Origin of the sequence: Neolewinella xylanilytica, from assembly GCF_002934605.1 — a bacterium.
Classification (GTDB): Bacteria; Bacteroidota; Bacteroidia; order Chitinophagales; family Saprospiraceae; genus Neolewinella; species Neolewinella xylanilytica.
The window spans coordinates 115,344-230,686 of the sequence record NZ_PTJC01000006.1 but is presented as its reverse complement, the minus strand read 5'-3'; the positions used below and the strand labels follow the sequence as shown (position 1 = coordinate 230,686).

Annotated in this window: 88 protein-coding genes and 1 tRNA gene (2 of these 89 cut by a window edge); 54 read left to right on the top strand and 35 right to left on the bottom strand. The window is 59.6% G+C overall.

Going from position 1 to position 115,343, the window contains the following annotated elements; genetic code table 11:
* Positions 1-100, bottom strand: partial view of a glucosaminidase domain-containing protein gene (locus CLV84_RS10250; RefSeq protein WP_104419703.1) — the 5' portion only. 638 nt of this gene lie to the left of the window's left edge; only the first 100 of its 738 coding nucleotides appear in the window; the start codon lies at positions 98-100; its stop codon lies beyond the left edge, outside the window.
* A 68-nt stretch (positions 101-168) separates the two neighbouring features.
* A complete protein-coding gene (locus tag CLV84_RS10245) occupies positions 169-960 on the bottom strand; it encodes a hypothetical protein (protein ID WP_104419702.1) in 792 nt (263 codons plus the stop codon).
* Between the two features lie 117 nt (positions 961-1,077).
* On the opposite strand from CLV84_RS10245, the gene CLV84_RS10240 reads away from it, so the two are divergent.
* The 4 genes from CLV84_RS10240 to CLV84_RS10225 all read left to right on the top strand — a co-directional run bounded on the left by CLV84_RS10240 (position 1,078) and on the right by CLV84_RS10225 (position 5,459).
* Positions 1,078-1,728: a porin family protein gene (locus CLV84_RS10240; protein WP_170067658.1), complete on the top strand. Its 651-nt coding sequence runs from the start codon at positions 1,078-1,080 to the stop codon at positions 1,726-1,728.
* Between the two features lie 57 nt (positions 1,729-1,785).
* Entirely contained in the window at positions 1,786-2,121 is a 336-nt protein-coding gene (locus CLV84_RS10235; RefSeq protein WP_211295245.1) for a phosphoribosylpyrophosphate synthetase, read from the top strand.
* A 650-nt stretch (positions 2,122-2,771) separates the two neighbouring features.
* Positions 2,772-4,130, top strand: coding sequence for a cryptochrome/photolyase family protein (locus tag CLV84_RS10230; RefSeq protein WP_104419700.1), 1,359 nt, complete (start codon positions 2,772-2,774; stop codon positions 4,128-4,130).
* 87 nt (positions 4,131-4,217) lie between these two features.
* On the top strand, positions 4,218-5,459 hold the full coding sequence (locus tag CLV84_RS10225; RefSeq protein WP_146088776.1) for a hypothetical protein: 1,242 nt from the start codon (positions 4,218-4,220) through the stop codon (positions 5,457-5,459).
* A gap of 4 nt (positions 5,460-5,463) precedes the next feature.
* On the opposite strand, the gene CLV84_RS10220 is transcribed toward CLV84_RS10225, so the two are convergent.
* The 3 genes from CLV84_RS10220 to CLV84_RS10210 all read right to left on the bottom strand — a co-directional run bounded on the left by CLV84_RS10220 (position 5,464) and on the right by CLV84_RS10210 (position 7,073).
* Positions 5,464-5,910 (bottom strand): hypothetical protein, encoded by a 447-nt coding sequence (locus tag CLV84_RS10220; RefSeq protein ID WP_146088775.1) that lies wholly within the window; start codon positions 5,908-5,910, stop codon positions 5,464-5,466.
* A gap of 89 nt (positions 5,911-5,999) precedes the next feature.
* Positions 6,000-6,608, bottom strand: coding sequence for a lipoprotein signal peptidase (locus CLV84_RS10215; protein WP_104419697.1), 609 nt, complete (start codon positions 6,606-6,608; stop codon positions 6,000-6,002).
* Positions 6,609-6,704: 96 nt separating this feature from the next.
* A complete protein-coding gene (locus CLV84_RS10210; RefSeq protein ID WP_104419696.1) occupies positions 6,705-7,073 on the bottom strand; it encodes a TraR/DksA family transcriptional regulator in 369 nt (122 codons plus the stop codon).
* A 246-nt stretch (positions 7,074-7,319) separates the two neighbouring features.
* Between CLV84_RS10210 and CLV84_RS10205 the strand changes: the two genes are divergently transcribed.
* Positions 7,320-7,781 carry an SRPBCC family protein gene (locus CLV84_RS10205; RefSeq protein WP_104419695.1) on the top strand — a complete coding sequence of 154 codons (462 nt, stop codon included), beginning with the start codon at positions 7,320-7,322 and terminating at the stop codon, positions 7,779-7,781.
* 120 nt (positions 7,782-7,901) lie between these two features.
* On the opposite strand, the gene CLV84_RS10200 is transcribed toward CLV84_RS10205, so the two are convergent.
* Together CLV84_RS10200 and CLV84_RS10195 are read right to left on the bottom strand one after the other, a co-directional pair.
* Entirely contained in the window at positions 7,902-8,261 is a 360-nt protein-coding gene (locus CLV84_RS10200; RefSeq protein ID WP_104419694.1) for a hypothetical protein, read from the bottom strand.
* Positions 8,258-8,959, bottom strand: a complete 702-nt coding sequence (locus CLV84_RS10195; protein ID WP_104419693.1) for a spermidine synthase — start codon at positions 8,957-8,959, stop codon at positions 8,258-8,260. Before CLV84_RS10195 ends, CLV84_RS10200 begins: the two co-directional genes overlap by 4 nt.
* Before the next feature lie 234 nt (positions 8,960-9,193).
* On the opposite strand from CLV84_RS10195, the gene odhB reads away from it, so the two are divergent.
* The 9 genes from odhB to mltG all read left to right on the top strand — a co-directional run bounded on the left by odhB (position 9,194) and on the right by mltG (position 25,388).
* Entirely contained in the window at positions 9,194-10,501 is a 1,308-nt protein-coding gene (gene odhB / locus CLV84_RS10190) for a 2-oxoglutarate dehydrogenase complex dihydrolipoyllysine-residue succinyltransferase (protein ID WP_104419692.1), read from the top strand.
* A 382-nt stretch (positions 10,502-10,883) separates the two neighbouring features.
* Positions 10,884-14,126, top strand: coding sequence for a glycosyltransferase family 117 protein (locus CLV84_RS22080; RefSeq protein WP_245911471.1), 3,243 nt, complete (start codon positions 10,884-10,886; stop codon positions 14,124-14,126).
* A 4-nt stretch (positions 14,127-14,130) separates the two neighbouring features.
* The gene (locus tag CLV84_RS10180; RefSeq protein WP_104419691.1) at positions 14,131-16,506 is read left to right on the top strand and encodes an APC family permease; all 2,376 of its coding nucleotides are present in this window, start codon (positions 14,131-14,133) and stop codon (positions 16,504-16,506) included.
* Between the two features lie 95 nt (positions 16,507-16,601).
* Entirely contained in the window at positions 16,602-17,084 is a 483-nt protein-coding gene (locus CLV84_RS10175; RefSeq protein WP_170067657.1) for a cytidine deaminase, read from the top strand.
* Between the two features lie 16 nt (positions 17,085-17,100).
* On the top strand, positions 17,101-19,884 hold the full coding sequence (locus CLV84_RS10170) for a M1 family metallopeptidase (protein ID WP_104419689.1): 2,784 nt from the start codon (positions 17,101-17,103) through the stop codon (positions 19,882-19,884).
* A 6-nt stretch (positions 19,885-19,890) separates the two neighbouring features.
* Positions 19,891-20,394, top strand: a complete 504-nt coding sequence (locus CLV84_RS10165) for a hypothetical protein (RefSeq protein WP_104419688.1) — start codon at positions 19,891-19,893, stop codon at positions 20,392-20,394.
* A 222-nt stretch (positions 20,395-20,616) separates the two neighbouring features.
* Positions 20,617-23,508, top strand: coding sequence for a S8 family serine peptidase (locus CLV84_RS10160; RefSeq protein WP_170067656.1), 2,892 nt, complete (start codon positions 20,617-20,619; stop codon positions 23,506-23,508).
* Between the two features lie 34 nt (positions 23,509-23,542).
* Positions 23,543-24,364: a 3-methyl-2-oxobutanoate hydroxymethyltransferase gene (gene panB / locus CLV84_RS10155; RefSeq protein ID WP_104419686.1), complete on the top strand. Its 822-nt coding sequence runs from the start codon at positions 23,543-23,545 to the stop codon at positions 24,362-24,364.
* A 1-nt stretch (position 24,365) separates the two neighbouring features.
* Entirely contained in the window at positions 24,366-25,388 is a 1,023-nt protein-coding gene (gene mltG / locus CLV84_RS10150) for an endolytic transglycosylase MltG (protein ID WP_104419685.1), read from the top strand.
* 12 nt (positions 25,389-25,400) lie between these two features.
* Here mltG and CLV84_RS10145 read toward each other — a convergent pair whose 3' ends face one another.
* Positions 25,401-28,241 (bottom strand): T9SS type A sorting domain-containing protein, encoded by a 2,841-nt coding sequence (locus tag CLV84_RS10145; protein WP_104419684.1) that lies wholly within the window; start codon positions 28,239-28,241, stop codon positions 25,401-25,403.
* 170 nt (positions 28,242-28,411) lie between these two features.
* Between CLV84_RS10145 and CLV84_RS10140 the strand changes: the two genes are divergently transcribed.
* Entirely contained in the window at positions 28,412-29,329 is a 918-nt protein-coding gene (locus CLV84_RS10140) for a MerR family transcriptional regulator (RefSeq protein WP_104419683.1), read from the top strand.
* Here the strand turns inward: CLV84_RS10140 and CLV84_RS10135 are convergent.
* Positions 29,289-30,155, bottom strand: a complete 867-nt coding sequence (locus CLV84_RS10135; protein ID WP_104419682.1) for a tetratricopeptide repeat protein — start codon at positions 30,153-30,155, stop codon at positions 29,289-29,291. The two genes, CLV84_RS10140 and CLV84_RS10135, sit on opposite strands and share 41 nt — an antisense overlap.
* Positions 30,156-30,262: 107 nt before the next feature.
* Between CLV84_RS10135 and rlmN the strand changes: the two genes are divergently transcribed.
* Positions 30,263-31,324 (top strand): 23S rRNA (adenine(2503)-C(2))-methyltransferase RlmN, encoded by a 1,062-nt coding sequence (gene rlmN / locus CLV84_RS10130; RefSeq protein ID WP_104419681.1) that lies wholly within the window; start codon positions 30,263-30,265, stop codon positions 31,322-31,324.
* On the opposite strand, the gene CLV84_RS10125 is transcribed toward rlmN, so the two are convergent.
* Both CLV84_RS10125 and porZ read right to left on the bottom strand, forming a co-directional pair.
* Positions 31,321-31,812 carry a hypothetical protein gene (locus CLV84_RS10125; protein ID WP_104419680.1) on the bottom strand — a complete coding sequence of 164 codons (492 nt, stop codon included), beginning with the start codon at positions 31,810-31,812 and terminating at the stop codon, positions 31,321-31,323. The two genes, rlmN and CLV84_RS10125, sit on opposite strands and share 4 nt — an antisense overlap.
* A 45-nt stretch (positions 31,813-31,857) precedes the next feature.
* A complete protein-coding gene (gene porZ, locus CLV84_RS10120) occupies positions 31,858-34,227 on the bottom strand; it encodes a type IX secretion system anionic LPS delivery protein PorZ (protein ID WP_104419679.1) in 2,370 nt (789 codons plus the stop codon).
* A 217-nt stretch (positions 34,228-34,444) separates the two neighbouring features.
* On the opposite strand from porZ, the gene CLV84_RS10115 reads away from it, so the two are divergent.
* From CLV84_RS10115 to CLV84_RS10090, 6 genes are all read left to right on the top strand, one after another.
* On the top strand, positions 34,445-34,660 hold the full coding sequence (locus CLV84_RS10115; RefSeq protein WP_104419678.1) for a cold-shock protein: 216 nt from the start codon (positions 34,445-34,447) through the stop codon (positions 34,658-34,660).
* Between the two features lie 76 nt (positions 34,661-34,736).
* Entirely contained in the window at positions 34,737-35,819 is a 1,083-nt protein-coding gene (locus CLV84_RS10110; RefSeq protein ID WP_104419677.1) for an alpha/beta hydrolase, read from the top strand.
* Between the two features lie 150 nt (positions 35,820-35,969).
* Positions 35,970-37,325, top strand: a complete 1,356-nt coding sequence (locus CLV84_RS10105) for a lytic transglycosylase domain-containing protein (RefSeq protein ID WP_104419676.1) — start codon at positions 35,970-35,972, stop codon at positions 37,323-37,325.
* 167 nt (positions 37,326-37,492) lie between these two features.
* On the top strand, positions 37,493-39,214 hold the full coding sequence (locus CLV84_RS10100) for a GMC oxidoreductase (protein WP_104419675.1): 1,722 nt from the start codon (positions 37,493-37,495) through the stop codon (positions 39,212-39,214).
* Between the two features lie 4 nt (positions 39,215-39,218).
* Positions 39,219-39,833: a gluconate 2-dehydrogenase subunit 3 family protein gene (locus CLV84_RS10095; RefSeq protein ID WP_104419674.1), complete on the top strand. Its 615-nt coding sequence runs from the start codon at positions 39,219-39,221 to the stop codon at positions 39,831-39,833.
* A gap of 109 nt (positions 39,834-39,942) precedes the next feature.
* Positions 39,943-41,655: a GMC oxidoreductase gene (locus CLV84_RS10090; RefSeq protein ID WP_104419673.1), complete on the top strand. Its 1,713-nt coding sequence runs from the start codon at positions 39,943-39,945 to the stop codon at positions 41,653-41,655.
* Between the two features lie 3 nt (positions 41,656-41,658).
* Here CLV84_RS10090 and CLV84_RS10085 read toward each other — a convergent pair whose 3' ends face one another.
* Both CLV84_RS10085 and CLV84_RS10080 read right to left on the bottom strand, forming a co-directional pair.
* Positions 41,659-42,921, bottom strand: a complete 1,263-nt coding sequence (locus CLV84_RS10085) for an ABC transporter permease (protein ID WP_104419672.1) — start codon at positions 42,919-42,921, stop codon at positions 41,659-41,661.
* Positions 42,922-42,923: 2 nt separating this feature from the next.
* On the bottom strand, positions 42,924-43,577 hold the full coding sequence (locus CLV84_RS10080) for an ABC transporter ATP-binding protein (RefSeq protein ID WP_104419671.1): 654 nt from the start codon (positions 43,575-43,577) through the stop codon (positions 42,924-42,926).
* 164 nt (positions 43,578-43,741) lie between these two features.
* On the opposite strand from CLV84_RS10080, the gene CLV84_RS10075 reads away from it, so the two are divergent.
* The 4 genes from CLV84_RS10075 to hemW all read left to right on the top strand — a co-directional run bounded on the left by CLV84_RS10075 (position 43,742) and on the right by hemW (position 48,517).
* A complete protein-coding gene (locus CLV84_RS10075) occupies positions 43,742-44,602 on the top strand; it encodes an SDR family oxidoreductase (protein WP_104419670.1) in 861 nt (286 codons plus the stop codon).
* Positions 44,603-44,628: 26 nt separating this feature from the next.
* Positions 44,629-45,495, top strand: coding sequence for a twin-arginine translocase subunit TatC (gene tatC / locus CLV84_RS10070; RefSeq protein ID WP_104419669.1), 867 nt, complete (start codon positions 44,629-44,631; stop codon positions 45,493-45,495).
* Between the two features lie 55 nt (positions 45,496-45,550).
* Complete coding sequence (locus CLV84_RS10065) at positions 45,551-46,162, top strand: hypothetical protein (RefSeq protein ID WP_104419668.1); 612 nt, start codon at positions 45,551-45,553, stop codon at positions 46,160-46,162.
* 1,191 nt (positions 46,163-47,353) lie between these two features.
* Positions 47,354-48,517 carry a radical SAM family heme chaperone HemW gene (gene hemW, locus CLV84_RS10060; protein WP_245911470.1) on the top strand — a complete coding sequence of 388 codons (1,164 nt, stop codon included), beginning with the start codon at positions 47,354-47,356 and terminating at the stop codon, positions 48,515-48,517.
* Here the strand turns inward: hemW and CLV84_RS10055 are convergent.
* From CLV84_RS10055 to CLV84_RS21835, 5 genes are all read right to left on the bottom strand, one after another.
* Entirely contained in the window at positions 48,514-49,008 is a 495-nt protein-coding gene (locus tag CLV84_RS10055) for a hypothetical protein (RefSeq protein WP_104419666.1), read from the bottom strand. The genes hemW and CLV84_RS10055 overlap by 4 nt on opposite strands.
* Positions 49,009-49,145: 137 nt before the next feature.
* On the bottom strand, positions 49,146-49,646 hold the full coding sequence (locus CLV84_RS10050) for a hypothetical protein (protein ID WP_104419665.1): 501 nt from the start codon (positions 49,644-49,646) through the stop codon (positions 49,146-49,148).
* A gap of 77 nt (positions 49,647-49,723) precedes the next feature.
* On the bottom strand, positions 49,724-50,212 hold the full coding sequence (locus tag CLV84_RS10045) for a hypothetical protein (protein ID WP_104419664.1): 489 nt from the start codon (positions 50,210-50,212) through the stop codon (positions 49,724-49,726).
* 401 nt (positions 50,213-50,613) lie between these two features.
* On the bottom strand, positions 50,614-52,134 hold the full coding sequence (locus CLV84_RS10035) for a glycosyltransferase family 39 protein (protein ID WP_170067655.1): 1,521 nt from the start codon (positions 52,132-52,134) through the stop codon (positions 50,614-50,616).
* Positions 52,134-52,394 (bottom strand): hypothetical protein, encoded by a 261-nt coding sequence (locus tag CLV84_RS21835; RefSeq protein ID WP_170067654.1) that lies wholly within the window; start codon positions 52,392-52,394, stop codon positions 52,134-52,136. Before CLV84_RS21835 ends, CLV84_RS10035 begins: the two co-directional genes overlap by 1 nt.
* 152 nt (positions 52,395-52,546) lie before the next feature.
* On the opposite strand from CLV84_RS21835, the gene CLV84_RS10030 reads away from it, so the two are divergent.
* The 14 genes from CLV84_RS10030 (at position 52,547) to CLV84_RS09965 (ending at position 69,331) form a co-directional block, all read left to right on the top strand.
* Positions 52,547-53,566 (top strand): carboxypeptidase-like regulatory domain-containing protein, encoded by a 1,020-nt coding sequence (locus tag CLV84_RS10030; RefSeq protein WP_104419661.1) that lies wholly within the window; start codon positions 52,547-52,549, stop codon positions 53,564-53,566.
* Between the two features lie 32 nt (positions 53,567-53,598).
* On the top strand, positions 53,599-54,453 hold the full coding sequence (locus CLV84_RS10025; RefSeq protein ID WP_104419660.1) for an HAD family hydrolase: 855 nt from the start codon (positions 53,599-53,601) through the stop codon (positions 54,451-54,453).
* 40 nt (positions 54,454-54,493) lie between these two features.
* Positions 54,494-57,628 carry a PVC-type heme-binding CxxCH protein gene (locus CLV84_RS10020; protein ID WP_211295244.1) on the top strand — a complete coding sequence of 1,045 codons (3,135 nt, stop codon included), beginning with the start codon at positions 54,494-54,496 and terminating at the stop codon, positions 57,626-57,628.
* A 1-nt stretch (position 57,629) separates the two neighbouring features.
* Positions 57,630-58,619, top strand: a complete 990-nt coding sequence (locus CLV84_RS10015) for a ThuA domain-containing protein (RefSeq protein ID WP_104419658.1) — start codon at positions 57,630-57,632, stop codon at positions 58,617-58,619.
* 3 nt (positions 58,620-58,622) lie between these two features.
* Positions 58,623-59,165 carry a Crp/Fnr family transcriptional regulator gene (locus CLV84_RS10010; RefSeq protein ID WP_104419657.1) on the top strand — a complete coding sequence of 181 codons (543 nt, stop codon included), beginning with the start codon at positions 58,623-58,625 and terminating at the stop codon, positions 59,163-59,165.
* A 52-nt stretch (positions 59,166-59,217) separates the two neighbouring features.
* On the top strand, positions 59,218-59,790 hold the full coding sequence (locus CLV84_RS10005) for a DinB family protein (RefSeq protein ID WP_104419656.1): 573 nt from the start codon (positions 59,218-59,220) through the stop codon (positions 59,788-59,790).
* Positions 59,791-59,884: 94 nt separating this feature from the next.
* Positions 59,885-59,957 (top strand) — tRNA-Phe (locus CLV84_RS10000).
* A gap of 156 nt (positions 59,958-60,113) precedes the next feature.
* On the top strand, positions 60,114-60,977 hold the full coding sequence (gene hisG / locus CLV84_RS09995) for an ATP phosphoribosyltransferase (protein ID WP_104419655.1): 864 nt from the start codon (positions 60,114-60,116) through the stop codon (positions 60,975-60,977).
* Positions 60,977-62,257, top strand: coding sequence for a histidinol dehydrogenase (gene hisD, locus CLV84_RS09990; protein ID WP_104419654.1), 1,281 nt, complete (start codon positions 60,977-60,979; stop codon positions 62,255-62,257). Before hisG ends, hisD begins: the two co-directional genes overlap by 1 nt.
* Before the next feature lie 25 nt (positions 62,258-62,282).
* On the top strand, positions 62,283-62,783 hold the full coding sequence (locus tag CLV84_RS09985) for a GyrI-like domain-containing protein (RefSeq protein ID WP_104419653.1): 501 nt from the start codon (positions 62,283-62,285) through the stop codon (positions 62,781-62,783).
* Between the two features lie 75 nt (positions 62,784-62,858).
* Positions 62,859-63,935, top strand: coding sequence for a histidinol-phosphate transaminase (gene hisC, locus CLV84_RS09980; protein WP_104419652.1), 1,077 nt, complete (start codon positions 62,859-62,861; stop codon positions 63,933-63,935).
* Between the two features lie 116 nt (positions 63,936-64,051).
* Entirely contained in the window at positions 64,052-65,194 is a 1,143-nt protein-coding gene (gene hisB / locus CLV84_RS09975; protein WP_104419651.1) for a bifunctional histidinol-phosphatase/imidazoleglycerol-phosphate dehydratase HisB, read from the top strand.
* A gap of 129 nt (positions 65,195-65,323) precedes the next feature.
* A complete protein-coding gene (locus tag CLV84_RS09970) occupies positions 65,324-68,818 on the top strand; it encodes a hypothetical protein (RefSeq protein WP_104419650.1) in 3,495 nt (1,164 codons plus the stop codon).
* Between the two features lie 102 nt (positions 68,819-68,920).
* Positions 68,921-69,331: a hypothetical protein gene (locus tag CLV84_RS09965; RefSeq protein WP_170067653.1), complete on the top strand. Its 411-nt coding sequence runs from the start codon at positions 68,921-68,923 to the stop codon at positions 69,329-69,331.
* Between the two features lie 246 nt (positions 69,332-69,577).
* Here CLV84_RS09965 and trmB read toward each other — a convergent pair whose 3' ends face one another.
* A complete protein-coding gene (trmB, locus tag CLV84_RS09960) occupies positions 69,578-70,309 on the bottom strand; it encodes a tRNA (guanosine(46)-N7)-methyltransferase TrmB (RefSeq protein ID WP_104419648.1) in 732 nt (243 codons plus the stop codon).
* 321 nt (positions 70,310-70,630) lie between these two features.
* Here trmB and CLV84_RS09955 point away from each other — a divergent pair, with 321 nt between their 5' ends.
* Positions 70,631-70,918, top strand: coding sequence for a hypothetical protein (locus CLV84_RS09955; protein ID WP_146088774.1), 288 nt, complete (start codon positions 70,631-70,633; stop codon positions 70,916-70,918).
* 167 nt (positions 70,919-71,085) lie between these two features.
* Complete coding sequence (locus CLV84_RS09950) at positions 71,086-72,909, top strand: patatin-like phospholipase family protein (protein ID WP_104419646.1); 1,824 nt, start codon at positions 71,086-71,088, stop codon at positions 72,907-72,909.
* On the opposite strand, the gene CLV84_RS09945 is transcribed toward CLV84_RS09950, so the two are convergent.
* The 3 genes from CLV84_RS09945 to CLV84_RS09935 form a co-directional block, all read right to left on the bottom strand.
* Positions 72,899-76,468 (bottom strand): reprolysin-like metallopeptidase, encoded by a 3,570-nt coding sequence (locus CLV84_RS09945; RefSeq protein WP_104419645.1) that lies wholly within the window; start codon positions 76,466-76,468, stop codon positions 72,899-72,901. The two genes, CLV84_RS09950 and CLV84_RS09945, sit on opposite strands and share 11 nt — an antisense overlap.
* Before the next feature lie 62 nt (positions 76,469-76,530).
* Positions 76,531-78,012, bottom strand: a complete 1,482-nt coding sequence (locus CLV84_RS09940; protein ID WP_104419644.1) for a S10 family peptidase — start codon at positions 78,010-78,012, stop codon at positions 76,531-76,533.
* A 372-nt stretch (positions 78,013-78,384) separates the two neighbouring features.
* Positions 78,385-78,837: a YybH family protein gene (locus tag CLV84_RS09935; protein WP_104419643.1), complete on the bottom strand. Its 453-nt coding sequence runs from the start codon at positions 78,835-78,837 to the stop codon at positions 78,385-78,387.
* Positions 78,838-78,898: 61 nt separating this feature from the next.
* Between CLV84_RS09935 and CLV84_RS09930 the strand changes: the two genes are divergently transcribed.
* Together CLV84_RS09930 and CLV84_RS09925 are read left to right on the top strand one after the other, a co-directional pair.
* The gene (locus tag CLV84_RS09930) at positions 78,899-80,662 is read left to right on the top strand and encodes an ABC transporter ATP-binding protein (protein WP_104419642.1); all 1,764 of its coding nucleotides are present in this window, start codon (positions 78,899-78,901) and stop codon (positions 80,660-80,662) included.
* Positions 80,663-80,848: 186 nt separating this feature from the next.
* Positions 80,849-82,231: a YfcC family protein gene (locus CLV84_RS09925; protein WP_104419641.1), complete on the top strand. Its 1,383-nt coding sequence runs from the start codon at positions 80,849-80,851 to the stop codon at positions 82,229-82,231.
* 115 nt (positions 82,232-82,346) lie between these two features.
* Here the strand turns inward: CLV84_RS09925 and CLV84_RS09920 are convergent, their stop codons facing one another.
* Positions 82,347-82,958, bottom strand: coding sequence for an MCP four helix bundle domain-containing protein (locus tag CLV84_RS09920; protein ID WP_104419640.1), 612 nt, complete (start codon positions 82,956-82,958; stop codon positions 82,347-82,349).
* 60 nt (positions 82,959-83,018) lie between these two features.
* Entirely contained in the window at positions 83,019-83,408 is a 390-nt protein-coding gene (locus CLV84_RS09915; protein WP_104419639.1) for a hypothetical protein, read from the bottom strand.
* 129 nt (positions 83,409-83,537) lie between these two features.
* On the opposite strand from CLV84_RS09915, the gene polA reads away from it, so the two are divergent.
* The 5 genes from polA to recA all read left to right on the top strand — a co-directional run bounded on the left by polA (position 83,538) and on the right by recA (position 89,678).
* The gene (gene polA / locus CLV84_RS09910) at positions 83,538-86,354 is read left to right on the top strand and encodes a DNA polymerase I (protein ID WP_104419638.1); all 2,817 of its coding nucleotides are present in this window, start codon (positions 83,538-83,540) and stop codon (positions 86,352-86,354) included.
* 302 nt (positions 86,355-86,656) lie between these two features.
* Positions 86,657-86,818, top strand: a complete 162-nt coding sequence (locus CLV84_RS21995; protein WP_211295243.1) for a hypothetical protein — start codon at positions 86,657-86,659, stop codon at positions 86,816-86,818.
* A gap of 414 nt (positions 86,819-87,232) precedes the next feature.
* Positions 87,233-87,703, top strand: a complete 471-nt coding sequence (locus tag CLV84_RS09900; RefSeq protein WP_104419636.1) for a GreA/GreB family elongation factor — start codon at positions 87,233-87,235, stop codon at positions 87,701-87,703.
* Between the two features lie 11 nt (positions 87,704-87,714).
* The gene (locus CLV84_RS09895; protein WP_104419635.1) at positions 87,715-88,062 is read left to right on the top strand and encodes a nucleotide pyrophosphohydrolase; all 348 of its coding nucleotides are present in this window, start codon (positions 87,715-87,717) and stop codon (positions 88,060-88,062) included.
* 530 nt (positions 88,063-88,592) lie between these two features.
* The gene (gene recA, locus CLV84_RS09890) at positions 88,593-89,678 is read left to right on the top strand and encodes a recombinase RecA (protein WP_104419634.1); all 1,086 of its coding nucleotides are present in this window, start codon (positions 88,593-88,595) and stop codon (positions 89,676-89,678) included.
* Positions 89,679-89,744: 66 nt separating this feature from the next.
* Here recA and CLV84_RS09885 read toward each other — a convergent pair whose 3' ends face one another.
* Entirely contained in the window at positions 89,745-91,316 is a 1,572-nt protein-coding gene (locus tag CLV84_RS09885; protein WP_104419633.1) for a mechanosensitive ion channel family protein, read from the bottom strand.
* 209 nt (positions 91,317-91,525) lie between these two features.
* On the opposite strand from CLV84_RS09885, the gene glyA reads away from it, so the two are divergent.
* Complete coding sequence (gene glyA, locus CLV84_RS09880) at positions 91,526-92,812, top strand: serine hydroxymethyltransferase (RefSeq protein WP_104419632.1); 1,287 nt, start codon at positions 91,526-91,528, stop codon at positions 92,810-92,812.
* Positions 92,813-93,072: 260 nt separating this feature from the next.
* A complete protein-coding gene (locus CLV84_RS09875) occupies positions 93,073-96,039 on the top strand; it encodes a glycoside hydrolase family 3 N-terminal domain-containing protein (protein ID WP_245911468.1) in 2,967 nt (988 codons plus the stop codon).
* A 12-nt stretch (positions 96,040-96,051) separates the two neighbouring features.
* Here CLV84_RS09875 and CLV84_RS09870 read toward each other — a convergent pair whose 3' ends face one another.
* From CLV84_RS09870 to CLV84_RS09855, 4 genes are all read right to left on the bottom strand, one after another.
* The gene (locus CLV84_RS09870; protein ID WP_170067652.1) at positions 96,052-97,533 is read right to left on the bottom strand and encodes a M48 family metalloprotease; all 1,482 of its coding nucleotides are present in this window, start codon (positions 97,531-97,533) and stop codon (positions 96,052-96,054) included.
* 79 nt (positions 97,534-97,612) lie between these two features.
* Entirely contained in the window at positions 97,613-98,668 is a 1,056-nt protein-coding gene (locus CLV84_RS09865) for a dipeptide epimerase (protein ID WP_104419630.1), read from the bottom strand.
* Between the two features lie 484 nt (positions 98,669-99,152).
* Entirely contained in the window at positions 99,153-100,457 is a 1,305-nt protein-coding gene (der, locus tag CLV84_RS09860; protein WP_104421157.1) for a ribosome biogenesis GTPase Der, read from the bottom strand.
* A 109-nt stretch (positions 100,458-100,566) separates the two neighbouring features.
* Positions 100,567-101,172: a ribonuclease HII gene (locus CLV84_RS09855; RefSeq protein WP_104419629.1), complete on the bottom strand. Its 606-nt coding sequence runs from the start codon at positions 101,170-101,172 to the stop codon at positions 100,567-100,569.
* An 86-nt stretch (positions 101,173-101,258) separates the two neighbouring features.
* Here CLV84_RS09855 and CLV84_RS09850 point away from each other — a divergent pair, with 86 nt between their 5' ends.
* Positions 101,259-104,513, top strand: coding sequence for a GH92 family glycosyl hydrolase (locus CLV84_RS09850; protein WP_104419628.1), 3,255 nt, complete (start codon positions 101,259-101,261; stop codon positions 104,511-104,513).
* A gap of 60 nt (positions 104,514-104,573) precedes the next feature.
* On the opposite strand, the gene CLV84_RS09845 is transcribed toward CLV84_RS09850, so the two are convergent.
* The gene (locus CLV84_RS09845; RefSeq protein ID WP_104419627.1) at positions 104,574-105,113 is read right to left on the bottom strand and encodes a pyridoxamine 5'-phosphate oxidase family protein; all 540 of its coding nucleotides are present in this window, start codon (positions 105,111-105,113) and stop codon (positions 104,574-104,576) included.
* A 391-nt stretch (positions 105,114-105,504) separates the two neighbouring features.
* Complete coding sequence (porX, locus tag CLV84_RS09840) at positions 105,505-107,061, bottom strand: T9SS response regulator signal transducer PorX (RefSeq protein ID WP_104419626.1); 1,557 nt, start codon at positions 107,059-107,061, stop codon at positions 105,505-105,507.
* A gap of 208 nt (positions 107,062-107,269) precedes the next feature.
* On the opposite strand from porX, the gene CLV84_RS09835 reads away from it, so the two are divergent.
* Positions 107,270-108,376, top strand: a complete 1,107-nt coding sequence (locus tag CLV84_RS09835; RefSeq protein ID WP_104419625.1) for a M42 family metallopeptidase — start codon at positions 107,270-107,272, stop codon at positions 108,374-108,376.
* Positions 108,377-108,392: 16 nt separating this feature from the next.
* On the opposite strand, the gene CLV84_RS09830 is transcribed toward CLV84_RS09835, so the two are convergent.
* From CLV84_RS09830 to CLV84_RS09820, 3 genes are read right to left on the bottom strand one after another with little or no spacing between them, the layout of a single operon-like run.
* Positions 108,393-109,517 (bottom strand): DUF4097 family beta strand repeat-containing protein, encoded by a 1,125-nt coding sequence (locus CLV84_RS09830; protein ID WP_170067651.1) that lies wholly within the window; start codon positions 109,515-109,517, stop codon positions 108,393-108,395.
* Complete coding sequence (locus CLV84_RS09825; protein ID WP_104419623.1) at positions 109,507-110,196, bottom strand: hypothetical protein; 690 nt, start codon at positions 110,194-110,196, stop codon at positions 109,507-109,509. The genes CLV84_RS09830 and CLV84_RS09825 overlap by 11 nt, the downstream gene beginning before the upstream one ends.
* A 6-nt stretch (positions 110,197-110,202) precedes the next feature.
* A complete protein-coding gene (locus tag CLV84_RS09820; RefSeq protein ID WP_245911464.1) occupies positions 110,203-110,757 on the bottom strand; it encodes an RNA polymerase sigma factor in 555 nt (184 codons plus the stop codon).
* A 325-nt stretch (positions 110,758-111,082) separates the two neighbouring features.
* Between CLV84_RS09820 and CLV84_RS09815 the strand changes: the two genes are divergently transcribed.
* A complete protein-coding gene (locus tag CLV84_RS09815) occupies positions 111,083-113,863 on the top strand; it encodes a hypothetical protein (protein WP_104419621.1) in 2,781 nt (926 codons plus the stop codon).
* Positions 113,864-114,157: 294 nt separating this feature from the next.
* On the opposite strand, the gene rodA is transcribed toward CLV84_RS09815, so the two are convergent.
* Positions 114,158-115,343 carry the 3' portion of a rod shape-determining protein RodA gene (gene rodA, locus CLV84_RS09810; protein WP_104419620.1) on the bottom strand. The gene runs 233 nt beyond the window's last position, so only the last 1,186 of its 1,419 coding nucleotides appear in the window; its start codon lies beyond the right edge, outside the window; its stop codon occupies positions 114,158-114,160.

The window sequence follows — 115,343 nt, the reverse complement described above, 5'->3', positions numbered from 1 at the left end:
CCTGCTTCTGGGAGAGCAGGAAGAGGGCGCAGCCGATCAGGCCAAGCCGCAGCCAGTGCCTGCCGACGAAGGCCGTCAGGCGAGTGAGGGAATGTTTCATTTTGCAACCTTTTTTCGAACGTCGGTAGCAAAGTTAGGGAATCCCGATTAATCAAACAAATTGTTTTATTAATTTTTGTTTGAAAACACCGTCCCCCGTATTTCCAGTTGACCCGGCACCGCCGTGAAATAGCCCTCCGCCCCTACCAGTACCCGGGGCTGTAGCGGAAGATCGGCCGGCAGCGGGCCCAGGGAGAGCAATTCCCGCTCGTCGGGGGTCCAGATCCAGTGATCCCGCTCGCCGATGGCTAACAGTCGGGGCGCGCGCCAGGAGAGAGTCAATCCTTCGGGTACCGGCACCCAGAACCGGAACTTGCCGTAGTTGGTAAAGACCGCCATGCGTTGCTCGGGGGCGAAGTACAACACGATGGCGTTACGGTCGACGAAGAGCGCATCGGCGGGTGCGGTGATGCCGAGTTGTAACCGCAAGTTGTTGGTTTGCTGCGCTACTTCCCCATCCCCGTTGAGGCGCAGGAGTTGATAGTTCCAGTTGTCGAAGACCCACATGCCGTTGTCGTAGCTTCGGGCGATGACGCCCGGTTGGCGGATACTCGGGTTGGCGAAGAGGTCGATGCGATCTAGCTCGCTGAGGGTACGGTCGAGGACCACTACGGTGCCGTATTCCCGGTAGTAGACCAGGATCTGGAAGGGGTTGGTAACGTCGATATAGTCTGGGGTGCCGAGGCTGCTATCGTAAAAGCTGTACGTATTTTCTCCCAGGGGGTTGGGTGTTACCAGGCGGGCGTCTTCCAGGAGATAATAGGCCTTGCCGGCGGGGTCGAGGAAAAAATCGGCTATCTGCCCCGGCAGGGTCCGAACCAGCATTCCGAGCCAGAGCATCAGCACCACGCGTATTACCATAGTGGTATAACGCTTCCTTGCCGGATTTCGTCGACTGTCCGATCGATCGATGGTCCGGTAGACTGGCTTATGATTTCCTGCCTACTTTTGCACCCGCGCCCCGGCGCCCACACGTTTATGCTTCGTTTCCCGCTTTACCTCTTCCTATTGCTGACCGCCGCTCCCCTCGCGGGGCAGGCGGATACCGTCAACTTTCGGCGCCTGCAATTTGGGGTGGTGGGCGGACAACACTACAGCGAAATTGATTTCACGCCAAACCGCGACGTGAACACCATCGAAGGGCGCTCATACGGCATTGCGCTGCGGTACTTCGACAAACAATTGGTGGGCTTTCAGGCGGAGATCAGCTACGAAAGCGCGGGCTGGCTGGAAGACCTGACGGATGACGGGGTATACCGCCGGGAAACCGAATACGTCGACCTGCAAATCCTTACCCAGTTCAGCGTGGGCCAGGGCTGGATCCAGCCAATGCTACAGGCGGGCCCGTACGTGTCGATACCGATCGGCGAAACCGAAACCCTTCCGGCTAGCTTCGATCCGTCCAACTACCCCACCAATACCTACTACGGCCGGGAACTCGATTTTCGGATTAACTACGGCCTCCGCGCCGGGCTTGGGTTCAACCTGGAGTTCGGTCCGGTGACGATACAGATTGACGGGCGCTACCTCCAGGGGTTCAGCAACATCATCAAACCGGGAGCCAGCGATGCTTCCACGAGCATTCGCCGCGCCTTCGGCGGCCACCTCGGCCTGTTTTACGCCCTCTAAGCTGCGAACCGCCGGGGTAGCAAGCGACTTATACTTGCGTACCATTACCATACACACGTGCCGATCCTACAAGAAAACCCCTACGACAGTCTCTCTTTCGCCATTGAAGACCTCAAGAAAAAGGGTTACAATAAAGATTTTAATCAGAAAGAGGAATACCTGGAGTGTAAGCAGAACGGGAAGAACTACAACCCTTCCGACTTCACCATCACCCACACCTACCGCTTCGAAGGTATGAGCAGCGCCGGCGACAACAGCGTCCTCTACGGAATCGAAGCCGCTGACGGCACCAAAGGCCTTCTGGTCGATGCCTACGGCGTTTATGCGGACAGCCTCAGCGAGGACATGATCGAGAAATTCCGGGTGGAGTATGAGGATCCGGATGAGGTTTAGTCGGGTAGTCTGTTAGTCGGCTGGCTTCGCCATGCGGGGTAGTCTGTTAGTTCGTTAGTCTGTTAGAGGCTTCCCGCTCTAATGCTTTTGGGCGACGGAGCGCAGGTGCTAGAACTTCGAACGCGGTGTGAGCCAATCCTCAAAAGTAACCTCAACGGTGATTTGGATTTCGCCCGATTACTTTTTTCCCTTTATGCACTCGCGCTATCCATCCGACGAGCCAGATACCCTAGCTATGGAAATCAAGGTCAGCGCTTCAAGCCAAGGTATCACCCCCAAATCCCAGGCCCCGCTCACCGCACCACTAACGAACTAAGACTACCCAACCGCGAAGCCGACGACTAATGAGATAGCGCAGCTAGCGACTACCAAATCCCAGGCCCCGCTCACCGCACCACTAACGAACTAAAAGACTACCCGACGGCGAAGCCGACGACTAATGAGATAGCGCAGCTAGCGACTACCAAATCCCAGGCCTCGTCCACCGCACCACTAACGAACTAAAAGACTACCCGACGGCGAAGCCGACGACTAATGAGATAGCGCAGCTAGCGACTATACAGGTCAGCGACCAAATCCCAGGCAACAACCCCAAATCCCAGGCCTCGTCCACTGCACCACTAACGAACTAAAAGACTACCCCACTCCCCATGGCGAAGCCAGCGACCATTTTCTGGCACCGAAGAGACTTAAGAATCAGCGACAACGCCGGACTCTACCACGCCCTCAAAGCTGGCGGCCCCGTCCTACCGATCTTCATCTTCGACCGCAACATTCTGGACAAGTTACCCAGCCAGCAGGATGCCCGGGTCACCTTCATCCACGATAGCCTCGGCGATTTGGCGCAAGCGTACCGGGCCTACGGTAGTGACCTGCGGGTGTACTATGGTTTTCCCCTTGAAATATGGGCTCAGTTGCGGGACGAATTACGCCCCAGGGCGGTATATACCAACCGCGATTACGAACCCTACGCCCTGGAACGCGACCGGGCGGTGGCCGATCTGCTGTCCCTGCGCGATATTTCCTTCCGTACCTTTAAGGATCACGTCATCTTCGAAAGCGAGGAGGTGCAGAAGAAAGCCGGTGGTCCGTACACGGTCTTCACCCCCTATATGCGCACTTGGCGGCAAAGGTTGGAGAGCCGAATGGTCGACCACGCCGGCAAACCGCTGAGCTATTACCTCAAGCCCTACCCTACCGAACGCTACACCACGTATTTGCTGCAAGAAAGCGCGCCGTACCCTATTCCCTCCCTGGAAGCCATGGGCTTCGAGCGCACGGAAATCGACCTACCCCCGCCAGCCGAAAAAACAAGCTTGCTGAGCCAGTACGATAAGCAGCGGGATTACCCCGCCGTGGAGGGCACTACCCGATGGGGGCACCACCTCCGCCACGGTACCGTCAGCGTCCGCAACCGCGCCCGCCTCGCCCAATCGACGAATGACACCCTGCTCGGGGAATTGATCTGGCGGGATTTCTACTCCAACATCCTGCAGGCCTTCCCCCACGTCGCGACGGGAAACTACCGCAAGGCGTACGACCACATCCCGTGGCTCAACGACGAAGAGCATTTCGAACGCTGGTGCGAGGGGCGGACCGGCGTGCCCATCGTTGACGCCGGGATGCGGCAGCTGAATGCGACCGGGTTCATGCACAATCGCATCCGGATGATCGTTGCGAGCTACCTCACCAAACACCTCCTCATCGATTGGCGCCTGGGAGAAAAATATTTTGCCGACAAGTTACTGTGTTACGAGCTTGCCAGCAATAACGGTGGCTGGCAGTGGGCGGCGGGTGGCGGGGTTGATGCCCAACCTTACTTCCGGATTTTCAACTTCGACAGCCAGCAACGTAAATTCGATAAAGACTACCGCTACGTGAAACGCTGGGTAGCCGAATACGGAACGGATGCTTATCCCGCCGAGCCGATCGTACCTTACAAATTCGGAAGAGAGCGCGCCCTTAGCGTATATAAACAAGCACTGGCGGAGGCGCGCAATACGGAGTAACTGCCCAGGGGCAAATAAAATGGGGTAATCATGGGGTTGACCTGGCGTTCGCTTATTGTATATTTTTGCGATTTAACCACCCTGCCAATGCGATCTGTTCCCATTTACGCCATTTTGGCGTACGCTCTTCTATTTACCTCGATGAGCTATGGGCAGAAAAGACTGAACCTGTTTACCGAATGCGATTGCAACAGGACCCTGCTCAAGCAGGAATTGAATTACGTCAACCACACCATCGACCCCGTCAATGCCCAGGTCAATCTGTTCATTGTGACCAACTACCTTTCCAACGGTGGACGGGTGTACGATCTACAGTTTAAAGGACAACAGGAACTGGCGGGAAACAGCCTAAACTTCAAGGTGTCGACCACCGCCGTCATGACCGGCCTGGAACGGGATGAATACCTTAACAAGCGCATTGAACTTGGTTTGGCCGGTTTTCTGGCGGGTACCGATTACGCCGATCTCGTCGATCTGATGGCGGAAGTACCGGAAGTTTCCGAGGAAGAAGTCGACGATAATTCGGAAGCCCCACAGGACAATTGGAACAACTGGATCTTCGAGGCACAGGCCAGCTTCAGTGCGAATACGGAAAGCCAGCGGAGCAAAAGCCAGTTTCAGCTTGGTTTTGACGCCGACCGTACCACCCCCGATTGGCGCCTTCGGTTTAGTCCGAATTTCTTTTACCGCATTGAGCGGGTGACCCAAACCGATGGAACGGAGGTCACTTCCATCCGCCGGGACCAGTGGTTCGACGGCCGCGTGGTGAAAAGCATCAGCAACCACTGGTCGATCGGCTTTTTCCCCGGCATCAATTCCTCCACCTACAGCAACATCGACCTCGGCATCAGCATCATGCCCGCTATCGAGTACAACATTTTTGACTACAACGAAGTGCCCTTCAAGGAATTTACCATCGCCTATCGCCTGGGCTGGATCTACAACCAGTATACCCAACAGACGGTCTTCCTGAAGACCGAGGAAAGCCTGGCCCGCCAAAGCCTGGACATGAACCTGAGCATCCGCCAGCGTTGGGGATCGGTTTTTGCGGGGGTATCGGCCGGAAACTTTCTCAACGACTTATCTAAAAACCGGCTCGCCATCGACGCCCGCGCCAACGTCCGGCTCATCAAGGGGCTTTCGATCAGTGTAAGCGGCAGCTACGACATCATCAACGACCAGATCAGCCTGCCCGCCGGGGAGATCAGTGACACCGACCTGCTACTCGGCCAGGTGCAGCTGGCGACCAACTACAGCGCGAATGTCAGCTTTGGATTCAGCTATACCTTCGGATCCCTGTATAACAACGTCATCAATACCCGATTGTAGCGCCTTAGCCGGCAAAGTGCACCACGCCGGCGAATTCGCTACGGAAATCGTCGAAAGACTTCCGGGAAGCCACGAAACGCAGGTTCTTCCCGAAGGTACCCTTCGCCTTCAGTTCCACCGTACAAAGTTTCAGGAAAAGGAACCGGCTTTCCCGGACCACGGCCACGTCGTCGAGCAGATTGTAGCGGGCGGTTTTGAAGTAATTGCTTACGTATAGGTACGCTCCGTCGGTTTCTACCCGCTTAAGGGGCCACAGCGCTAATAGAAAAGTGCCCACTCCCGCCACCAGTACCAGCAGCATAGCGTACCGCAGGGATTGCAGCGGAACGCCACCAAAGTAGTGCTCCGGCGCCAGCCACGTAACGGCGGTTAGGCCGACGAGCACCGTAGTCCAGAAGACGGGAATGAATAACTTCAGGAAAAGCGTGGCATTGGAGGACAGGCGGAGCAAGCGGGTCGGCTTTAGTGGACGGTTGGCGGCAATTACGCACCGCAAAGAAAGAGAATCCAAACCACCCCCATAAAGTTGAGCCAGCCGGCTTACGGTTTGCGCAGATAGTAGTAGGTCAACAACAGCATTACCCCCAGCGAAATGGAAACGTCGGCCAGGTTAAAGATGGGCCGAAAGAACAGGAATGGCGCGCCGCCGAGCCAGGGTACCCAGTCGGGGTAAACGCCGTAGAACAATGGGAAATAAAACATGTCCACTACCCGACCGTAAAACAGGCTTTCGTATCCCCCGCCCGCGGGCAGCAGGGTGGCTACGCCGCCGTGGGGACCGGAATCCGAAAAGAGTACTCCGTAGAATACACTGTCGACGATATTGCCGATCGCCCCCGCTTCGATACAGGCGAACGCCGCCAGCAGCCAGCGGGAGGCCCGTTCGCGGAGGAGCCGGTAGAGGTAGTAGCCTAGCAGTGTCACGGCTACGATACGAAATCCGGTAAGGAGCAACTTGCCGATCCGCCCGCCCAGGCTGAGCCCGAAGGCCATTCCGTTATTTTCCACGAAGTGAATGAGGGCACGGTCCATACCCAGGAGTTCAAATTGCTCGCCGTAGTACAGGTGCGTCTTGACCCAGATCTTGAGCGCCTGGTCGAGCACCAATACCGTAAGGAGAATACCGATCACGAGTGCCTTACGGGACATAACGAAAGAAGGGAAAGGGACTGGCCAAAAAAAAGACAACCTCTCCGTGGGAACGGACAGGTTGCCAATTTACGTAATCGACTTTGTATCTATAGACTAACGGTTCTGTTTGGCATGAATGCTTAGCGTGGTATGCGGCACGATGCGCAGGCGCTCCGGGCTGATGAGCTCGCCGGTAACGCGGCAGATTCCGTAGACTTTATTCTGAATGCGCAGCAGCGCGTTCTCCAGGTGCTGGATCAACTGTTGCTGGCGGTTAGCCAAGCGATGGGTTTCCTCGTTGGTCATGGTACCGGTGCCGTCGTCCAGGCCGCGCACCTTCCCCTCTTCGCTGTTCGTGTGTTCGGCCAGTTGGTCCTGATAGAACTGCAATTGCTTGCGTGCCTCGGCTAGCCTTGCATCGATGATAGCCTTGAACTCCGCTAATTGTTCGTCACTATAGCGGGTCTGTGGTCTTGCTTGCATAGTGTTACTTATTGAAAGGTAAAGCGTACTGCCTACTCCATACAAATGTCAGAATGGGCGCACAAATATACCTAATAACACATAGAGTGCGTATTTCTTTGTTCGAAATTTAATCTTAACAAACATTATACGGCTCCCAACCATCCGCCCTCGTTTTACTTTTGGCTGGCCGAATAGGGTTCGGAACCAAAAGCGAATTTTCGCTATTCGGTGCTTATACCCCTCACTTCCACAACACCCTCCACATTGACCCCACGCCGTCTTGAATTCTCCACCGTCGTTCCCCGTTCCCTCACGGAAACCTGGGATTTCTTCAGCCGCCCGGAAAACCTGGAAAAGCTGACGCCCTCCGACGTCCACTTCGAGCTCCGTTCTCCGGTCCGGGGGGTGGAAATGTACGAGGGCATGATCGTCCAGTACCGCATCCGACCTTTTCCCGGCTTCACTACCGACTGGATCACCGAGATCACGAAAGTGAAGCCCCATCACCATTTCATCGACGACCAGCGGGTAGGCCCCTTCGCGCTTTGGCACCACCAGCACCACTTTCGCATGCGCGACCAAAACACCACCGAAATGCTGGACGTGCTGCACTACCAAGCCCCCCTCGGCATCCTGGGCACCATCGCCGACAAAGTATTCGTGCACCGTCAGGTCCTCGGCATCTTCGAAGCGCGGGAAAAGGCCATTAAGGAACTATTCGGCTAAAGCCCCCCTGCCCCACTACCCGGATGGCGAAGCCAGCCAACTAAAAGACTACCCCGGATGGCGAAGCCAGCCGACTAAAAGACTCCCCCTAAAAGACTAAAGAGCTGGCGAAGCCAGCGACTACTCCACATACTCCTGCCGCTTAATGATCAACACCCAATCCCCCTCTTCCACCTTATAGCCGTAGTCGTAGCAAAAGTGGTACAGGTTGCCGGTGTTGCTGGCGTATTCGTTGGTGAAGTAGCGAAATTTAAACCCCCGATCGATGAGGCGGTCGCGGCGTACGCTGGCCTTCCCATCCGGATTGAGTTCGGCGAGGATGTTGCGGTTGTGGCGGAGAATATTGTTGATTGTGCGTTGGAACACTTGCTCCTCGGCGCGGGCACGGTTGTGGAAGGTCGACCTACACATCGCGGAGCAAAACCGCTTATCGGAGCGACCGGTGTATTCTTCTTTGCATTCGGGGCAGATCCGCTTCATGCTGGCAAATTAAGGAATCGCCGGTCGTTCACCAGCAGGTAGTTGCCGCCGGTGTCGTAAAGATGGGGGGCGGTGAACGCGGGAGCAAAGGTTTCCTCGAAATAGCTGCGTGCGGCATTCCGGTCGGGGATACTCGACGCCAGCCGGTTGTAGACAAGGGCGCCGCCCGGGTGTAACCGGGAGCGGAGCAGCTCGACGAAGTCAAAACCGTCCAGATGCTCGGGAACGAGTGCATCCTGAAAGACGTCCACACAGATGAGGTCATAGCGCCGGTCGTCCAACTGCAAAAAGGCGAAGGCATCGGCCTGCACGACCTCCAGCGGGCTAGCCAGTTCCGGCAGACTATAGTGGCTGGCCAGTTCAATAATCACCGGATCGATTTCCACGGCCACGTAGGTATACTCCACGCCCACGTACTTTTCCAGTAGCTCGGGGATGCTTCCCAGGCCTAAGCCGAGCACCAGTACCGAAGCGTGCTCCGGTAATTGCTCGTAATCGAACACCTCAAATAACTTGCGAAAGTTGAGGTAGTAGTCACCGAAGCTGTAGATCGCTTCCTCGGCAACGAGTTGCAGCCGACCGTGCACCAGGCAGACCTCCAGGTACTCGTTGAACTCGGAAGAAGTGACCTCCAACGATTGTTCCCAAAGGTAACTGAGCCAGTGGCGGTAGCGGGGTATCGATCGGGGAGGTGCCATCGGCTCAAAAGTAAGTTATCTGCGGGCTTGCGGTTAGGCCGGTGGCAAACAATACGCCGGCGGGGTAATAGGAAATCCCCTCCAACCCCGAACGGTACGGAACGGCAAGCATAGCAGGGATGCACTTTCTTATCGCAGTCTTTTTCTACCGCAGAGGGTATTGCGGGGAAACTTTACCTTTGGCGCCCAACCGTAGCTACCCATCCGCGTTAATCCACGAAATCTTTCCCTGTAATGAGCATCGTCGAAATGAAAGTCCCGGTTATCGGGGAATCCGTTACCGAAGTCACCCTCTCCGAATGGCTGAAGGGTGATGGCGAGTACGTGGAGCTCGACGAGCCGATCTGCGAATTCGAATCCGATAAAGCTACCCTGGAGTTTCCCGCCGAAGCCGCCGGAAAACTAATTTACGTAGCGGGGGAAGGCGACGATCTGGAAATCGGTGCCCTAGTAGCGAAAATCGATACCAGCGTAAAGGAAGGCGCCTCCGGTGACGCTCCCAAAGAACCCAAAGCCCCGGCCGCCGAAGGTGCCGCCAAACCCGAAGCTGCCGCCCAACCCGCCAAGGCTGGCGGCGAGCAGACCTACGCGACGGGCACCCCCAGTCCCGCCGCCGGCAAGATTCTGCGTGAGGCCGACGTAGACCCCAAGACCGTGAACGGCACCGGCCGCGACGGACGCATCACAAAGGAAGACGCGCAGCAGGCCGCTAAAAACCCGCCCGCATCCCCTTCCCGGGAAAAGCCCGCTCCTGCCGCGCCGCCGCCCGCCGCCGCTAAAACGACCGGCCCGAGCGGTAAGACCGCCGCCTCTTCGGCCGGAAAAGAAGCCTTCAGCCGGAGTACCCGCACGGAAAAGATGAGCCGGATGCGGCGCACCATCGCCACCCGACTGGTCAGCGCTAAGAACGAAACCGCCATGCTGACCACCTTCAACGAGGTCGACCTCAGCGCGGTGATGGACCTGCGGAAAAAAGTACAGGACAAGTTCGTGGACAAGTACGGCGTCAAGCTCGGCTTCATGTCCATCTTCGCCAAGGCTTGCGCCCAGGTGCTCATGGAGATGCCCGATGTGAACGCCCACATCGCCGACGACGAGAAATCACTCACCTACCACGACTTCGTCGACATCAGTTTCGCCGTATCGACGCCCACTGGCCTGGTCGTGCCCCCGATCCATAATATCGAGTCGCTGCACTTCGCGGAAATCGAGCACAAGCTTAAGGAACTGGCTACGAAAGCCCGGGACAACAAGCTGAGCATCGAGGAAATGTCCGGCGGCACCTTCACCATCACCAACGGCGGCGTCTTCGGCAGCATGTTGAGCACCCCAATCATCAACAAGCCGCAGTCGGCTATCCTCGGCATGCATAACATCATCGAACGGCCCATCGCGGTGAACGGCCAGGTTGTGGTGCGGCCCATGATGTACATCGCCCTGAGCTACGACCACCGCGTGATCGACGGAAGCTCCTCGGTCACCTTCCTGGTGAAGGTAAAGGAGTTGCTGGAAGATCCTACGCTACTGCTGTTGGGGCTGTAATCACCGCCTTTCCGGTTACCCGCCCCAACCCGCTTCCACCGCCACTTCCTACACCACGGGATGTGGCGGTGGCATTTACCAAACGAGCTGCCATGGGCGTGATGCCCCGCCCCGACCGGCTATCCGCGCAGAAGCCGTCAGTCTACCAATGCGGGGCCATCTTGTGCCGGGGCACCGTACACCCTGTTGCGGCAGGTGCGGAAAGCAGCCAAAATCTTGTCCCGCCCACCGCGTTTTCAAATCCCCTCCCCGACGTTTCGGCCACTCTGCATTCCGGGCGGTCGAATAATGTTTAGCTTTGCAGCGTTTCGCCAACGGCTTGGCCCCGGACAAGTACGACAAGTTTCGTACATTTACCCCAAGCCTGACAAGCATTCCGTATATGGGTAAATTACATCGCTTACATAAGCTCACCGGCTGGATCGTTTTCGCCATCACCGCCGTTGTTCTGCTCCTCAGCGTGGAGCGCACCGGTAGCCTTTGGGACGTGGGCGAGTTCATCCTGGGTGCCTATAAACTGGAAGTGGTTCACCCGCCCGGGGCGCCGCTCTTTCTGCTTATCGGCCGGCTGTTCGCATCGGCGGGTAATCTTTTGAGTGACGATCCGGCCCTGATCGCCGCTTTCGTCAACGGGATGTCGGCGATCTGCACCGCCTTCGGGGCCACCTTCCTGGCCTGGTCGACTATCCGGTTGAGCCTGCTTAGCCTGACCGGACGGGATGCCCGGGCCGAAGTGGGCGGCGGACAGGTCATCGCCGTCGCCGGCGGCGGACTCGTCGCCGGACTGGCCGCGGCCTTTACCACCTCCGTCTGGTTTTCCGCGGTGGAGGGCGAGGTCTACGCCATGTCGTTCTTCTTCACCTGTATGACGGTGTGGGCGGCTATCCGCTACTACACCACCCCGCGGGAGCTGGACTACCTGGCTTACCGCTGGCTCATCTTCAGCATCTTCTGTATCGGGCTGTCCAGCGGCGTTCACTTGCTCAGCATCCTGGTACTGCCGTTCATCACCCTGTTGTTTTACCTGCGCGAGCGGGGGCAATTGTTCCTGACGCGGGTGGGCAAGATCGTCGGCTACCTGTTCGCCGCCAGCCTGCTACTCACCTCGATCTCCCTGACCGGCAAGATCCTGGCCATCTGCGCCATTGCCGGGGCCACCTACTTTTTGGGCGGCCGTAAACTGCCGCAGTGGGCGGAGTTCATCGCCGCGGGCATTTCGGGCGTGCTCATGATCGGTATCATCCAGACCCTGGTCATCATCGGCGTACCCACCGTGTGGCAGTGGTTCGAGATCGGCATGGTCAACAGCGGACTGCCGGTGCACATCGGCCTGTTGCCTACGCTGCTGGCCTACGGCGGCGGCCTTTACCTCGCCTTCCGCTACGCCCACAAGCACCAGGACCAGGGCGTGCAGCTCGCGGCCATGGGCATCGCGACCATCCTGATCGCCTACAGCGTAATCGCCGTAGTGGTGATCCGCGCCGAAGCCAAGACACCGGTCAACATGAATAACCCGGACAACGTCACCAGCCTGCTACCCTACCTGAACCGGGAGCAGTACGGGGAACGCAGCTTGCTCTACGGCCCCCAATTCGACGCCGACATGATCGCCACCGACCTGGACGATCGCTACGGCCTCGTGGGCGACGAATACGCGTACACCAATTACAAGATCACCCCCCGCTACGAGCCGGGCAAGCAGATGTTCTTCCCCCGCATGGCCGACGGTAGCCAGGGGCGGCCCGACCTATACAAGCGGTGGATGGGCCTCGACCCGAGCCAGCCCCTTCCCTACGGGCGCCCGAACGCCATCGATAACCTGAAGTTCCTCTTCAACTACCAGATCGGCTGGATGTACTGGCGGTACTTTATGTGGAACTTCTCCGGCCGCCAGAACGGCGAGCAAGGGTACTTCAGCTGGGACGATAGTCGCGGCAACTGGATCACCGGCATCCAGTTCCTCGACGAAATGCGGCTCGGCAACCTGGACGAACTGCCCGAAGACTTCCGGAACGATCCGGCCCGGAATACCTACTTCCTGCTGCCCTTCATTTTCGGCCTGCTGGGCCTGCTGTGGCACAGCAGCAAACGGGGCGAAGAGTTCCTGACCCTGCTGGCCCTGTTCGTCATCACCGGCCTGGGCATCATCATCTACACCAACCAGCCACCCAATGAGCCCCGGGAGCGCGACTACGTACTCGTCGGCTCCTTCTTCACCTTCTGTATGTGGATGGGCATGGCCGTGCCGGCGATCTACGAATTCGTCAAGGCAAGGTTCAGGGCGCGGGGCGCAGGAGCAGCGATCGGTTGCTCGGCCCTGGTGCTCGTGGCCCCGATCCTCATGGTCACCCAGAACTGGGACGATCACGACCGCTCGGAGCACACCGCCGCCCGGGATTACGCCCACAACTTCCTGGAATCGGTGGATGAAAACGCCATCATCTTCACCTACGGCGACAACGACACCTACCCCCTGTGGTACGCCCAGGAGGTGGAGGGTATCCGCACGGACGTACGCGTGGTCAACCTGAGCCTCATCGCCGTGGATTGGTACATCGACCTGCTGCGCTACCAGATGAACGACAGCCCGGTGATCGATTTGCAACTGAGCGAGGATAAACTGCGGGGCCGGCTGCGCAATCAGGTACAGTACTACAATCCCCAGCAACCCGAGGCTCCGTGTACCTCCGGTCCGCAGGTGAGCCTCGACGAGTTCATGGACGAGATCGCCACGGATAAAAACCTGGCTACCCAGGGTGGCCGCATCATAGAAACGACCTACAGCACCTGTAACGTGAGCATCCGGGTGGATCCGGGCCGCCTGGCCCAGGCTCCCTGGCTTACCCCCGCCGGTCAGCCGGTGGTGCAGAACATTCCGTTGCAGGTGCCCGGTGGTGCGATTCAGAAGGACGTGATCGCCATCATGGACATCATCAACTCCAACTTCTACAAGCGGCCGATCTACTTCGCGGTGACCTGCCAGCCTTCGAAGTTCCTGGGGTTGCAGGATTATATGCAACTGGAAGGACTCGCCCTACAGATCACGGCCACCCGTACGGCCACCCCTACCAATAGCATGTACCCACCGAATATCGGCGCGGGATCCGTCGACGTCGACAAGAACTACGACCTGATCATGAACGAGTGGCAGTGGGGCAACTTCGACGTAGTGGAGACCCACGTGAACACGAGCTACGGACCGGCCATTCAGTCGATGCAGCAGATCATGCTACGGACGATGAACGAACTGATCGACCGCGGCGACACCGAACGGGCGCTGGAAATTGGCGACCGGTATTTTCAGGCCTTCCCGAATATGAACTTCCCGTTCTTCTTCGAGGCCTTTACGATGCTGGCCCCCTACTTCCAGACCGGGAACGTGGACCGGGTAAGCGACGTGGTGATCCAACTTGCCGAGAACACCGCCGATCGTTTGGACTACTTCCAAAGCCTGGACCCCCAGATCGTAGCCCAGAGCTACGCCTTTGAGGAGCGTCGCGGACAGTACATCGCCCAACAGCTGCTGACCCAGCTCCAGGGATCCGGCAACGAGCAGCTACGCCAACAAGTGCAGGACATCCTCGCGGATTACTCCTTCCTGGTGGAGCCGCCGAGCCCGGGCTGATCCTATGGAAAAGCAGAAATTCGGTACCGCGCCGGTCTTCTTCACCGCCATTTCTACCATACTAGGGGCCATCATGTTCCTCCGCTTCGGCTTCGCCGTAGGTATGGTTGGACTGGCGGGGACGATTGCCATCATTCTGATCGGCCATGCCGTTACGATTCCTACGGCGATGGCTATAGCCGAGATCGCCACGAACCAGAAGGTGGAGGGTGGCGGGGAATACTACATCATTTCCCGCAGCTTCGGTTTGGTGATCGGCGGCACCATTGGGATTGCCCTGTATTTATCCCAGGCAATCTCGGTGGCCTTCTACATCATGGCCTTTACCGAGGCATTCCGACCGCTTATCGTATGGATGCGGGAAACGTACGTGCTGTTTCCGTGGGTGGATTACCTGCTCGAGTTTCCACAGACCATCGGCATTCCCGCACTGTTGTTGCTTACCCTACTTATTCTGACGAAGGGAGCCGATCTGGGCGTGAAAATTCTTTATCTGGTAGTGGCGACCCTCGGCCTGGCCCTCCTGGCTTTTTTCGTAGGAACGACGGACTACGGGCGGGAGCACTCCGTGGAATTCTTCAACAGCTACACGGCCGACCGGGAAGTAACGGCCGAGGCCCTGAACGATCTGGTCACCCGGGCGGAGGGCGAAGGCCAACCGGACACCGTATACTACCCCGGCGGATCGACGGTAGCCCGCCCGGCTTCCCCGCCCGCGGACCCGGAACCGGCGATGCCGCCGCTGAGCTTCTTTACGGTCTTCGCGATCATCTTTCCCGCCTTTACCGGTATGACGGCCGGGGTCGGGCTATCGGGCGATTTGCGTGATCCCGGTAAATCGATCCCGCGGGGCACGCTGGCGGCTACCCTGGGGGGCATGGTCGTTTACCTGTTTATGGCCTGGAAGCTGGCTGCCTCCGCCCCCCCGGAAGCGCTCGCCGACACGACGAACCTCATCATGGCCGACATCGCCTGGCAGGGCTGGTGGATCGTACCGCTGGGACTGGCGGCGGCTACCATCTCTTCGGCCCTCGGGTCGATCCTGGTGGCGCCGCGGACCCTACAGGCGATCGCCGCGGACAAGCTCTTTCCCGCTACCGGGATCAACGCCTTCCTGGCCCGGGGTCGGGGTGCTAACCATGAGCCTTACAACGCCAGCCTGATCACCGTGGTGCTGGCCGCGTTCTTTATCCTGCTCGGGGCCCTGGACAGCGTCGCGGAGATTATCTCCATGTTCTTTATGGTGACCTACGGCTCGCTCTGCCTGATCAGCTTTCTCAACCACTTCGCCGCCGACCCGAGTTACCGGCCGACTTTCCGATCAAAGTGGTACGTTAGTCTGTTCGGGGCGATTGCCTGTTTCGGGTTGATCTTTATCATGAATTCCACCTACGCCGCCGCGGCGGTGGTACTGATCGGCCTGCTGTACCTCTACATTTCCTACAGTAATCCGGATAAGCGGAGCCTGGCGCTCATCTTTCAGGGGGTGATTTTCCAGATCAGCCGGCGAATACAGATCTTTCTGCAGAAGGCCGAAAAAGAGGAAAAGAAGAGCTGGCGCCCGAGCGTGATCGCGGTGAGCGACGCCACCTTCACCCGTCTGGGGGCCTTTGACCTGTTGCGATGGCTCTCCCAGAAATACGGCTTCGGCACCTACCTGCACTACATTAACGGATACCTGAGCCACGACACCTCGAAGGCGGCCAGCCACACCAAGGAGCGCATCATCCGGATGGCGGAAGCCACGGACAGCCGCATCTACGTGGATACGATCGTTTCGCCATCTTACACCTCCGCTATCGCCCAGATCATCCAGTTTCCCGGTATCGCCGGCACCGAAAACAACCTCCTGCTCCTGGAATACTCCAAACGCGGGGGCGAAGGGCTCGATAACATCATCGACAATTTCAAATTGATCAAGTCGGTCGACTTCAACATCGGCATACTGGGACTTTCGGAACGGGGATTCGGGCTGAAGCGAACCATTCACGTCTGGATCACCCGTGCCCACCTGGAGAGTGCCAACCTGATGATCCTGCTGGCCTACGTGATGACGGGCCATTCCGACTGGAAAGACGCGGAGATCAAGCTCTTTGCCGTATTCGAGGAATCGAAACTGGCCGAGGAACAACAACGGATGTACGACCTGATCGAGACGGGCAAACTACCGATTAGTCGCAACAACATCGAGGTACTCTGCCGCCTGGACGACACCGATGTTCGCGGCGTTATTGCCAGCCGCTCCGGAGAGGCGGATTTGGTGATCATGGGCTTTCGGGACGAGGCGCTCAAGCGAATGAAGAAAGAGCTGTTTGCCGGCTACGATGAAATCGGTAACGTTTTATTCGTTAATGCGGCGGAGGCGGTAGAGATTCGGTAGCCGAAAATGCCCCAGACATCCGATGTGTCAGCACTGTCAAAATGACAGACATCCGATGTGTCAGGTCCCACCCGTACAAGATTTACCTTAACCCGATGAAGTCTAAAACGCTGACCATAGGATTTTCCGAAGTCGACCGCCCCGATCAGTTGGATGCCGCCGACCGAGAACTGCTGGAAGCCGCCACCGCCGCCCTACCCAACAGTTATTCTCCCTACTCGAAATTTAAAGTAGCCGCGGCCGCCCGCCTGGAAGACGGCACCATCGTCGCCGCAGCCAACACGGAAAACGCCGCCTACCCCATGTGCATCTGCGCCGAGCCGAACGCCATGGCCGCGGCCGCCGCGCTCCGACCGGGCATGCCCGTAGTCACCATGGCCATCACCGTCAAGGCCCCGACCCAAACGCTTAATACTCCGGCCAGTCCGTGTGGATCGTGCCGCCAAATACTGAGCGAGCACGAAGGACGTTTCGGACATAGCCTGCGGCTGATCCTGCGGGGAGAGACCGGGCCAATCTACGTATTCGATCGGGCCGGCGACCTGCTCCCCTTCGGCTTCAGCGGCGAATTACTGTAGCCCTTCCTACTCTATTATGCGCCTACTCCTTCTCCTCCTGCTCGCGGCGCCCCTGCTCGGGCAAACCGCCTACTTTCAACAGGACGTGCGCTATACGATCGACGTCCGGCTCGATGACCGGCGGGATGAATTGCACGGCGATATCCGCATCGCGTACACTAACAACGCTCCCGAAGCGCTCGATTCGATTGTCTTCCACCTCTGGCCCCGGGCGTTCAGCGGAGCGCACACCGCCTTTGCCCGCCAGCAACTGCGCAACGGGGAAACGGAATTTCACTTTGCCGATCCCGAAGCACGGGGAACGATGGACAGCCTCTCATTTCTGGTCGACGGCCAGTCCGCCCGCTTTGCCTTTACCCGGGAACCGGACATCGGGGTACTGCACCTCAATGAGCCCTTAGCCACCGGCCGTACCGCCACGATCGCCACCCCCTTCCGGGTAAAGATTCCGGAGAGCTTCAGTCGGCTGGGGCACGTGGGGCAGTCGTACCAGATCACCCAGTGGTACCCGAAACCTGCCGTTTACGACCGTAGGGGATGGCACGGGATGCCGTATCTCGACCAGGGGGAATTTTACAGCGAATTCGGGGACTTTACGGTGCGCATCACCCTGCCCGCCAACTACCGGGTGGCGGCGACCGGTGTGCTGCAGGAAGCCGCGGAACGGGACTGGTTGCTGGAACTGGCCGACACTACCCGCGACGCCCTCGCCAATTACGAACAAGTCATTGCCTACGGCTACGTCCAGGAGGCTTACCCGCCCTCCGCGTCGGAAACCAAAACGTTGACGTATACCGCCAAGCGTGTCCACGACTTTGCCTGGTTCGCGGATAAAAGGTTTCAGGTTCTCCACGATACCCTGCACCCGCGCGCCGGCGCCCAGGATGCCGTTGACGTCTGGTCCTTCTTTACGCGCACGGAATCGGCCTACTGGAAAAGCTCGACGGATTACCTGAAGCGGGCCGTCCGTTTTTACTCCGACCACGTTGGCCCCTACCCCTATCCGCAGGTGACCGGGGTGCAATCGGCCCTCAGCGCAGGCGCCGGCATGGAATACCCGATGATCACGGTAATCGGGCTGAGCGGCAGCGCCTACGCCCTAGACGAGGTGCTGGCCCACGAGATCGGCCACAACTGGTTCTACGGCGTACTCGGCAGCAACGAACGCGACCACCCGTGGATGGACGAGGGGCTTAACAGTTACTACGAGGGGCGCTATACGCAGGAGTTTTATCCGCAGCATGACGGGCGTATCCAGCTCCTGCCCGGACGCGAACTCGCGGTCGACGAGGTCGCCTACCGCTACCTGGCCCGCCTGGGACGCGACGAGGCTCCGGATACCCGGAGCGACAGCCTGGGGGAATACAACTACTGGATGGGGGCGTACAGCAAGCCGAACCTGGTACTCAACGAAGTGGAACAACGGGTAGGCCGCGAACGGCTCGACGAAGCCTTCCGGGCGTACTACGAACAGTGGCGGTTCCGCCACCCGGAGCCGGAAGATTTCTACGCCGCGCTGGAGCCGTTGGGCGAGGCCGGCTACGTACGCGATGCGATGACGACCGTGGACGAAGGGGCGTTTAACCGGCTAAACTGGCGACCGGAAGGGCGAACCGGCTTTACCCTGCCCAAACTATCCCTCCTCACCGACGGGGAACGTACACGTCCGCAGCTCTTCGTGAGCCCCCTGCTAGGTTTTAACGAAAACGATGGCGCGCTGCTGGGGCTGGCGCTGCATAACCGCACCCTGGAACCCCGGAAAGTAGAATTCCTACTCGCTCCGATGTACGGATTCGCCAGTAAGGAAGTGGTTGGCTTCGCCGGGGCCCGGTACCGGATCGTCCGCCCGGCGGACTGGCTCCGGCGCGTGGAGATCAGTGGCGGGGTACAGCGATTCAACGATTTCGACCCTCCGGCGGTGGATGGGATCTACGATTACGATCGCTGGGCGCTCCGCACTGACTTTTACTTCGACCACCCGGTGATTACCGAGCGCAGTAGTCGGTTGTACTCCCAGCTGGTGCACATCGACCAGCGGCGCCCCGCCTTCAGCGGTGCCGGTGACCTGCTGGAGGATGCCCGGTCGGTGCGCTACAACCTGCTGCGGGTGGGGTATCGATCCGCTGTAGAACGGGAGATCAACCCCGCGCGCTACGGGTTGCAGCTGGAATACCGACGGGGCGATCCGGATGCCTTTATCTCCGCCGATTACTTCCGGCTGGACGGGGAGTACGCTACCGGCTACCAGTACCGCCCCGGAAAATTCCTTAGCGGGCGCTTATTCGCCGGTTACTTTCTGGCCCATGACCTGCGGGAACGGACCACCGACCCTACGGTTAGTTTTTCCTTGGTGGACAATGCCGCCAGCGACTACGGCTACGACGACCTCTACCTGGGGCGGAGTCAGAGCGGCTGGTACCAGCAACAGCTGGAACGGCGGCAGGGCGGATTCCGGGCGCCGATCGCGGCGGCTTTCCCTTACGGCCGGAGTAACGATTACCTGGCCGTGCTCAACCTGGACGGTGACCTACCCCTGCCCGTACCCATCGGAATATACTTCGACGCCGGCACCTACGGCTTCCGGTCCACGGTGAACAGCGATCCAACCAACCAAGTGAAGTGGGTCGGCGGGCTCTCGCTAAACCTACTCGGTGATCGCTTTCACCTGTACTTGCCACTGGTTGCCGATGCGGAGACCCACAACCTGCTGGAGCAGCGTGGGAACTTGCTGGATCGCCTCGCTTTCCGCCTGAATCTCACCGGCCTCCTACCCTGGCGCTGGATCGATGAACTACCTTAGCCGGTCATGACCCTGAACGATCTGCTCCGCTACGCCGCCGACCACCCCGACGCGGTAATTTTCTACTTCACACTGATCCCGTTTGCCGCCTTGCTCGCCGGCTTCATGGAACGGGAGGAAAGCCACTTGCCCCCGTGGAACTACCTGTACAGCGCGCTGCTGTACCTGGTCGCCGTACCGGCTATCCTGGCCACGGGACTGATGGCCTACAAGTGGTTATTCGAACGCGGAAGCATCCTGGACGCCGATCTCGTGCTACAGGGCGTGCCCATCGCTAGCTTCTTTGGTACGGCCTACATCATTCGCCGGCAGGTGTACATGCCGGGACTACCGGGCTTCGGAAGACTCGGGGGGCTGGTGGTCATGATCTTTGCCACGTTGGTCATACTGTGGATCATCGACCGGACCCGTATCGTGGTTTTCAGCGGATTTAAGATTCAGTACCTTCTGGTAGTTTTTCTCCTGCTGCTCATTTTGGTGCGTTTCGGCTGGCGCAAAGTGTTTGCGTAGCAATCGTGGAAATGGTACCGTCAGCCGGCGGGCCTATTCGATTACGGTAATAAGCATCCGTCTGGCACGCAGCCGACAAACCAACGCGGACCCGCCTCCGTACGTCCTATGTTATAGTCGGCGTAGGGAAAACGGCGGTAAGTAATGGCCCGAATCCCTATTTTGGCTTTCGCTCGGCATTGATACCGGTACATGCGCCCACCCCTTTGCATACTGTTGTGTTTGATTTGGTCAGCGACCCTGAGTGCGCAAATGCTGGATTACGCCCAGGGGGAACTGATCGTACAGTTCCAACCCGGAGTGGACGGGAAAGCGTGGGTCGTCGGCCACTCCGAACTAACCGGGTGGAAGCGTTTGGAAGTGGGGAGTAGCACCTGGTTACTGAGCTTCAACTGGGCGCGGCATTCGGAAACGGAATTGCGGCGTCAATACGCGGCCGACCCACGGGTGGCTCACGTCCAACTCAATCACCGCCTGACCTCCCGGCGGCGCCCGAACGATCCCCGGTATGGCCAACAGTGGCAGTTCTGGAATACGGGCCAGATCGGTGGCCAGCCCGGAGCGGATTACCACATCGAATCCGCCTGGGACATCACCACGGGGGGCGTGACGGCTTCCGGCGACACCATCGTGATCGCTTCCATCGATAACGGTATCGACCTGGAGCACAATGATCTACGCGGTAATGTGTGGATCAACCACGATGAAATTCCGGACAACCACCGCGACGACGACCGAAACGGATACGTAGACGACCGCTACGGCTGGAACACCGCCCTCGACAACAACGATGTAATGGCCGGGAAAGGAGACCACGGCACCCCGGTGATGGGACAAATGGCCGCCATCGGCAACAACGGCCTCGGCGTCACCGGCATCAACTGGCGGATCAAGGTGATGCACATCACTAATGATTTCGATCCGCTAGAATCCGAGGTGCTACAGGCCTACGGCTACGCCCTGGAGGCCAGGCGACGCTACGACGCTACCGGGGGCCGCGAGGGCGCCTACGTGGTTGCCACGAACGCCAGCTGGGGGCGTAACCGCGCATTCCCCTCCCAAAGTCCGATCTGGTGCGCCCTGTACGATACCCTGGGGGCGTACGGGATCCTCAGCGTGGCGGCCGTCCCGAACAGTGACGTCAACGTGGATGAAGTCGGTGACCTACCCAGTTTGTGCGATTCCGAATTCCTGATCACGGTGACCAACCTCGACACCCGCGACGGAAAGGTCAAGGACGCCGCCGGCGGGCTTCTTTCCGTTGACTTGGCGGCATTTGGCGAAGGCGTGGTCACCACCCTCCCCAATAACCAGTACGGGGCGGTCTACGGCACTTCCTACGCCACTCCCGCGGTGACGGGAACCATCGGCCTCCTGTACGCCAGCCCGTGCGTCACCTTCGGCGAACTGACCGGGAGCGACCCGCCCGAGGCCGCCCGGCGCATCCGGGATGCCGTTTTCGCTTCCACGCGGCCGCTGCCCACCCTGACCGACGTAACCCGTACCGGGGGCGCGCTCGACGTCGGGGCGGCGGTGCAGCTGGTGCAAGAAGCGTGCACGGACTGCTTACCGCCCACCTCGTTTACGGCCAGTCCGCCGGGCGATGCGTCCACCGACCTGATCTTTACCTGGAAGCGCATCGCTTCCATCGGGCAGGTCGATTTACGCTACCGCAGGGTGAATTCCGTGGCGTGGGACACCCTCTCCGACGTAGAGTCTCCGTTCCGGCTACCAGGCTTGCTAGCCTGCCAGAATTACCAGTTTCAATTGCTCGCGTTCTGTGGCGATGCCCCTTCCCGGACCGACATCATTACGATCGAATCGCCGGGTTGTTGCCGCCTGCCCGATGGCTTCACCGTCCTGCCCCAGCCGGGCGGCCAGATACGCGCGAGCTGGGAGCCGTTACTCAGTGCCGTCAGCTATACGCTCCGCTACCGAACGGGCGACGATCCCTGGCAGGAGGTCAGCACAACGGAACAAAACGTCGAAATCAGCGGCCTGCGCAACTGCCGCAATTACCAATTCGAACTGCGCACGAATTGCTTGGATAGAAGCACGGACTTCCAGGGCCGGCGGCAGGTTAAGACCCTCGGCTGCGGCGTTTGCCTGGACAGCGACTACTGCCCCGTAACCGGTTTCGGCAACGAGCAGGAATGGATCAGCCGCGTCAGTATCCCGCCCATCCTGGACAACGAATCGGGGAGGGAAAACGGCGCGTACTTCAACTTCGGAGACCTCACCACGGGGAGCATGGTCGCCGGCGGCGTGTACCCGATCGAACTGAAGCCAGACTACCGCGGCAGTGGTTTTACCCAGGATTTTCACGTGTACATCGACTGGAACCAGGACGCTCAATTCGCCCCCGACGAACTGGTCATGCAACAGACCGCTTCCCGGGGCGGCGTAGCCAGGGGAAAGATCACCGTGCCGGTCACGGCCTCCTACGGCCTGACCCGGATGCGCATCATCATGCAGTTTACCACCGTGCGGGTGAATGGGTGCCCCGGTGGCAACAACCAACAATACAGTGGCGAAGTAGAGGATTACTGCCTCGACATCACCCCCGCCCGGGGCTGCCCGCCCCCCGACGCCGTGACGGCGACCTTCGACGTCGGTGCCAATGCCACCGACCTGAGCTGGTGGGCGTCGGCGGCACCCGGCGATACCTACCTGGTCAAGTACCGCGAGCGGACCGAAGAAACGTTTACGGAGCATAAAGTTGAGGGTCTCGGGCTGCGGGTCGATGAACTCAACCTTTGTACCTCCTACGAAGTCCAGGTCGCCAGCGTTTGCGAAGGGTCGGCCGGCACCTTCCGGTCGGTCTTCCTGGGTGACGACTGTACGTCGTCCCGCGAAGTCCGCATCCCCGTGTCGGCCTGGTCGGCGGTCCCCAACCCGGCTTCCGACCGGGTGACGGTTTCCTGGACGGACGACATACCGGTGGACGCGCTGGAAATCTACACGGCCGACGGACGGCGGGCGGTTAGACGGGAACGGGAAGGCCCCCTCCGGGAGCTTACCATCCCGGTGGATCATTTGCCGCCCGGCCTTTATCTCTTGGTCTTGATAGATACCAGTGGAAACCGTGGCGGCCGGCGTTTGGTAGTACGTTAACCAACGGTCGTTGCCGCGGTGTACCTTTGCCGCCATGAGCGTACATAAGGTTAGTGATGTCAAACGGGTGACCACCCATACCCTACAGGCCATGAAGGAAGCCGGGGAAAAGATCGCCATGCTGACGGCCTACGATTTTTCGATGGCCCGCATCCTGGACGCGGGGGGCGCGGACGTCCTGCTGGTAGGCGATTCCGCCAGCAACGTAATGGCCGGTCACGAAACGACCCTGCCGATTACCCTGGACCAGATGATCTACCATGCCTCCAGCGTGGTGCGGGGCGTTCAGCGGGCGCTGGTGGTCGTCGACCTCCCCTTCGGCACCTATCAGGGCGACAGCAAAATGGCCCTCAAATCCAGCATCCGGATAATGAAAGAAAGCGGGGCCCACGCCGTCAAACTGGAAGGCGGCCAGGAAGTGTCGGAGAGTATCCGGCGCATCCTCAAGGCGGGTATCCCCGTCATGGGTCACCTGGGCCTCACCCCCCAGTCGATCTATAAATTCGGAACCTACACCGTGAGAGCCCGGGAAGAGGCGGAGGCCCAGCGACTGGTCAGCGACGCCGAGATGCTGGCCGAGCTCGGCTGCTTCGGTCTGGTACTCGAAAAAATCCCCGCCAAGTTGGCCAAACGCGTCAGCGAGACCGTCAACATCCCGACCGTTGGCATCGGTGGCGGCAACGATTGCGACGGGCAGGTGTTAGTGACCCAGGATATGTTAGGGATCACGAAGGACTTTCACCCCCGCTTCCTGCGTCGGTACGCCGACCTCTTTACCGTGATCCGGGAAGCAACCGCGGCCTATGTAGCGGACGTTAAAAGTCAGGATTTCCCCAACGAGGAGGAGCAATATTGACATGAAGAGAATAATTGCCATCCTGGTGCTGGTCGGCTTGTTGTTGGCTGGCTACGCTTACTACCAGCTCATGGTCGTTCCCGCCGTGCCCGAGGACGCGGAACCGGTGACCGTGGAAATCCCTACCGGCAGCTCCTACGAACGGGTGATGGATACCCTGGCCGCCAACGGGATCCGCCCCAACCGCACCTTCTTCGATCCCCTCGCCACGCGGATGGGTTTTCAACGCGAGCCCATGCGGGCCGGCCGCTTTACCCTGAGCCCCGGCCTGAGCAGTATCGGATTGATCCGAAAACTTCGCAGCGGAACCCAGGCCACGGTCGATGTCGTCCTCACTACCGAACGCGAGCCGATGAACGTCGCCGCCAAGGTGGCCCGCTTCCTGGAACCAGATAGCCTCGCCTTCCTGCGCCTCTTTGAAGACACGGCCTTCATCGACAGCGTCGGCTACTCCAGGGAGACCCTGCAAACGCTCTTCATTCCCAACACCTACGAAATGTACTGGAACGCGACGCCGCGCGAGTTCGTGGCGCGCATGGTGAAGGAACACGACCGTTTCTGGAACAGCAATAACCGGCTACAGCAAGCCGAAGCCCTCGGCCTGTCTCCCGCACAGGTTTATACCCTGGCCAGCATCGTGGAAAAGGAAAGCCTCCAAGCCTCCGAGCGTCCGCGCATCGCCGGCGTCTACCTCAACCGCCTCGAAATTGGCATGCCGTTACAGGCGGACCCGACGGCGGTCTTCGCCACCCGGGAATTCGACGTGGGACGGGTACTCAACCGCCATATCCAGTTCGACAGTCCGTACAATACCTACCGGTACGCCGGACTGCCGCCCGGGCCGATCACGATGTCCAGCGTAGGCAGCATCGACGCCGTACTCAACCCGGAGGATCACAATTACCTCTACTTCTGTGCGCGGGGAGACGGTAGCGGCCTGCACAATTTTGCGACTACCTTGGCCGGGCATTCCCGTAACATCGCTATTTACGTCGCCAATCTCCGCGAACGAGGAATTCGTTAGGCCCTCGGTCGGTTATCGCTTGATCACCCGCACCGTACGGGTAGCCTCGCCGGCGTGTACCCGAATCAGGTACAGCCCCGGTGTCCGGTCCGTCAGTTCGATGAAGGTGGCGAGGCTATTGCTTTTTCCCAGGGAACGGCGTTCGATCCTGCGCCCGGCGCCATCGTATACTTCCAGCCCGAGGTCAAGCGGGCCGGGGAGCTCCAGCCGCAGGTCTACCCGCCCGGCGGTAGGATTCGGGAAGGCCTCCAGACCGGACAGTAGGTCGTCGGGATCACTCGTTGCTACCGCCGTCAGGTCGACCTCTACGTCCAGTGTTTCGGAACAGCCGAGCGCGTCGGTAACCGTGACGGCGTATTCGGCTACGCTGAGGCTGTCGGCGGACTGGGTCGTGTCGCCGTTGCTCCAACTGTAGGTATAGGGCGGCAGGCCGGCCCCGGCCAGCACGTAGGCCGTCCCGTCGTCGGCGAAGATGCCCGAGGGCGGGGCGGTGGTGTAGCGCAGGTCGAGGTCGTCGGGGCAGCGCCGCACGGCGATGTCGTCGATCATGGCGTAAAAGTCGCCGCTTCCCCATTCTACCAGAAATTCGAAGTAGATATTGGGATCCGACACCTCATTTAAGACGAGGAAAACCGTGTCCATGGATACCACGAAGGTAGAATCGCCGGGATTTGCTACCGAAACGATCGGAATAGTTTGACTCCCGCAGTCGACGATCATATTCACGGTCAGGTTTTCGATACCGCCGCTGACGGGGTTACCGTCGGCGTCGCGCTGGCGGAGGGTGAAGACGAACTCGTCGCCCTGGGCAACCGGCCCGTAATTCGCCGTGGTGAAGGCCATCTCGGTGTCGTCGGCGCTCAGGTTATCGGTCAACGCCACGGAGGGGCTGCCGGGACGCGCGGCAATCACGATGTCCGAGGGAATCTCCCACGAGCGGGGCACCCGACGGTCCTCGAAATCGGCCAAAAAAGGAAGCGGCTGAGCCAGCATGAATCGGTACAGTACGGTATCGTTATAGGTAGCACTGTCGCCCTCGGCCTCCACCCAGGCGACCAGCCGGTTGCGGTCGCGGGAGGCACTGCCGAACTGCAGGCGGACGTCAAAATTGTAGGTCTGCTGCTCGCCGTAGGTCTGGGGGGCGGGGGCCCGCTCCACCACTGCGGGGTCGCCGTTGAGGGAGTAGTAGACCAGGACGCTATCAACCGATTGCTCTCCCAGGCGAGCGAGCCGGATCTGGACGGTATCGAATTCGTTAAAGCAGTTGGCTTCGTTGATCAGGCTCACCCGGGTCACGGCGTAATCCACCTGCGGGCGGTCGGTGATCCGGATGTTATCGATTGCCACGCCTTCCCGGCGTACGTCGCCGTCGCTGGTAAACACGAACCGTAACCGCACCTGGTCTTCACCGGCGTAACCCCGCAGTTGCTGACCGACCAGGGAGTAGCCCTCACCAAAGCCCCCGTTGCCGTCCCACACCTGCTGTAGGCCGTTATTGTACCAATTCACGCCCGAGGGGTTACGTTCGACGAGTTCCCAGGTGTCACCACCGTCAGTGCTCGCTTCCAGATGGAGCCCGTCAAATTCCTCCTCGGTGTCCACGGACAGGAGGAAAGAGAGATACGGGTCTTCTTCCAGGTCCAAGAAGTTGAAGCAGGGAGAAAGCAGGTAGCTGCGTTCGTCGTCGTTATACGGCCCGCCAGCGTTGGTTACGTAAGCAAAATCGCCGGATCCCGCCCGGTCGATGCGTTGCCCCCGGGGCTCGCCCCGCTCCCAACTAACGGGTCCACGCCCCCCCTGCTCGGTAAACCAGAAGCCGTCACCGGTTTCAAAGCTCTCGAGATAGGGGAACTGGCTGATGACGGGCAGACTGACCACGGACGCCGTGAGCGTATCGTTGCCTACGTTTTCGTCCTCCTCCAGCATGGTGAAGACCTGGAACTCGTAAAAGCCCGCCTGCCGCAGATCCGCCCGGGCGTCAAAGGTGAAATACTCGGTACTATCCGGGCTTACCACCCCGGTATAAATACCGTCGAAGGGCATTTGCACGCCGCTGGGTTCGCCGTTCACCGTGAAGTCGAGCCGGATAAACTGTTGGGGTTCGCCGCCGAAGTTGGTGATGCCAACCGTCACGGAATCAGTGGCGGCTGGCTGGCACTTACTGACCGGGCGGCGCAGCTCCGTAATGCCCACGTCGCGGCGGATGGGCGTATCGATGCGAAAGGGTCCCCGGCGTACCGTAGTATCGGCCGGGTTGTTACAGATCGTGGTGACAAAGAAACGGTAGGTCGTAAGGGGTTCCAGTCCGCTGACGCGCAGCATGGTGTCCTGGGTGAGGATTTCGGTACCGGTGTCCGTCGTCGGGTCGAATTCCCCCTCGCCGTATTCGATGCGGTAGGTGGGATCGCCGGGGGTGGAGCGGAAGCGGATGTCCACGCTGTTGAAGCGGATGCGATACAGCTCGATGGAGGAGCGGGGCGGCGGAGCGCAGGAGCGGCAGGCGGCGGTGAAGGTGGTCAGTTCCGCATCCGTTGCCGGTGCCGTGACTTCGTAGATGAGGCTGTCGTTGTTGTCCAGCACCGAAAAGCCCACCTCTTCGGGAAAGGCGCCGGCCTCGAACCCAATGACCACCGCATCGCCGTCGTTCACCGGAACGAAGAAATCGCGGCTGGCCCCGTCGTCGTTCGTGGCGTCCAGGGTGTAGGTAAAGGAGGTACCCCCTACCCGTACCGTTAGGGCTCCCGCGTTCCATCCGTCGCCCTCGCTGTCGGTCAGCCGCAGTTGGTAAAAGCAATCCTGCGCGCTCACCGGCATGACAAGTACTAGGAGTAAGGACAGTAGAGGTAATCGCATAGAGCTGGTATTAGGTCTGGGCCACACGCATCGCGGTCCCGCATCCGGGCGGAAAAATAGCACATAGCCGGCGAAGCTTGTGCAGGCCGGACAACTGAACCATTATTTCGGCGTGGCGTTAGGCGCAGACCTTGGTAACAAGTTGCATTTATTACTCAGATTCTTCCCCCTTGGCGGTATACTCCATCACTGACGTAGAGAAACTTACGGGCATCCGCGCGCACACCCTGCGTGCCTGGGAGCAGCGGTACGACCTAATCGTGGCACGCCGAAGCGAGCACAACGTGCGCTACTACCTGGAGGAGGACCTCCGGGAGCTGTACAACGTGGCCGTCCTCAACCGCAACGGTCACCGCATTAGCCGGATAGCGGCCATGAGCCCGGAAGAGCGCGCCGCCCAGGTGGCCGCGCTGTCTTCCCTAAACATCAGTCCGGATACCCAGTTGGATGCCCTCTCCCACTCGACCCTGGAAATGAACGCCGAAAAATTCGGGCTCATCCTGGACACGAACATCGATCAGCGGGGGTTTGAGGAGACCATGATGGAAGTAGTGTATCCCTTCCTCGACAAGCTTGGGGTATTGTACTTCACCGGTTCGGTCACGGCCGTCCACGAGTCGTTCGTAGGGTGCCAGATCCGCCAAAAGCTGCTGGCGGCCACCGATCGCCTACCCCCCGGAACGTCCGATTCCCTACCTTCCTTCACCTTGTTCCTGCCCGAAGACGAACGCCAGGAACTGAGCATGCTCTTTATTCAGTACTTGCTCAGGCGACGGGGCGTTCCGGTACTGTACCTGGGCGGCAACCTCTCACCGGCCGATCTGGGTGATGCCTGCAAGACCCATCCGACGGATTACCTGTTTACCATCCTTTCCAGCACCTACGTGGCCAGGCCGGTGGAAAGCCTCATTCGGGAAGTGCTCCGGTATTGCCCGGATTCCCGGTTTGTCCTATCGGGTTACCAGGCTACCCTGCACGATCTCAGTGATATGGACCGGGTGATCGCCGTAGGTGGGCTCCGCGAGGTGCTGGCTTTCGTAGACGCACTCAGTAAGCCCGTAGATCGGAATATTGCTGCAGCGAAATAATCTGCCAGTCGTTGAGTACCCGATCCACCTCCGCCGGGTGAATGGCGGCGATCGCCACCAGACTGGTACCCGTTTCGGGCCGTGGGAGCAGGTCGCTGTAGTATTCCGGAAAAGCGCGACGCTCTTCCTCGGTGGCTCGGGCCGGATTGTACTGGACGGCCCGGGTGGCATTGCTCCACACCTCGAATCCCAGCCCCGCATCGTAGCATAGCTGCTCCAGCTGTTCGATTTGCTCCGCCTCGCTGGTGTGCAGCAGGCAGCTGAAGGTCTGGTAGGGCGAATGCTTCAGGCGATCTACCGATTGAAAGATCGGCACCCGCCGCCGGGCGATCACGTTGTACCCTTTCTGGCCGCGGCGATCGTAGAGCATCAGGTCCCGATAACGCATGCCGCTTCCCGGATGCGGGATACTCACCACCCGGCCGCGGGCGGCATCCAGGGGCTGCATCCAGAGAATCTCGTAGCCGTCGGCGTGTTTCAGTTGCAACCCCTGGGGGTCGCGGTAGCTGAGCTTATCGAATCCGAACTTCGCCCAGACCGTCTGGGCGGTGCGCATGCGCTTCAGCGGCACGGCGGCCAGGCCCAGTTGCCACCACGCCTCCCGGTCATCGGCGTCCAGGGCCACCGTTTTACTCCAGTAGTGGAGGGCGGGTTTCCACTCCCGGCGCCGGGAATAGATGACGGCGAGCCCCCGGAAGGCGTCCGCCCACTCCGGCACGATCCGCGTCACTTTCTTGAGCAGCTTTACGGCCGTATAGGGATCCCCCACCCGGTCGTACCGGAGGGCCTGCTCGTAAAGGTCCAGATGGTTTGGCGGTAATGGCATAGTGTCTGATAAGGCGGTTCGCCGGGCTTCAGTCCGGCGTAATGTAACAAGACTTGGCAGATAGGGTTGGCCCTCAACCGTGACCGGCCCGTGGGCGTTTGCCTCCTATGTCCGCCAGCCCACTTACCGCCACCCTTCCCGACGTACGTTCCCTCAGCCAGGAGGAATTAACCTCCCAGCTCATCCTGTCGGGGGAGAAAAAGTTCCGTGCCAAGCAGATCTACGAATGGCTGTGGCAGAAAGGCGCCCGCAGTTTTGACGAGATGACCAACCTCTCCCTTCCCCTACGCGAGAAGCTCAAGGAACGGTATAGCTTGCCGGTCATCACCCTGGACAAAGCCCAGCGCAGCAGTGACGGCACCATCAAAAGTCGCTTCCGCCTCCACGACGGCCACCTCATCGAGTCGGTGCTCATCCCGGTGGCCGACGACGACCGCTTCACCGTCTGCGTTTCTAGCCAGGTCGGTTGTAGCCTCTCTTGCACCTTCTGCGCCACCGGCCGGATGCAGCGGCTCCGGAACCTCACCGCCGCCGAGATTTACGACCAGGTGTACCTCGTCAACGAGCAGTGCCTCGAAGCCTATGGCAAACCGCTCACCAACATCGTATACATGGGTATGGGCGAACCCTTGCTGGCCTTCCGGGAAGTGATCGGCAGTATCGATCGCATCACCAGCCACACCGGCCTGAACATGGCCCCCCGTCGCCTCACCGTCTCCACCGCCGGCATCGCCAAAATGATTCGCAAACTCGCCGATGAGGACACCAAAGTCAATCTAGCCCTCAGTCTCCACGCCGCTGACGATACCAAGCGCAACGAAATCATGCCGATCAACGAGTCTAATAACCTCGAAGCCCTGATCGAGAGCCTGGAGTATTTCTACGAGAAGGCCAAAAAACGGATCGGTTTCGAATACATCACGTTCCAGGACTTCAACGACGGCCTCGACGATGCCGAACGGCTCTACCAGATTTGCCAGCGGGTGCCCAGCATGGTCAACATTATCGAGTACAACCCCATTTCCAACGCCCCCTTCCGGAAGTCTACCGAGCACCGCATCGACGACTTCGCCCGCTACCTACGCGACCGGGGCGTAATGGTCACCGTACGCCGCAGCCGGGGGAAGGATATCGACGCCGCCTGCGGTCAGCTCGCGAATAAGGACTAATTCCTGCGCTCCGCCGCCCCCGCCAGTATCTTTTCCAACTCCTCCTGCTTGGCTTCGTCATCGATCAGGTAGATCGGCAAGACCGTTCGCTGCCCGTCGCTTAGCTCCAGGATCAGGTCGCGGACCGATGGCCGCTGAATGGACCGGATATCGGCCAGCCTGATTTGCTGCCGGCCGTTGAGCTGGTCGAGCGCGTAGGTCATCACGCCCCCCTCGATGGTTACGTAGCGATCGGGGGGCGTCTCTTGTCCACCGTGCCGGTAAGTAGCAAAAGCAACGGCGGCCGCCACCATCAGGTAAAGAATCCCCAGCCCGAGTTGCCACAGGTGACTGCGATCGTCTCCCGCCGTCCAGTACGTAGCGTACCGGTACAGCTCGTATACCCCGGCTACGACAAGCAGGATAGCGCCCAGGTAAAAGCTGAGATGCAGCCAGCGAGTGGTGCCGGGTTCGGGGTGGTCGGCGTGAAAGTGAAATTGGAGGGCCATTGGAGCGAAGATAGCGTGGCCCCGCCACTTTCCCCGCTGCGATCCTTACCGGATGAATACGATCTTGGCCACGGCGCTCCCCGAATCCTGCTGCTCGAAGTTGGTAGAACTTCCGCTGGAAGCGAATAGCAGGTACACCCCGGTCGTCACGCGCCGTCCGTTGTAGTCGTTGCCGTCCCAGATATAGCGGCCGCCGTTACTTAGCCCGTCGGTCACCAGTTTCCCGCTTAGATCGGTGATCTTTACTCGGGCGTTCACGGCCAATCCGTCAATGGCGATCGGGCCGAAATAGCCGGGCTCGACGGGGTTGGGAAAGACGATAAGGTCTTCGTTAAAGAGCGCGGTTGCCTGCGTGGCATCGCCCAGGTAACTGATCACGCCCAGTTCCGTTCCGAAGTAGACGGTCCCCGATTCCGGATCGATCGTAATGCTGCGCACGGTATTATCGAGCAGCGGGCTGTTGCCGCGGTTGAATTGCAGCAATTCTTCGTTGCCGGTCTCCGAAAGCAAGAAAGCACCGCTGTTGGTGCCCAGCCACTTCCGGTTGGCACCGTCGACGGCGATCGTGCGGACCTCTTCGTTGGCCAGCAGGTACGCTCCGAAGCCGTCGGCTTCGGTCTGCGGTAGCACTCCCGTGCAACCATCCGGGTCCGAGGGAGACGCATTGCAGTTGAACACCACGACTCCCTCGGCGGTCCCCACCCAGATCGATCCATCCTGGTCGATGGCAATGCTGCGGGTCTGGTTGGTAGGCAGCACGCTGTTTGCCATAGTGATGGTCCGGCACGGTGGATCGTCGCTGGGGTCCAGGGGCGTCCCGTTCGTGTCGATCACCGTCAGCCCCCCGTTGGCGCCACCACGGTGCACGACCCATACGTAACCGTTTGCATCTACGGCGATATCGATGGCGATATTCAGCCCGCAGTCCTGCCCCAAGGCCGCCCAGTCCCCTTCCGGGCTCCGCACGCTTACGATACCGTTGTTCTCGGCCCGGCTTACGGCGACATACGTGAACCCGGCGGCGTCGGTCGCGGCACCGGCCGCCCGGATACGCCCGGCACCGGCATCCGGAGCCAACTCGATGGTACTATTGGTTTCGTCGAATAAGGTGAAGGTGCCCGCTTCGTCCCGGGCAATCACGCCTTCGAAGAACGAGCTGAAGTAGTGGATCCGGTTCACGGGGTCGTAGTCCACGTCGATCACGGTAGCGAAATCGTCGTCTCCCCCGACCTGCCCGTCCGCACCCCGGAAGGCGGCGATCTCGTTCCGCCGGTATACTTCCCAGCTACCGTTCACGTAGCGAAAAACGCCGTCAAAGTCGAAGCTGGGCGATGTGTTTTCGTCGAGTCGGCCGGGTGCTACCCACAGGGAGGTCCCGTCGTGCAGAATCCGGTAGTTCGTGTCTTCCGGCGGGCCGGGATACCGGAGCCGGTTACAATTCCCGCCCAGGCCGTCGAGGTAGCTGATAATTTCGGCGTCGTCTCCGAACCAGATTCGCCCCCGCTCGTCCTCGATGGCATTGTTGAATTGAAAGGCACAGTCTCCGAGCCTGGAGACGTCGGCGGCCACCTCGGTAAGGGGATATACCGCGCGATCGGCGCAGTTGGTGGCGGTACAGCGGAAACCGGCTAGCAAGAAGTTCGGCCCGCCGCTGAGTTGGGCCAACCGGTGCTGCGCCACGGGTGCCCGGAAGTGTAGGGTGGTCGTATCTCCGTCTAGCCGGTACACGTCATTATCGACGCCGAAGTATAAACCATCCCGCCATACCTCGACGGTCGATGCGGTGTAATCGCCGGGCAATCCGAAGCCCGTGCTGAGAAGTTCCCAGCTACCGAAGTCGTTGATGTTGGTACCGGTGCGGGGTACCCGGTAGAGACCCTCCGGGGTGGCCGCGTAGAGGTGATCCCCGTACTCGGTCGCCGCGGAGACCTGCACGCCGGTAAAAGTGGTAAAGTTGAAAATCTCCTCGTCGAGGGAGAGGGAGGAAATGCCGTAGCCCGCCGCCAGGTACATCGTGTTGCCGTCGTCCGAGAAGGAAACGTCGTAGATGCGTTTGTCGCCGCTGAAATTGAAGTTATCGATCTGGGGCAGGGTAGAAAACCGCCCCTCATGCAGCAGGTCGATGGTGCTGTTTTCGTAAATGATGACCAGCGTTTCCGTTGGCTGGTGGTACTCCACGATGTTGATGCGTCCACCGGCCAGACCATCGGTGCGGGTAAGCGGAGTAAAGCTCAAATCTTCCTTATCGAGATAAAATATCGCCGCTCCGGTGGTGTAAATGATCGATTCCTCGCTCTGGGTCACGTACTGGCCCTGCGAGAAAGACTGCAGGCTACGCCACTGCCCGATGCTGTCGACCTGGCCCAGTATGCCGGTGAGGGGGAGAAAGAGGAAGAAGAGGAGCTGTTTGAGCATGGAGACAAAGATAACGTTCGCCGGTAGCGGATAGGCTTCCCTGGGCGACGGAGCGCGGGTGCAAAGGTTTCCAGTACGGGCTTAGTCGCCGGGTAGACCAACTCCTAGACGCCGGCCGCCGCGGATTCGTGGTTCCGTCCCGCCAGCGCGCGCTTCACCGGGACGGTTACCTATCTTTCGCGGCTCATCCCAACCGTCCACCCCCCCACCCCGAAGTATGCTGCCTGAATTCTCCCTGGGCGTAGTGCTCTTTTACCTCCCGGAAAAAGGGTACGGGTATCTCCGCCTGGAAGGGACGCGGGAGGAATTTCATTTCCGTAAACGCAACGTGGTGGGCCGCCCGCCGGGAAAAGGCGATCGCGTCCGCTTCAGCTTGCGGGAGGGGCGGCAGGGTTACTACGCGGACCAGGTTACGGCGGTGGGTATGGGTTGACCATCGCGGATAGCCCGCATTACCGGAGTAGCCCGGCGAACCGGCACCGTACCTTTGCCCCGCCAGACCAATCAGCATGCCCGAGCGTACCCTCCGCCTGATCACCACCACCGACGACCCGCGCCCCGTCTACGTCGCCGGAACTTTCAATAACTGGAACGCCCGCGACGAAAACTACCGCATGCTGCCCGGCAACGAGCCGGGTGCGTATACGTATACCTTCGTTTTCGGCGAGGAGGTAGCGTACCTGGAATACAAATACACCCGGGGGGGGTGGGAGGCCGTAGAGCTGGGAGCGGACGGTGCCAGTACGGAAAACCACAGCCGCTACGTCAGCGTACCGTGGGTGCTGCCGGATCACGTGGAGCGGTGGGCGAGCCCGGGCTTGCGCTTCAACCCCCACTATTTGCCGAAGATCGAGGTGATTCATGAAGCCTTCGAAATACCGGAGCTGATCCGAACGCGCCGGGTAGCCGCCCTGCTACCACACGATTATGCCACCTCCGGCAAACACTATCCCGTCCTGTACTTGCAGGACGGTCAGAACCTGTTCGACGACTACGCTCCCTACGGTAGCTGGGGGGTAGACAAGCGATTGGCCAACCTCGCCGAAAGCGGCATGGGAGACCTGATCGTCATTGCCATCGACCACGCCGAATCGGAGCGGGTAAGTGAATTTACCCCCTCCTTCCAGACCCGGCTCGGACGGGGCGACGGTCGCATGTACGTCCGCTTCCTGGCCGAAACCCTGAAACCCTATGTCGACCGCCACTTCCGTACCCGCCCGGAACCCCAGCATACCGGAATCGGCGGCAGTTCCCTCGGCGGGTTGATCAGTATTTACGCCGGGATCATGTACCCGGCGGTGTATCAGAAGCTGATGATTTTCAGCCCCAGCCTTTGGGTCACGCCGGAAATCCCCTTCCGGCTAATGAACCTCACCCATCAGTACGGGGGCAGAATCTATCTCTACGGGGGTGCCGCCGAGAGCAGTACCATGGTACCGAACATGGAACGGTTTCAGCAACAGATCCTGAAGCAACCCGGCGCTACCCGGCTGGACGTCCGGCTTGCGGTGGACCCTTTCGGGCAGCACAATGAAGCCCGGTGGGGCAGTGAGTTCCCCCTGGCCATTGAATGGCTTTTTTTCACCGCCTGAACCCGCCAATGAAAGCACGCCCCGTACTAAAAGACCCCATAAAGTTGTTCAGTACGTAGCCCGTTCGGCGGCCCAACCGTTCCGGGTGGTCTGTTTTGGTATTCTTGCTATCTTGTCCTCCTACCCCACAACTTATTTGACCTCCTGCTTTTGAAATTCGTTTACCTCCTCTTCCTTTCCAGCCTACTCAGCCTGCCCCTGGCGGCGGAAGCCCCCCTTTCGCAGGCCGAAGCCGAGCGCTATGCCCGCCAGATCATGGAACTGAGCCGGGAGGAAGTCGAACGACGGCTAAAGGAATTTGATGGCTCGCTGCTCGAATACCAGGTAGACGACGCGGTATTTCAACGCGTCGTCAACTACATCCGCAACTGGCCCATTTCCAGCGGCCGCGTACTGGGGCGTTCGGCACGCTTTTACCCGATCTTCGAGGAACAGCTGCAAGCGGCCGGCCTACCCCTGGAGTTAAAGCACCTGAGCGTGGTGGAAAGTGCCCTGCGGTCGTGGGCCGTCAGTCCGGTAGGGGCCGGCGGGCTCTGGCAGTTGATGCCGGGTACGGCCCGGGAACTCGGACTCATCGTCAACGGGGAGTTGGACGAGCGCCTCGACCCCTGGCTGGGATGCGCGGCCGGGCTCGAATACCTCCGGATGCAATACGAACGGTACGACGACTGGGCCCTGGCACTGGCCGCCTACAACTCCGGCCCCGGAAACGTCAACCGGGCCATCCGCCGCTCGGGAAGCCGGAATTACTGGACGCTCCGGCGCTATCTCCCCCGTGAAACCCGGCACTACGTTCCCAACTTTATCGCCGCGGTATTCCTGATGACCTACCACAACGACTATGGACTGGATGCCACCAAGCTGCCCCTGGACGAGCAGGTGACGGAACGGATCATCGTCGACCGTAAGCTAAGCCTCTACCGGGTGGCGCAGGTGACCGGCTTACGCCCCGAGGTCGTCATCGAAATGAATCCCCAGTACCTGCGGGGGTACTTGCCCGGGCTCCGCGGCGGGCATTCCCTGCAGTTGCCCTCCCGGGTCATGCCGGCGATGCGCACCTATCTCGAGACCCATCCCGCGAGCACTCCGGAACACGCGATCTACCTACCCTGGACCCACCCGCTTGCGGGCGATGGCGAACTGGATGGCGACCGCCACTACGTCCGGCGGGAGATTCCCGTGTGGGATGGCGATAGCACCGCCCTCCAGTTGGCCCAGCGCCACGGCCTTCCCGTGGACCGGCTGGTAGTGTGGAGCGACCGGGGACAGGCGGATTCCTTAACCGTCGGGGAGCTATTCACCTATTACGAGGTGAAAACCTACCAACCCTACGATACGCGGATCCCTAAATTCACCGAGCCGCTGGCTACCCTCGTCGCTCCGCCCATCCGGTCGGTCAGATCGCGGTCAGTCGACCTCCTTGCCGAATTGCCCGAAGCGGCATTTCCCGAAGCGCCCCGGAAGAAATGGTGGCAAGTGTTGTTCTCGTGGGTAAATCCCGCTTAAGGCTATTCACTCCGGTAGCCTTTCTCCTACGTGGGGCGCGCCCCAACCCTATAATTTATCGGTAGGTCTGTAGGTTGACCCGGAAAAGAGTGCGTGGAACACATCTATGCCGCAACATTATTGTTACTTTACCTCCCCCTTAATCGGGGAACGAACAAATCGATCATATGAAATTCAATTCGCAAGGTGACGAGGAAGTCACCTACGACGCCATTGTCGTCGGAACCGGCATCAGCGGAGGTTGGGCCGCGATGGAGCTGACGAAGAAAGGCCTCAAGACGCTGGTCCTGGAAAAGGGCAGGATGGTACAGCACGGCGACTACCCTACGGCCAACCTGGATACTTGGGACTTTGAGAACCTGGGCCGCGTTGCCGCGGAGGAAATCCAGGAGCACTACCCAAAACAAAACCGCACCGGATACACCGTATCCCAGCAAAGCAAACACTGGTTCGTAAAAGACAGCGAGCACCCCTATTCGGAGACGGAGCGCTTCGACTGGATGCGCGGTTATCACGTAGGCGGCCGCTCAATCATGTGGGGACGGCACAGTTACCGCTGGAGCGATCTCGACTTCCAGGCCAATGCCCGCGACGGAATCGCCACCCCCTGGCCCGTCGGCTACGCCGATATCGACCCCTGGTACACCTACGTGGAAACCTTCGCTGGCATTAGCGGGGAAAAACTCGGTCTATCCCAGCTTCCCGACGGAAACTTCCTCCCCATGATGCCCCTCAACTGCGTGGAAGACCAGGTGCGAAAGGGAGTTGCCGAGAACATGGGTGGCCGCGTGGTCACCGCCGGCCGGGTAGCTCACCTGACCGCCTACGACCCGAGCGTTCACCTGGGCACCCGCGGCGCCTGTCAATTCCGCAACCGCTGTATACGGGGTTGTCCTTACGGTGGTTACTTCAGCAGTGTGTCATCGACCATTCCCGTAGCACAGGAAACCGGTCTCATGACCCTGCGCCCTAACAGCTCGGTCTATAGCCTGATCTACGACAAGGAAAACAAGCGTGCCAAAGGTGTCCGCTTCCGCGATACCGAAACCGGTGAGGACCACGAAGCCTATTCCAAGGTAGTATTCCTCTGCGCTTCGGCCATTCCCAGCTCTTACATCGTCATGAATACGGAGCATGAGGAAGGCGTGACCATGGACACCAGCGGCGAACTCGGTGGTAACGTGATGGACCACCATTTCCGCGTCGGGGCCAACGGGGTTACGGATGATTTCGGCGATAAAATCGAAAAGGGCCGCAAACCGAACGGCGTCTACATTCCCCGCTACCAGAACCTGGGCGATCGGAACAGCAAAAAAGACTACTTACGCGGCTTCGGCTACCAGGGTGGTGCCGGACGCGGCGGCTGGGGCCACTTGGTCCGGGAGATGAACGTAAAGGTGGGCCCGGAGCTCAAAGACGCGCTGATCCGTCCCGGAAAGTGGAACATGGGCCTGACCGCCTTTGCCGAAACCTTGCCGGACACGAATAACCGGATGACGCTCGACCGAGACAAGCTTGATAAAGACGGCTTGCCCACCCTTAACTTCAACGCGAAGTGGGGGGAGAACGAATACGCCATGGTCGACGATATGATGAACGATGCCGCGGAGATGCTCGAAGCGGCCGGAATGAAGGACGTCAGCACCTACAACGCCCACTCTTACCCCGGCCTGGGCATCCACGAGATGGGTATGGCCCGTATGGGCAGTAGCCCCAGTAACAGCGTGGTCGATAAATACAACCGGCTCTGGGCCGCGCCCAACGTCTACATGACCGACGGCGCCTTCATGACCTCCGCCGCCTGCGTCAACCCCTCGCTGACGTACATGGCCTTTACGGCCCGGGCCGCCGATCATGCCGTCAACGAACTTAAAAAGATGAACATCTAAGAAGATGAAAAGAAGAGAATTACTGCGGTATACCGCTTACATCACCGGGATGGCCGTCAGCGGTCCCGTTGCCTCCGCCCTCTTAGCCGGCTGTAAGCGCGACGAGGCGGTGGCCGCCGGAGAGGCCGTCTACGAACCTTCCTTTTTCACGCAAGAAGAGTATGAGTTCATCTCGAAACTGGCCGACACCATGATTCCAACCACCGATACTCCGGGCGCCCTCGACGTGGGTGTACCCGAGGTGATCGACAAAATGGTGGGCCAGGTGTACGCGGAGGAATCGCGCTCGAAGTTCCGTGACGGCCTCACGGCACTCCGCGAACGCATGGATGCCGATGAAGCCGGTCCCTTCAATGGCATGGATTCGGAAAAATCACTGGTCTACCTACAGGACCAGGACCTCCACTACAAAAATCCGGATACCGACTGGGATACAATGCCGGAAGTCGATGGCTCCGCCCGGGATACCTACTTCGACCTCAAGTCGCAGATCGTCGGGGCCTGGTTCAACAGCGAACCGATCGGAACGGAGGTACTTGTCTATCTGCCCGTACCGGGGGAGTACATCCCCTGCGGCGACCTACAGGAACTGACCGGGGGTAAGGCCTGGGCTATTTAGCCCCCCGTATTGGCAATCTTATTCAAGCAAGGGGTAGCCCGACCACGCGTACGCTCTCGTTCCGAAGGTGGGGCTACCTCTTTTCATGTGTACTGCTTAGTCTCGATCTATGAAATTTAACTCCCAGGGCCGCGACGAGGTCACTTACGATGCTATTGTTATCGGTTCCGGCATCAGCGGGGGTTACGCCGCCATGGAACTCTGCAAAAAGGGCTACCGGGTACTGATGCTCGAGCGCGGACGCATGGTAGAGCACGGCGACTACCCCACCGCCAACCTGGATACCTGGGACCTGGGGATTCAGAATAAAGTCTCCCGCGAGGAAATTGTCGCCCATTACTACAAGCAGAACCGACTGAACTGGTGGGTCAACGAGGATAATAAACCCTGGATCGTCAAGGACGACGAGTACGACTACGACGAAATCCAGCGCTTCGACTGGATCCGGGGCCACCACCTCGGTGGACGGTCCATCATGTGGGGCAGGCAGTGTTACCGGTGGAGCGACCTGGACTTCGAGGCCAACCTTAAAGATGGAGTAGCCGTCGACTGGCCGATCCGTTACGCCGACATCGAACCCTGGTATTCCTACGTGGAAAAATTCGTTGGTATCCAGGGGAACAAGGACGGTCTTTCCCACCTCCCGGACGGAGAGTTCCTTCCGCCCTTCCAGCTGAACTGCGCGGAGGATCAGTTCAAGCAGGCGGTAGAGCGGACCTTCCCCGAGCGGAACGTGATCTCGGCCCGTACTGCCAACCTCACCCAGTATATCCCCGAACTGCACCACGGTACCCGCGGGCAGTGCCAGGCCCGGAATCGCTGCTGGCGCGGCTGCCCCTACGGCGGCTATTTCAGCAGCCTGTCTTCCACGATCCCCGTTGCCCAGGAAACCGGCAATCTGACCATCGTGGCCCACAGCATCGTCCATTCGCTAATCTTCGACGATGCTACCCAGCGCGTCACGGGGGTGAACGTGATCGACGCCGAAACCAAGGAAACGCGGGAGTATTTCAGTCAGGTAGTGTTCTGCAACGCCAGCACCATCGGCTCCACCGCGATTCTGCTCAACAGCAAATCCGAGCGCTTCCCGGACGGCCTCGGCAACGATAGCGGCGAGCTCGGCCACAACCTCATGGACCACCATTACGGTATGGGCGGATCGGGCGTTTTCGAGGGAATGGAGGATCAGTATTACAAAGGCAGGAAGCCCAATCGTGGCTTTTACATCCCCCGATTCCGGAACATCAACGAGGCAACCCGCCAGGACTTCCTGCGCGGCTACGGCTACCAGGGGGGCATCGATCGCGTCACGGACATGAACGCTCCACTCGGACCGGAATTCAAGAAGGCGATCAGCACCCCGGGGCCCTGGCGCTTTCAGGCGACCTGTTTCGGCGAATTGCTGCCCTACCACGATAACCGCGTATTCCTCAGCGAGGACAAAACCGACCAGTACGGCATTCCCACCCTCGTCTTCGACGCCGGACTCAAGGAAAACGAACGCAAGTTGCGCGAAGACGGCGTGAACGCCCTCGCCGAAATGATGGAGGCCGCCGGCTATAAGGATATAACGACCTACAATAGCCCGACCGCGGTGGGTGCGTGTATTCACGAGATGGGAACCGCCCGCATGGGCCGCGATCCACGCAGCAGTGTACTGAATCAGTGGAATCAGGTCCACGCCGTCCCCAACGTCTTCCTAACCGACGGTAGCTTCATGACCAGCTCCGGCACCCAAAATCCGTCGATAACGTATATGGCCATGACGGCCCGAGCGGTGGACTACCTGGACAAGGAACTGAAGAAGAACGGTACGATCTAACGCTCACCCGCTAAGGGTACGGTGTACGTCGGTGCGGGCGGCACGCAGGGCGGGGATGGTCGCGGCGAGGGCTCCTACCACGACCGCACCGATCAGCAGGTAAACCTCCCCGGGTAGGAAGATGAAGGACTGAAAATCATATCGGTAAGCCCGGGAAAAGTATCTCGCTACCAGGAGTAGCCCGAGGTGACTGGCCAGCAGCCCCAGCATGGCTCCGACCACGGCGGTGATCGTTCCTTCCAGCAGCAGCAGCCCGAACAGTTTACCCGGCCCGGCACCCAGGGTCCGAAGCAGGGCCAGTTCGCCCCGCCGACGATCCAGCGAACTATAAAGTCCGATGAAGATGCTCAGTATGCTCACCACCACCACTACGTAACCCAGCTGCCGGAGTACTTCCTCCCCCTGCCCCACTGTCGAGTACAACTCGGTCAACTGAATGCTCGGGGTAACGGCCTGCATCTCCGTATTCTCGTTGATGCTTCGCTGCATATTCAACCCGACTACGCTCGTCCCCTTGAACTTAAGCATCACGGAGGTGATCGATTCGTCGTCGTAGGCCGTCAATGGTGCGGTTACGTCGTACTCGCTTTCTTCCCCGTGGTCGTGATCGGCTCCCTCACCCTCCTCCGCGTGCTCGTGCGTATCGTGAACCGCCCACAGGCTTTCGGTCGGGGTGAGCAGCACGAGGTCGGCTACGGTTCCGGTGGGAGCCAGGATGCCCGTAACGGTAAAGGGCGCCGCGTCCCGGTGGGTCAGGTCGTCGTCCTCGACCAGGCCGTGGCTACTTTGGAAGGTATCCCCTACCCGGAGGCCCAGCTCCCGCGCTGCCGTCGCCCCGGCTACCACGTCCAGGGGCGCGGACCAAAGCTCCCCCGTCGCCACCCCGGCACCGTAAAGCTCCAGAAACTGCGGACGCGTACCGACGATCCGTCTTCCCCGGTAGCTATCGCCGAGGGAAAGGGGCACCGCCAGCTCGATGTAGGGATGCTCCGGATTTAGAAAGGGCTTGACCCCGGCCAGCGGCACGTTGCCCGTCGGCGAACTAATGTGGTACATGCTCGACATCATGAGCTGCAACGGGCTCCCCTTCGCCCCGACAACCAGGTCGATTCCCGCCAGGTTCCGGTCGAACTGCTGTTCCAGTTGCCAGCTCAGGAGCAGGATCAAACTGATCAGCCCGGCACCCAGGGCCGCCAGGATCAGGCTTAGCGCCGTGGTCCAGGGGCGGTAGATAAGGTTGCGGAGTGCTAAGCCGAATAGAGACAAGGCTAGATATTTTGCGTGGTGAGGGGCTCAATCGCTACGATCCGGGAGAAGTCGGTGCGTAGTCGGCCGTCGTGGGTGACCACCACCAGGGCGGCCCCGAGTTCGGCGGCCCGCTCCCGCAATAGCTGGCTTACCCGGTGGGCATTCGGGTCGTCCAGCGCACTGGTAGGTTCATCGGCCAGGATCAGCTTGGGCCGGTTCACTAAGGCGCGGGCGATCGTCACCCGTTGCTGCTCTCCCACGCTCAATTCCCGGGGCTTACGCTGAGCATACCGGCCGATCCCCAGGCTCTCGAGAACAGATAATAGGAAAGCCCGGTCTGGCGGCAGTCCGGCCATTTTGCGTGCCAGGGCCAGGTTCTCCGCCACGTTCAGGGCTTCTACGAAATAGGCCCGCTGCAAGACCAATCCAATATTCCTTCCCCGGAACCGGTCCAGGTCGCCGCTCCGCAAACTTCCGTAAACCGTCCCATCGAGCTCGACCCGCCCGGTCAGCGGCGACAGTATGCCCGCTAAAAGATGTAGCCAGGTCGACTTGCCCGACCCGCTAGGCCCCAACAGCAGCGCCCCCTCCCCCGCTTCCACCGAGAGATCGGGAAACGCAAACTCCGGAGCTCCGGCCCCGTACCGATACGACAGATCATGGGTAGTTAGCACGCCCCAAAAGTAAGCAACCTAAGCCACCCCACGAACCGCGAAGCCTCTCCCGACGAAGTCCTATACCGCGAACGCGAGGAGCGCTTACGTGAAGCCTCTATAGCGAGCAAAGCGAGCGCCCAAAAACCCCCCCACCCTCCCAAGCGTTACTACCCCAGTAAGCTATGCAAGACAAAACCGTACTCATCACAGGCGCCAACGACGGCATCGGCCGGGCTACCGCCGAACGGCTTGCCGAAAAAGGGTATCACCTGGTGCTGGCCTGCCGCGATGAGACGAAAGCCCAGCGTACCGCCGACGAATTGGTACGGCAGACGGGCAACGAGCTTATCGACACCATTCCTCTCGACCTGGCCGACCTGTCCAGCGTCCGGGCCGCTTCCGAATTGTTTCTGGCCGAACATCCCCGCTTGGACGTGCTGATCAACAACGCGGGCGTCTACAGTGACAAGTTGACCCTTACCCAGGATGGCTACGAACTGCAGTTCGGCGTCAACCATCTCGGGCATTTCCTGCTTACCCTCAACTTGCTTCCCGCCATGCAGTGTAGTAACCTCTGCACGCGGGTCATCAACGTTTCCAGTGCCCTGCACGCAAAGGCCGGCATCGATTTCGGCAATCTGCGCGGCGAGAGAGGGGCCCAGGCCTACGACGGCGGAAAGGCTTACGCCCAGAGCAAACTGGCCAATGTCCTCTTTACGAAAGAGCTCGATCGCCGCCACGGCACGGAGCTCACCACCAACTGCCTTCACCCGGGCGTAGTCGGCACTTCCCTGGCGAATAAGCACGGAAAACTACTGACCAAGACCATCTGGTCGCTCTACAAACCCTTCGCCCGGACTCCGAAGCGGGGCGCCGATACGAGCGTGTACCTGGCCTCCAGTCCGGAAGTCCGGGAGGTGAGCGGCCGGTATTTCAACCCTTCTCAGTGCCTCGTCAAACCCTCTCCCACCGCCTGCAACGAACAGCTGGCTGGTCGGCTATGGGACTACAGTGAAGAGGCCGTGCGGGATTATCTTCTCTAAACCTTGCTGGATAGTACCTTCGCGCCATGCCACTCGACCAACAGGACGTAGATACTTGGAAATACGACGAAGCCGGTAAACCGGTACCAGAAATGGAAAAGGAAATGTCTTTCGTGGACCACCTCGAAGAGCTGCGCTGGCATGTCATGCGGGCATTGATCGCGATCGTGGTAGCCGGCGTGGTGCTGTTCCTATTCAACGATTTTTACTTTACGTACGTACTGTACGGCCCCCTACGCCAGGATTTTATCAGCTACCGTATCTTCTGCGAGATATCGGACTTCCTGGGGACGGGGGCGGCCTTGTGTTTTCACCCGCCACAGGTGCTTGTCCAGGCCACCGAATTCGGCGAGCAGTTCATCACGGCGGTTAAAATGGCTTTCGTGGGCGGATTCGTACTCGCTTTCCCCTACGTATTTTACGAGATCTGGTCCTTCGTGCGACCGGGCCTCTACCCCGCCGAGCAACGGGCGACGCGCTGGGTCATTGTCATCTGTTCCTTTCTGTTCTTTATCGGCGTAGCCTTCGGTTTTTTCGTCGTGGCCCCTTTCGGCACGAACTTCCTTATGGGCTTCGAGGTCGGTGGCACGGTCAACCAGCCTAAGATGGCATCCGTTATCGGGTATATGGTCATGTTCACGCTCCCGGCGGCCCTCATTTTTGAACTCCCCGTACTTATCTACTTTCTGGCTAAATTCGGACTGGTGACCGCGGAAGCCATGCGGCAGTACCGCCGGCACAGCATTATCGGCATCCTGATCCTGTCCGCCGTACTGACCCCGCCCGACGTGGTCACGCAGATTTTGATCGCCGTGCCGTTGTACACCCTTTACGAAATCTCCATCTTCGTAGCCAAACGGGCGCAGCGGCAGTACGAAGCCTCCCTGCAGTAAGCATTGCGTTCCCGATAGCTATCGGAACGGGAGCAACGCAGCTAAAAATTATACTATGTTCATCATTCCACCTTATATCCGCTTCGCGCTTATCGCCGCCGGCATCATCGGCGGTACCGCCCTGTGGATTGCCTTCGGATTCTGGTACGGTTTCCCCTTCCTGCTGGCGGGCATCATCCTGCTGCTCGGATACATCTTTCTCGGCACCGTCGGTCCGGCCGCGAAAGCCGTCCAGATGCAGGACTTCAACCGTGGCGAGCAATTGCTCAACCTTACGCTCAAACCGGAATGGCTGTATAGTGCCAACCGCGCCTTCTACTACATGATGCGCGGCACCATCGCCCTGAGCCGTAAGGACCTCAACGCCGCCGAAGGCTACCTCAAGCAGGCCGACGCCATCGACGTACCCACCGCCAACGAAAAGGCCATGCTCAAGCTACAGCTAGCCCAGATCGAAGCCAACCGCCGCAACTTCGGTGCCGCCAAGAAGTACCTCAAGGCCGCCAAGGAAACCAACGTCAAGCTCCCCCAGATCACCGAACAGATCGACATGCTGGATACCGCCCTCAAGCAGTCGGGCCAAGCCAAGGCCGCCCAACGTATGGGTAAGGAAGGCCACCAGATGATGTCCCGCGGCGGCAAGCGGCGGCGGCCGAAGGGACGGTAGGGAGAAGGCTTTTTTATTCTTGATTTACGATTTAGGAATTTTGACCCGCTCCCTGGGCAGACGAGCTACCGCTCGGCGGACCAGGAAGCTAGCACTAGTCGTCTGCCCAGCGATAGCTGGTCCGCCGACGGATCGAAAAGACAGAGCCTTTCCTCCCACCCGCTCCCTGGGGAGACGAGCTACCGCTCGGCGGACCAGGGAGCTGAGGCTGGTCCGCCGACGGATCGAAAAGAAAAAGCTTCCCTGCCCAACCGAGATATCTCCTGACAGAGCCTTTCCTCCCACCCGCCCCCTGGGCAGACGAGCTACCGCTCGGCGGACCAGGAAGCTAGCACTAGTCGTCTGCCCAGCGATAGCTGGTCCACCGACGGATCGAAAAGAAAAAGCTTCCCTGCCCAACCGAGATATCTCCTGACAGAGCCTTTCCTCCCACCCGCCCCCTGGGCAGACGAGCTACCGCTCGGCGGACCAGGAAGCTAGCACTAGTCGTCTGCCCAGCGATAGCTGGTCCACCGACGGATCGAAAAGGAAAAGCTTCCCTGCCCAACCGAGATATCTCCTGACAGAGCCTCTCCTCCCACCCGCTCCCTGGGTCGACGAGCTACCGCTCGGCGGACCAGGGAGCTGAGGCTGGTCCGCCGACGGATCGAAAAGGAAAGCCCCTCCTCCCCAACCGAGATACCTCCTGACAGAGCCTTTCCTCCCACCCGCCCCCTGGGCAGACGAGCTACCGCTCGGCGGACCAGGGAGCTGAGGCTGGTCCGCCGACGGATCGAAAAGGAAAAGCTTCCCTGCCCAACCGAGATATCTCCTGACAGAGCCTTTCCTCCCACCCACCCCCTGGGCAGACGAGCTACCGCTCGGCGGACCAGGGAGCTAGCACTAGTCGTCTGCCCAGCGATAGCTGGTCCGCCGACGGATCGAAAAGAAAAAGCTTCCCTGCCCAACCGAGATACCTCCTGACAGAGAATACCCTTCCGACCCGCTCACGAGGCAGACGAGCTACCGCTCGGCGGACAAGAAGAGATACCGATTTGGCACTGTCGGTCGTCCGGAACGAGCGCAATGTTGTTAGACGGCTGGAATACCTGCGCTCCGTCGCAAAAGCCTACTTTGGTCGCCACGAGCGAAGCGAGCTACCCACCTTCCTACTTCGTACTTTATACATCAGACTTCGTACTTCTTCCCCCCGTGCTCTACCTACACATCCCCTTCTGCAAGCAGGCTTGTAGCTACTGCAACTTCCACTTCAGTACCAACCTGAAGCAGCGGGACGCGGTGGTGACGGCCATGGTGCGCGAGCTGGAAGTGCGCCGCGGGGAGCTACCAGCCGGAACGGTAGACACCATCTACTTCGGCGGGGGAACCCCTTCGATCCTGCGGCCCGACGAACTCGATCGCCTCTTCAACGCCATCCGGCGTGCGGGATACTGGGGCGGCCAGGAAGTTACGGAGATCACCCTGGAGGCCAATCCGGACGACCTGAATACCGAGACCATCGCCATGCTCGCCGACAGCCCGGTCAACCGGCTGAGTATCGGCATTCAGAGTTTCGACGAGGCGGATCTGCGCTTCATGAACCGGGCCCATGATGCCCGCGAGGCCCGTACGGCGGTGGAAAAAGTGGTGGCCGCCGGCTTCAACAACCTGAGCATCGACCTCATTTATGGCGCCCAGACCACTACGGACGCCACCTGGGCGGAAAATCTCCGCATCGCGACGCAGCTAGGTGTCAACCACATCGCCGCCTACGCGCTGACCGTCGAACCCCGCACCGCACTCGGTCATCGGGTGACCACTGGAGTGATTCCGGATACCGACGACGAAAAATTCACCCGCCACTTCGCCATGCTGATCGATCATCTCGGGGGGGCCGGCTTCGAACACTACGAAATTTCCAATTTCGCCCGCCCCGGTCACCGCAGCCGTCATAACAGCGGGTACTGGACCGGCACGCCCTACCTCGGCGTAGGTCCCGGCGCCCACAGCTTCGATGGCACGAACCGGAGACGGTGGAACGTGAGCAACAACGGCACCTACGTGCGGGCTTGGACGGATATTCAGTCAGCGACGGACTTCGAGACGGCCGGCCCGCTCCTCTTCGAAGAGGAATTGCTCACGGATCGCGACCGCTACAACGAGTACGTCATGACCGGGCTGCGCCGCACCGAGGGCATCGATCTGACCGATCTCGCCCTTCGCTTCGGCCGGGAGAAAGCCGATCACTTTGCCCGGGAAGCGGAACGTCACCTGACCGCCGGCACCCTCCACCAGGTGCCCCCGGGCGGTATCTTCCGATTGACGCGGAGCGGATTGGCGATGGCCGACGGGATCGCCGCCGATACCTTTGCCTAGCGAAACAGGATGTAGCGAACGGCGAGTGCACCGTGACCCGCACCGAAAGCCCGGATGTCATCGTCCAGTTTTCGCCCGACGAACAGCGTTGGTACCCAATCGAGCGAGAGGGTGACCGGGGCACCGTAAAAGGTGTACTGTAAGCCGAGATACCCGGACAGTCCCAGGGTCACCGAGTTTTCCACAGTGCGGTCGTAATTCCAGAACTGTAGTCCGGCCCCGCCGCCGTAGTACCATTGCAGGCCGTAAACCTGCGCGATATCGGTATGTACCTGATACGCGCCATTAATGCTGAACCAGCCGTACTCCCCGTAGTTCCGGATCCCGGCGTACACTTCGAGGGCACTGGTACGGGAAAGAAAGTTTTTATAGGAAACGGATAGCGGGGATCCCAACCGCACACCCAGGGCGGAACCGAAGTCCTGGGCCTGAGCACCGGAGGTGAAAAAACCGCAGAGAGCAAAGAAAAGCAGGCACCGAAGCGTAGTCATGAGACGGGTGGTTGATGGGCGCACGCCCGAATACGATCGGTCAGTAAGGTACGGAGTATGCGCCGACGGAACAGGCAAAGCCCTACCGTCGACGCAATTCACACCGTAGAAATATCGTAGCGGCTTCCAGCGTAATGCTAGGGGCGACCGAGAACGTAGCGCACGGCCAGGGCGCCGTAGCCCCCGCCAAAGGAATTAAATGCACCGTAGGAGGAACTACCAAAGAAGTAGGTGGGTACCCAGTCGATGCTTGCCGTCACCGGGGTGTCGGCAAAGGTGTACTGCAGGCCCAGATACCCGGACACGCTGAAGGTAGTACTGCCCGAAGCATCGAAGTCGTAGCTCCAGAACTGGGCCCCGGCGCCCCCGCCGTAGTACCACTGCAGACCTTCCAGCTCGGCAATGTCGTTGTGAACCTGATAGGCACCATTGATGCTGATCCAGTTCGCGACACCACTATAACTGCGAAAGCCGACGTAGGCCTCGAGGGCGTTCGTCTCGGTGATGAAGGTCTTGTAACTGACCGAGAAGGGATAGCCCAGCCGCACGCCCGCCGCCGACTTGAAGTCCTGAGCGGAAGCGGTATGGGAAAAAACGGCAAGGAATACAAAGAGGAGTGTAAGGCGAATGTGGTTCATAGTGTAGGTTGTGTATGTCCCTTTCATACCACCATCCGCTCCAACGTTACCAGAAGGGAGAGAAAAAATTTTGGTGGCTAAAAAAGATAGCGCACCGCCACGGCTCCCGACGACACGCTCAAATTGTGAAAGCCATCGTCCCGCTGGGTACCGAGATAGATCGTCGGCCGCCAGTCGACGCTGATGGTCAGGGGCACGTCCGGAATAAGATATTCGAGTCCCAGGTAACCGGAAAGACTCACCGTGGCCGACCCACGCTCGTAGTTGTCGTAACTCCATAACTGAACACCGGCGCCGCCACCGTAGTACCACTGTAGCCCGCGCACGTCCGGAAAGTCGCGGTGAATCTGGTAGGCCCCGTTCAGACTGAAGGCCCGATAACGTCGCCATCCCCGCCAGCCGGCGTACAATTCGACGGCATCGGTGTAATTGATGAATTTTTTATAACTGACGGACAGCGGGTAGCCGAACCGCAAGCCAACCGCACGATCGTACTGCTGGGCGTGGGTAACCGCGGTGATGGAAAAGAAAAGGCCAATAATCAAATAGCAGCGTGTCAAATTCATAGAATCGTACCAATGATGAGCAGTCTATAAAGCAATAGTGCCAAACTTATTGCCAGGCCGATACTCAAAATTGTCGCCCACATCACGACCCGCCGGCTGGCCCTTACTTCGCGTTGGTATTGCTCTTGGTATACGCTGCGTAGTAGCGAGGAAGCAGCAGGAAGGGGCATCTCTTGCACGGGGTGATTTTCCCCTGCGGCCGTCGGGTGAAGGGAGGGATCCTCTTGCAAATCGGGTAAATCCGGGTGCCGCTTCACCGTAGCGGCCGTGGTAATCAAACAAATAGCAGTCATTCCGTAAGCTGTTGTTCGCCAGCAAATTAGCGGAGACTATGACCGGGGTAAAAACGGCTAGATATGCGTGCGGTAATTCTCGACGAATAACCCGTACCGCGCCCCCGATCAGTAAGGTGATGGTTTCTCCGATGTCCGCTGACGCCAAAATCGGTCGAAGGGCTGAATCGGCTTGCTGTATCGATAAATCGTCGTGCCGTATTCCCGGGCGTACGGGTTGTCTACGCGGCCTACCTGCCTTACTTCGGAGAACCAGTCATCCAGGTCGGAAGCCGGCTCGTCATTGACGTAGTACAGGGCGGTCAGCGGCTCCGGTATGGAATCCGGCAGCCAGAAATTGAAGGCATCGCTGAAGGATATCGGTTCGGGGATTCCATTTTGGCCTGCCACCTGCAGCAGCGCGCCCGCCTGACCGTAATTCTCACAGTATAGAGCGGTATGCAGGGGGTCCGGTTCCAACGCGTAAGCGGCGACCAGTTCGGCCTTTAACTCCGGCCACCCCAATTGATCGGCGTAATCCTGCGGAAGGGCGTGGATCTTCCCGTCTTCCCAGCGCCGACCGGGCACCAGACCGAAGTCCCGCTCCAGCACCTGGAAGTAACTGATCAGTTCATTCTTCCCGACGATCGGCAACCCGAACGGTAACACGGGAAGGTTAAGCGCGACGATCAGCACGGGCAGTAGCCACCGCCAGCAGGTTTGCGGCAATGAGCGTTCCCACCACACCGCCCCGGCCGCCAGAAGTGCCGGGAACAAGCCCATGGCGTAATAGCTTTTACCCCGGAGTACCAGCAGCGCTCCCAAGGTAAAGAGCACCGCTACGGCCACGACCCGGTGGCGACGAAGCAGGTACACCAATCCGGGCACCAGCAGGAGCGATCCGGCAAAGGCCATCATCAGTTGATCGGTGAGGATGCTCAGGCGATCGACGTGAACCAGCTGTTTTCGGCTCAGCGCCTCCAGATGCCCTGCGACCGCCCAATCGTTGGAGGCCTGCCAGAGCAGGTTCGGCGTCCAGAGCAACAGGGCGATTAGCGCACCGATGTGCAAATAGGGTTCGCGAAAAGCCGCCGGCCGGAACAGCAGCAATCCGACCAGCAGCCCGCCCACCAGCAGCAGCACCAGGTATTTGGTCAGCAGGGCCAGCCCGACAACGATCCCGAGCAGGAGCAGATAGCGGCGGTTGTCGGTATTCAGGTACCGAAGGATCAGCAGCGTAAGGACCGTCCACCATAGCAAGTCGAGATGCACCGGCTGGAACAGGTGGAAGGTGCGTAACGTGGCCGGCAGCACGACCGCGGTAGCGCAGGCCAGGATAGTGGCAAAGCCCCCGCCCCGCATTTCCCGCACGATGGCGGCCACCAGCCAAACGAATACCCCGCTCAGGAGGGCCGGCAGCAACTTGACAGCGAATACACTGCTACCGATCGTGATCCGCACCAATCCGGCCAGCCAGCCGATCAGCGGGGGCACCGACGGGTAGCCCCAGGCGGGATGATAGCCCAGCGCGAAGTACAGCAGCTCGTCCCGGTGGTAGGACAGCGTAGTGGCCGCATAAAGGTGCAGGCCAATAGCCAGCAGGGCGAGAGCAAAAATACAGACGGAGGTGAAGTGCCTTGGTTGTCCCATTAAAAGAAATAGACGATAAGCGTATAGAGGGCGATCAAAATCAGCACCCACGTCACGATCCGCCAACGGCGATCCGCCGCCATCTCCAGCGCGAGCTGCTCCCGGAATTTCACTCTCTCGGCGAGCTGGGCCTGCCGCTCGAATCCGGCCCGGTGCTTCCATTTCCTTTCCCCCTCCCCCAGGAACGAGCGATTGTTGCGCAGGGCCGCATTCCGTTTGATTGCTGCATTGGCCGCACTGGCCGATCCGCCGAAGCCCATGATTTTGGGAATTTGATCGGGTACAACATCGGTCGATACGGAGGTGCCGGTGAGTTTTCCCGATAAACTTCAGCGAATAGTCGACGGAAAAGATCAATCCGCCGTGTGCAATCCACCCGATCCGTTCATCTACCTGCCAAAGCACACTTCAGATGGCCTACACTCCCCTACGCATCTCCATTTCCGAACCCTGCCACGAAGACTGGGACCGCATGACCCCGCTGGGCGACAACCGCCGCCACTGCGCCAGCTGCGAGAAGGCCGTCACCGACTTCAGCTGGATGACCGACCGGGAGATCCACCAGTACCTGGCCGTGGCGGGCAACAAGCTTTGCGGCCGCTTCCGCCGCGATCAGCTGGACCGGCCGGTGCGGGCCCACGTGAAGCCGTCGACGGGGTGGCGGGCGGCGGCGGCCGCCGGGGGTTTACTGCTGAGCGCGGGGGCGGCGGCGCAGGTGCCGGGGGCGGACGTACCTAAAGACCAGGAACCGGCCTACACCGAGCTGAGCGAGATCATCAACGGGGACGTGGAACGGGAAGCACGGATGAAGGGGACATTCCGGGGGGTGGTGACGGATGAGGAAGGAGCGCCGCTAATCGGGGTCACCATACTGATCAAGGGTACTACTACGGGCACGGTCACTGATTTTGACGGGGGATTCGAACTGACGGTGAAGGCCGGGCAGGTACTCCAGCTCACGTACATAGGTTACGAAGACCTGGATTACCCCGTTGAGCGAGATGACTCGGGATTTGAAGCGCCAAAAATGCTGGAGGTAAAAATGTCGGATCAAGCACTGGCGGGAGAAATAATCATAGTTGGCGCATGCTACGTCGACTATTCAGAACCCGACACCGCCTTTTTTGCCTTTTCCCAGCGCGATACGGTCGCCGTCAAGGAAAAAACCGCTCCCGGCATCAACGTCTCCCCCAACCCCTTCACCGATCGCCTGAACGTCGCGTTCCCCGCCGAAGTGGCCGGTACGCTATCCGCCCAGCTGTGGCACGTCAACGGGCAGATGATCCGCAAATGGCAACCCCAACAGCACGAAGCCGGGCGGGCGCGGATCGAGCTTCCGCTGGGCGACACCCCCCTCGTCCCCGGCCACTACATCCTGCGACTGACCGACCAGGACGGCAACGTCACCAGCCAGATCGTCCTGCACCAGTGAACACGATATACGCGTAGGGAGGTATAGTGAATATGTCCACCTCCGCCACCCGCATCCTGCGCGAGCGTATCGTGCTCATCTTCGACTTCGACGATACCCTCGGTCCGAGTACCACGAAAACCTACTTCGACCACTTAGGCATACCCTACGCTGATTTCGCCGCCCGCCTCGAAAAGCGACAGGAGGACATGTGGCAGTACCCCCTGGCCAAGGCCGACCTACTGCGGGAATATTCCCACCGGGAGGACAGCCCCATCACCCGGAAGTCAATGGAAGCCTTCGGGCGGAAGTTCCCGCTATTTCCCGGGGCCGATCAGCTGGTGGATTGCCTCAAAAAGTACGCCGCCGACCGGGACGAGGACGTCCGGCTGGAATTCGTGCTCCTCACCGCCGGCTTCAAGACCATCCCGGAAAGCTCGGTCATCGGCGAGCAGTTCGACCGGGTGTACGGGGGCGAGCTGGAGTTCGACCACGACGGCCGCGTGCTGAGTGCCCGCCGCGTGATCAGTCACGTCGACAAGGTGCACTACATCAAGCAACTGGTGGAGGGGCTGGACCTCGACAAAGCCAGTGAGCTGGAAAACACCTACATCGATCACGATCCGAAGAACAACTACGTGCCGATGGCGCAGGTGGTGTACGTCGGCGACGGCAGCAGCGATATGTCCGCCTTCCAAGTCGTGGAGAACGGCGGCGGGGTAGCCGTGGCCATCAATCCGGAAGGGGACGATTGGGAGAACTACAACAACATGAGCCGCGGCCGGCGGGTCCACAACCTGGAAGACGCCGACTACCGGGAAGACAGCGACCTGGTGCAGACGCTGAAGCTCGCCATCGACATGATGATCGCCCGGATCAAACTGTTGCGGCTGGGGGCGGACGACTAGGTAAGCGGAGTTTGTATATTCGGTCGACTACAATACGATCGTGCGCTACTACCCCGCCCTCCTCAGCCTGCTCCTGCTACTCTCCTGTTCCGCGGAAGAAAGGAAGGGCCTACTCACGCTGCAATCCGGCGAGAAGCTCGTCCTGATTGGCAATAACCTGTGCAGCCGCATGGCCTACTTCGGTCACTTCGAAACGGCCGTGTACCAGCAGTACCCCGACGCCGATCTGACGATCCGGAATATGTGCGACCCCGGGAACACTCCCGGCTTCCGGCCCCACGCCAGCCGGGCCGATCCCTGGGCCTTTCCCGGCGCCGAGGCCTTCAACCCCGACGTCAATCGCCCGACGGGCAGCCAGGGCTTCTTTCCCACCGAAGACGAGTGGCTCGACACCCTCGACGCCGACGTGGTAATCGCCTTCTTCGGCCTCAACGAAAGCTACGCGGGCCGGGCAGGAGAAACCAACTTCGCGCTGGAACTGGACAGCTTTCTACGGCACTCGCAGCAACAGCTCTACAACGAGGAAAGCCCGCCCCGCCTGGTACTGGTCGGCCCCCTGGCCTACGAAGATGCCTCCGAACTGGGACTACCCGACGGCCACGCGGAAAACGAGCGGCTGGAACGCTACGCCGGCATCATGGCCGACATCGCCGAGGACAACGGCGTTCCCTTCGTCGACCTGTACGGCCCCTCGCTGGAGTGGAGGGACGCGGACGAGCGCCTGACCTCGGACGGCATCTCGCTCACCGACGCAGGCTACCGCCGCTTGGCTAACCATCTCACCGAGAAACTCTTCGGCAGCAGCCCGACAACCGACGATCCGGAACTGCTCGCCCGCGTCAACGAAAAGAACCGCTTCTGGCTGCTCGACTTCAAGATGCCCAATGGCGTGCATGCCTACGGCCGCCGCTACGACCCCTACGGACCGGACAATTATCCCTACGAAAAGGAGAAGGTGCGGCAAATGACCGCCAACCGCGATACCGCCATCTTCGCTTATCTGGACGGCGACACTTACGACCTGGCCGCCGCCGACGCCCGCACCCGCCCCCTGCCCGCGGTACAGACCAACTATGCGGTCGAACCGGCCGACTCCGTCGAGTATCGCTACGGCGAGGAGGCCCTGGCCACCTTTACCGTCGCCCCCGGTTTCAAAATAGAGCTGTTCGCCTCCGAACGGGAGTTCCCCGAACTGGCTAACCCCTGCCAGATGAACTGGGACGACCGCGGCCGCCTCTGGGTCAGCCTCATGCCCAGCTACCCGCACTATAAACCCGGCGACGAGCTGCCCAACGATAAACTGATCATCCTGGAGGATACCGACGATGACGGCAAAGCGGACGAACTGAAGGTCTGGGCCGACAGCCTCCACCTGCCCGTCGGCTTCGAATTCGCCAACGGCGGGGTGTACGTCTCCCAGGGTACTAACCTGATGTTCCTGGAGGATACCGACGGCGACGACCGGGCCGACCGCCGCGAGATCGTCCTCAGCGGCTTCGACGACCACGATACCCACCACAACATCAGCGCCTACGAGGCCGACCCCGGCGGCGGCATCTACATGGGCGAGGGCATCTTCCTGCACACCAACGTCGAAACCCCCTACGGCCCCGTGCGCGGCACCAACGGCGGCTTTTACCGCTACAACCCCGCCCGTGGCCACCTGGAGCGCACCGCCCAGATCCCGATCCCGAACCCCTGGGGCATCATCTTCGACGCCTGGGGCCAGCCCATTTTCGCCCACACCAGCGGCACCCAGGTACGCTGGATGCTGCCCTCCACCATCCAACCGGTCTATGGCGTGCAGGCCCCGATGGCCGACGACCTCATCGAGGAAGCCCACCGCGTCCGCCCCACCTCCGGCCTGGAGATCGTTTCCAGCCGCCACTTCCCCGACGAGATGCAGGGCGATCTCCTCATCAACAATACCATCGGCTTCCTGGGCACCAAGCAGCACCGGCTGTTCGATAAGGGCACCGGCTTCGACAGCCGCTGGCGGCAGGACCTGGTCACCAGCACCGACCCGAATTTCCGGCCCGTCGACATGGAGTTCGCGCCCGACGGCAGCCTCTACCTGGTGGACTGGCACAACGTCCTCGTCGGCCACATGCAGCACAACGCCCGCGACCCCCTGCGCGACCACGTCCACGGTCGCATCTACCGCATCACCTACCCGGAACGGCCGCTCGTGCCGGTGCCCGAAGTTGCCGATGCCCCCATCGAAACCCTCCTCGACAACCTGCAACTTCCCGAATACCGCACGCGCTACCGGAGTCGGCGGGTACTCCGCAACCGGGATACGGACGAGGTCATGGCGGCGGTGCGCAGGTGGATAGCTAACCAGGACAGTACAGCCAATTCGTACGAGACGTACCTGCGGGAGGCCCTCTACGTAACCTGGGGAGCCAACCGGATCGACCTGGATATCCTGAACGCCGCCAGCCGGGCCGATGACTACCGCCTGCGCGCCGCGGCGGCGCGGGTAGTGCGCTACCTCGGCTACCAACTCGACGACGAAGCGGAGCGGCTGACCGCTTTCGCCCAGGACGAGCATCCGCGGGTCCGCATGGAAGCGATCGTGGCCGCCAGCTGGTTACCCGCCGAACGGGGCGAAGGGATCCTGGCCGCCGCGGAAAGCTCCGACCTGGTCGATTTCGACCGGGAGGTACTGCTGAACGCCCGCGCCCATATGCGGGGACAGGCCTACGAGCCCCCCGCCGCCGCGGTGACCGACGAACCGGATAGTCCGCTGGCCCGCGCCTACGCCCTCGGGGAGGAGATCTTCGCGCGGGAGGCGTACTGCGAAACCTGCCACCAGGCCGACGGGCGCGGCCTGGACGCCACCGGTTACCCGCCATTAGCCGGCTCGCCTTGGGTGACGGGCGACAAGCAGCGCCTGATCAAACTGGTGATGCACGGGCTGTACGGTCCGCTGGAGGTGAACGGTAAGCCCTACGATGGCCAGGTGCCCATGACGGCGTACGGCGGCCTGATGAGCAACGAGGAAATGGCCGCGGTGCTGACCTACGTCCGCAACGCCTTCGGCAACGAGGCCTCGATGGTCACGCCCGAGGAGGTAGACCAGGTCCGCGCGGTGACGGCGGAGCGCAAGGGCATGTACCGGGCCGAAGAATTACTGGAAGAGCACCCCTTCCCGGAAGAAGTAAAGAAGTGAAATGACAGGCATGAAGTGTAGCTACCAGATTGGCATCCTATTTATCTGTTGCTTTTTCTCCTGCGCTCCGGCGCAAAAAGAAAGCCCGGACGCAGCGGAGGACGCCCCGAAGATCGTCTTCGTAACGGGCGACGAGGAATACCGCTCCGAGGAATCCATGCCGATGCTGGCGGCCATCCTGGAGCGGGAACTGGGCGCGGAAACGGTGGTCGGCTACAGCCTGGACAGCAGCGGCGTCATCGACCCGAACAACGTGTACCACATCAGTAAGCTGGACGAACTGGCGGACGCCGACCTGCTGGTGCTCTTCACCCGCTTCCGGCAGCTGCCCGCGGAGATGGCCGCCAAGATCACCGACTACGCCGAAAGCGGCCGCCCATTGGTGGGTTTCCGGACGAGCACCCACGCTTTCCGCTACACCGAGGAAGAGGATAGCGCCCTGATGCACCTCAACGATGAATGGCCCACCCGGGTATTCGGGCAGCAGTGGATCACCCACCACGGCCACTTCGAGGACGGGCACGGGCGGCTGACGGAGGTGACCTTGGTGGACGATCAAGCGGATAATCCCATCCTCAATGGCGTGGAGCCCTTCGAGGCCTACTCCTGGCTGTACCACGTGGACGGCGGCGACTGGCAACTGGCCGGCGACAGCGAGCCGCTGCTCATGGGGCACAGCCTCCGCTCAAACCACGAGGAGGCCGGCCGGCTGGACGAATTCCCGCTCGACAATCCGGTGGCGTGGACCAAAACCTACACCGGGGCAAGCGGCCAACCGGCTCGGGTCTTCTTCACTACCCTCGGCCATCCCTTCGATTTTAAGGAGGAAAGCATGCGCAAGCTGGCCCTAAACGGCATTTACTGGGCCCTGGGGCGGGAAGGCGATATACCGGCGGGGGGCGTGAAGGCGGACTTTGCCACACCCTACGCGCCGAATAATTCCGGTTTCGGGGAGCTGTACAAACCGGGCGTCCGCCCCGCCAGCCGCTAGTCGATGGAGGAGATTACGTCGGTATACCGCGCGCTGGATAAAGCCGGCCTCTGGACCCGCCGCCGTACCCTGAAGCGCGGGGAATACCTGATGCTCCACGGCCACCACGACCGGGACCTCTACTACGTGGAAAGCGGCACCCTGGTCGCGACGGCGATCATCGGCGGGGAGGAACAGTGTATGCGCTTCGGCTACACGGGTGATATCGTGGCAGCCATTGATACCCACCTTGGCGGGGGTGCCTCCACTTTCGGCATTAAGGCATTGCGGAAGAGTGAACTGCGGATCGCGAGCTACAGCGATTATCGCGCCTTCATGCAGGCCGACCCGGAACGACGGCTGGCGTGGGAACGGTCGATGGAGTGGCTCATCCAGGGCCTGCTGGAACGGGAGATCGACCTGCTGACCCCTGGCCCGGAAGAGCGCTACCAGCGCGTGCTGGCCCGTAGTCCCCGACTTTTCCAGGAAGTACCGGCGAAGTACATCGCCAACTACCTGCGCATGACGCCGGAAACCCTGTCGCGCATTAAAAAGGACGCCGGGTAAATCTTGCGTTCGATCAAGATCGGCGTGGCATGCACCTCCTAATTTTGTAAGCATGAAAGCAAGATCAGCCACCGAACTCCTGGACCGACTGGAACAGCGGCTCCGCCAGAACATCACCCTCGCCTATGCGCTGCGGGAGCTCTCCGATACCGCACTGCGCAAGCGTCCGGCACCGGAGGCCTGGTGCGCCCTGGAAGCCGTCGAGCACGTCAACATCTGGAACGCCGACTACCTGGACCGGCTGGCCGTAGCCCTCGACCGGCACGGCACCTCCCCCGCCCCCACCTTTGCCAGCTCCCGCATCGGTAATTTCTTTGTGGGGTCGGTCAAACCCGGTCCGAAAACGCGCAAGATTCCCACGCTCAAGCGCCTCAATCCCGTACACCGCGATCTGGACCACGCCGTTCTGGACAACTGGCTACGGCAGGCGGAGCTACAGGAACGAATACTCCGTAAGGCCCGCACCGCCGACCTAAACCGGATACGGATCAAGACCGCGCTCACCTCGTTGATCAAAATGCGGCTGGGCGATGTATTGCGCATGATGGTGTACCACGACTGGCGCCACCTGGAACAGGCCTGCCGCGCGGCGGGGGTGCGGGTGGACAGGCGCGTGGAAGCTTAGAAGGGAAGTTTTTCCCTTTGTCGCTTGCAAGGTTAGTTCGTTTATACCTACCTTTGCATCCGCTTAAACCGGGAACGCCCGGCAAACGGCAAATGGTGCGGTAGCTCAGTTGGTAGAGCAATGGACTGAAAATCCATGTGTCGGCGGTTCGATTCCGCCCCACACCACATGATTCTTAGCGTTCACCATCATCATATCGTCTTTTCTCGCCCCGTCGGCGAGCGGTAGGCCGGTACGCTAAACTTTACCATCAACAAACCTATTGCTCAGAGGTCCGCCGGAAATAACCGGCGGGCCTCTTTGCGTTTTATCGCTTTCCCATCATGAAGACACCCCCACTACGGATTGCCGTTCAGAAATCAGGCCGCCTGCTCGACGAATCGATCGACCTCCTAAAGGAATGCGGCATCAAGATCGACAACGGACGCGACCAGCTAAAGGCACCCGCTCGCAACTTCAACGCCGAGGTCCTTTACCTGCGCAACAGCGATATCCCGCAGTACATCCAGGACGGGGTGGCCGACATCGGCATCATCGGCGAAAACACCCTGATCGAGAAGCGGAAGGAAGCAGAAGTGGTGCAGAAGCTCGGTTTCAGCAAATGCCGCCTGAGCCTGGCCACCCCCCGGGGGGTCGACTATACGGGACCGGAGTACTTGCAGGGCCGTCGCATCGCCACCAGCTACCCGAATAGCCTGCAGGCCTTTCTCGACGAAAAGAACATCGACGCCGAGATCCACGAAATCAGCGGCTCGGTGGAGATCGCCCCGAATATCGGGCTGGCCGACGCCATCTGCGATCTGGTTTCTACCGGCAGCACCCTGTTCAAAAACGGACTGGAGGAGCAGGACGTGATCCTACAGTCGGAGGCGGTCATTGCCGCCAGTCCGCGGATCGACGCCGCGCGCCGGGAGATCCTGGACAAGCTGGTATTTCGCGTGAAGTCCGTCCTGGCGGCCCGCAACCAGAAGTACCTGCTTATGAACGTCCCGAATCACAGCATCGAGGAAGTAACGAAGATGCTACCGGGCATGCGTTCCCCTACCGTACTGCCACTTGCAGAAAAGGGTTGGTCGAGCGTGCATACCGTCATTAGCGAAGATCGATTCTGGGACATTATCGACCGACTACGGGACGCGGGTGCGGAGGGCATCCTTATCGTGCCGATTGCTAAAATGATCATGTGATGAAGGTATACGAGAATCCCGATCGCGAACGCTGGAAGGCACTGTGCCAGCGCCCCGCCAACGACCTGACCAACCTGGATCAGACCGTCCGCACGGTGATGGACCGGGTGCGGGACGAGGGCGACGCCGCCCTGCGCGATTACACCGCCCGCTTCGACGGCGTGGAGCTGGACGACTTCGCCGTAACGCCGCGGATGATCGCCGCGGCAAAGGCCCGCCTGCCCGTCGCATTGCGGGAAGCCATCCAGACGGCCAAGCAAAATATCGAAACCTTTCACCGGAAACAAGCGGTGCCAGTAGAAGAGATCGAAACCATGCCCGGGGTCCGTTGCTGGCGGGAGAGCCGCGGCATCGACCGGGTGGGGCTGTACATACCCGGTGGCACCGCCCCGCTCTTTAGCACGGTGCTCATGCTGGCGGTACCGGCGGCACTGGCGGGTTGCAAGGAAATCATCCTCTGCTCGCCGCCTAATGCAAACGGCGTCATTCACCCGGCCATCCTCTATACGGCTGAACTATGCGGGGTAACGAAGATCTTCCGGATTGGGGGTTCTCAGGCCATTGCCGCCATGACCTACGGAACGGAAACGGTACCGAAAGTTTACAAGATTTTCGGACCGGGGAATGCCTATGTAACCGTCGCCAAGCAACTTGCCTCGTTGGAGGGCCTGTCCATCGACATGCCGGCCGGACCGAGCGAAGTGCTGGTTTGCGCGGACGCAGGAGCAACGAACAGTCACGTGGCCGCCGACCTGCTCAGCCAAGCCGAACACGGCCACGACAGCCAGGTGGTGCTGATTACCGACACGAAAGCGAAAGCGGTGGCGATCCGGGAAGAAGTTATGCGCCAACTGGCCGAACTCCCACGGGAGGCTCTGGCCTCCGAAAGTATCGACAACAGCTTGGCCCTGATCTTTCCGAACTGGGGAGATGCCGTGGAATACGTCAATGCTTACGCCCCCGAGCACCTCATTCTCTGCATGGAGAACGCCCGGGAGTTCGCCGCGGGGGTTCGTAACGCGGGTTCGGTCTTCCTCGGTTACCATACCCCCGAAAGCGTGGGCGATTACGCGAGTGGGACCAACCACACCCTGCCAACCTACGGTTACGCTCGCCAGTACAGCGGCGTGAGCCTGGATAGCTTCGTCAAGAAAATCACCTTCCAGGAACTGACGCCCGATGGCCTCCGCAACATCGGCCCTACGGTTGAGCTGATGGCCGAGGCCGAGCACCTACAAGCTCACCGGAACGCGGTACGTTTGCGGTTGCAGGATTTGTAATCGTCGCCGAGAGAATTGAATACGTATGGATACGAACGTAAGTATACTTTCCTTTACTCCCATTACGCTGATCGGGCTTTCCGAGACGACCAGCCTGGCCGGCGCCGGCACCCCGGGCCTCTGGCGCGGTTTCGGCCCGCGCATACGGGAAATCGAGAACCGGGCCGACGAGTGGCGGTATTCGCTGCGGATCTACCCGGCCGACCTCTCGCTGGCCCGCCTCACCCCCGAAACCGAATACACGGAATGGGCGGCCGTGGCGGTTGTGGAAGGTACCGCCGTGCCGGACGGCCTCGAAAAGCTGGAACTTGCCGGGGGCCTCTACGCCAGGTGCCTGCATCGAGGCTTACCCGGCGAGATCGGTACCACCGTCAATTATCTTTTCGGACAGTGGCTACCAACCTCCGGCTATGACGTGGATAACAGCCGCCCCCACTTCGAACGGATGGCGCCCGACTACCTGCCAGACGATCCGGACGCCCAGGAGGAGATGTACGTTCCCCTGCAGGTCCTCCCCCTGGAATAATCGGCCTACCTCCCTTACTTCAAGTCGGCGTAAGCAGCATCGCCGCCCATCGAGATTGAAATTTTCCCCGTGTTTATGACCACCACCGACTACATACAATGGACCGCGGAAGCAATCCGCGGCCTCGTGCGCCCCAACATCCTGAACGTCACCCCCTACTCCAGCGCCCGCTCGGAATTCCAGGGGCGGGCCGACGTGCTCCTGGATGCCAACGAAAGCCCCTTCGATAATGGCATGAACCGCTACCCGGAACCGCTTTCGACCGACATTCGCAATCTATTCGCCGCCATGCGCGGGGTACACGCGGATAAGATCTTCATCGGCAACGGCTCCGACGAGATCGTCGACCAGATCACCCGGGTATTCTGCCGGCCGGGAGTGGATGCGGTCCATGCCCTGCCCCCGACCTTCGGTATGTACAAGGTCGCCGCCGGCATTAACGATGCGGAGTTCCGGGCGGTCACGCTGCAGCCGGACTTCACCATCCCGGTCGATGCGCTGAAGGAGACCTGGGACGATGCGTCGAAGATTCTCTGGCTCTGTAGCCCCAACAATCCGAGCGGCAACCTGATGGATGCGGCGGTGGTGGAAGATCTGATCCGCAGCTTTCCCGGTATCGTGGTGCTGGACGAGGCCTACATCGACTTCGTTCCGGAGGCGAGCTTCGTACCCCGGCTGGATGAATTCCCCAACCTGATCATCACCCAGACCCTCTCGAAGGGATGGGGCATGGCCGGCGCCCGACTCGGAGCCGCCTACGCCAGCGAGTTCATCGTCGACCTGCTGCGGACCATCAAGATGCCGTACAACATCAACGTGTTGACCAAGGCCGCCGCCCTGGAGGCGCTCGCCGCCCCGCAACGGATGCACGACCGGGTCGACCTGCTGGTCAGCGAGCGGAAGCGGCTGGAACAGGCACTTGGCGAGCTCGACATCGTAGACCATATCTTCCCGTCGGTCACCAATTTTCTACTGGTTCGCTTCACCGATTCCGACAAGGTGTACCGCTATCTCCTGAACGAGGGCATCGTGGTGCGCAACCAGAGCTACCAGCCGAACGCGGCTAATTGCCTGCGGATTACGGCTGGTTTGCCGGCGGAGAATGATGCTCTTATTTCGGCGCTTCGCGCTTTAAATTCACCACAGAGGTAAAGGAGGGCTTCGCAGAGGAATCACAGAGAATAAACGCCTCCGTGATTCCTCTGTGAACCCCTCTGTGCATTCTGTGGTGAAATTCCCACATCCTACGTGGTGAACACACCAACGCTATGCCTAAAAAACTACTACTACTAGACCGAGACGGCACCCTAATCCTAGAGCCCGAAAATTACCAGGTCGACGATATCTCCAAGGTCAATTTCTACCCCGGCATCTTCCGCTGGCTGGGCCGCATCGCGCGGGAGCTGGACTATAAACTGGTGATGATCACCAATCAGGACGGATTAGGTACGGAAGAGTTCCCCGAAGACACCTTCTGGCCCGCCCAGGAACTGGTCGTCCGCGCCCTGGCATCGGAGGGCATCACCTTCGAGGAAGAACTCATCGACCGGACCTACGCCAAGGACAACGCCCCATCCCGCAAGCCGAACACCGGCCTTGTGGAGAAGTACATGCAGGACCAGGCTTACGACATCGCGAATAGCTTCGTCGTCGGGGACCGGCTCACCGATATGCAACTCGCGAAGAACATGGGGGCCCGCGGCTTCTGGCTGGCCAACGACCCGGAACTGGGTAACGAGGAACTGAGCCAGCAGCAACTGAAGGATCTCGACGACGTCATCGTCAAGCGGACCACCGACTGGGAAGACATCTACCGCTACCTCCGCCTGCAGAGCCGCACCGCCAGCGTCCAGCGCACCACCAAGGAAACCGACATCCGCATCGACCTCGACCTGGACGGTACCGGACAGACCGACATCGACACCGGACTGGGCTTCTTCGACCATATGCTGGACCAGCTCGGTCGCCATTCGGGCTGCGACCTGACCGTGACGGTGCAGGGCGACCTCGACATCGACGAGCACCACACCATCGAGGATACCGCCATCGCCCTCGGGGAAGCCTTCGCCAAGGCCCTCGGCGACAAGCTCGGCATCGAACGCTACGGCTTCTACCTCCCCATGGACGATGCCCTGGCCAGCGTCGGCATCGACTTCGGCGGCCGCCCCTGGCTCGTCTGGGACTGCGAATACAAGCGCGAAAAGATTGGCGACATGCCCACCGAGATGTTCTACCACTTCTTCAAATCCTTCACCGACGGCGCCCGCTGTAACCTCAACATTAAAGTCGAAGGCGATAACGAGCACCACAAGATCGAAGCCACCTTCAAGGCCCTGGCGAAAAGCATTAAAATGGCTAAGCGGCGGGACGTGGATAACATGCGGCTACCTAGCACTAAGGGAGTATTGTAGTACGGTATTACGGTAGTCGCCCGCTTCGCGGCCGGAGTAGTACAGTAGGTGGGCGGACATTACCGTACTACTCCGTTTGCGCAGCAAACGACTACTGTACTACCGTACTATTCCCTACGTTAGTACTCAGTGATCCCAAAAACGCTGTGGCTGGTAATCTGCCTGCTCGGGGCCGGTGTGCTTACCGGCCAGGGATCGCCGCTGTCGAATGTGCGGGAGAAAGTCGTGGCCGTGAACCCGGCGGGACAACTGGTGGATACGCTGACCCTGGCTCCGGGCAGTTTGGAAATCTTCTTTTCGAACGGTGATCCGGTACCGGAAAGTGCATATACGCTGAGCGGGCGTTACCTGCGGTGGAACAGCGTACCGTTGCCCGATTCGTTGCACCTGCGGTACCGCGCCCTACCCTTTACCCTGGACGAGCGGGTGAGCTTGCTGGACAGCGCCCAGCTCCGCAGGGAGGAAGCCGGACTGGTCATCGGCGCCTACGACCCCTACGTACGGCTGGGGCTGCTGGACAACGATACCAAGGTGCAGACCCGGGGCAGCTTCAGTCGGGCGATCAGCTTTGGTAACCGCCAGGACCTGGTACTTAACTCCGCTTTCAACCTCCAACTGAACGGCGAGCTCGGCAACGGCATCGAAGTGGCCGCGGCCATCACCGACGAGAACCTGCCCGTCCAGCCGGAAGGAACGACTCAGCAACTGCGGGAATTCGACCGCATCTTCATCCAACTACGGAAGAATCGAAGCCAGCTCACCGCCGGCGACTACGAGTTGCGGAATCCGGACGGGTACTTCATGCGCTATTACAAAAAGCTGGAGGGGGCCACCTTCACCACGGTAGCGGGTGAGGAGGAGGACGGGGAGCGGTGGGAGAATAGCGCCAGCATCGCCGTGGCACGCGGCCAGTTTATCCGCCAGAACATCACGCCGGGAGAGGGCAACCAGGGGCCCTACAAACTGACCGGCGACGGAGCACAGCGCTTCCTGATCATCCTGGCCGGTACGGAACGGGTGTTTCTGGACGGCCAGCTAATGGAGCGGGGACTGGACGCGGACTACATCATCGATTACAATCTGGCGGAACTGACCTTTACGACCCGCCGACTCATCACCCGCGACGTGCGCATCACCGTCGAGTATGAATACGCCGACCAGCGCTATCTCCGCACCCTCACGGCGGGAAGCAGCCGGTACACGAAGGGGCGCCTGACCGGCTACGTCAACCTCTACTCCCAGCAGGATAGTCGTACCGCCACCGGTGACCTGCAACTCACCGCCGAGCAGCGGGAGGCGCTGAGTTTAGAGGGCGATAATCCGGAAGGGATCCCCGTGAGCAGCATCGACACCCTCGACGGGCGGGAGGAATTGCGATCCACCTACGCACTCCGCGATACGCTCCTCCCCTGCGCCCCCCAGCAAGCCTACCTGGTGAGCAGCAACGACCCGGAGCTGGGGCGTTACGTAGCCACCTTCACCGACCGCGGGCCGGGGGGTGGCCCCTACCGCCTCGACCCCGGGCGGCCGGCTAACGAGCGGGTGTACGTCTTCGTCGGTTACGATGAGGATTGTAATCCGCTGGGTCGTTTTTCTCCGGAGATCGACCTGGTGGCACCCCGCCAGCAACAGCTCTTCAGTGCCGGGGGAGAATACCGGTTCGACGGAGAGGGCGCCATCCGAATCGAGGGCAGCCGCAGCAAACTAGACCTGAACCGCTTCAGCGACATCGACCAGGCGGACGACGCCGGACATGCCCTGCGAGTGGACGCCGACCGGACCCTAGCCATCGGCCCCGACAGCAGTGGCTGGGCCGTGTCTGGTCGGGGCCGCTACGAATTCGTGGAGCAGACTTTCAACTTCATCAATCCTTACCGGTCGCCGGAATTCTACCGCAACTGGAACCTGAGCAACCGCCTCAGCACCATCCGCCCCGAACAGGAAACGGAGCACCTTATGGGCGGCGGATTGGGACTGGTACGCGCCGGCGTGGGTCGCCTCGATTACGACTATGAGCGCTTCGTGCGGGGAGCGGATTACCGCGGCCAGCGGCACGAGGGCGTACTACAGGTGGACGTGGCAGGGTGGCGGGCGGCGGGGGCCTACAGCTTACTGGACAACGAGGACGCGGAGAGCACGGGCACCTTCCGTCGACCGAGCCTGCTCGTCAGCAAACAATTTTCGCAGTTAGCCGGCTGGGAGATCGCGGCCGGCTACGCGGGCGAAAAAAGCGTACGCCGGCCAATCGGCACGGATAGCCTTTCGCAGCTAAGCTTTCAGTACGACCGGTACACCGTGGGCATCACCGCCCCCGCTACCGAACGCTACGCCTTTACCCTCAGCGCCAGCCAGCGGGACGATAAACTCCCTTCCGCCACCGAACTTCTGGCTAGCACCTCGGCCCGCGAACTGACGGCGGAAGGCAAGTATCAGGCAGCGCGCAACCTCCAGGTAGGGGGAAATTTCACTTACCGTGCCCTGGAGGTACCGGGGCAGGAACTGGTGGAAGACCGCCCGAGCAGCACCGTGCTGGGCCGGCTGGACGTGCGCGCCGACGCCCTCGAACGAGCCTTCACCAGCCAGACGACCTACCAGGTGGGCAGCGGCCAGGAGCCGAGGGTGGATTTCCAGTACCTCTACGTGGGCCCGGGGCAGGGGCAGTACATCTGGCAGGACAGCCTGTATAACAACGATGGCCGCATCCAACCGAACGAGATCGTACTCTCCCCCTTTCCGGACATTGCCGATTACATCCGGGTGAGCGTCTTCAACAACGAATTCGTGCGGACTGATAACGTCAGCATCAACCAACGCGTGAACTGGGATCCGAGCCGGCTTTGGCGGGAAGCGGGGGGCGTACGGAAGTTCTTGCGCCGCATCGCTCTGAATACGGCCGTCAACATCGACCGGAAAACCCAGGAAGACGATGCCATCATGGCCTGGAACCCCTTCCAGCTGGCCGTAGCCGATTCCAGCCTGGTGGCGCTGAACGTACGGCGGCGGCACGGCCTGTTCTTCAACCGCGCCGATCCACGCTACGACATTCAGCTCAGCAACGACGAACAGCGCAATCGCCGCGTGCTTACCACGGGCTACGAAAGCAGCCGGCGGGAAGATTGGGAACTGCGCTTTCGCTTCCGCCCCAACGACCGGCTGAGTATCGAAGCGGCGGGTATCACCGGCCGCCGGGAATCGGATTCGGAGCGCTTTAATGAAAAAGATTTCAAGATTGTCTTCAATCGGGTGGAGCCCGGGATCAACTGGCAGCCGGGGGAATTCAGCCTCCAAACTACCCTGGTGCTAGGCCGCGAAGAGAACGTGCTGCCGGCGGAGGACGGGGAATACACCCTGCGGCGGGAGGCCAAGTTTACCGGTAATTACCGCAACTGGATCAACGCCAGCTTCAACTGGGTACAGATCGACTTCGCAAACGGGCGGGCGGGCAGCCCCGTAGGATTTGCCCTCCTCCAGGGCCTCCAACCCGGACGGAACCTGCTCTGGAACCTCAGCTTGGTCCAGAACCTGGGCGAATACCTGCAGCTGAACCTGATCTACGACGGACGGCAAACGGGAGAAGCGGACGTGGTACACGTGGGGCGGGCGCAGGTTACGGCGCAATTTTGACGGGCACTGGTCCGCCAAGCGCTAGCTCGTCTGCCCAGTGCCCTCGCAGAAAGCAGCATCGACGCAGCACTTTCCCCACGCTGGTTGCTAACTTCGTCAATGATGGCAAAACGGATCGCCGCGGTACTCGTACTCCTCTTCCTCGCCCATCTCTGCAAGGGCATCGGCGACGACCTGCAGTTTCATTATTCCGACACCGTCTTCGCCAACTTCGACAACCGACGCTTCTGGGATCCGGACATAAGCTGGGAAAACAAGTACGCCGCCGATGCGGAAGGGGAATTGATCCGTCCGCTCAGGGAACGTTTTCCGGGTTCGTCGACGGTCTTCGTAGCGACCACCGATGCGTGGCACCTGTTGCAGGCTATCCAGTACGCGCTTATTCGGCTGGCGATCGTGGTGCTGGTCTTTTCCCGGTTACCGCGGCCCCGGTGGGGGTATGCTTTGGGGCTTTATGTAGTGGTCTGGGCGGTGCAGGGGGCCGGGTTTTGGCTGGGATATTATGGGCTTTAGTGGGGCAGGACGAGGGTTTTGTAAATCTGTCGGTTCGGTGTAGCCGGCCCATCTGCGAATCCAAAAGTCTGCGCAGCCCTCCGCCCACCTATCTGCGGTGCGAAAAATGAGCCGAAGGCGAAGAACTACGGTCGCCGTGAGAAAACTATCTCCGGTAGCCAGAAGTGCTGCACTGGCGCTGTCAGAGACAGCGTCTTACTACCGCTGCCGGAGGCAGCGTTGTACTGCGCTGTCGGAGACAGCCACTTACCGGGTGGGCATTTCCTTTCCGCCAATGATGTCGCCTTGCCCGATCCGGAAGCGGAGGTAAGTGATCGTTTTCCCCAGGTCCTTGTGCATCCGTTCGTAATAGGTTTCGGTGGCCAGTTCGGGAATCGGGAGTGGCCTGCTGTAAATATCCTCGTCCTGGTAAAGCAGCTCGACGACGGGCTGCCGGACCAGGGTTTCCAGCGACCATTCGTACAGCTCGCGGCTGTCGGTCTTGAGGTGGATCAGTCCGTCCGGCTTCAGGATGCGGCGGTACTGCTTCAGAAACTGGGCGGCGGTGAGGCGGCGGTTCTCCTTTCCCTTTTTGAGAAAAGGATCGGGAAAGGTGATCCAGATCTCTTCCACCTCGCCGGGAGCGAAAAAGTGGCTGATGACTTCGATGCGCGTCCGTAAAAAGGCGGCGTTATCCAGGCCCTCGTTGAGGGCGATCTTCGCGCCCTGCCAGATGCGGGCACCCTTGATGTCCACCCCGATGAAATTCCGATCCGGGTACTGCCGGGCCAGGTCGACGGTATACTCTCCCCGTCCGCAGGCCAGCTCCAGGGTGATCGGCCGGTCGTTGCCGAAGTGCTTCGCGGCCCAGCGGCCCCGCAAATCCACGGTGGCCCCGTTTACTCCCGACAGTTCGGGTTTCGTGGGCTCGAAACTCTCGTATACATTAGGCATCCGCAGGACTTCGGCGAACTTCTGCAGTTTATTTCGGCCGGACATTTCTCTTCGCTTTCGTAAAGCGGCAAAGATAGATCGCCGGGCCGGTTCCCGCTTCGTTCCGGCACTACAGGTCATCCGAGCGGCCGGCGGCACGACCGCCGTTAAGAGGACGGAGGGCCCGATCCGGGGGGTACAGCGGACCGGCTTCTTGCTCGGAGGGAGGGAATTCCAAGCCCGGATGCACATTGTTGGGACAACATCATTTTTTCAGATAATCCCGCCGTTTTAGAATGTAATTCGCCATTTATTAGTATTTTGGACAATTATATTTTAGCATATCTTTGATTTCGACTTTTTCGATCACGCTTCACACCTACCGCTTTGGACCCAAGAACCAACATCCACGGTCACCCCGTTCGATTCATGCTCCAGGACCGCAGTATAAATAACACGATGCTTTGCCCCGCCTACCGGCGAAAAAAGTACGTCCTCTTTCTCCTGCGCACCTTTTGCCTAACGGCCCTCTACGTTCTACTGTGGGACGTTTACCTCATTCGATTCACCCTCTTGCTTTCCGTACCATTCGTAACCCTATACTTCTTTTCCCTCGTGGGTTGGCGCTACTTCATGGAACGGAAAATACAACGGATGCGGGAGGGCATCGGCTGACGGATACCGGGGGCGCCGGGGCGCGGGAGCAGGTAAGCGGATGGCATTCCAACCTTTTTCGCGCACGCTGATCGGATTCCCGCGGACCTGCGCTGCGTTGGGACTAAGTCCTTTTTGGTGGGTAACCGAATTTTCATTACTTATACCCGGTACCCACCCACCCGATCATGCATATCCAGGCGTACGAACAGGCCGTTTTCGACATTATTGAAGATCTGAAGGAATACCGCGCCAAGCGCGGCGATCGCTTCCGCTATTCGGACATCTTCGACGAGGCGGGCAACCAGTACGTCAACCTCGTACAGGAAGGCGGTGGCATCCTCGGGATCGCGCTGGTCGGATTTACCTACGTCCTCGAAGAGATGGGTATCCGCTTTCTTAGTCTGGGCGGCACCAGCGCCGGGTCGATCAACGCGCTGCTCATGGCCGACCTGGGTACGCCCGAGGAAAAAAAGAGCGTCCGAATACTGGAGCGGATCGCGACGAAAGACTTTATGGACTTTGTCGACGGGGGCTACGACGCGGAGCAGCTTACCGCGGCCTTCGATTCCGGGAATAAGATTCAGCTCTACCTCCACCTGATCACCAACATCGCGGAGATTAAGGACAAACTGGGCATCAACCCCGGCCTCCACTTTGAGGATTGGCTGCGGGAGATGCTCCGGCACGATAGCTGGGAAGGCCTGAAGGAGAATCTGTGTGCCCTGCCGGAAAGCCTGTACCACCTCTCCAACTACGGTAAACGCCGCCGGCCCGTTACCGCCGGGGAGCTGGATCCGAAAATCGCCATCGTAGCCGCCGATATTACTACCCAGACGAAGGTGGAATTCCCCCGCATGGCGCACCTGTATTACGCGGAACCCGAGGCGCAGAATCCTGCTTCCTTCGTGCGGGCCTCCATGTCCATCCCCTTCTTTTTCGAACCCAAGCGGGCCTCTCTGGCCTGGACCCGGGGAAAGGAAGACGAGGTGCGCCGACGCTGGCGGGCGGTAGCCGACTATACCGGGGAATTGCCGAAGGAGATCGTCTTCGTGGACGGTGGCGTGATGTCGAATTTTCCGATCGACCTGTTTCACCAACCCGATGTCATCCCCCTGCGGCCCACCATCGGCGTGAAGCTGGGCGTCGACCGCAACTACGCCCGGGAGATCGATGGCCTGGCCGACTTCATCGGGAATATGGCCAGCGGCGTCCGCAATCTGCGCGATTTCGAGTTCATCCGCAACCACCCTGAATACAAGGACCTGGTCGAGTATATCGACATCGAGGGCTTCAACTGGATCGACTTTAATATTTCCGAAGCGGAAAAGCTGAAGTTATTCCGCCAGGGAGCCCGGGCCGCCAGTCACTTCCTGCGGCGTTTCAACTGGTCCGATTATAAAGACACCATCAAGGCAAATCTGCTTCGCCGCATCAAGCCGGTCATGTGGGAACTTTCGGATCTCAGAGACCTAAGCGACACCCTGGAGGTGCTGGGCATCCACGACGACAAGGAATTGGAGGCGCGGATCAACCGCATCCAGCAACGGAAGGAACCCTATAATGTCCTCTGGATCGACGATGCCTTCACCTACGCCCTGCCCCTGGCCATCCTCGACCGGCTGCACACCTTCTGCTACTCGGTCCGTACCAGCGACGAGGCCATGCAGTTGCTGATGAACAAGAACAAGTTCAACGACGACCCCACCACCCAGATTGACCTCATCATCTCTGACGTTACCCGGCGGGAAGACAAGGGCAACGATAAGCTACGTGGCCTGGACTTCGCCGCCTTGCTGGCCGAGGATCCGGATTGGAAAGAAATTCCGGTGCTGATGTACGCCCACGACCGGGAAGACCTGGTGGAGCGCTACGGTGGCCCCATCCCCCCGAACATCGTCAACCGCCCGGAAAAAAACACCATCGTCCACCGCCACTTTATCGAGGAGGTGATCGAGGGCCTTACCCGCCGCCTCGGGCAGTCGTCCGGCCAGTCCGGCACTACCGCCTAACCACCCGCCGTACCGCGGTTCCCAGCCGCAGCAAGTATACGCCGGGGGGAAGGTGAGATACATCCAGCTTGGTGGTGCGGGCTCCCGCTTCCACTTCCCGCCGCTCCACCGGCCGACCGGCCGGATCGAACAGTTCCAGCAAAAGCTTCCCGCCACCGGTAGTGTTCCATTCCAAGCTTAGGTTACCGGGGGTCGGGTTCGGGAATACGACCAGGCTTTGCTCCAGGGCCGTGGGGTACGCGACGGCATTGATCGCATCCGCCGTGAGTTCGATTCCGTGGTAGGTGGTAGGCAGGTAACCCCCATCGGCGGCGTCGACTACAAACCCGAAAGCGTCGGTCAGGCGGGCGGTGTCCCGACTCTCGTACACGATCCGTTCGGCATTGATGTCGGCCTGGGTGAAGGTATCTCCTACCATCAGTTCCTGTCCGTTGCGCTCCAGCGTACCGAGGGTGGGCGTACTCGTCAGGACAAAAACGGTACCTATCGGGTCGCTGGAGGATCCGACGATCTCCAGTTCGCTGCGCAGGACGGCGTTGCGACCCAGCGGTTGTACCCGGGTGGGCTCGTTAACCAGCATTTGAGGAGGAGAAGCTTGAAGATCCGCGCAGAACTCCAGATCCCATCCGATAATCTGGCCGGCGGCACCGTTTGTCTCGCTGACCGCGACCGTCAATACCCAGTCGCCGAAAGTTTCCTCGCCCGCGAAATCGCTGAGGTCGCCTACCGGCTGAAAAACCCGCTGATCGTCGGGCGGGCAGGCCACTCCCACGGGGGCGTCGTCATCGAACCCGAGATTGATGGCGTTCGTACTGAAGCAGTTTTCCGAGTATAGGGCCACCGTCGTACCGGCCGGACTGGTCAGGCTGAGGCTCACTTTGGAGGCGAATTGATAATTGACCTGTACGTTAGGAAGATTAAGATCGCTAATGGTGCCCCGCTGGTCTACCGAGATAACCGACTTCCGGGAAAAAGCTCCCCCCGACCCTGGCAGGGCCACCGGGGTATCGGCGCTCGCTACCACCTCGCAGCGGCTGCTGACGGTTTTAAAGCTGTTGACCGCTATCCACGGGCCCGGACCGCAGGAGTTGACCGGTCGTACCCGCCAGTAATAGATCGCGTTGGCGAGGAAAAAATCCTCCGGAGTGAAGGTCGTCCGAGTCAGGTCTTCCGCGCTGGCGACCAGCGTGGCCGGAGCGAAGGAAGGTGAGGTTGCTACCTGTATTTCGTACTGCTCCGCGTTGACCGAGCCCGTCCATTCGAAATCGGTGGTGAGGACGATGCCTTCCGTTCCGTCGGGGGGGCCGGCGAGTGCCAGGTCGGAGAAGTCATTGGCGACCACGTCCAGTACGATCTCCCGGCGCACGGTGTCGGCACCGCCGGAGGTAACCAGCACGGGAACGATGATGCGGTCGGAAACGGTTACGTTCTCTAAATCCAGGGTTAGCCGGGCGGTTTGCCCGGGCAGGATTTGCGCATCGTCGAAGGAAACCTCCATACCCGCTGGGAGCAATGCGCTATCCACGGAAAGGGAGATCGGCTCGGCGTATCCCAGCACGCTACCGGCGGTAAAGGTCGCGGTCAGGCTTTCCGGAAGACAAACGCTGGCGTAATTGAGGTCCGACGCCAAGGTGTAACTGGGCTGTTCGGCAGGGCGGATGCTGAAGTCGGTGGCGTTCATGTTGTAGAAGACATTGTCGGCGGCCTCAACCACGATCCGCATCGCATCCCCCAGCGTGTCGGGCACGGTAATGTACGCGCTCCCCGTATTGGCGACTTCACTGGCCAGCAGGTAGTCGAAGGTGAACCCCCCGTCGCCACTCAGTAGCAAGTTGACGCTCCGGGCAAAGACGGGAAAACCGTCCGTACCCGCCACGTTCCAGGTGATCTCCCGGAGTTCCCCCACGCGAAAATCCTGCCCGTTGCCAACGGCGGGGTCGTTTACGACGAAGGGGCCGATGTCGGCCACCGAGAAGGTCACGGCCGCCCAGTCTACCCCGCCGGCTTCGGCGTTGTTGTCGCGGGCGGTGAGGCGGAAGGTAAGCTCGCGCTCGTAGTCGGGCAGAAATTCGTCGGCCGCCTCGATCTGGTTGGCAACCCGGTCGACGCGGGGGAAGTAGCGAGTAAAGCCTGTTTCCGAAGGCGGCACGGAGCGGAAGAGCGGGGCGGAACCCTCCGGCTCGTAGATATCCGTCACCGGTCCCAGATCGTATTCCTCCCAGGTATAGGTCAGCTGCTCCGGCGGATCGTTGGCATCGGTGGCCGTACCCGTGAGGCGGAAGGGGGTTGACTTGGGAATGTAAAAATCGTCTTCGTAGTCGAGCACGACCTCGGGGGTTTCATTGGCCGTTTGGATGACCGTAGCGCATCCCGCGGCTCCCCCCTCGCGGGTGAAATCGAGGAACTGCTCGAGGCTGCCCGTATGGTAATAGGGATCGGGGCCGGCGATATTCTGATTACCACAGGCACCGGCGTAGGACATAATAGTCGATCCCGATCCCGGCTCGAAGGCCGTATTGCCGGCCCGCTGATTGTCGCTGCCCGGGCAGTTGTTCCAACTGTGGGATACCGAAAACTGGTGGGCGATCTCGTGGGCCATCACCCGTTCCGCGGTTCGGGCCACGTTGTTTCCCTGGAGGCAAGTCACCCCGCGGGTCTTGCTCCCGCTGCAGGCTAAGCCGCTGACTACTCCCCCTACGTCCACGCACCGCGAAGTCATCACGTGCCCCAGATCGTAACTATCGGAGGGAACGTTTGCTCCCCGGAAGGCCTCGATCACCTGTTCGAGGAGGCCGGTGCCCTCGTCGCTGTCGGTGAACGGATCGGTGTCGGGATCGAGGAAAATGGCGGACTCGGACGCGGCGAGCAAATTCATCCGAACGCCCACCTCCCGCTCGAAAATGACGTTTACCGTGCTAACCGCGGTGTTGAAGGCGGCGAGAACGGCGGCTTTGGTTCCGCCTACCTGGTTAGCAAATTCTCCGGTGTTGGTCATCACCAGATCGTACTGGCGTAATTCGCGGGGAACCGCTTTGCTCTTCCCGGAAACCTTTGCACCTGCGCTCCGTTCGCCCTCTTTTTCCACATCGGATGCTACGTAACCACAACTTAGGGGCAAGCCGAATTCCTCCCCGGCGTACTGCCGGGAATAAAAAGCGAGGTAGCGATCCCCATCGTCCTCCTGCTGGATGGCGTACAGGCCGTCGGGGCCCGGCACGAGAATGTCCACCTGTAGCGGGGAAACGGCGATGCGCCCCGCGCCCCACGGTCCTTCGATGCGGTAGCTACCGATGTCGGGATAACGGGCCGCCAGGGCGGGCTCGAACACCGGGGAATTTTCCACGCTGAAGGATGCCACCGTTCCGTCCGGCAGGGGAAGGCTTATCCGGCCGGCTTTGGCCACCAATTGCCGGCGCAGGGCGGTGGGGTCGAGGCGGAGTACGGCGTGGCGGCCGTTTACCCCGTCAGAGGGGCCGGAAAAGGATTTGAGCTGGAAGGCGGACTGAGCGGAAAGCGTGGTAACCAACAGGCAACCGGTAAGGAGCAGCGTTCGGAACATAGGGGGGTGTTTGCGGCGTACCGTAAAGATAACCGCCGGATGGGGGCGGAAATGTCGGCCGATTAATACCGGGCCGGGTTTTCGCCCGGCAGGGCATTTCGGATGAACGCTCGCAAATCCTCGTTGGCGGTTTCCAGGTCGGGGCGGCGGAGATACATCATGTGGCCGCTTTCGTAGCCCTTGAAGCTCAGCCGGTCGCGCATGCGGCCACTGGGATCGATGTGCCAGAGGGAGTACTTCGCGTCGTAGTAATTGGTGGCCCCATCGAAGTAGCCCGACTGGATCAGGACGTTGAGGTAGGGATTCTGAGCCATGGCCTGACGGAGGTTTTCCCCCGTTTGGTCGCCGGAGCGGTCCCACGGATAAACGGAACCGAACATATTGTACTGCAGGTCGGTCCGGAAACCGAGCTCCTCGCGCAGGTAATAATTGATGGCCGGGGTGAAGGAGTGGAGCCAGCTGGTGAGCTCGCTGTTGTAGTCCGGGCGATCGCCACCGGCGCGGGCGTCGATGCCTTTGTAGCGGCTATCGAGGCGTCCGACGGTGTAGTTGCCGGCTTCCTCGCCGCGCAGCAGGTTCTTCCAAAAGTAGGCGGTGGTGGGCATGAGGTTATTGTCCAGCCACTCCTGGGCGTCCAGCCCGGAATAGCGGGCCGCGGTTTCGGCTACTGCGCGTCGCTTTTCCTCGCTGAGGTCCATTCCGCTGGCCAGGGCGGGAAGAAATGCATCGCGGGTGTAGGCTTCCACTTCGGCGAGCAGGGGCTCCAGGTCCATGGTCTGGAGATCGGCGGGCAGTTGCTCGTGGTACCAGGCCGCGGCGGCGAAGTAGGGCAGCTGGTTGGCGGCTTCGACGATGCCGGCCCGCTCGATACCGATTTCGGTGGGGGAAACGAGGATGACGCCGTTGAGGTACATCCAGGCTTCTTCCTGGAGTTCCAGCGCCAGGCCGGAGACCCGGGTGGTACCGTAGCTCTCCCCGATGAGGAATTTCGGCGAACGCCAGCGGTCGTGGCGGCTGACCCAGTTGCTCAGCCAGTCGGAGAGGTACTGAATATCTTGGTTCACCCCGAAGAACTGCTCGCGATCGGCCCCTTCTGCCATGCGGCTAAAGCCGGTATTGACGGGATTGACGTACACGATGTCCGTGAGGTCCAGGACGGAGTAGGGATTATCACTGATGCCGTAGGGCTGCACCGGGTAACCCTCGTCGTCGATGGTCAGCACCTTCGGGCCGGTGTAGGCCAGGTGCATCCAGACGGAAGCGGAGCCGGGGCCGCCGTTGAAACTGATGAGGAGCGGGCGATTGGGGTCTTCGCGGTCGGTACGGCGATAGTAGGTGTAGTGCAGTCCGGCGGTGACCTTGCCACTATCGTTGTAGACGGGTTGGACGCCGGTGGTAACTTCGTAGGGTACGGCCGCCCCGCCGATGGTCACCTGGCCCTGGGTGACGATCATCGTGTCCATCGGAAGCTTACGCGTATTGGGCTGGGCGGCGAGGTAGCCACTGGTAAGGAGCAAAATGAGGTATAGGCGGAACGGGAGCATATGCGGATAATTTGGCTTTCGGGCTACGCTGGGGAAAGCCAACAAAATAGGTAGCGCGGTTCACATTTTCGAATGTGGCGGCCCCGTGCAGCGACCGGGTCATTGGAACCTAGTCCGGACGCTCGCAGCTCCCTTTCGCTATCGCTCGGTGACACTCCGAGGTCCTGTGGCCGTCGGTGGCGGGAAAGACTATCAGGACCTCAGGGTGTGCTTGCACCTCTGAGCGTCCGGGTAGATAGCATCACCATCCAACCGGACCCTCGCAGGTCGCCTACTGCGTACGGCCATACTCCGAGGTCCTACGCTTACCCCCCGAGAAAATCATCAGGACTTCCGAGTGTACGAAGGACCTCGGAGCGTCCGGGAGGAAATTCACTCCCCGCTATTCCACATATCCACGTGCATCAGCCACTCCCCGTCGAGTTTCCGCCACACGATAACGTACTTACCGCCCCACTCGGCTTCCGATCCGTCGGGGCGGCGGGTACGGCCGCGGTAGTAGCCCAGGTCGTAGGCGTAATCGTCGAGGACCTTCAGCTCCACCGATTCGGTGGCGTGTTCCAGGATCTTTACGCCTTCGGGAAGGCGCCACCGCTTAACGATCGCCTCCCTTCCGGTGACGATGGGTGAACCACCGGGTAGGATATGTCCGTTCTCGGTGTAAGCATTGGCCATGCGTTCGTAATCGGCGTTCACGTAGGCCTCGGAAAAGGCGGTGGCGGCGCGCCGGATCGCCTCGATGTCGGCTTGATCGCCCGTAAATTGCTGCGCCACTCCGGGCATGGTGACCAGGCTGGTGAAGAGAAACACGAAAGGACGAATCATTATCAATCGATTTAACCCGCGGGGAGCAGACCTTTAGGCGGAAGTAAAAAACAGCAACACTTTGCAAGGAACGGTCCGGCAATGGCGGGAGTTTTTCTCCACTAACCCCTACGAGCAATTACTGAAGATTTCCTGGCAGTACGCCCGGGGCATGCGGGGACGGTACGTGCTGATCTACGCCATGTTCACCTGCGTGAACCTGCTATCGTCCCTGCAGCCTATCATTTTTGGTTACTTCATCAACTACTTGCAGGCGGGCGAGGGTGACCTGCTGACGGGCGCCTGGATTTACGGTGGCGCTTACCTGTTTCTGATTCTGGCCGGGTGGGCCTTTCAGTGGCCGGCGCGGCTGATGGAGCGGCGCATGGCCTTCGAGATCAGCCGTCGGCTGCTGATGGAAACCTACGACCGACTGGTACGCCTGCCGTTGGAATGGCACCGCCGCCACCACAGCGGTGACACCATCAACCGGACGCGGAAGGCCTACGAGGCCCTGAAGAGCTTTTTCGACAACGGCTTCGTCTACTTTCAGACGCTGATTCGGATGTTCATTTCCATCGTAGCCATCATCTGGTTCAGCGTGGTGTTCGGCGGGGTCGCGGGGGTCGCGGGCATCCTGATCGTGCTGACGGTACTGGCGTTCGACCGCCCCATCATCACGGTAACCAAGGAAACCAACGAGCGGGAGAACGACCTGCTGGCGGGCCTGGCGGATAACCTGGGAAACATCATCACCGTGACCACCCTCCGGCTGGGCCGACAGACCGCCAAACAGATCGAGGGCCGGGTGCGGGCGGTGTGGCCTCCTTTCCTGCGGAATACACAGTTAAACGAACAGAAGTGGTTTTCTACCGGGATCCTGATCGGGTTGATGTACGCCATCATCGTGATCGGTTACGTGTCTCAGAACTACGTGCCTGGAGAGATCTTCCTCGTGGGCGGCCTGGTGACCCTGATCGGCTACGTCAACCAGTTTTCTAACATGTTCAACGCCCTTACGGGGCAGTACAATACGGTGATCCGGCTCCGGGCGGACCTGGCGGCCATCGATCCGATTACCGAGGCCTTCGAATCCCGGCTCCGGCCACCGGTGCTGGCGGGCAGCCAACTTAAAAAGGACTGGACGTCGCTAGATATCCGCGACCTCGCCTTCACCTACGACCGGGCTAGCGACGATCGCCACGGTCTCACCGACATCCACCTGACCCTGGGCCGCGGCCAACGCATCGCCTTTATCGGCCCGAGCGGAAGCGGTAAGACCACCCTCCTGTACATTCTGCGCGGCCTCTACCCCCCCGAGCGGTTAACGGTCGCCTTCGACGGGGAAACCGTTTTGGACCCCGCCCAGCTCTACGATCAGACTACCCTGATTCCCCAGACGCCGGAGATATTCGAAGAGACCATCCGCCAGAATCTCACCATGGGGCTAAAGCGGAAACCCGCCGCCGTCGAGCGCGCCATCCACCTGGCTGCGATGGAAGACGTGATCAGCAAGGCGGAAAACGGCCTGGAGACCTGGCTCAGCGAGGGCGGTGCTAACCTGAGCGGCGGGCAACGGCAACGGCTGAGCATCGCCCGCGGACTGCTGGCTGCCGAGTCTTCCACCCTACTTCTGCTGGACGAGCCGACGAGTAGCCTCGACCCCCAGTCGGAAGCACTGGTGTACGAGCGCATCTTCGCGACCTACCCGGAGAAGACCATCGTTTCTACGCTGCACCGCCTGCACCTCTTAGAGAGTTTCGACTACATCTACTACCTGGAGAATGGCCGGATTCTGCACGAGGGTACGCTGAAAGAGCTGCGGGAAGTGGGGGTGGTGCCCTGACGATGGGCGCTTGATGCGGTTACACGATCGTCGCTGCCTTTTCTACCTATTGAGAAGCTTTTCACAAGGTGGCGGGAGATTAACATCCCGGATTTAATGAGGAAATCCGGGCATGGTGACATTTTGTCAGACATCGGATGTGTCAGGTCGTGACACATCCGATGTGTCAGGTCGTACTTTACGCCGATGCGCCGACTTTTCACCCGGATCCCCCCGCCCCTAATCATGCTCTTCGCGATCATCGTAGTGGTGACGATCATGACGTACGTCCTGCCCGCCGGCCTCTACGAGCGCGTGGAAGTCAACGGCCAGTACCGGGTGGTCCCCGGCAGTTTTACGGAAGTCTCCCCCACCCCCGTCGGTCCCTTCGAGATGTTCCGGGCCTTTCCCGAGGGCTATCGCCTGGCCACACCGGTCATCTTTATCTGCCTCGCCAGTGCCCTGATGTTTTCGGTGTTGGAACGAACGCAAACCATCGAGAACGCCGTCGGCAGGCTCGTCTACCGCATGGGCAAACAACGGTCGGAACTGCTGCTGGTGCTACTCACCTTCGTCTACGGCCTCCTCGGCGTCATGGTGGGCTACGAAAACAACATCGCTACGGTGCCCATCGCGGTAGTCGTCGTGCTGGCACTCGGTGGCGACCTGATCCTGGCGGCCGGGGTTAGCCTCGGCGGGATGACGGTGGCCTTCGGGCTCTCCCCCATCAATCCGTATACCGTGGGCATCGGACACGAGATCGCCGGCTTGCCGCTCTTCAGCGGCTGGGAATTGCGCAGCGTCCTCTGCTTCGGCGCGCTGGCCATCACCGCCTACTACAACGTGCGGTACTTCCGTAAAATAAGGGGGGCGCCGGAGCGCGGGATCGGAGTAGGCCTGGATACCTCGGGCCTCGCCCTGTCCCAACCCCTCGATCAGTACCGGATCAGCCGTCGCAACTGGTGGTTACTGTCCGTTTTCCTGGCGGGACTGGGGTTCGTGCTATTCGGGGTGTTTCGCTGGCACTTCGGCATCAACGAGATATCCGCCGTCTTCCTGATCGTGATGGTCGTTTGCGCCGCAACCAGCGGACTCAGTGCGCGGGAAGTGACGGACGCCGGCATGAAATCGGTAGCGGAGATGGCCCCGGCCACCTTTATCATCGGGATGGCCGCCACCGTAAAGGTGATCATGGAGCAGGGTCAGATCCAGGACACCATCAGCTACGGACTGGCCGAGGCACTGGACGGCTTACCCACCTACGCCTCCGCGATCGGGATGTCGATCGGACAAAGCGGTATCAACCTCCTCATTCCCAGCGGCAGCGGACAGGCCCTGGCTACGCTACCCGTCATGATCCCCCTCGGTCGCGCACTTGATCTCAGCCCCCAAATCGCGATCCTAGCCTTCCAGATCGGCGACGGGGTGACCAACCTGTTCAATCCCTCCCTCGGCGGCCTGGTTGCCATGCTCGGGGTCTGCCGGGTTCCCTTTGACCGGTGGTTGCGATTCGTGTTGCCGCTGACGGGAATCCTGCTCGTCTGGGCCTGGATCGGGCTTTTGATCGCCGTGGCGGTAGACTACCAATGATGGCTGCTCGGCCGGTAGAAAGCACTACCCTGCCGATGAAAAAAGGCCAGCTCCCGGATGGGGGCTGGCCTACTGTTTTGTAAAGCTCCGAAGTGCTGGATGCGGTATCGGGGAGTTAGTCGACCGACCGCCGCTGCTCGGAACCGGGTGAATAAAGAATGATGACCTGAACGCCCAACGCCAGGATGACCAGGGCGCCGATCTCCAATTGGGTAAATAAATCGGATGAGCTGATGGCCTCCTGGCCCATCAACAATTGCCGGCGTCCTTCCTGCATCTGAATGGCGGTGAGTTCGTCCAGGGTTTCCTCCACGCGGTGAACGGCCTCGATCACTTCGCGGCGGGAAGCCGTGCCGGTAGGAAGGTCTTTCTCTACCCCACTGAGATCGGTCAGGTTTTCCCTCAGCTGGTTGAAGAGCAAAGTTTCTCTTTCGGTCAGCCGAGTAGCGGCAAAGCGATCGACCGCCGTAGCGATCCTTTCCTGGTCGGCGCCGACGACGTCACCGAGGTCAGCGGGATCCTGGGTGGAATATACCAGCTCCTTGCGGTTGATCACCTTGTAGATTTCGAATAGGATATCCTGGGCGACCAGGCGGTCCGCATAGATTGCCTCGATCGACGCCTTCACGTCCCGAAAGTTTCTCCGGTCGATCAGGTTAGTAGTGAGTACCAGCAAAAAAACCAGCACGATACCCAGTACCCATTTAGTTTTCTCGAAGAGAGTCATGTCAGGAGGGTTGAGGGAACGACAGGAAGCAGGAACGGGCCGCCGGTCCGAAGTAAGACGTTATAGATTTCCCGTTTTAGCGCCCCGGTTTTTGTAGCGCGGGCCGGTTAGCTGCTCCTCCTCCTCTCGCGTGATGGTAGTGGTGGGAGCGGGGCGATTGCCCGGCAGCAGGTTTTTATAGACGGGGCCCGTCAGGCGTACCGGCGCGTAGTCGGCCGGGAGGGGCGGTACGGCACGATTAAGCGTAAGCAAGCGGCCGGCGGCGTTGGGATTTTTATAGTGGGGACCGTAAGTCACCAGTTCTTCAATTCGCTCCAGCTCCTCGACATCGGCACCGTCCTGCGACACGCTGTCAACGACTTCTGGAGTCGACTGGGCGGTGGATACGGCACTTACCGTAAGGAGACTGAGTAGGATGATGAGGAAGGGTAAGGGATTGTCGCGTTTCATGGTATGATTTTAGTAATGGAACATACTAATAATCGCTAAGTTGATAGTAATACTATCTTTTTTCTGTTTTCGTTTCTCACCCGGGCAGTGGCGGCGACGCTAAGCGGTAGCTATCCCTATCTTCGCCCCATGCCGAATCCCGCCACCGACAAGCGTCTTTTTCTCCTCGACGGCCACGCCCTGGTCTACCGCGCGCACTTTGCGTTCATCAACCGGCCGCTGATCAATTCCAAGGGGGTCAACACCTCCGCGATGCACGGCTTCACCCGTACCCTGTGGGACCTGATGAAAAACCAGGAGCCTACCCACCTGGCCGTGGTATTCGATCCTGACGGCCCCACCTTCCGCAACGAGCTGGCGGCCGACTATAAGGCCAACCGGGAGGAACAGCCCGAGGATATCGGTATTGCCTTTCCCTACATCCACCAGATCCTGCAGGCCTTCAAGATCCCGATCATCATCGTGCCGAACTTCGAGGCCGACGACGTGATCGGCACGCTGTCTAAGCAAGCGGCGCGGGCGGGGTACAAAGTCTATATGGTCACCCCCGACAAGGACTACGGCCAACTCGTGGAGGAAAACATCCTGATGTACAAACCCAGCCGGATGGGCAACGGGGTGGAGATCCTGGGCGTCGAAGACATCAAGAAAAAGTGGGACATCCAGCACCCCGAGCAGGTGATCGACATGCTCGGACTGATGGGCGACTCGGTGGACAACATCCCCGGCGTACCCGGCATCGGTCCGAAGACGGCCGCCAAGTTCATCAGCGAATTCGGCAGCATGGAAAAGCTACTGGACAGCACCGACAAAATAAAGGGGAAGAACCAGGAGCGGCTCCGGGAGTACCGGGAGCAGGCCATCCTGAGCAAGCGGCTGGCCACGATCATTCAGGACGTGCCCATTCAGTTCGATCCGGAGGCCTACCTCATCGAGGACTTCGACCGGGATTACCTGACGGACGTTTTCCGCGAATTGGAATTCCGTTCCATCGCCAACGAGATTCTCGGAATCGCCGATGAGCCGGAAAAGGCTTCTTCCCAGGGGGATTTGTTCGCCTCCCCGGCCAGCGCCGCACCTGCGTCCGCGCCGCAAAGGAAAAACTTCAAGCAGCCCCCCGCCCACGCCATCGCCGACCAACACATCGGCAACACGGAACACGACTACCGAAAGGTGGAAAGCCCCGAGGAACGCGCCGCCCTGCTGAAGGAATTACGGAACCAATCCTTAATTTCTTTCGACACGGAAACGACGAGCGTGGACCCGACCACCGCCGAACTCGTCGGGATGTCCTTCGCCTGGAAAAGCGGAGCAGCTTACTACGTACCCGTGCCGGAAGACCGCAAAGAGGCCGAGGCCATAGTAGCCGAGTTCGCTCCCCTCCTGGCCGACGAAGCCATCGACAAGGTAGGCCAGAATATGAAGTACGACATGATCGTGCTGGAACGTTACGGAGCCCCCGTGAAGGGCAAGTTGCTGGACACCATGGTCATGCACTACCTCCTGCATCCGGACCAGCGCCACAAGATGGATATCCTCAGTGAGGAATACCTGAACTACAAGCCGGTGCCCATCGAGTCGCTGATCGGGAAGGGCAAGAAGCAACTGACCATGCGGCAAGTGCCCGTCGAAAAGGTCGTCCCCTACGCCTGTGAAGACGCCGACATCACCCTGCGGCTGTACCACGCCCTGTGGCCCGAGTTGGAGGAAGAGGAACTGGTGGAATTGTACGAAACGGTGGAAGCCCCCCTCATTCCGGTGCTGCGGGACATCGAGCTGGAAGGTATCAACGTCGACGGAGCGTTCCTGCAGGAATACAGCAAGACCCTGACGGAAGAGCTTCAGTCCATCGAGCGGGAGATCTTCAAAATGGCCGGTTCGGAGTTCAACATCGGCTCGCCAAAGCAGATCGGAGAGATTCTCTTCGGCCGCATGGGCGTACCGTACAAAGGCAGTAAGACGAAAACCGGCCAGTATAAAACGGACGAGGCCACGCTGGCGGAGGTGAGTGCCGAGTTTCCCATCGTGAAGGAAATCCTGCGCCACCGCAGCCTGAGCAAGTTGCTCGGCACCTACGTCGATGCCCTGCCCCTGCTGATGAACGAGGATGGGCGTATCCATTCCAGCTTCAACCAAACGATCGCGGCCACCGGGCGCCTCAGCAGCGCTAACCCGAACCTGCAGAACATCCCGGTACGCACGCCGGAGGGCGCCGAGGTGCGAAAGGCGTTTATCCCCCGTGATAAGGACCATGTACTATTAGCCTCCGATTACTCCCAGATCGAACTTCGCCTGGTCGCGGCCCTGAGTAAGGACGAGGGCATGCTCGACGCCTTTAAGACCGGCAAGGATATCCACACCGCCACGGCCGCCCTGATCTTCGACGTGCCCTACGAGGAAGTCACGCGGGTACAACGCTACCAGGCCAAGACGATCAACTTCGCCATCCTGTACGGGGCCGGAGCACAGCGGCTAACGCAGGAACTGGAGATCAGCCGGGCGGAAGCCAGCCAGCTCATCGCCAACTACTACGAGCGGTTCACCGGCCTCAAGGAGTTCATGAACGGCGCGGTCGAGCAAGCGAAAGAAGAAGGCTACGTGGCTACCCTACTCGGGCGCAAGCGGGGCCTCCGGGACATCAATAGCCGCAGCGGCGTAGCCCGCGCCCTGGCCGAGCGCATGGCCATGAACACTCCGATCCAGGGTACCGCCGCCGACATGATCAAGATCGCCATGATCCGGATTCACAAAGCCCTGCGGGAACAAAACTTCCGCACCCGGATGATCCTGCAGGTACACGACGAACTGGTCTTCGACGCGCCCCGCGACGAGGTGGAAAAGGTGACCCCGCTCATCGAAGAACTTATGCGGGAGGCGATTCCTAACCTGGACGTGCCGATCGTGGTGGAGACGGGGGTTGGGGAGAACTGGCTGGAAGCGCATTAGCGCTCGCGCTTGCGCTAGACGGGCCTGCGGCCCTGGAGACGCACGGTCGCTCCGCTTCCGTGCTTGGTAGACGGGGCTGCGCACCTGGTAGACCGCCTCCAACCCGGTAGGCAATAACCCTTGCTGGTTTTTCCTGTTAGTTGAGTATGCCGCGTAAGGGAAAGAATTATACCGATCGTCTCCGGGGACCTGTCGGAGACTGTGAGCTATGCGGCCGCACGAAACCGCTCACCGAGCACCACCTCATACCGCGTGCGGTGCACCGAAAAAGCTACTTTCAGAAGCATTTTACCAAAGACGAGATGACCCACCGCCGCATCTCCATCTGCCGGCCATGTCACAAGGGAATCCACCGGCTCATCCCCGACGAAAAGGAACTCGCCCGCGATTACAACACCAAAGATGCCCTCCTCGCGGACGAGCGCATCCGCCGCCACGTAGACTGGGTAGCCAAACAGAAATAATCACTGGCCACTACTGCCGTTCGGAAGCGAAGCGACCTGGCCTCCGCAGACTGGAGCACGGCGACTTGGCCGCTAGAAAAAAGGCAAGCCGGATAAACCAGCTTGCCCGAACATTAACCAAAAACCCAGCAAAAGACATGACAAATAAGGCGAGCGAATGCACAACGCGTTGTGAAAAGTCGCGATTACCGCCAGTCGAGGGAATTTCGTTGCTACGCTGAGCAGCGACCCCTATCCGGGATGGCAGGTTCAGCGGCGCATCTACTACTTTCCGACGGGAAATTGGATTACCCACCCGTAAGTGGGTAGTTTGTTATACAAGCAGTCGTGGCAAGCGGATGTTCGTCCCCCTATCCGATTAGCCCGCAAACAAGCGTTGGCCTCAGCCGTTGGAATACCCATAAACGATACACAATGAAACTTACCAAAGAGCAAGAGACCGAGAAAAAAGCCGTTGTAGCCCAATTGCTGATCATGAAGGAAAATTCCTACAAGAACATGATGTCCATGCAGACGGCCGACATGGAGGAAGCCGAAGAAACCAACGAGGAGTCCGAAAACCTCTTCGAAGACGGCAAAGTAGACGAATCCATCAACCGCGTCGAGGCGCGCTCCTCCGTGGTGGAAGCCCTGCAGCATGATATCAATATGCTCTCTAATCTGGACGAGATCGAGCCCACCGAAGAAATCCAGCTCGGTGACATCATCGAAACCGACAAAGGCCGCTTCATCGTCGGTGCCGCGAGCGATGAGTTTGAAGTGAACGGCAAAAAGTACCGGGGCATTTCGGTCGACAGCCCGTTATTCCTGGCGCTAAAGGGTAAGCACAACGGTGATTCGGTCGACGTGAACGGCAATACCTTCACGCTCATCAATTCTTACTGACCGCGCATAGCATGACCCTCAGCGAGGCACAACGGGCCGTCGATGACTGGATCAAGACGGTAGGGATACGGTATTACGGCGAGCTCACGAACACCGCGATCCTGACGGAGGAAACCGGTGAGGTCGCCCGGCTGATGGCACGGCTTTACGGAGAGCAGTCCTTCAAAAACCCCGAAGAGGAGGCACGGGCCCCCGAACAACTCGCGGAAGAAATGGCCGATGTGCTCTTCGTCCTCATCTGCCTGGCGAATCAGACCGGAGTGGACCTTACCAAGGCACTCCAACGCTCGTTGGAAAAGAAAACCGTTCGGGACCGGGAACGGCACCGAAATAATCCGAAGCTGAAGCCGAAAGACTGATCGGCGCACTGCCTCGTGTCGAGACGGTAACGATAAATCTTCCGCTTAGCAGTCCAGCGGCTGGAAACCGGTATGCTGCGGGCGTCGTCGCGCGTTCCCTTCCCCTTAACAAACGGGGCGGTTGGATAGGGCGCGGCGACAGAGAACCGACTTTCCCTAGTTCACATCTCCCCACACTCCGCTATGCGGTGGGTTACGGAAGGATACCGTGCCCTGAGCCGCAACAACGTTCTCGACCCGTCTTCGACTTTCCTCCAGGGGAGTTCCTTAACGCAACCCATTTGCCATTTTAATGAGCGGGCGTCGGGCGCGGGTGCCAAGTCCGTTCAAACGGACCACGTTCCCCAACAACCCGGAACCGCCCATTCAATTTCAAACAAATTATATAATCATAAAATTTACATTCTCGATTTTATCGCTAAAAAGCGAATTATTTGTCGGCGAATGTGGCGATTTTACTTGCGCAGCCCGTACAACATGTTTATATTTGTAGCGTCGCACAACAAAAGCAGTTTCAAACAAACAGGATAATGTCAGACAACCACAAAGACACCGCCGCTAAGCTGAAGGCGCTCCAGATGACGATCGATCGCCTGGATAAGGCCTACGGAAAGGGTACGATCATGCGCCTCGGCGAGAGTCAAGCCGCTAACGTAGAGGTGATCCCTACCGGCTCTCTGGGCTTGGACGTAGCCCTCGGCATCGGGGGCTTTCCCAAGGGCCGGATCATCGAAATTTACGGCCCGGAATCATCGGGTAAAACCACGCTGGCCATTCACGCCATCGCGGAGTGCCAGAAGCGCGGTGGCATTGCGGCCATCGTTGATGCGGAGCACGCCTTCGACCGCTTTTACGCGCAGAGCCTGGGCGTCGATACCGATAACCTACTGATTTCTCAGCCCGACAATGGCGAGCAGGCGCTGGAGATCGCGGAAAACCTGATCCGTTCCGGTGCCGTCGACATCCTCGTCGTCGACTCCGTAGCCGCTCTGGTGCCCCGCGCCGAGATCGAAGGCGAAATGGGCGATAGCAAAATGGGTCTCCAGGCCCGCCTGATGTCCCAGGCCATGCGGAAGCTGACCGGTACCATCGGCAAGACTGGCTGTTGCTGTATCTTCATTAACCAGCTCCGGGAGAAGATCGGCGTTATGTTCGGTAACCCCGAAACCACGACCGGTGGTAATGCCCTGAAGTTCTACGCTTCCGTCCGCCTCGACATCCGCCGCACGGGTGCCGCGATCAAGGACAAGCAGGGTAACGTAGTCGGCAACCACGTGAAGGTCAAAGTGGCTAAAAACAAGCTGGCTCCCCCCTTCCGCGTGGCTGAATTCGATATCATGTACGGTGAGGGCATTTCTAAATCCGGCGAGGTCGTTGACTTAGGTGTCGACCAGGAGATCATCCAAAAGTCTGGAGCATGGTACGCCTACGACGACGCCAAGATTGCCCAGGGCCGCGAAGCCGCCAAGCAATTCATGCTGGACAATCCCGAAGTGGCCGAGCAGGTCGAGGAGCGGATCAAGACCAAGTTGATGGGTATCGAGGAAGAAGCCCGGGCCAACCGCAACGGAAAAGGCAAGATCGCCGACGCGGAGGAAGTAACCGCCGAAGCGTAAACGTATAGAACCCTATAGGACGCCCGTTCCCACTTCGGTGGGAACGGGCGCCTTTTTTTGGCCCGCTCAGTCCCGGTCTTTGGCAACGGTCCCGGGAATGGTAGTCCCGTTGCCGTCGCGCAGGGCCATATAATGCGGGCTCATGATCTCCACCCCTGCCTCCTGGAAGGTATCCTGTAAATTGGCGTGCAGATCGGAATAAATGCGGGCCATCCGGTGGCTATCGTGCGTATAGGCATTCAGCTCGTACTCTACGTACCAGTCGTTCAGGGCCTTTTGAAGCACGAAGGGAGCCGGGTCCCGGTCGACCAATGCCGTGCGCTCCGCTGCAGCGATCATCAGTCGATGTACCTGGGGCCAGGGAACATCGTAGCCGATGGTTAGGGAAGTATGCAGGATGAGGCCGTGCTGCGCGGTCAGGGAACTATAGTTCATGACGCCGCCATTCATCAGTATACCGTTCGGAATGGTGACCTCCTCGTTTCGCACGGTCTTAATGCGAGTCACCAGCAGCGATTTGCCAATGACGTCTCCCGTTACGTCGTTGATCCTCACCCGGTCACCGATTACGAACGGGCGCATATAGGTCAGAATGACCCCGGAGATGACGTTACCGATGATGCCCGCCGCCCCCAGTGACAATAGCAGGCCTACGAAAACCGAGATCCCCTGGAAGGCATCGGTACCCGCCCCGGGCAGATAGGGAAAGATGATTACCAGCGTAAAGATGATAACCATGACCCGCAGCAGATTGAAGGTCGGTATCGCCCAGTCCGGGTAAAAGTTAGTGAACGTCACCTGACCCGATCCCACTTGCCGGGCAATGTACCGCATCCCGCCGATGAGGTAGCGCGACGCCACGATGATGATGACGATAAACAGGAAACTCGGTAAAAATCCGGTGATGCCGTGGTAAAGAAATCGGAGTGGCTGTAGGACATACTCCATGAGCTGTTCTCCAAACCCCCGGGTATAGTTCAGCTGGCTGAAGAGGAATGGCAGGTACAGGTAGAGAAAAACGATGAGCACGGTATACCGCGTCATTCGGAGCAGGAAAAGAAACAGTTTCTTTTCCATGCTTGGCGTAATGAGGGAGAACCGCCGTAGCCACTCGTTACGGCTGAGAATCAATTTATCATCTAATCCCCTGAGTCCACCCCGGAAGAAATCGAAGGCCTTATTGACGCCCCAGAATACTAGGAGGAAGAACAGCAGCGCAAGCGTGAATAAGGCAATATCGACCAGGATGCGCCGAAGTGAAGAATCGTTGAAATCGGCGATCAGGGCCTCCCGGATCACCCGGAGCCGCTCCTCCGTCAGCGCCTCGAGCGATCGCCCGGAAGCGGTAGCCTCACGTACCGAGATGCTGTTGATGATGTCGTCACGCAGCACCACCTGGGCTTCACCTTCCAGCATCACGACGCGGAGGCTATCAAATTCTCTGAGGGGAAGCTTCGCCAGTCGCTGCAAGTTGCGCTCCACTTGCTCTGCCCGTTGCTCCGGCGTGAAGGTGCCCATATTGGTCGTGATGTGGAACAGCGTATCCTGAGCGAAAACAACCGGGGCTCGGCCTTGCTGTCCGGCAAGAGGAACGACCAGAAAAACTAGTATTATCAGGAGAAGTCTCGGTAAGTGCATCCGTTAAATGTATCAGGTTTGCCGGCTTCTCACGCTAACGAAGCTAGTCCCTTCCCAACGACCGGTGGTGGCTGGTAAGTACCCGTCGCCCGCGCGGTAGGGACGGTTACCGGACTCGAATCTTTGTTCCCCGCCTGGATCGGGGGGCAAATGCAAGGTCAAAGTCCCGGTAAGGGCGTAGCTTTGCGCCCACGCAAAATCCCCACCCCATGAACCGCGATACCGCCGTCTTCGACCTAATCCAACGGGAACTCGAACGCCAGCGCCAAGGCATCGAACTCATCGCTTCCGAAAACTTCACGAGCGCCGCCGTAATGGAAGCCATGGGAAGCTGCCTGACGAACAAATACGCGGAAGGGTACCCCGGAAAACGGTACTACGGAGGTTGCGAAATCGTCGACCAGGTCGAGCAACTGGCCATCGATCGCCTCTGTCAACTGTTCGGTGCGGAATATGCCAACGTACAGCCCCACTCCGGTGCCCAGGCCAACGCGGCGGTCTTTCTGGCCTGCCTTCAGCCGGGTGACAAAACACTAGGTTTCAGCCTGGCCCACGGCGGTCACCTGAGCCATGGCCACCCGGCTAATTTCAGCGGGAAGAATTACCAGGCCAACTTCTACGGGGTCGAGGAAGCGACCGGCCGGATCGATATGGACAAAGTAGCCGAAAAGGCGCGGGAGGTCCAACCCAAACTGATTATTTGCGGGGCCTCGGCCTATAGCCGCGACTGGGATTACGCCCGCTTCCGCGAAATTGCCGATGAAGTAGGCGCATTGCTCCTGGCGGATATCGCCCACCCAGCTGGGCTCATCGCCGCCGGATTGCTCAACGATCCCCTCCCCCACTGCCACATCGTAACCAGCACCACCCACAAAACCCTGCGCGGGCCACGCGGTGGGATCATCATGCTGGGCAAGGATTTCGACAACCCCTGGGGCCGCAAAACCAAGAAGGGCAAGGTGATCCAAATGAGCACCATCCTTAACAGCGCGGTATTCCCCGGCATGCAGGGCGGACCGCTCGAGCACGTTATCGCCGGCAAAGCCGTAGCCTTCGGAGAGTGCCTGAGCGAGGGTTGGAAAGCCTACGGAAAGCAAGTCATCGCCAATGCACGGGCCATGGCCGAAGCACTCGTAGATCGCGGCTATCACATCATCAGCGGCGGTACCGACAACCACAGTATGCTGATCGACCTGAGCAACAAGGACATCACGGGTCGCGATGCTGAAATTGCCCTGGGAAAGGCCGACATCACGCTCAACAAGAACATGGTACCCTTCGATAAGAAGTCGGCCATGGTCACCAGTGGCATCCGAATCGGCACCGCGGCCATTACGACGCGGGGTTTCCGGGAAGCGGATTGCCGGAAAACGGTAGCCTGGATCGATGAAATCGTCAAAAACCCGGAAGACGAAAGCACCCTCGACCGCGTCCGGGGAGAGGTTAACGCCTACATGGAGCAATTTCCGCTATACTCCGGCGAGCTGGTGGGCTGATAATTCTGTTCACAAATCGCGAGTTTGACCGGAGCAGATTGAGGGGTTTGTAAGTTTTACCAAATAATTAGGGGTTCGCTTACACCGTAAGTGTATATTAAGGCCGTTATAGATACCTGTAACGGAGTAGTTGGGTGGTCCGACCGATCATGCCATTTCCGTAACGGGTATGGCTACGGCTTTTTGATTATTGACACTTCCAGCTTACTATTTCCCCCAGTATAATGAACGAACACTTCTCCCGGGTTTTACTTGCGGTTATGGCCGTGCTCTCGGTAACGGTACGCGCCCAGCAAGTTTATGAGGCCGATCTTTCCCAACTTACCCCCACGGAACGAAAGTGGGTCGATTCCGTCTACACTTCCATGTCGGAAGATCAGCGACTGGGCCAGCTGTTCATGATTCGGGCCCATTCCGATTTGGGCCCCGATCACGTAGCCGAAGTCGTTAGTCAAATTGAGAACTACCACGTCGGCGGGGTCTGCTTCTTCCAGGGTACACCCGAAAAGCAACTCGAGTTAACGAATCAATATCAGGCCCTGAGCCACCTCCCGCTGATGGTGAGTATGGACGCCGAATGGGGACTCGGCATGCGCCTGCCCGACCAGACCATCTCCTTCCCGAAGCAACTCGCCCTCGGTGCCATCCGCAACAACCAGCTGATCTACGACATGGCGACCGAGATCGCCCGCCAAATGCACCGCCTCGGAGTGAACGTCTCCTTCAGCCCGGTACTGGACGTTAACAACAACCCCGAAAACCCCGTCATCGCTACCCGCTCCTTCGGTGAAGACCGCTACAACGTCACGGCAAAGGGATACATGTACATGAAGGGGCTGCAGGATAATGGCATCCTCGCGAGCGCCAAGCACTTTCCCGGTCACGGGGATACGGACGTCGACAGCCACCTTGACCTGCCCGTCATCAAGCACTCCCTGGCCCGCCTCGACAGCATCGAGCTCTACCCTTTCCGGGCGCTGGTCCGCTACGGCATTGGTAGCATCATGGCCGCGCATTTGCAGATTCCGGCGCTGGATCCGCGTCCGAACCGCCCCTCCTCGCTTAGCAAACCCATTGTATCGGATCTGCTCCGCGACGAGTTGGGCTTTAACGGCCTCATTTTCACCGATGGCCTCGAAATGAAAGGGGTGACCAAGCACTACCAGCCCGGTGAAGTGGAAGCCGAAGCCATCGCGGCCGGATCCGATATCCTGCTGCTACCGGAGGATATTGCCGCTTCCTTCGAAACGATCAAACGCTACGTAGCCGAGGGCAAGATTCCACCGGCAAAACTGGAGGAAAAGGTGCGCCGGGTATTGCTCTCCAAATACCGCCTCGGCCTCAACCGGGCCAGCTTCCCCGCCGCAGAGAACCTCCGCTCGGAACTGAATACCGCCGCCGCCAAATCCCTGAAACAAGACCTGTACGAAGCCGCTATGACCCTCGTACGCGACAAGGAGAAGCTGGTGCCCATTGCCACCCCCGAAACTGGTAAAATCGTTTCCTTGCGTATCGGCAGCCCTCAATCCAGCGCGTTCACTACCCGGCTCGACGATTACGGCCAGATTACGCATCTCACTACGGGAGTAAAACCTACCGCCACCGAACAGCAGCAGATCCTCCAACGTGTCGACGGGGAGGACGTAGTAGTGGTCAGCCTCTACAGCGATGGGAGCCGCTTTATCGAAAAAGTGCCGGTTAGCGACGAGGTCCTGCGACTCCTAAAGGCAATCGACCAAAAAAGCAAACTGGTGGTTACCGTTTTCGGGAACCCCTACAGCCTGGCCGCGCTGGACGGCTTCGGCACCGTGCTGGAAGCCTATACCCGGGACGAAGTCGCCCAGGATGCCGCCGCCCAGGCGCTCTTCGGAGCCACCCGCATTACCGGTCGCCTGCCCGTAACCGCCAGTAAGGCGGCTCCTTATAATGCCGGCCTGGAAACCACCGCCAATTTCCGGATGGGCTACGCTAACCCCGAAAGCGTAGGGGTGAACGGCGAGCAACTCGCTTCCAAGATCGATGTATTGGCAAGAGAGGCCATCCGGGAGAAGGCTACCCCGGGAATGGTGGTACTCGTCGCCCGAAGTGGCAAAGTAGTCTTCGAGAAAGCCTACGGCCACCATACCTACGCCCGCGAGCAAGCCGTTTCCACCAACGACGTCTATGACCTAGCCTCCGTCACCAAGGTAGCGGCCACTACCCTCTGCATCATGAAGCTGGTGGACGAAGGCCGAATCGATATCGATAAACCGCTGGGTTTCTACCTGCCGGAACTCGAAGGCACCAATAAGGAAAATCTCAAAATTCGGGCCGTCCTCGCCCACCGCGCCGGATTGTCCGCTTGGATCCCCTTCTATAAATACACCCTCACTCCGGGACGCTATCCCAAGCCCAGCTCCCAGTTCTACCGCACCGCCCAAACCGGAAACTTCGTGGTGCCGGTAACCGACAACCTCTTTATGAATAAGGTCTGCATCGACAGCGTGTGGCAGCGAATCTACGATAGCCCCCTGCCCAATGTCGGTAAGTACCGGTATAGCGACCTCGGCTTTTACCTGATGGCCAAACTCATCGACCGGGTCAGCGGCCTCACGGTCAACGAGTACGCCGCCCGGCATTTTTACCGCCCCATGGGCCTGGAATCCCTCACGTTCAATCCGCTACGATCTATCGACCGCGACCGGATTCCCCCCACAGAAGTAGACGATTATTTTCGGATGTGCACCGTCCAGGGCTACGTCCACGACATGGGCGCCGGTATGATGGGCGGTGTGAGTGGACACGCCGGGCTATTCGGCTCCGCCCACGACGTCGCGGCCCTCTTCCAGATGCTTTTGCAGGAAGGAACGTACGGCGGCAAGCGGTACCTGAAGCCGGAAACCATTCAGCAGTTCACCACCCGCTACGCAGACGATCTACGGCGGGGCCTCGGCTTTGATATGAAGCAACTGGACGAAGACCGGAGTCTGAATATGGCGGAAGACGCCTCTGCCCGCGCCTTCGGCCACCTGGGTTTCACCGGCACGGCCGTGTGGGTAGACCCCGCGGAAGAACTCGTCTACGTTTTTCTTTCCAACCGGACCTATCCGAATATGGAAAACAACAAGCTCAACCAGCTGGATACCCGCATCAAAATGCACGCCGCCGCCTACCAGGCCCTCGGCTCTACTTCCGAGCGCTCCACCTCTGCCGTACGCAATACGGCCGGCTTGGGCCAGGTTCCTTAACGTTTCCGCCGTTTACCGGGGAAGGTTTTCCGATCCCCCGCTGAATGCCTTGATCAGGTAACCCGCGGGCAACTGGTTGCTCAGCTCCAAACCGTTGAGTATGGCGAACTCCTCGAGTCGGGCTTGCGGCACCCCGGCATTGAGCAGCGCCTGCTGTAGTGTACCGGCCTGATTGACTTCCACGATCTTGATCCGTTCGGGTTTGCGATTCAGCTTGCTTTGGTCGGTGAGCTCGGCGAAGCTTCGGATGCTTCCCTCCATCTCCCGGGCGTACTTATTGAAATCCTGGGCCATGCTTAGACCGGACATCATGTAGATATTTCCTCCGTAAGAAATGAAGCTGGTGATCGTGCGCAGTGTAGCGGTTTGCCCTTGCTCGTTCTGCTGGCTGATGTCGCCCAGGATCGTGACCGCGGGGAGGCCGTTGATGGCCTGCTCGCTAGTGCTGGAGACCTGTAATTTATTTTGTTGCACGAAACTCTGGGCGGCGGCCGTCGGGTCGGTGCCTTCCGCCAGACGCATTTGCATAATCGCGTTTTGGTCCGGCGCGACCATCTGCACCATGGTAGGCGAGTTGATCAGTTTCCAGCTCTGCGGAATCGTGAAATTGAACCGGAGGGCAGGGTGGTAAAAGGCACCGGACTGAACGTAACCCTGATTCGGATCCTCGCCGTAGAGTAACCCGTCGATTCTACGCAGATATCCGTTCCGGTCCACCTCGTAGTCACGAGCACTCTCATTCTGGGCGATTTGGGCAAGCTCCTCTACGCGGGCCTCGCGGTTCAGCGGATCGGGGTGCGTGCTCAAGAAGGTTGGCGCGCGATTCTCTTCTCCCCCGCTCAGTCGGTCAAGCGTGCCGAAGAAGCCGGCCATCTCCTTGGCATCGTAGCCGATTGCCGTGGAATACTTCACGCCCAACTCATCTGACTGGCTTTCCGCGTCGCGACCGAACTTGAGAAAAAGCAGTTGCATACCCTGCATGAGGGTTTGCCCCTGGCTGGCCAGTTCGGGAGACAGGATCATCCCGCCTACGAGACCGATTTGCGCCAGCTGCTGCTTGCTCTGCTGGGCTACGGTATGGCGGGCGGTTACGTGGCCGATCTCATGACCGAGCACACCCGCGAACTGCGCCTCGTTGTTGAAGTGGGCCATAATTCCCCGGGTGAAGTAAACGAAGCCTCCGGGTACGGCAAAGGCATTGACGACTTCGGAATCCACCAGGCGGAAGGTCCAGGGAAGGTTCGGGCGCTCGGAAATGGCAGCCATTTCGTTGCCTTTTTCCCGCAAGAAGCTTTGTAGTTCCGGGTCTTCGTAAATGCCGAATTCCGCCACCACCTGCGGGTCGTATTCCTGGCCCATTTGGATTTCGCTTTCCTCTGAAATGAGCGAAAGTTGCCGCTTTCCGGTTACCGGATTGGTGGCACAAGTGGAAATCAGTAAGCTTAGGATAAATAGCGAAAGCAGAAAAGGAAGGCGGGTGAGGGTGAGATACATGCGATGTTAGCTAATGGTTTACCCTGCTAGAAGTCCTGTCCTTACTAATAAGTTTGCACCAAAAAGTTAAGCAGAAGGCTCACCCGCCCGGACCCCGCGTAGCCACTTTCAGAACCGCTCCCGTTCCTGGCTCATCCGGATACCGGGCGTATCCGGTCAGGGGGTCAAAGGTCACCCCGCGCGCCGGATCCTCGGCCAGTAACATGGCTCCGTCCATGTCGGCGTAGTCCAGTTCGGGGAGCAATTGGGCAATGGCGCTGATGCCCACGCTGCTCTCGGTCATGCAGCCTGCCATGACCTGCAGCCCCAGCGAGCGGGCGCGGGCGATCATCCTACGGGCCGGCAACAGGCCCCCGCACTTCACGATTTTGATGTTGATTCCGGAAAACACCCCGGCACACTTTTCCACATCGCCCTCCGTCTGGCAGCTCTCGTCCGCCAGGACCGGCAGTACGGCGTGCTTGATCACTTCCGCCTGTCCCGCCCGATCGGCGGTGGGAAGGGGTTGCTCGATAAACACGACACCGAGCTCCCGTAACGGACCGGAAAGTTCGATTGCCTGACGGGCGGTCCACCCCGTATTAGCGTCGACGTAGAACGGAGCGTCAGTGTGTTCCCGCAGCTTCCGGATGATGTCCAGGTCGTCCGCTCCCCCACCGAGTTTAATCTTGTACACCGGCCAGGGGAAGGCCCTGAGCTTGCGCACCATTTCCTCAATCGGGGCCAGCCCGATGGTGTAGCAAGTCGGGATCCGGCGAAGGCGATCCTGGTCCCAAAGAAGTCCGAGGCGTTTACCCTGCTGCTTGGCCCAGAGGTCGTGTAAGGCCACATCGAGGGCGCAGCGCAAAAACGGATTCAGCGTTTCCGTACCGATTCGTTTCAGCACCTCTCCTACTCCGCCCCGCGCCAAATCCCGTAGGTCAAGGGCGGCGAGCGCAGGAGCAACAGCTTCCAATTCCCCTTTACACCGTTGGCTTTCCAAACCATAGTAGCGCGTCATCGGCGCCTCCCCCAAACCGTCGAGCCCATCGGCATGGATACGCACGATCAGGGTAGGTTGCACCGTCCGGCTTTCGTGGGTGGTGCGGAAAGCGTCACGCAATGGGAGATCGAAGGGGTGCACGGTCAGCTGCATACGGGGCAAGGTAAGGCGACCTTCCGTAGCGACGGCTTTAGCCGTCAAGCTGCTATCGACAGAAAAGGCTCAAGCGAAATTCAACCAGACAGTAAGTGCCCTAAGCAGCCAGTCCACTAAAGGGGACGCTACGTGGGAAGGCCTGAGCCGTCATGCTGCTTTCGACAGGAAGATGCTCAAACGATATTCGACCAGCCAACAAGCAGGCTAAGCAGCCAGTCCACTAAAGTGGACGCTACGTGGAACCGTACCAAGTGAATCGCCTTCAACTGGCTAAACCTTCCCGGATCAGTTCGCTCCTGCGCACCGCCGCCCCAGGCACTAAAAATACCAGCAGACCAAAAGTCTACCAGAAAAAGTGTACGCCCCCGAAAAAGCTACCCAACTAAAAGACTACCCGACTAAAAGCCTAAAAGACTACCCAACTAAAAGACTACCCGACTAAAAGACTAAAAGCCTACCCGACTAAAAGCCTACCCCCCCCCTACTTCTGCCGAAAGAAAATAGTAATCGGAACCCCCGTAAAATCAAAGTTTTCCCGCAGCTGGTTCTCGAGGTAGTTCTTGTAGCTCTCCTTGATGTGCTGAGGATGATTGCAGAAAAAGGCGAAGGCCGGATAGGCCAACGGCAACTGGGAAACGAATTTGATCGAAATAACCCGTCCCCGCGAAGCCGGCGGATTGAACCGCTCGATGGCGGGCAACATCACGTCGTTGAGCTTGGAGGTAGGAATGCGGCGGGTACGGTTGGCGTAGACCTCTTCGGCGGCCTCGATTACCTTCATGATGCGCTGCTTTTCGGTAACGCTCATGAAGACGACGGGCAGGTCGTTGAAGGGGGCGAAGCGGCGGCGTATTTCGGCCTCGTAGTCGCGGGCGGTGTTCGTTTCCTTATTGGGCACCAGGTCCCACTTGTTGATGGCGATGACGATGCCCTTGTTATTCCGTTGGGCTAGCCGGAAGATGGCCAAATCCTGGCTTTCCACATTGTCGGTAGCATCGATCATCAGGACGCACACGTCCGCCTTTTCAATGGCCCGGATTGCCCGCATCACCGAGTAGTACTCCAGGTTTTCGTGCACCTTCGCCTTCTTCCGAATACCCGCGGTGTCGATGAGGATGAATTCCTTACCGAACTTGTTGTAGTGGCTGTTGACGCTGTCGCGGGTCGTACCGGCTATGTCGGTGACGATGTTCCGCTCCTCCCCCAACAGGGCGTTGATAAAGCTGGATTTACCCGCGTTCGGCTGCCCCACGATCGCCAGTTGCATCAGCTCGGTCGGCTCCTCCTCCCGTTGGGTGACGTATTCCACGGCTACGTCGAGCAGATCCCCGGTGCCGCTACCCGTGATGGAGGAAAGGAAGAAGGTTTGCTCGAAGCCCAGCGACCAAAATTCGTTGGCCTCCAGTTGCCGTTGATTGTTATCGACCTTGTTCACGGCCAGGATGACGGGTTTTTCCGCCCGCCGCAGCATTTGAGCCACCTCCTCGTCCAGGTCGGTAATGCCCGTAGTAACGTCGACCATGAAAATGATGACGTTTGCTTCCTCAATGGCGATTTCCACCTGGTCACGGATGGCGGCTTCGAAGACATCATCGCTGTTGCGCACGAATCCGCCGGTATCCACCACAGCGAATTCCTTGCCATTCCAGTGGCTCTGGCCGTACTGCCGGTCACGGGTCACGCCGCTCTGGTTGTCGACGATACTCTGGCGCTCGCCAATGAGGCGGTTAAAAAGGGTCGATTTCCCGACGTTCGGGCGGCCTACGATGGCAACTATATCCATAATGAGATCGGTGGTCGGTGGCTGTGCCACCTTGGTAGTACGGTAGTGGCTGACGTGGCCAGCTTTCTAATACCGTAGTACAATAGTACTCCCTATTTCGTTCGCCGCCCCCCTATTCGAACAGACGGTACTGCTTTCCACCGGGCAGCAGGGTAAAACTCCGGCGGTGGTGGACCGTAGCGCCGTGGCTTTCGATAGCCGCCCGGTGGGCCCGGGTGGGATACCCCTGGTTGGTATTCCAGGCGAACTGGGGGTAAGCGGCGTGTAAGCCCAGCATATACTCGTCACGGTGCGTCTTAGCCAGGATACCGGCGGCGGCAATGGACTGGTACTTCCCGTCCCCCTTGATGACGCAGCAATGGTCTAAATCCGCGTGCGGCACGAAGAACTTACCGTCGATCAGCAAAAAGTCCGGCCGTTCGGTCAGGCTGTCGATCGCCCGGTGCATCGCCCGGTAGCTGGATTGGAAGATGTTGTAGCGATCGATCTCCTCCACCGTACAGGTCGCCACCGACCAGGCCAGGGCATCCGCTTCGATCTCGGCGCGCAACGCGTTACGGGCCCGCTCATCCAGCTTTTTGCTGTCGTTGAGCCGGGGATTATCGTAGCCCGACGGCAGGATCACCGCGGCCGCGAAGACGGGACCCGCCAGGCAACCGCGACCGGCTTCGTCGCAGCCGGCTTCCCGTCGACCCTCGGTGTGGTAAGGAAGTAACACGGCGGAAATGTACGAAGACCGGTACGCCCAGGACTTGCATACCCGCTGGAGACCTTACTAAATGGGTTTAGTTGTTACATTCAGGCATGCCTACGTCCCCCGCGCCGCTGATCGCGCTTTTCGTCCTGCTGCTAACCCTTTTTCCGCCGCCCCTGCCCGCTCAGTCGACCGTGTGGCAGCTCGGCGAACCCGACGGCAGCGCCCGGGAGTTTGCTCTCGCCCCGGATGACTACCCCCGCTTCCTCGCGGAAGATTTCGGGTGGGAAGACCGCTACTTCATGATCGGCCGCGACACGATCGCCCGCAGCTTCCCCTACGTGCTGCCCGGTACGGTCGACTATTGGGGCGGCACGTCGTCGCTCGCCGGTATCCGCCCCCACGCCCTCAACCTGCTCTTCAATCTGGCGGGGACGCCCTTGCCGGGCCCGTGGGAGCTTAAACTGGGCGTGCTGGATGCAAGTCCGGACGATCCTCCCCAGGTCCGGATCACCGTAAACGATCGGGTAGAAAAATTTCAGCTCGCACCGGGGCTCAGCGACGATGCCCTTACCGGTGCGGGCGGCCGCTCCCGACTCCAGACGCAGACCGTGTCGCTCAACCCGGGGGACTTGCGCGCGGGCGGCAACGTCGTGGAGATCACCAGCCTGACCGGCAGTTGGCTCGTTTTTGACTACGTGGCGCTATCCGGACCGGAGGGAGCTGAACTGGCCGAGTCCGGTCCCCTGTTTCTCTACGGTGCACAGGCCGTCGACTACGAAATCGAGCGCGCCGGCACGCGCTACCAACCGCTACTGGTCGACGTACAACATCTGCACGGAGCACCTACCTTGCGCGTTCGGGTAGACGATCAGGACCGGCTCACCCAGCGCGTCGAGCACGGTCGGCATCAATTCGAGGTACCCGTCCCGGCCGTAACGAGTGCCCGGAGCAGCCGGTACACGATTCTAGTGAACGACTCCGTCATTGCGCGCGGCACGATGGAGCGGTCGCCCCGCCCCGTTATCACCCCGGCCGGCTACGTCGATACCCGCATCGGTACCGGCCACTCCCGCTGGATGATTGCCCCCGGCCCCTGGATGCCCTTCGGTATGGTCAAGATCAGCCCCGACAATCAACATTCCGGCTGGCAGGCCGGCTACCAGCCTACCTTCGAAAACGTCGGCACCTTCAGCCACGTCCACGAATGGACCATGGCCGGGCTCGGCATGCTCCCGACCAATGGCCCCCTGCAAACCCAGATTGGTGATCCGACCGATCCAGACAGTGGGTACCGGTCCCGCATCGACAAGGCCACGGAGCAGGCTCCGCTAGGCTACTACTCCGTGGAACTCACCGATTACGACATCCGGGCCGAACTGACAGCAACCACCCGCGCCAGCTTCCAGCGGTACACTTACCCCGCCGGCGATACGCAGTCGCGGGTTCTGGTCGACCTGAAGATCCCCGCCGAATACGAGTACCGGATCGAGGAGGTACGTTTGGAAAAAATGGGTACCTCCCAGCTCGTCGGCTACAGTCGGCAGGTCACCCCCGGGGTCTGGGGCGAGCGCCACTACCGCCGGGAGATGGTGGAAGACGGTGACGCCGAACGAGCTTGGGACGACATCGAGCAGGCCTACACCCTGCACTTTGCGATCGAATTCGATCGCCCCATCCGCAACTTCAGCGTGTGGAGTAACGGCGCGGCGCCGGGCGCGGGAGATACTACCCTACTGACTGACCGCGATTCCCTAACCATCGAACACCCGGAGGACCTCGTTGCCATCGTGGAGTTTGCAACCACTGACGACCCGGTCGTCCAGGTACGTACCGGAGTATCCTACGTTAGCGTGGCCAACGCGGAGGAAAATCTGCACCGCGAGATCAGCCAACCCTACGGCTGGGACTTCGCGGCCGTCCGCCGGCAGCAGGAGGATACCTGGAACGACCTGCTCGGACGGGTGGACATCACCACGGCAGACCGGCGGGAGAAGGTGCGTTTCTACTCCAACATGTACCGGGCCATCGTGAGCCGCAACATATTCAGTGACGTGGACGGCAGCTGGGTGGATGCCACGGAAACCGTCCGCAAACTCGAGGATTCCACCGCCGTAGCCCTCGGCTGTGATGCCTTCTGGAATACGTTCTGGAACCTCAATCCATTCTGGAACCTGGTCGTACCCGAATGGTCGTCGAAGTGGGTCCGCTCCCAGCTCGCTATGTACGATGCCAACGGCTGGCTGGCGAAGGGCCCCGCCGGCATGGAGTACATCCCGGTCATGGTGGCCGAGCACGAGATCCCCCTCATCGTAGGAGCCTATCAGATGGGGATTCGCGACTTCGACGCGGAAAAGGCCTTCTCGGCCGTGCACAAGATGCAGACCACCCCCGGCGATACGGTGGGCCACGGCTTCGCGGGCAACCGTGACCTGGAAACTTATTTACAACATCACTACGTCCCCTACAATAAGGGCCGCTTCTCCAATACCCTCGAGTACGCCTTCGACGACTACGCGGTGGCCCAGTTTGCCGGAGCACTGGGCAAACGGGATGCCTACGCTGAATTTATGGACCGGGCTTACTGGTGGCGGAATGCGATCGACACCACCGTAGGCTTCGCCCGCCTCAGAAACTCGGCGGGGGAATGGTACCCGGATTTTGACCCCCTCCAGACGGGGGGCAATCACCAGTATGCGGAGGGCAACGCCTGGCAGCTAACCTTCTTTGTTCCCCAGGACGTACCCGCCCTGGTCGACCTGATCGGCCGGGATCGCTTCCTCCGGCGCCTCGACGATGGCTTCCGCGCCAGCAGCCCCTGGCGCTACAACGCCCCGAACGAACGCTACTGGGATTTTCCCGTCATTCAGGGCAACCAGCAGTCCATGCACTTCAGCTATCTCTTCAACTGGGCTGGACGCCCCTGGCTGACGCAGCGGTGGAACCGGGATATCCTGGATCGCTACTACGGCTTCGGCACCTCTAATGCTTACCTCGGCGACGAAGACCAGGGACAGATGAGTGCCTGGTTCGTACTGTCCGCCCTGGGTCTCTTCCAAACCGACGGCGGTACGTCAATGGAACCCATTTACGAGATCGGCAGCCCCCTTTACGAACGAACGGTCGTTGACCTCGGCCGGCGCTACGGTCGGGGCACCACTTTCACCATCATCGCCGAAAACACCTCTTTCCGGAACAAGTACGTACAGTCCGCCACCCTGAACGGAAGGTCGCTCCAAACCTTCTGGTTCCCCGCGGGCGAATTGTTGAAGGGCGGTGAACTTCACCTGCAGATGGGCCCGGAACCGAACACGGAATGGGGAACGGGACCGCTTCCGCAACGAACGGAACACCCGCGCCGGTAAGGATCGGGGCGGGCAGGTGGTCACGCAGCAGTCAGCGACCGCGAGGCGCTGTACCGCCTGCTATTCAATCCCCGTAGGCAGCCCATCCAGCGTTACCCGGTTCTTCTCGTGCCGGTAGTTGGTCAGGCCGACCGGCCCCTGGCGTTCCGCCCACTTATCCAGTGCGTCACGGTCGTCGACGAAATCCATCAGCGGGACGGCCATACCGCAGCTGGTTTGCACCGTGTCGATCTGCTGCTCGAAGATCTGTCGGGCCCCCACCCGTTCGGGCAACTGACCGGCATAGTCGTCCCACGCTATATCTCCGGGATAAATAACCCGGGCCGTTCCATACGTGCGCAGGATGAGCGGCGCGGCCCGGAAAGCACACCACATCAGCGTCATCCGCCCGTTTTCCAGCACGTGGCCGGCCGTTTCATTACCGCTACCGGTCACATTGAGCCAGATGATGCGGTTAGGAGCCAGGACGCGCAGCGAGTCCATGCCCTTCGGGGAAACGTTCACCCGCCCGTCCAACGGTGCCGTAGCCACGAAGAACATAGGTTGGCGGTGGATGAAGCTGGTCAGATCCGGAGTGAGGGAGGAGAGTTGTTTGCCCATCTTCAAAAATACGCAAACTCCTACTGGCCGTGGGCCGAAAGCGATAGGGCGCCGGAGCGCAGGTGAACTACATTTCAATCAACGGTAGTAGCCCTCGCCTACCGCTGCTAACTTCTTTTCCCCGGGCTACAAAAAGGCAAGGGGCGTCCGCTTTCATCGAACGCATTCCGTGCTTTCGCGGCGACTACTCCGGCCTCCAATTACCGCATTCCGTAGCGAAATCGCCAACATGGTGCAACGATTGGCAACGGAAGGAAAGCCCTATATCTCCGGGATCGCAGCAGCAGTGCTAGCTATTGGCTCCGAACTAGAAACCGGGCAAGGACTTGCGTGTGCAGGAGGCCTACTCAATGAAGCGCAGGTCGTTTCCAGCGCGGCCGGAGGCCGCATTTTACCGCGTCCGCAACCGCACTACCGGGCAGATGATCTCCTCCAGGCTGATGCCGCCGTGCTGGAAGGTGTCCCGGTAGTAGTTGTTGTAGTAATTGTAGCTATTCGGGTAGAGGAAGAACTTGTCCTCCTTAGCAAAAATGAAGCTGCTGCTCAGGTTCGGGCGGGGAAGCTTAGCCTCCTTCGGTTCGCGCACTTCGAGCACGTCTTTCTCCTCGTACTGCAGGTTCCGGCCGAGCTTGTACCGAAGGTTGGTGCTGGTATCGCGGTCACCGACCACCCGGCTGGGCGTATTCACTCGAATGGTGCCGTGGTCGGTGGTGATGATGAGGTTGATATCCCGTTCCGCCAAACGGCGCAGGGTAGCCCAGAGCGGACTATTCTCGAACCAGCTGCGGGTGAGGCTGCGGTAGGCTTTTTCGTCGCCGGCCAGCTCCTTTAGCACCTCCATCTCCGTCCGGGCGTGACTGAGCATATCGATGAAGTTGTAGACGATGACGCTGAAGTCGTTGTTGAGGAAATCCAGCGCCCGATCCTGCATTTGCCGGGCGAAGTTGGTGCGGGTGACCTTAGTGTAGTCCCATTTGTAGTCGACCTTACGGAGCAGTCGTTCCATTTGCTTGCCCAGCAGGTCGGCCTCATGGTTGTTCTTACCGCCTTCTTCGCTGTCGTTGAACCACCAGTTTTTGTAATGCTTCTCGATCTCGGCGGGCCACATGCCCGCGAAGATGGCGTTGCGGCTATACTGGGTAGCGGTAGGCAGGATGCTGTAGAAATAGTCCTCCTCCTCGATCCGGTAAAGCTCGGTCACGTAGGGCTCGATGACCTTCCACTGGTCGTAACGCATGTTATCGAGGAGTACCATTACCGTAGGACGCTCCTTGCTAAGATGCGGGAAGACCTTTTCCCGCATCAGGTTATGTGACATGATGGGAGCGTCCTGCTCGTTGACCCAGTCCATGTAGTTCCGCTCCACGTATTTGGAGAATTCGGCATTGGCTTCCCGCTTCTGCACGGCGAGAATTTCCCCCATTTGGTCGCTGTTGCTATCGTCCAGCTTAAGCTCCCAGTTGATGATCTTTTTGTAGGTGTCTACCCACTCCTCCTTGTTCAGGCCGCTGTTGATCTGCATGAGGAGCTGGCGAAAGTCCTGCTGGTAATCGCTGGTGGTCTTTTCCCGGACCAGGCGCTTTTCGTCGACGATCTTTTTCAGGGTCAGCAGAATCTGGCTCGGATTGACGGGTTTGATCAGGTAATCGGCGATCTGGCTGCCGATGGCTTGCTCCATGACGTCTTCGGCCTCATTCTTCGTGATCATCACGACGGGGATGGAAGGCAGGATCGCCTTGATCCGTGCAAGCGTCTCAAGCCCAGTAAGGCCGGGCATACTTTCGTCGAGAAATACGATGTCGATGTCCTTATCCCCCTCGATCTCTTCGAGCGCATCGTGTCCGTTGGTGACGGTAATGACCTCGTAGCCGCGGTTGCGCAGAAAGAGCATTTGTGGCTTGAAAAGGTCGATCTCGTCGTCGGCCCAAAGGATTTTGATGCTGTCCATAAATAGTATGCTTTATAAAAGAGTAGGTACGTTTCGTGCCCCCTCGGGGTTGAGCGGATCTTCCCGGTCTCCAAACCGTCGCCGCGCCGGCAAAGCGGCTGGCAGCGCGATTTTACTGGCACCGATCGGGGACAAAGTGGATTAATTGGTAGGTAAAACAATTGTCCCAACAATAACCTACTTTTGCACCTTGCCGCAAAACTCAGGTATGCAGAACTTTCAGTTACTTAAACGAATATGTGAGGAGCCGGGCGTTTCCGGATTCGAACGGAGAATCCGCAACCTTGTTTTAGAACAGCTGAAGGGCTTGGCTGACGAGGTCACCATCGATAACATGGGCAACGTCATTGCCCTGAAACGGGGGAAGGAGCGCAAACGCGTCATGGTGGCCGCCCACATGGACGAGATCGGCTTTATCGTCAACCACATCGACAGCAAGGGCTTCGTGCGCTTTCTGCCCCTGGGTGGCTTCGATCCCAAAACGCTTACCGCTCAGCGCGTGATTATCCATGGCCGGCAGGACGTACTGGGCGTGATGGGCAGCAAGCCCATCCACATCATGAAGACCGAGGAGCGGACCAAGGTCGTTCCCATCAGCGATTATTTCATCGATACGGGATTACCGAAGGAAGAAGTCGAAAAACTGATCGGCGTAGGTGATCCCATCACCCGGGAGCGCAGCTTGGTAAAAATCGGCGATTGCGTTACCGGTAAATCGCTCGACAACCGGGTATCGGTATTCATTCTCCTGGAAACCCTACGTGCCCTGCAAGGCGTAGCCATTCCCTACGATTTGTACGCCACCTTTACCGTCCAGGAAGAGGTCGGACTGCGGGGCGCGATGGGCAGCGTCGGGGAGATCTCCCCTGATTTCGGTTTTGGCTTAGACGTTACGATTGCCTACGACGTACCGGGAAGTACCGGACGCGAGCAAGTTACCTGCTTGGGGGGCGGAGCGGCGATCAAGATCCTGGACGGTTCGGTCATTTCCGACTACCGAATGGTCAATTACCTAAAGGGCCTGTCGAAAACCGAAGATATCCAGACGCAGCTGGAATTGTTACCGGCCGGCGGAACGGACACCGCCGCCCTGCAACGGTATGGTAAAAAGGGCAGCATCGCCGGAGCAATCAGCATCCCTCTACGAAACATGCATCAGGTTACGGAGATGGCCAACACAGCGGACATCGTAGGCTGCATCCACTTACTTACCGCCGCTATCCGCGAGCTCGATAGCTACAATTGGGACTTTTCGGCCGATCATACTGGCGGAGGCCACCCGGATCGGCCGACTACCCATTTTGACTGGATGTAGGCCACGCCAGCGGCGATTAGTAAATGTCGATATCCCCATAATTCGTCGAGATTTCGATGCGTCCGTTTCCGGTACCAGGTTTGGTTCCCTTCACGTATTCCGAGGTTCCCTCACTACCGATGTTCCGTGGGCTCAACGCATCGATAGGTGCAGTGATATCTCCGTACCGGGCCTGGAGGTCGAGTATCAGGCCTGCCTCCTGGTCTACATCGATTTGTATATCCGAATATGACGCTTTGATCCGGACAGATTCGAAACCGGCCACCAGCCGGTTGACCTTCAGATCTCCGTAGTTGCCGTCGAATTGGACGGCGCGGGTAATGGTACCGAGGTTGATATCCGTATAGCTACCATAGATGGAGACCGTCGTGGCTTGCTTGACGGCCAGTTCGTTGTAGTTGCCTTCGAGATGTACTTCTTCCGCCGCTTCGACCTGGACTTCGTCGTACCCGACGTCCAGTCGGAGTACACCTACCGTTCCAAACCGAACTTCGCTGTAGCGTCCATCGTAGCTTACGTCCTCGGCATTCCGAATACTGCCGTCACTGTAACGGAAGTTCACGGTACTGTTATCACCGATCCGCTCGACCCGGGCCGAGCCGTAGCTGATCTTCATTTCGGTTCGGTTGCTGAGTCGTCCGGCAACGAGATCGCCGTAGCCGACGTCGAGAAAGGTTTCCCCGGTCAGGCTTGGCAATTGAACGTCGCAGTAGCGGGCATCTACTTCTAGCGTGACGGAGGCCGGCAGGGTCACGTCGTAATAGATCTTGAAGTCGCTGGAGCTGCTTCCCCCCGTCAGTAGGCTCCACCAGGAGTCGCTGCGCCGGTTGCTACTGATGCTGGTAACCGCAGACACCGAGTTGCCACCGCCCGATAGGGCTACGTCGATGCGGTCGAGCACGTCTTCGAACTCATCCTGGTCCCTGGCATCAACCTGGATGAGCACGTCAATTTTGACTTTCGACTGGGACCAGGTAGTTACTCTGATCTCACCGTAGCGATTATCGAGCCGGACACGTCCGTCGTTGCCAATGGCAAAGGTTTCGGTGATCTTCTTTTCGAAATCCGCCGGGGGCCGGTCCGTCGCTCGGAGGCCGAGAACGGTGGCAAGCAGCAGTAGGGTTAATAAATTAGCTTTCATTGACATCTGTATTGCGATCCGGTGCGAGGTCGCCCGGCTGTTTTGGATTAGGGAAATGCTGCTGAATGCGCAGCAAAATATCTAGCTTGGTGCGGTAGGTGGAGATCAACTGATTGACCAGGACGGGACGCTGGGACACCGGTACTTGGAGCAAATCGGCACGCAATTGAGCGGTCGCCTCATCGATGTGGGCGAGATCGCGGAGCAGCTGGGGGTCGTTGTTTACCTGTTTCACCTTCGTAAATTCGCTCTGGATCCGACTTTGGTAAAAGCGTTCTGCCTCGGCGAGCTCAGGATTCATCTTTTCGAGTTGGTCCGCCACCCGTTGTTCCTCTTGCCCCGCTTCAAAGCCCGTCGCGTTACCAAAACGGTAAACCGTAAAAAGCAACAACAGGGAAGCCGCGACACCGAGGGCATAGCTAAGTATCCGGCGGCGGCGGGCCGTCTTGCGTTGCAGAGAACCCTCTTCAAAGAGGGCTCCGGCAATTTTGGGGGGCGGGGTGGCCAGGTCGAAGGCGTCCCGGTTTTTAGCGATAAACGATGCCAGCGGGTCGGCACCTTCCTCTCCGCAGTCGGTGATCGATGCTTCTACCCGGTCCCATAGCCCAGCGGGGGGCATCTCACCGTCGAACTCCTCCCGATTACGGTGGATAAAATCTTCGAGCTTGTCGTGGTTCATGACGGTTTAATTTTCGGTTAGCAGTTGGGCCAGACGCTTTCGCGCACGGCTATACTGGGATTTGGAAGTACCGCAGCTGATGCCAAGAATCTGGCTGATCTCCTCGTGGTCGTAACCCTCGAAGAGGTAAAGCGTCAATACCACCCGGTACCCCTCGCTCAGTTTCAGCATGCAATCCTTGATCTTCTCTACGGTGTAGCTGCCGTTTTCGTAACCCGGTGAATCGTCTTCGCCGGCGGAATCATGCCGGTCCAAATCGAGATCGGTAGTCAGCAGCCGCCGCTTTTTGAGGTGATCGATACATCGGTTCACCACCACCCGTTTGATCCAGGCGCTGATGGAGGCATCAAAGTTGAAGGTGTCAATCTTGGCGAAGATGTGTACGAACGCTACTTGCAAAACATCTTCGGCATCGTGGCTGTGCTTGAGCATTCTCAGGCACAGGTTGTACATCGGACGGGCGTAATGACCGTAAAGCTGCCGTTGGGCATGGCGGTCCTTGCGCTGACATCCTAGCACGATATCCCGGTGCGTGTCGCGGTATTCGGCTGCAGTCGGCATGTTCATCAGGGTTGGGTGAGCTCCCACGTTTGTGTGTTTATTAGAAGGACGAACCCTTTTGTTCGGGGTTGCACCCTCCGGGAAGAAGATACTCCCGCGGCCGTTATTCCCGTCCCTCGATTTTACGGTCATGAAGTGATCGAAAGTGTGGATGAGATGCTCACAACGCTCCAGGCTGAACATCCCCCTTCACCCCAGGTTAAGCTAAGTAGGCGGGGCGGGCTTCGAAATCGGGGTAGTGCCTAAACATTTGTCAGGCATTTCAACATTTGGGAACTAAGACCACATTATAAATCATTATTATATGCGAAATTATTTACTACTTATGCTACTGCTCTTGACTGCGGCTGCCACCCAGGCGCAGGTAAAGGGCGTAAGCTACACCATTGCCCCCTCGGCTAGCTACAACTGGTTCGACGCGGAGTCTGGACTGGACGACGCCTTTATGTTCGGCGGCCGTCTTGGTTTCGGATTTGGTGAATTTGTCGAGTTGCGGGCTACTTACCTGCAAACCATCGATCAACAGACCAACTTTGCGGGCCTTGACCTGGATATTGATTCCACCTTTGCCAATCAGGGAGTGGACCTGGCCCGCTACGGTGCCGAGCTAAAGCTCAACATCGGTCGGGGTACCCTGCTACCCTATCTTCTACTTGGTGGCGGTATTCAAAGTACCGAACGGGAAGGCCTCGAACAGGCCGAGAATATTTTTGGTACCCTCGGACTCGGTCTAACGCTCAGTGCCGCCGACCGGTATACGTTCGGCGTGGAAGGCAAATATATCGCCTACTCCGGAAATACCGTCCGCAACCTTTTCGACGAGGTAGAGCGGCAGGCAAACAACCTGGATCTCGACAATTTTGATTCCGATCAGGTAGGTACCTACAGCGTTGCCGCGAACCTGCAATTTTACTTGGGCGGCCGCCGTCCCGGTCAGCTTAGTGAAATCGATCAGGAATACCTCGAAAACTTCCAGGGAGGTATCAGCGGGCTATCCTTACCCGTAGAATTCGGACTGGCACAGGTAGACTGGGCGGATGAACTCGCTTACCGCGACGCCTATTTCGCGGGAGGTACGGCCGGATTCAGCTTCGGTCCCCTGATCAGCCTGCGCGGATTTTACTACCGGGGCATGACAGACGACGAGATTAACTTCGACTTCGACGACATCAGCCTATACGGCGGTGACTTCCGGTTCAACCTTACCCAGGCTTCCTCCGGTATCGTTCCCTACTTGACCGTTGGTGGCGGATACATCGATCTGGCCAGCGGCTACAACGACGATCTGGAAGAAGGACAAGCACTCGCTTCCAGCCAGGGTTTTGCGTCCGGCGGTGGAGGTATCTACCTGAAGTTCGGTGAGCGCGTCACCCTCAACGGGGGCGTCCGTGCCATGCTGACGAGCGGTGCCGACCTGGAAGACCTCAACAGCACCGAGCAGCTCACAACTTCTACCATGTACACGGCCGGACTGGGTTTCACCCTGGGCGGTAACAACCTGAACGATAGCCCCGACGTCGTCCGTCAATCAACCCTGGAGGATCGTTTGGACCAGCAGCAAAGCGAATTTGACGAACGGGCGGAACGGATCCGGCTCGAGAATCAGCTAGAACTGGAACGCCTTCGCAACCGCTACCAGGATACGATCGCCCGTCTCGACGAAGAGCTGCTAGACGCACTGGATGCCGGCGACGTTCGTACGGCCGCCGTTATTAAAGAAGAACAGGAAGAAGCTCGCGCCATCGTGCGGGAGGTAGAAGATCGGCAGGATCAACTGGCCGTCGAAGGTACCCAACAGGAATACCGTCGCGACCAGGTAGAACGCGCCGAAGTAGATGCCGTTCTCGGGCGTACGCCCCAGCTTCCGCAAGCCGCCCCTAATTACCGCACTACCGACGAGAGCATGATCCTCCTACAGTCCGAGCAGATCGATCGCCTGATTGACGCCCTAGGTCAGCGGGGTTCGACCACCGCTTCCCAGCCGGATCAGCGCAGCGAACAGATCTCCGAGATCAACCGCCGTATCGAACGGATGGAAGACCGGATGTACGATATGCGTGACTACGGTGGCTCCCGCAACGAGTACAATCGTTCGACGGACGATATGACCGCCGAGGAACGCGTCCGCGACCTCGAGCGCCGGATCGAATCGATGCGTGCTCCCCAATCTTCCGGCAATGCAACCCAACCCGATAATGATGCTCTGCAGGAGCGGATCAACAGCCTCGAGCGTCAGCTTGAGAACAGGGACACGGACATCGATGAATTCGACGGAGACGCCGAAGACCGGATCGAAGATCTCGAGCGCCGCCTGATGGACCGCATCGATAACGTACGTGACAACGATCCCCGCTACCGGGAGGACATGCTGCGCGACCTGACCGATTACCAGAGCGAAATGATGAGCGAGATTCGCCGGCTACAGAACGACCTGGAACGCGCCAATTCGGAAAACGCCCGTCTGCAAAGAACGCAGGATATCGCTGACGAACGGCTCGACCTCGAACGGGAAAGACTTCGCCAGGAACGCCGCCTCGCCCGCCAATCCGCCCGTGAGGGAGAGGTTACGTACACGGATTCGCTTGGAAATAGCGTTACCCGCCCCGGCGTAGTAGGACTGGAAGACATCTCCGTCAACACCGGTGGAGTGTATCTGGCCGACGACAATGCGGAGGGTTTCTTCTCCGGAGTCACCTATACCGGTATGTCCGGAACCGCAAACCTGTTTTTCGGCGATGCGACCGGCCTCGGACTTGGACTACGGTGGCACTACAAACTCGGTCCCGACCAGCGCGCCGAGTTCATGCCCGAAGCTTACTTCGGCATCGGTTCCCCTACGACCTTCGGTATCTTCGGAAACCTGGTTTATCCCATTATCCCCGAACGCTCCGAATCCACCGGATTGATCCCGTACGCCGGTATCGGCCTTGGTGCCATGCAAATCCAGGACGATGAGAACAGCGACGAGACGAATTTCCGCCCCGCCATAAACCTGCTCATCGGCACCTACCTACCGGTAGGCAACGGACGGTTTTTCGTGGATTACTCCACGCGCAACTTCTTTAGCGTAAACCAGTTGACCGGCGGCTACCGCTTCAACTTCTAAGGGATAGCCCCCTTACCCGATCAAGCCCCCCATCGACCGCGTGTCGGTGGGGGGCTTTTTACATTAAGCCATCAGGTCGAATCCCGGAATTGGGTCTCTGAAATGAAGCGTTCTATCCCACCAACGGGAAATAAACCAACTCGGCACCCCCCGTGGACAACCAATAAAGCAGCCTAGCACCAAGGGTTCCACGCTCCGACGGATCCAAGCACGGTCGAGGCGATCAAAAGACGACAAGCTTGAACCGTAAGTTTACGATCCTCCCTGACCCACTTGCCCGGTGGCCCCCATGCCTTACACCTCGCCGCGATGCTTATCCAGCTTAAGCATCACCGCCAGCATCAGGGTAAAACTGAGGAGGGACGAGCCCCCCTTCGAAATAAAGGGAAGCGGAATGCCGATCACCGGGATGACGCCCATGGTCATTCCGACATTAACCAGGAAGTGCACCAGCAAAATGCCGGCTACCCCGTAAGCGTAGGCGCGGGAAAACGTCCGTCGCTGGCGCTCGGCAATGACCGTGATTCGCCACAACAGCAGAAAGAAAACGACAATAAGCGTACCCGCTCCGATGAAGCCCTGCTCCTCGCCGACGGCTGAAAAGATAAAGTCGGTCAGTTGCTCCGGTACGTAATCGTACTTGGTCATGGTCCCCTCCATAAGTCCGCGACCGGTTACGCCGCCGGCGGCAATGGCCAGTTTGGATTGTAACAGGTTGTAGTAAGATCCGCGGGGATCGGCGTCTTCGGGGTGGAGCCATACGCCGATGCGCTCGTGCTGGTGAGGAGGAAGCAGCTTATTGGTGTAGATGTAGTTGCTCGTAAAAGTGAGCAGCAGCCCCCACGCCATGAAGGCCATGGTGATCCCGACCAGCCGCGTATTTCGCTGAATCAGGTGAAAAACGATCGCACCAATCAGGGCGGCTACCAGGAAGGTTGTGGCTTGCCAACCGTAACCGTTTTCTATTCCGTAGAAAGCCGCTGCACCTGCGCCCGCCGCACCTAAAATCCAGAGAAGCGTACGGCGCGGGACCGAAAAGGCGAACAGCAACAGGCACAGGCCGATCAGGCTGACCAACAGCCCCTCGAAGGAAAACATGATGCCCAGCACGACCATTAAAGCGGTAAACCCTCCGAGAATAAAGATCAGGGGGGTTAACCCTTCCCGGTACATAACGAGCAAGAAGCCTATAAAAACGAGGGTGGACCCCATATCCGGCTGCCCGAGAATGACAACGGCCGGGATCAGCCAGATCAGGCAGGCATAAACGATATTCCGCAGATTGTCGAGGCGGCCGCTGTACTGACTCATGAAAGCCGCCATGCCGAGGCAGGTGCCGAATTTGGCCAGCTCGCTGGGTTGAAAAGTCAGTCCTCCCAAACTGAACCACGCTTTGGCACCATTGATTTCCTTGCCGATTATCAAGACCAATAGCAGCAGTACGACGGTAAAGACGTAGACGGGATAAGCCCCCACCACC

What these genes read in the sequence shown, in the direction of transcription:
- tatC (WP_104419669.1), top strand. Translation starts at nt 44,629, where the DNA reads ATGCCACTCGACCAACAGGACGTAGATACTTGGAAATACGACGAAGCC.
- hisC (WP_104419652.1), top strand. Translation starts at nt 62,859, where the DNA reads ATGACCACCACCGACTACATACAATGGACCGCGGAAGCAATCCGCGGC.
- CLV84_RS10200 (WP_104419694.1), bottom strand. Translation starts at nt 8,261, where the DNA reads ATGAAGCGGATCTGCCCCGAATGCAAAGAAGAATACACCGGTCGCTCC.
- CLV84_RS10015 (WP_104419658.1), top strand. Translation starts at nt 57,630, where the DNA reads ATGACAGGCATGAAGTGTAGCTACCAGATTGGCATCCTATTTATCTGT.
- glyA (WP_104419632.1), top strand. Translation starts at nt 91,526, where the DNA reads ATGAACCGCGATACCGCCGTCTTCGACCTAATCCAACGGGAACTCGAA.
- CLV84_RS09895 (WP_104419635.1), top strand. Translation starts at nt 87,715, where the DNA reads ATGACCCTCAGCGAGGCACAACGGGCCGTCGATGACTGGATCAAGACG.
- polA (WP_104419638.1), top strand. Translation starts at nt 83,538, where the DNA reads ATGCCGAATCCCGCCACCGACAAGCGTCTTTTTCTCCTCGACGGCCAC.
- CLV84_RS10100 (WP_104419675.1), top strand. Translation starts at nt 37,493, where the DNA reads ATGAAATTCAATTCGCAAGGTGACGAGGAAGTCACCTACGACGCCATT.
- hisD (WP_104419654.1), top strand. Translation starts at nt 60,977, where the DNA reads ATGAAGGTATACGAGAATCCCGATCGCGAACGCTGGAAGGCACTGTGC.
- CLV84_RS10095 (WP_104419674.1), top strand. Translation starts at nt 39,219, where the DNA reads ATGAAAAGAAGAGAATTACTGCGGTATACCGCTTACATCACCGGGATG.
- recA (WP_104419634.1), top strand. Translation starts at nt 88,593, where the DNA reads ATGTCAGACAACCACAAAGACACCGCCGCTAAGCTGAAGGCGCTCCAG.
- CLV84_RS10165 (WP_104419688.1), top strand. Translation starts at nt 19,891, where the DNA reads ATGACCCTGAACGATCTGCTCCGCTACGCCGCCGACCACCCCGACGCG.
- CLV84_RS10055 (WP_104419666.1), bottom strand. Translation starts at nt 49,008, where the DNA reads ATGACTACGCTTCGGTGCCTGCTTTTCTTTGCTCTCTGCGGTTTTTTC.
- odhB (WP_104419692.1), top strand. Translation starts at nt 9,194, where the DNA reads ATGAGCATCGTCGAAATGAAAGTCCCGGTTATCGGGGAATCCGTTACC.
- CLV84_RS10180 (WP_104419691.1), top strand. Translation starts at nt 14,131, where the DNA reads ATGGAAAAGCAGAAATTCGGTACCGCGCCGGTCTTCTTCACCGCCATT.
- CLV84_RS09830 (WP_170067651.1), bottom strand. Translation starts at nt 109,517, where the DNA reads ATGAAAGCTAATTTATTAACCCTACTGCTGCTTGCCACCGTTCTCGGC.
- CLV84_RS09870 (WP_170067652.1), bottom strand. Translation starts at nt 97,533, where the DNA reads ATGTATCTCACCCTCACCCGCCTTCCTTTTCTGCTTTCGCTATTTATC.
- CLV84_RS22080 (WP_245911471.1), top strand. Translation starts at nt 10,884, where the DNA reads ATGGGTAAATTACATCGCTTACATAAGCTCACCGGCTGGATCGTTTTC.
- CLV84_RS10075 (WP_104419670.1), top strand. Translation starts at nt 43,742, where the DNA reads ATGCAAGACAAAACCGTACTCATCACAGGCGCCAACGACGGCATCGGC.
- CLV84_RS09865 (WP_104419630.1), bottom strand. Translation starts at nt 98,668, where the DNA reads ATGCAGCTGACCGTGCACCCCTTCGATCTCCCATTGCGTGACGCTTTC.
- CLV84_RS10240 (WP_170067658.1), top strand. Translation starts at nt 1,078, where the DNA reads ATGCTTCGTTTCCCGCTTTACCTCTTCCTATTGCTGACCGCCGCTCCC.
- CLV84_RS09985 (WP_104419653.1), top strand. Translation starts at nt 62,283, where the DNA reads ATGGATACGAACGTAAGTATACTTTCCTTTACTCCCATTACGCTGATC.
- CLV84_RS09935 (WP_104419643.1), bottom strand. Translation starts at nt 78,837, where the DNA reads ATGATTCGTCCTTTCGTGTTTCTCTTCACCAGCCTGGTCACCATGCCC.
- CLV84_RS09845 (WP_104419627.1), bottom strand. Translation starts at nt 105,113, where the DNA reads ATGGGCAAACAACTCTCCTCCCTCACTCCGGATCTGACCAGCTTCATC.
- CLV84_RS10195 (WP_104419693.1), bottom strand. Translation starts at nt 8,959, where the DNA reads ATGGCACCTCCCCGATCGATACCCCGCTACCGCCACTGGCTCAGTTAC.
- CLV84_RS10135 (WP_104419682.1), bottom strand. Translation starts at nt 30,155, where the DNA reads ATGCCATTACCGCCAAACCATCTGGACCTTTACGAGCAGGCCCTCCGG.
- CLV84_RS09825 (WP_104419623.1), bottom strand. Translation starts at nt 110,196, where the DNA reads ATGAACCACGACAAGCTCGAAGATTTTATCCACCGTAATCGGGAGGAG.
- hisG (WP_104419655.1), top strand. Translation starts at nt 60,114, where the DNA reads ATGAAGACACCCCCACTACGGATTGCCGTTCAGAAATCAGGCCGCCTG.
- CLV84_RS10065 (WP_104419668.1), top strand. Translation starts at nt 45,551, where the DNA reads ATGTTCATCATTCCACCTTATATCCGCTTCGCGCTTATCGCCGCCGGC.
- CLV84_RS09900 (WP_104419636.1), top strand. Translation starts at nt 87,233, where the DNA reads ATGAAACTTACCAAAGAGCAAGAGACCGAGAAAAAAGCCGTTGTAGCC.
- CLV84_RS10210 (WP_104419696.1), bottom strand. Translation starts at nt 7,073, where the DNA reads ATGCAAGCAAGACCACAGACCCGCTATAGTGACGAACAATTAGCGGAG.
- CLV84_RS10110 (WP_104419677.1), top strand. Translation starts at nt 34,737, where the DNA reads ATGCCCGAGCGTACCCTCCGCCTGATCACCACCACCGACGACCCGCGC.
- panB (WP_104419686.1), top strand. Translation starts at nt 23,543, where the DNA reads ATGAGCGTACATAAGGTTAGTGATGTCAAACGGGTGACCACCCATACC.
- CLV84_RS09850 (WP_104419628.1), top strand. Translation starts at nt 101,259, where the DNA reads ATGCCTACGTCCCCCGCGCCGCTGATCGCGCTTTTCGTCCTGCTGCTA.
- CLV84_RS10005 (WP_104419656.1), top strand. Translation starts at nt 59,218, where the DNA reads ATGAAAGCAAGATCAGCCACCGAACTCCTGGACCGACTGGAACAGCGG.
- CLV84_RS10090 (WP_104419673.1), top strand. Translation starts at nt 39,943, where the DNA reads ATGAAATTTAACTCCCAGGGCCGCGACGAGGTCACTTACGATGCTATT.
- CLV84_RS10050 (WP_104419665.1), bottom strand. Translation starts at nt 49,646, where the DNA reads ATGAACCACATTCGCCTTACACTCCTCTTTGTATTCCTTGCCGTTTTT.
- CLV84_RS10045 (WP_104419664.1), bottom strand. Translation starts at nt 50,212, where the DNA reads ATGAATTTGACACGCTGCTATTTGATTATTGGCCTTTTCTTTTCCATC.
- CLV84_RS10225 (WP_146088776.1), top strand. Translation starts at nt 4,218, where the DNA reads ATGCGATCTGTTCCCATTTACGCCATTTTGGCGTACGCTCTTCTATTT.
- CLV84_RS10025 (WP_104419660.1), top strand. Translation starts at nt 53,599, where the DNA reads ATGTCCACCTCCGCCACCCGCATCCTGCGCGAGCGTATCGTGCTCATC.
- CLV84_RS10175 (WP_170067657.1), top strand. Translation starts at nt 16,602, where the DNA reads ATGAAGTCTAAAACGCTGACCATAGGATTTTCCGAAGTCGACCGCCCC.
- CLV84_RS10245 (WP_104419702.1), bottom strand. Translation starts at nt 960, where the DNA reads ATGGTAATACGCGTGGTGCTGATGCTCTGGCTCGGAATGCTGGTTCGG.
- CLV84_RS09920 (WP_104419640.1), bottom strand. Translation starts at nt 82,958, where the DNA reads ATGACTCTCTTCGAGAAAACTAAATGGGTACTGGGTATCGTGCTGGTT.
- CLV84_RS09835 (WP_104419625.1), top strand. Translation starts at nt 107,270, where the DNA reads ATGCAGAACTTTCAGTTACTTAAACGAATATGTGAGGAGCCGGGCGTT.
- CLV84_RS10170 (WP_104419689.1), top strand. Translation starts at nt 17,101, where the DNA reads ATGCGCCTACTCCTTCTCCTCCTGCTCGCGGCGCCCCTGCTCGGGCAA.
- CLV84_RS10215 (WP_104419697.1), bottom strand. Translation starts at nt 6,608, where the DNA reads ATGTCCCGTAAGGCACTCGTGATCGGTATTCTCCTTACGGTATTGGTG.
- porX (WP_104419626.1), bottom strand. Translation starts at nt 107,061, where the DNA reads ATGGACAGCATCAAAATCCTTTGGGCCGACGACGAGATCGACCTTTTC.
- CLV84_RS09965 (WP_170067653.1), top strand. Translation starts at nt 68,921, where the DNA reads ATGGCAAAACGGATCGCCGCGGTACTCGTACTCCTCTTCCTCGCCCAT.
- trmB (WP_104419648.1), bottom strand. Translation starts at nt 70,309, where the DNA reads ATGTCCGGCCGAAATAAACTGCAGAAGTTCGCCGAAGTCCTGCGGATG.
- CLV84_RS21835 (WP_170067654.1), bottom strand. Translation starts at nt 52,394, where the DNA reads ATGGGCTTCGGCGGATCGGCCAGTGCGGCCAATGCAGCAATCAAACGG.
- CLV84_RS10115 (WP_104419678.1), top strand. Translation starts at nt 34,445, where the DNA reads ATGCTGCCTGAATTCTCCCTGGGCGTAGTGCTCTTTTACCTCCCGGAA.
- CLV84_RS09875 (WP_245911468.1), top strand. Translation starts at nt 93,073, where the DNA reads ATGGCCGTGCTCTCGGTAACGGTACGCGCCCAGCAAGTTTATGAGGCC.
- CLV84_RS10030 (WP_104419661.1), top strand. Translation starts at nt 52,547, where the DNA reads ATGGCCTACACTCCCCTACGCATCTCCATTTCCGAACCCTGCCACGAA.
- CLV84_RS09820 (WP_245911464.1), bottom strand. Translation starts at nt 110,757, where the DNA reads ATGCCGACTGCAGCCGAATACCGCGACACGCACCGGGATATCGTGCTA.
- CLV84_RS09940 (WP_104419644.1), bottom strand. Translation starts at nt 78,012, where the DNA reads ATGCTCCCGTTCCGCCTATACCTCATTTTGCTCCTTACCAGTGGCTAC.
- CLV84_RS09815 (WP_104419621.1), top strand. Translation starts at nt 111,083, where the DNA reads ATGCTACTGCTCTTGACTGCGGCTGCCACCCAGGCGCAGGTAAAGGGC.
- CLV84_RS09950 (WP_104419646.1), top strand. Translation starts at nt 71,086, where the DNA reads ATGCATATCCAGGCGTACGAACAGGCCGTTTTCGACATTATTGAAGAT.
- porZ (WP_104419679.1), bottom strand. Translation starts at nt 34,227, where the DNA reads ATGCTCAAACAGCTCCTCTTCTTCCTCTTTCTCCCCCTCACCGGCATA.
- CLV84_RS10145 (WP_104419684.1), bottom strand. Translation starts at nt 28,241, where the DNA reads ATGCGATTACCTCTACTGTCCTTACTCCTAGTACTTGTCATGCCGGTG.
- CLV84_RS10035 (WP_170067655.1), bottom strand. Translation starts at nt 52,134, where the DNA reads ATGGGACAACCAAGGCACTTCACCTCCGTCTGTATTTTTGCTCTCGCC.
- mltG (WP_104419685.1), top strand. Translation starts at nt 24,366, where the DNA reads ATGAAGAGAATAATTGCCATCCTGGTGCTGGTCGGCTTGTTGTTGGCT.
- CLV84_RS10230 (WP_104419700.1), top strand. Translation starts at nt 2,772, where the DNA reads ATGGCGAAGCCAGCGACCATTTTCTGGCACCGAAGAGACTTAAGAATC.
- hisB (WP_104419651.1), top strand. Translation starts at nt 64,052, where the DNA reads ATGCCTAAAAAACTACTACTACTAGACCGAGACGGCACCCTAATCCTA.
- CLV84_RS10125 (WP_104419680.1), bottom strand. Translation starts at nt 31,812, where the DNA reads ATGGCCCTCCAATTTCACTTTCACGCCGACCACCCCGAACCCGGCACC.
- CLV84_RS10010 (WP_104419657.1), top strand. Translation starts at nt 58,623, where the DNA reads ATGGAGGAGATTACGTCGGTATACCGCGCGCTGGATAAAGCCGGCCTC.
- CLV84_RS09885 (WP_104419633.1), bottom strand. Translation starts at nt 91,316, where the DNA reads ATGCACTTACCGAGACTTCTCCTGATAATACTAGTTTTTCTGGTCGTT.
- rlmN (WP_104419681.1), top strand. Translation starts at nt 30,263, where the DNA reads ATGTCCGCCAGCCCACTTACCGCCACCCTTCCCGACGTACGTTCCCTC.
- CLV84_RS21995 (WP_211295243.1), top strand. Translation starts at nt 86,657, where the DNA reads ATGACCCACCGCCGCATCTCCATCTGCCGGCCATGTCACAAGGGAATC.
- CLV84_RS09925 (WP_104419641.1), top strand. Translation starts at nt 80,849, where the DNA reads ATGCGCCGACTTTTCACCCGGATCCCCCCGCCCCTAATCATGCTCTTC.
- CLV84_RS09915 (WP_104419639.1), bottom strand. Translation starts at nt 83,408, where the DNA reads ATGAAACGCGACAATCCCTTACCCTTCCTCATCATCCTACTCAGTCTC.
- CLV84_RS09945 (WP_104419645.1), bottom strand. Translation starts at nt 76,468, where the DNA reads ATGTTCCGAACGCTGCTCCTTACCGGTTGCCTGTTGGTTACCACGCTT.